This window comes from Pseudomonas sp. CFBP2511 (assembly GCF_030209255.1).
GTDB classification, from domain to species: domain Bacteria; phylum Pseudomonadota; class Gammaproteobacteria; order Pseudomonadales; family Pseudomonadaceae; genus Aquipseudomonas; species Aquipseudomonas avellanae.
The window spans coordinates 115,115-221,745 of record NZ_JARVSI010000022.1 but is presented as its reverse complement, the minus strand read 5'-3'; the positions used below and the strand labels follow the sequence as shown (position 1 = coordinate 221,745).

Below are 106,631 nucleotides of genomic sequence, written 5' to 3'. Positions count from 1 at the left end.
TTCCTCACGCTCCAGCCTAGGAATGCCTTGGGTGACGCTCTGCGTCACAAATCTGCGCCGTGCCGCGTATTCAGGACCGGACGCAGAGCGTCCAGAACGGCATGCGACGCGGAGCGTCGCACGATAGTGAGGTTGTCGTTCTGTGCGCTCCAGCCCAGACACCTATTGTTCCTCACGCTCCAGCCTAGGAATGCCTTGGGTGACGCTCTGCGTCACAAATCTGTGCCGCGCCGCGTATTCAGGACCGGACGCAGAGCGTCCAGAACGGCATGCCGACGCGGAGCGTCGCACGATAGTCACCAGTGGCGTCAATCCAGCCCCAGCTTCTTCAACCGGTAACGCAACGATCTGAATGACAAACTGAGCCGCTCGGCCGCTGCGGTGCGGTTCCAGCGGGTTTCTTCCAGCGCCTGGAGGATGAGTGTGCGTTCGATGCTTTCCAGGTAGTCTTCCAGGTTATCGATATCAGCCAGGTTCGCACCCTGTTGTGCCTGGGGGCTGGCGGACTCTGCCAGACGCAGGTCGCTGGCGTGGATCTCATCGTTTTCACAGAGGGTGTAAGCGCGTTCCAGCATGTTTTCCAGTTCGCGCACGTTCCCGGGGAATCGATAACTTTTTAGCGTTTCCAGTGCATGCGCATGCAGGCGCGCGACGGGCTGAGCGCCGTTGCCGGCAAGTCGTCGCAAAACACTGGCTGCCAACTGATCGATATCCTCACGCCGCTCGCGCAGTGAAGGTACGCGCAGTTCGATCACGTTCAGTCGGTAATACAGGTCCTGACGGAAACGACCTGCAGCGACTTCGATATTCAGGTCCTTGTGGGTGGCGCATAGAATGCGCACGTCAACGACCTGCTCCTGCTGACCGCCGACGCTGCGGATGGACTTTTCCTGGATCGCGCGCAGCAGTTTTACCTGCATGGCCAGCGGCAGATCAGCGACCTCATCAAGAAACAGCGTGCCGTTGTGCGCCGCCTGAAACAACCCTGGCTTGTCTTCGTGGGCACCGCTGAAGCTGCCTTTGCGATGGCCGAAGAATTCGCTCTCCATCAATTCGGAAGGGATAGCCCCGCAGTTGACCGGCACGAACGGTTTGTCGATGCGCGGCCCTTGCTCGTGAATCAGCCGGGCTACCAGCTCTTTGCCACTGCCCGATTCGCCGCTGATGTAGATGGGTGCCTGGCTGCGCGCCAGCTTGCCGATCTGGTTGCGCAGGGTGCGCATCGGCGGCGAATCACCCAGCAGACGGCTGTCGATGCTGTGCACCGGTTGAGTGGCGGAGGGCAGGCTCAGAGCACTATTGACCAGTTCGCGGAGCCGGTTGAGGTCCACCGGTTTGGTCACGAAATCGAAGGCCCCGGCTTTTAACGCATGAATCGCCGTGTCCAGGTTGCCGTGGGCGGTGATCATCGCCACTGGCACATGGGGGTAGCCGTGCTGGATGTGCTGCACCAGTTCCAGGCCGTTGCCATCGGGCAGGCGCATGTCGGTCAGGCACATATCGAACGGCTCGCGGGCCAGCCAGTCATGGGCCTCGGCAACGTTGCGGGCGCTGCGCGTGTCGAGCTTCATGCGCCCGAGGGTGATCTCCAGGAGTTCGCGAATATCCGGCTCATCATCGACTATCAGGATCTTTTGCCGTTGGCTCATGCTCAGCTCGTTTTGAACGGGTGGGCGAAGGTGATGCGCAAACAGCTGCCACCGTCGTGTGGTCGGGGGATATATTCCAGATGCGCCTGATTGCTTTCGCACAATTCACGGGAAAGGTATAGACCCAGGCCGGTGCCTTTGCTTTCCGTGGTGAAAAACGGTTCGAAAATCTTGCTCAGGTGTTGTTCGCTGACACCCGGCCCGTCGTCCAGCACTTCCAGGATGGGTAAATCGCTTTCCCGGTCATGGTGCAGGTTCAGCCAGACCTGCGCCGACGGGTGATTGCGGCGGCTGTAGCGTAGGCCGTTCTGCACCAGGTTGGTGATGATCTGGGTCAGTTGCCCGGCGTCCATGCGAGTGGTCAGCATGCCTGGGCTTATTTGCACATGAATCGACTGATCCGCAGCGGCCGAGCTACGAAAGTCGCTGACAAAATTTTCCAGCCAGACTTTCAGGTCGAGCAGTTCGGGTTGTGCTTCGCGTCGGCGAGACAATTGCAGGACGTTTTCAATCACCCGATCAATGCGCTGCGACTGATCATGAATGATCTGCCCCAGACGGCGATCCGGCGCGCTGAGGTCTTCCGACTCGTTGAGTAACTGCGCAGCATGGCTGACCGCACCCAACGGGTTGCGTATTTCGTGGGCGATGCCTGCGGTCAGGCGGCCCAGCGCAGCAAGTTTGAGCTGCTGCGCCTGATGGGCAATCTGCGACAGATCTTCAAGGAAGATCAGCGTTTGACGCTGGTCGCCCCGATTGAGCGCGGCAAAGCTGGGTTGCAGCACAGGCCCGATAGATGAGGTGGTGATGCTGCGCGGCACCATGATCGGGTTGATCAGCCACTGGCGCAGGCGCTCGACCAACTGCGGCGAGTAAGCGTCGATGACCTGACCGACCAATCGTTCATGGCCGAGCAGGGTCAAGGCCCCCTGATTGGCCAGCACCACCTGGCGGCGCGCATCCAGCACCACAATGCCGGTGCGCATGCGCTGCAGGATCAGCGCATTGAGCTCTTCAAGGCTGTCGACATCCGCTGCCCGTTGCTCGGCCAGCCCCTCGCTGACTTGCAGGCGCGCAGTCAGTGCCTGCACCAACAGCGCGGCGGCGAAGCACAGCGCACCCAGAGAACCGGCCTGCACGTAGTCGTTGGACACCGAAGGTGTGCCGAAGCTGATGTAGAACGTCAGGTAGATGATGCCAATGGCAGAAACAGCAGCGATCAACAGGCCGATGCGGCCTCGCAGCAGCACGTTGCTGATCGCCACGGATGCGATCAACAGGTTGCCGATGCCGCTCGACGGCCCGCCCGCCGCATAAAACAGCCCGGAAAGCATGATTGCGTCGGTCATCGCCAAGCCAAACAGCTGCGCCTGGCGGCTGGGGCGCTCCAGCAGCACCACCACCAGAATGTTGAACACCAGGTACAGCCAGCAGCCCGAACGGAACAGATTCGGATTGGCCAGTTGCAGCAACTCGGTTTCCAGGCTGCTGGAGATCAACAGAACCAGCACGACGCCAATGGTCAGTCGATAAAGGTGATACAGCCGCAGAATCCGTTGCGCCTGCGGGCTGGTAAGCGAAGGCGTCTCAGCGGTCACGTGCCGCAGGGCCTTCCAGTCGGTGTGCCTCGCTGCAATACCACTGTTTTTCCTGGCTCAACGCGCGATCCTGAGGCAGGTGAACGCCGCAGTGTGCGCAACGCACCATCGGGGTAGCAGCGATTTCGGGCGGCTCTGCGCGTGGCTTGGGCTTGGGGGGATTGATCAGGCGCTTGACGAACCAGATCACCGCCGCGATCAACGCGACCCACATGAGTAAGCGAACCATGACTACCAGCTTAGTGATTGACGATGGCGCAGTGTAGCCAAGCGGCAGGCGGGCGCACAGTGGCTGTGCCTTATAAATGTGATGCATAAAAAAAGAGGCCCGCAGGCCTCTTTTCTGAGCTAGCTACTATCAGTCAGTCGAACAGACCCAGGGTCATGTAGCTGAACCACGAACGGCTTTTGGTGCCTTTCGCTTCGGCGTCTTTTTCCGCCTGCTCGTCCAGCTCTGCCTGATTTTCCGGCAACAGCTCTTTCGGGATGGAGTCCTTGGCGTCCTGATACTGCTTCTTGATGTCCTGATCGGCACGGGTCTGGCCCGGTGGCAGCGGCGCGCTGCCGTCGATCAGGCCAAGGGTCGCTTTCGACAGCCATGAGCGGTTATCGGCTTCGGCCTGACGCGGGTTGAACTTGCCGTCCACCAGTTGAGGGTGATTCGGGTAGTTGGTCTTCAGCACTTCGAGGCTGGTGGCCGCGAGGTCGTCAAGGTGCAGACGCTGATAGGACTCGACCATGACAGCCAGGCCGTCGCCGACCGATGGCGTCTCCTGGAAGTTTTCCACCACGTAACGGCCACGGTTGGCGGCGGCGACATAGGCCTGACGGGTCAGGTAATAGTCGGCCACGTGGATTTCGTAGGAGGCCAGCAGGTTGCGCAGGTAAATCATGCGCTGCTTGGCATCAGGCGAATAACGGCTGTTGGGGTAGCGGCTGGTCAGCTGGGCGAACTCGTTGAACGAGTCGCGGGCAGCACCGGGGTCACGCTTGGTCTGGTCCAGCGGCAGGAAGCGGGCCAGCAGGCCAACGTCCTGGTCGAAGGAAGTCAGGCCCTTCATGTAGTAGGCGTAATCGACGTTCGGGTGCTGCGGGTGCAGGCGAATGAAACGCTCGGCAGCGGATTTGGCTGCTTCGGGTTCACCATTCTTGTAGTTCGAGTAGATCAACTCGAGCTGGGCCTGATCGGCGTAGCGACCGAACGGATAGCGTGATTCCAGCGCCTTGAGCTTCTCCGTGGCGCTGTTATAGCTGTTATTTCCCAGGTCGGCCTGCGCCTGCTGGTACAGCTCGACTTCGCTGAGGTTTTCGTCGATGACTTCCTTCGACGAACAGGCCGCAGTCAATGCGAGGATGGCGATCAGCAGCAGGTGTTTCACTTGCATGGCGGCTTGCGTCCCTATAACGGCCTGCTGTCTTGGGCGGGGCCGTCCTGTTATGATGAGCGCCCCGCGATACCGGCGGGACAAAAGACGCCGTATTTAACCACAAGCGCGCTGCCGAAACCAAAGGCTAGCCGCCACCTAGTCTGGTCATGTCCGAAAATATAGAACTCCGCGCAGAGGTGCCGTCCGAATTGGGCGGTCAACGCCTCGATCAAGTCGCCGCACAATTATTCGCTGAGCACTCGCGCTCGCGCCTTTCCGCCTGGATCAAGGACGGCCGCCTGACTGTGGACGGAGGCGTGCTGCGCCCTCGTGACATCGTGCATGGTGGCGCTGTTCTCGAGCTGATTGCCGAGCAGGAGGCCCAGGGTGAATGGGTCGCTCAGGACATCGAGCTCGACATCATCTATGAAGACGATCAGATCCTCGTCATCAACAAGCCGGCAGGTCTGGTGGTGCATCCGGCTGCCGGTCACGCCGACGGCACGCTGCTCAATGCCTTGCTGCACCACGTGCCGGACATCGTCAATGTCCCGCGTGCCGGTATCGTGCACCGTCTGGACAAGGACACCACCGGTCTGATGGTGGTCGCCAAGACCATTCAGGCGCAGACCCAACTGGTGACCCAGTTGCAGAGTCGCAGTGTCAGCCGTATCTACGAGTGCATCGTGATCGGCGTGGTGACCGCAGGCGGCAAGATCGACGCGCCGATCGGCCGTCACGGCCAGCAGCGCCAGCGTATGGCGGTGATGGAAGGCGGCAAGCAGGCGGTCAGCCATTACCGCGTGCTGGAGCGTTTCCGTTCGCACACCCACGTTCGGGTCAAGCTCGAAACCGGCCGCACGCACCAGATTCGTGTGCACATGGCGCACGTCAACTACCCGTTGGTCGGAGACCCGGCCTACGGCGGTCGTTTCCGCATTCCGCCAGCGGCCAGCCTGACCATGGTCGATTCGCTCAAGACCTTCCCGCGTCAGGCGCTGCATGCGCGTTTCCTGGAACTTGATCATCCGATCACCGGTAAGCGCATGAGCTGGGAATCGCCACTGCCCGACGATTTCGTCTGGTTGCTGTCGTTGCTCAAGCAGGATCGCGAGGCGTTCATCGGGTGAATGACTGGCTGATACCTGACTGGCCTGCGCCAGCACAGATCAAGTCGTGCGTTACTACTCGCTCGGGCGGGGCCAGTCTGGCTCCATTCGACAGCTTCAATCTGGGCGATCATGTCGATGACAGCCCATCGGCGGTGGCGAGCAATCGCCTGCGCCTGACCACTCATCTGAATGTTCAGCCCGCCTGGTTAAGCCAGGTGCATGGCGTGGACGTTGCTCATGCCGATCCGTCCCGGGTTGTCGAGGCTGATGCCAGCTGGACAAGCAGCCCCGGCGTGGCCTGCACCATCATGACAGCCGATTGTCTGCCTGCATTGTTCTGTCGTCGCGACGGCACGCGTGTCGCCGCAGCGCATGCAGGTTGGCGCGGGCTGGCGGCCGGTGTGCTGGAAGCGACCGCCGACAGCCTGCACAGCAAGCCAGAAGACATCATGGCCTGGCTCGGTCCTGCCATTGGTCAGCCCTCGTTTGAAGTCGGTCCTGAGGTGCGCGCAGCCTTTATTGGCAGCCATCCTCAAACGGCGCAGGCGTTTATCGCCAGTTCAAATCCCGATCGTTTCATGGCTGACATTTATAAGCTGGCCCGCTTGCGGCTGGCGGCCCACGGTATTACTGCTGTCTATGGCGGCGGGCTGGATACCTTTACGGATTCGCGCTTCTATTCCTACCGCCGTGCCCCTCGCACCGGGCGCTTCGCCTCACTGATCTGGATCGATCACGCCTGAACACGTGCTCTTTTGCGCCAGCCAGCCAGGCTTGCCGCAATGCTTGTCTGATCTGTATCAACCTGGGCCCGCTTGAAACACGCAGAATCGTCCGCATCTAACTGACTATTCAGCAGGTTTTCGTTATAGGTGTGTTCATTGCTCCGGCCTGCATTAAAAGGAAGGTGACTGATGCGTATCGACAGATTGACCAGTAAATTACAGTTAGCGTTATCGGATTCTCAATCGTTGGCCGTTGGCCTCGACCATCCCGCCATTGAGCCTGCGCATTTGATGCAGGCACTGCTCGAACAGCAAGGCGGTTCCATTAAGCCATTGCTGCTGCAAGTCGGCTTCGATATCAACAGCCTGCGCAAGGAACTGAGCGCTGAGCTGGACCGACTGCCCAAAATCCAGAACCCGACCGGCGACGTCAACATGTCGCAGGACCTGGCGCGCCTGCTCAATCAGGCCGACCGCCTGGCGCAGCAGAAGGGTGATCAGTTCATTTCCAGCGAGCTGGTGCTGCTCGCTGCAATGGATGAGAACAGCAAGCTCGGCAAGTTGTTGCTGGGGCAGGGCGTCAGCAAGAAGGCCCTGGAAAATGCCATCAATAACCTGCGCGGCGAAGGTGCCGTCAATGACCCGAACATCGAAGAGTCGCGTCAGGCGCTCGACAAGTACACCGTTGACCTGACCAAGCGCGCCGAAGAGGGCAAGCTAGACCCGGTGATTGGCCGTGATGACGAGATCCGTCGCACCATTCAGGTTCTGCAACGCCGAACCAAAAACAATCCTGTGCTGATCGGTGAGCCCGGTGTGGGTAAAACCGCCATCGCCGAAGGTCTGGCGCAGCGCATCATCAATGGCGAGGTGCCGGATGGCCTGCGCGGCAAGCGTCTGCTGTCGCTGGACATGGGCGCACTGATTGCCGGTGCCAAGTACCGTGGCGAGTTCGAAGAGCGCTTGAAGTCGCTGCTCAACGAGCTGTCCAAGCAGGAAGGCCAGATCATCCTGTTCATCGACGAATTACACACCATGGTCGGCGCGGGCAAGGGCGAGGGCTCGATGGACGCGGGCAACATGCTCAAGCCGGCACTGGCTCGGGGCGAGTTGCACTGCGTCGGCGCCACCACGCTCAACGAGTACCGCCAATATATCGAGAAGGACGCCGCGCTTGAGCGTCGTTTCCAGAAAGTGCTGGTGGACGAGCCGAGCGAAGAGGACACCATTGCCATTCTGCGTGGCCTGAAAGAGCGCTATGAAGTGCATCACAAGGTTGCGATCACCGATGGCGCGATCATCGCTGCGGCCAAGCTGAGCCATCGCTACATCACCGATCGTCAGTTGCCGGACAAGGCCATTGACCTGATTGACGAAGCGGCCAGCCGCATTCGCATGGAGATCGACTCCAAGCCCGAAGTGCTCGACCGTCTTGAGCGACGCCTGATTCAGCTGAAAGTCGAAGCTCAGGCGCTCAAGAAGGAAAAGGACGAGGCAGCCATCAAACGCCTGGAAAAACTCCAGGAAGAAATCGTGCGCCTTGAGAAGGAATACGCCGATCTCGAAGAAATCTGGACGTCGGAAAAAGCCGAAGTCACCGGTTCTGCGCAGATCCAGCAGAAAATAGAGCAGTCCCGTCAGGAACTGGAAGCGGCGCGTCGCCGTGGCGACCTGAACCGCATGGCCGAGTTGCAGTACGGCATCATCCCGGACCTGGAACGCAGCCTGCAGATGGTCGATCAGCACGGCAAGCCCGAGAACCAGTTGCTGCGCAGCAAAGTGACCGAAGAAGAAATTGCAGAAGTCGTCTCCAAATGGACCGGTATTCCTGTGTCGAAGATGCTGGAGGGCGAGCGCGAGAAGCTGTTGCGCATGGAAACCCTGCTGCATAACCGGGTGATCGGTCAGGAAGAGGCGGTAGTGGCGGTTTCGAACGCCGTGCGGCGCTCGCGTGCCGGGTTGTCCGACCCTAATCGCCCAAGCGGCTCGTTCATGTTCCTCGGCCCCACCGGCGTGGGTAAAACCGAACTGTGCAAGGCGCTGGCCGAATTTCTGTTCGACACCGAAGAGGCGATGGTGCGAATCGACATGTCCGAGTTCATGGAGAAACATTCCGTGGCTCGCCTGATCGGTGCACCACCCGGCTATGTCGGTTACGAAGAGGGCGGCTACCTGACCGAAGCCGTGCGTCGCAAGCCGTACTCGGTGATCCTGCTCGATGAGGTGGAGAAGGCGCACTCCGATGTCTTCAACATCCTGCTGCAGGTGCTTGAAGACGGACGCCTGACCGACAGCCACGGGCGGACAGTGGATTTCCGTAATACCGTGATCGTCATGACCTCCAACCTGGGCTCGGCGCAGATCCAGGAACTGGTGGGTGATCGCGAGGCGCAGCGTGCGGCGGTAATGGACGCAGTCAGCACGCACTTCCGTCCAGAGTTCGTCAACCGGATCGACGAGGTGGTGATCTTCGAGCCCTTGGCGCGTGATCAGATTGCCGGTATCACCGATATCCAGCTTGGCCGTCTGCGCAAGCGTCTGGCCGAGCGCGAGCTGACAATGGTGCTGAGCCCCGAGGCGCTCGACAAGCTGATTGCCGTCGGTTACGACCCGGTCTATGGCGCACGGCCACTCAAGCGCGCCATTCAGCGCTGGATCGAAAACCCGCTGGCGCAACTGATCCTCTCGGGTGGCTTCGAGCCGGGCAGCAGCATCACCGGCAAGGTGGTCGACGACGAGATCGTGTTTGGCTGATCGGTGCGTCGGCTTCTCGCCTCTCATAGAAGGGCTCTCGGGATGAGGGCCCTTCTCATGAGGGGGCTGCCAGCGGTAAAATCGGCCTCGAAAGGCCATCTGAAAAAAAATCGCAAATCATTGTCTTAAAAAGCAATTTATAGGGTTGACAGGTGTTTTTAAAATTGTAGAATAGCGCGCCTCAGAGACGTGAACGCAACGATACAAACGAAGCGCAAAGGTCGATGAGATTGAAATCAACGAGTTAACAGCGAGCTGGTTTCAAGGCTACAGGTTGTAAAGTTGAATCTGAAATCGATAGTTCCGCGATAGCTCAGTTGGTAGAGCAAGTGACTGTTAATCACTGGGTCCCTGGTTCGAGTCCAGGTCGTGGAGCCAGATTTCGCAAGGTTCAATGCAGTTTCAGTCGGGGTATAGCGCAGTCCGGTAGCGCGCCTGCTTTGGGAGCAGGATGTCAGGAGTTCGAATCCCCTTACCCCGACCATATTTGGGTCGTTAGCTCAGTTGGTAGAGCAGTTGGCTTTTAACCAATTGGTCGTAGGTTCGAATCCCACACGACCCACCATTTTTGGCTACAAGGTTCACCTTGTAGCCGAATCTTAAAGATCTGATGCCACTCGTATCAGGTCGCAGGCAGCTGGTTGAGGTGCCTTGATTTACCGGGGTATAGCGCAGTCCGGTAGCGCGCCTGCTTTGGGAGCAGGATGTCAGGAGTTCGAATCCCCTTACCCCGACCAAATTGTTGTGGCTGTATCTTTAGGACCTTTATGGGTGTTCGTGTCTCAGTTGAGGCAGGCTTTACCGTATGAGGGGTCTTATACTCAAACAAGCAGCCGTCTGTCGCGAAACATAGCGCCAGCAAGCTGTGATGTCAAATTGGAGCGCCCCGTACCGAGCGAAAGCTTGTGTACGGGGCGTTTTTTTGGCAAAAAATGCTGTGCTGCGCGTGTATCGGCCTATCTTGAGCAGTCATTAGGCCTGATAACTAAATATTCGGCAGCGAGACGAATCCGCTGATAATGGCAGATTGAGTATCTTTACACCTAGCTTTCGCAGGTAGATCATCCCGACCTACCGATCCATCCGGTCAGTTCAAGCATTTCAGGGCGCAGGTGCATGGCATCCTGGTTAGGGATAGGTCGATCTTGGGTGATTGGTTCAGTAACAGATCCTCCCCCGGGAAAGTTGTTTTGCACCCATCTGGTGAGTTCCCCCAAGCTTCTGAGCAAATCTTCGGGGCTGGAGCAGCCCAACGGAAGCTGGCTGGCTGCGGCGCTGACTCTATCCACGGGTGCGGGCGCGTCGTCGTGAATCCCCGTCCGGATATGTGCTCAATACCTTGTGACAGTAGATGAGCCCTGAGCTGATCTACTGCTGGCTTGCTGACAAGCCACAAACCATCCTGCGTCAGCCATCCGTCCGAGGGGCCGTCGCGCTGGTTCAACTTGAATTTCTCCGAGACAAGCATCCTCAAGCCTTCAGCCAGTTGCCGTTGAATGGACTGCTTGGGTGCTGACATTGCCCGCCCAGGATTGCCGCCGAGCTCTTGAGCCACCGAAGCCTGATCAGCTTGGGAGACAATCTCGCCAAGAATGTCGGCATGCTCATACTGCCCGGCGAACGCGAACACAAGCTGAGCCCAGAGCTCGGGAAACCCGCTGAGCCAGTCCAGTGCCTTCGCTGGAATCACGCTGGCGTAGATCAGCGACGAAGCGGCTCCATGCAACCGGTAGTCGCGACCTTTCACGTACTTGAATCGGTATGGCTGATCCAGTGGGCCGTGCCATGGATGCCAGGTCGTGCCGTCTGCAAGTTCGACGTTGACGTCTACAGCAATCTTGCCCAAGTCATGGACGAGCGCACCGTAGGCCGATGCTGCAGACCATGCTTCGGACTGGGCAGCTTGCGACTCCGGTGGGGCTCCAATGGGCAGCAGGTACATCTGCCGGATCTTAAGTGCGTATGTGGACACACACCGGGCTACGCAGTAATGAAATTATGCGGCTGTCCATAGGGTGTGCGCATGCCCAGCCCCATGAGGTGGTACACGAAGACGGAACCACAATTCCGCCAGGGACCTTGTGCTACCTCGATATTCCAGCCAGCAAGACGTTCAAGGCTTTTGTCAAACCTGTGGCGGTGGTGGTTAAAGAGCGAATCGACGCCTGGCTTCAAGAAAGACAGGTGAACCAGGCACCGCTTGTGGATGAACGAACCGGAGAGAAGGTCAGTTACCTTTTTCAGTTTCGGGGCAAGCGCATGGGCGCGGGAGTCATCAACCGTACGATTATCCCGATGCTATGTGCAAAGGCCGGTGTCCCGCTAGACGACAGTCGGGGTCGTATTACCAGCCATCGGGGGCGCGCCTCGGTCGTGACTGCATTGGCGAGTGTTCCACAGGGCATGTCGCTAATGGAGCTGATGCAGTGGTCTGGGCACAGTTCACCCAGTTCTACGCTCCATTACATCCGCATCCGCCCCACTAAGCTGGCGGGATCATTTGTCAAAGCTGATCAAATGTCGCACATGGTGTCAGTGCTTATCGACCACGACGTAATCGCACGACGTTCATCTGACCCTTATACCTTTTATGATCTGTGCGATTCGTACTGTTCAAATCCGTTCTGGAGCAGTTGCCCTCATCGAATGGCGTATGTTGGCTGCGATTTTAATATTCCCAAAGCCAGTGCCAGAGCTCAGGCTCTGGAAAGTAAAGCGTCCATCGGACATTATCTGGAGGCCGTGCCCCTGACTGCCGATGAGCGAGCTATTGTTGAAGGTGACCTGGCAAAATTGGATGGGCTTATACGCAAGCTCGATGATGTGCCGACGCTGGATGGCAGAACGCCCAGTCAAATCGAGGCGAAAAAAAAACGATAATCATGGGCGTCCTAATTCGGCGTTTGTCTTAATTCCTTCTGTGCGAAATGAGATATAATCGCCTGTACTCATCTCTAAAAAAATAACTTACAGTAGGTTGCCCTATTGATGTGGCCTGTACTTCATGCGCAGAGGCAGACCGTGTTCAGCTCGGATGGAGTTCTCTGACGGTTTTTTTGTAAGTGAATAGCGGTACTTATCTAATCCAACGGCCCTAAGCTCCTCTTTGCCAGATCCCGTACGTGGATTATATCGATCTCCGCCATCCGCTAAGGAGCTGCCACCTAACACATGTCGAGCATGAACGAGCTCATGAGCCAGGGTCGTGATTTTGTCGTCGTTATCCATTCCAAGGTGTAGCGGTGAGCCATTCTGATTTAAGCGTATGCTTGCTTTGTCTGGTGACCAGCCAATAATCGCATTGCTTCCCTCACCTTTGGTAAAGGCCCCCTTTCGTGATAGCCGTGATGCAATGTGCCGATTCTCGTTAAAGTTTTCTGGTTCGTACTTTTCAAGCTGCCTCCTGCTCAGAACAGCTTCGGTATAACACTGGTTATTTATTTCAATCTCTTTTAGCGTGACTTTTCTATCTTTTTGACTGGCAAGAGTGGATATTTTTCGCAATAGCTTATCGCCCGAGGGGCCGGCGCTGATATGGTCAAGTGCCTCCTCTGGTTGTTCTTTGAATGTGTGAGCTGCTGTCGGTTCGTTACTGAGGGGGGCGATATAGATGCCTGGATATCGAGACGGAGTGATCATGGTTATCCTGAAAAGCTAATTGAGTTGATCTGACGAGTATGTGATTGCTTGAGATTTAGCCTATTAGTGTTACTCCAGTTGCTGCTGAAATAGTTTGGCAGGGAGTCCAATGGGTCATCCAGGAATATCTGAAAATTACACTCCCGTATGCCTACATCTACGTCATAAATATGACGCGGTGCTTGAGTGGCCCTCGAGATGGATTCGGTTCCATAAAAAGGTTATGTAGTCTCCAATCAGCAGATGTCTTTCAGACCCCGAATGCGCGGCAAACGCAAAAAAACCGCCGTGAAAGCTTCCTGGTCGAGATAGATCAGGTCGTGCCTTGTATGGCTTGACCAAATTGATCAAGCCTCATTATCGCAAAGCGCGAGGGCGCCGTTGGACAAATGACATGCGCTAATCGGCGATCCGATCTCAGGCGATGCAATCCTAGACTGGTTGGTGCACAACGTTAATCATATCGAGCTGAAGGGCGAATCGATGCGCAGATGCGCAAAGAAACGACGGCAGGGACTTCAGACTAAAAATGTAATCTGCTGGGCTTCGACGGCCTGTACAAGTGAGCGGAGCGTAGAGCGAGTGTCCAAATAATCGCGCTGTGTCTCCAAGTATCGTGGAATCCATAGGGTAAAGCTTGGAGACTTTAAGTCAGTGTATTTTTGAAGCGAATACTTGAACGCCGATTAAAGGCAGTCCATCTACCGATGATATGTTTTCGATAGTATCAGCCAACGCTTTCGAGTGTGTATGAAACTCTCCGAGATTGGGATCAAATAAGGTCGCTCTTTTGCCATCTGATGATACAGAAAAGCTCAAAGCGTGGGCAATTTCTTGGCTGTATATCACCATTACCCCTCTCTTATTTTCTACAATTGCATCACATAAGGAGCTTAGCGCAGCTTCATCTATGCTCACCTGCCGCCCTGACTGCTTACACGCAATTAGGAAGGGTAGGCCTGAGTTCGACTTGTCCTCTAGAACAGGTTGAAGCTTTAACCCCTTCAACTCAGCAGCTTGCAATAAGCTTTCTGTGCCAGCCATCGCGCCACTTGATACTCCGGGGTTTGCGGAAGCTTGCTCCATCAGAAATTTGTGCTCAGTCCGATAGAAGTTATGAACAGTACGAGCATGCACCACCCCTTCAAAGGAACCCAGAAACCTCATTCTTTCTGCCGATGCATAGGGCGTAACATGATCTTTCCCGGCATGAATCATGTTAATCTAGCTCAATGAAAGGCCAAAGCACATTGCACGCTGACTGATGCCATGATTATTCGTGCAAATATCCTGATCGAATCTCGCCAATGAAATTGACGATAATTGGGTCGGAAGCTTTTTCCACCGTCCATCACTGAACTGTGCAGTATCAGGCATTTGATTCTCGACCGAAGCCGAAGACCCAGCTTGAAAAGTGGTTAGGCTTGGGTGTTTTCCGATGTGTCCAGACACGATTGTCATATTTCCAGCGCCCTATTCAAAAAGATGCGAAATGAGTGGTTTCATAAGCGGTTCAGTTCCCTGACTTTTCTGAAGTGGGGCAGCCTGTTTCTCTTGGGTTTGGTACGTAAAATCAGGAACGGTTTTACGCCAAGTATCATGCTATCAAAATCAGTAGGCCAAGACGGCAAAGCATGATCCTGCTTACCAAGCTCCACTGTCTCTCCGGACCTTTGGTTGATTTTCCATTCCACATAAATGGCGACATGAGTGAGCGCGTGATGTCGATCATCGAGTCCATGGTCCCAGCTTCTGAGGTGTACAGCATCGATGAGGCGTTTGCAGACCTTACGGGGATTCCTGGAGATCTCACAGCGTTCGGTCGTCGCATCCGGGCAACCATTCACAAATGCACTGGCATTCCAGTGGGCGTAGGTATCGGTCCTACGAAAACGCTCGCCAAGCTGAGCCCGACGCCTGCAGTGGAGGTGGTTTGGGTACACCCCTCACAAGTGCGCTGTTGCTGTTCGCCTAGGACCCGATTTGCGAACGCCGTGGCATCCTGTGGTGAGGACCAAGTGGAGCAAACCATACCGTTGTTGCAGTTCGCCGGACTGATGGATGAGCTGTCTGCAGCGCTGCGTCCGTTCAGCAGGTTGTATCCCGCGCGAGTAACATCGCCGACGACGTTGATGGGCTTCTGGCCAGATCCGCCAGCCTTATTTCCACCAACCCATGTGATACCGTCATTACCGCCTTGTTTTTCGACTTGAGAAACCGCTGCGACGGCATCCGTGTTTCCACTTTTAACGGCCTGACTCATCGCCTGCCCTTCAGCAATTTTGTTCCATCCCATCTGACCTCCAGCGACATCGAGCATCTTGTCAGCGATGACTCGGCAGGTTCCTTTGGAGCGATCAAAGTCCAAGCGACCCTGTAAAATGCCGTTGGTCAGCAGGTTGTAAAGAGCTGGGTTAGAGCGTTGAATTATCAGCCCTGGGAGTGATGCGACAGCGTTTGTCGCGTTGGCAATCATCGATCCCATGATCGTCTGAAATCCTGAGGTTGCTCCATTTAATTGATTTTGCAGAGTGTTGGTCATGCTCATGTTTCCGCAGACTAGGTTGCTGTTCCAGCCCCCACCGATGCTGATGCTGTCCATGTTGCCCGCACTACCCATGGTCACGGCGTTGCCTCCTCCAACGCTGTACAGCACGTCGTCACCAATGACGCTGCCAGAAGAGCTGGCGTTTATTCCAGTAGGCGCAGCAAGTGTGCTGCTGACCATCAGGAAGCTCATAACAAAAAAAGGAAGCACGGTGCCACGGCGCATAATTGAAGTCCTCTTGATCATCATTGAAAGTCCGTACTTCCAAGAAAAGTTTGTCCTGCCCGTTTGCAGCAGGAATAGGGTCGCCATAGCGCCCAGGCGTACGCACCGTCTGTGGCCTGCATGCGTGTTTGTGAATTTGGAAACACCGCGCAACTCTGGCTGAGCGCGGGGGTGAGCTCTTGCCACTTACCGGTGGTGGCGTCGGTCTCGATCAATTCTCCTGCAGGCCAGTAGCCTGGCTGGGGCTCTGCCAGAAGCGGTTGATAGACATGAACCTGACCGCTGCGAGTGACCACGTCACCAGCTCGCTGCGCGATCACGGATGCCGCCTTGTAATCGTTGACTTGATGGATAAAACCACTACGAGGGTAAACGCTACCCCACATGTCCCCCGAAGTTAGACCACCCACCTCTCGACGGCCGGGAATCAGTGCTTCTGGATACACTGATTCTGGAACGCCGTAACGCCAGGCGACGGTGTCCAAAGTGCTCAGCAGGTATGGCATGTAGGGCGTGGCAGCACCCTGACAGGCATAGCCCGAGGCGCTGGCAAACTTACTGAACGTTGCTCCTCCGGGGTGGCCTATGACGTCAGCGTTTTTGAATTTAGCCAGGCTATCTTCGTTGTTGTGATTGGTGGTTCCGTCACCGCCATCTTGGGCGAATGAAGTGGGTGAGCTCAGCGAAGAGACCTCCACCCACGGATTTTCACCGGTATTGGAGTAGCTTGATACAACCGCATCGGGAACGAAGTGGCGAACCTTCGTCGATGTCTTGACCTTGCATCCGAACGGCGTGCAGAGCAGCCAGTAACAGATGCCGACCACCTTGTATTCCAGGCAATCAGGCGACAGGGTTGAGGCGGCGAGGGTGGCAGACGTCACTGTGCCGGCTGCGGCTGGCCAGGTTGAAATTGAGAGGGCCAAGGCCGTCCATGCTGAAGGCTTGCGCATGTTCATCGTGGGGCGTCTCCCTGGCCAGATTCGTTTCGGTATCTGTAGGCGGCGCGCCATTGAGCAATGCGGTGCTCCGCCGCCGTAGCGTCGGTCTCGCCATAAACGACAAACTTGCGGTCGACGACCACTGCAGGCACCTTCGTCACCCCGATGCTCCAGGCATCAACAAGATTTTGTTGAGCCAAAGCCAGATCTCGCTGCAAGCGCTGCGCATCGCTACTCTTGAGACGTTGCTGCATGATCGCGGTGGCTTGTTGCGGGTTCGCCGGCAGTCCTTCCGACAGCTTGAGCTCGAGCTGTTCTGATTCGTCCAAGAGGATCAGTCGGACATGTGCCGACGCCTGGACTGGGTGGTTCCGGTCAGTAATGATCCATGTCTCCGCGTTCGCGAACGAGACCTGTGTTGCCGCAATCAAGATCAGGAAGGCCATGCGGTTCTTACAACTGAAGCGATAGGGGTTGGAAGGGGGCATGAGGAGGTACCTGCGGATGGTGTCAGGTACAGAAAACGTGATTCATGAACTGTCGTCAGTAGGAAACCGTTATCGGGACGATTGGGGGTTGGTGGCGTCTGCCTGGATCGTGCGCTCACCACCAAGCTGCAGGTGCCGTAGCATTTTCCGTGATAGTCCCTTTCACGTAATCAAAGTTGACGTTTCGCGACTTAGGAACATTCCTACAGATCTCCCGGATTATCACTACAGCCGCAAGCGGGCCTACACGGGCATGCTGATGCTTTGATTTTCAGGAGACCCTGCCCGTGACTGCAAGCACCATGAAAAAGCTTGAGAAAACCATTTTTGAGGAGGTAGCAGATGTCTTGAAAACCCTTCAAGGATTTGCTGGAAAGACGTTATCTGACGATGACCATTGCTTAGCGTTAGATATGGAAGCCGGCGCTAATGCACTGTAAGCGCCTCATGAACCCCACATTCCAGGCCGACAATTGAAGCTTGATGCTGTGCTCCCAATTCTTTTCAGGAGCCAGCACCTCATGATGCGATCCGACGCTAAAGTCGAAAAAGTGTACCTCTACTCCAAGCCTGTGGACTTTCGAAAGTCCATCGACGGCCTTGCTGCGTTGGTTGAGCTGGACATCAAAGTTGCCGTGTTCGACCCCGTGCTTTTTGTTTTTCTGAATCGCCCTCGTAACTGGGTGAAAATCCTTTACTGGGAGCGCAACGGCTTCTGCCTTTGGCTCAAGCGCCTGGAGTCCGAGCGTTTCAAAACCTCTCCCGATGAGACAGACGAAGCCATCGTGCTGACTGTTCAGGAACTGAACTGGTTGCTTGACGGTTTTGATCTCTGGCGCAACCGCCCGCACAAGGTTTTAACTCCAAGATTTGTCGCCTGACAGGTATAATCCGGGCATGATTTCCATGCCTGAAGATCTTCCAGATGACCCTGTATTGCTCAAGCAACTGCTCGCGCAGTTACTGATTGAGCGCACGGCTGATAAGGGGCATATCGTCGATCTCAAAGAACAGATCAAGTTACTGCGCGACCGTCTGTTCGGACGCAAGTCCGAACAGACGGTCGAACCCAACACGCCGCAACTCGCGCTATTCAACGAACCCGAAAGCGAGCCGATGCTTCCCGTCGGCGACGCCGACGAAGAGGTCGTTGTACCGGTCAAACGCCGTGGTAAACGCAAACCCCTGTCGGCTGATCTTCCCCGCATCGAAGTCATCCACGAACTGCCCGAGCACGAACTGACCTGTGCCTGCGGTTGCCGCAAGCATGTCATCAGCGAAGAAACCAGTGAACAGCTGGATATCGTGCCGATGCAGATTCGCGTGATCAAACACATCCGCAAAGTCTACGGTTGCCGCGGTTGTGAAACGGCACCGGTCACGGCGGACAAACCGGCTCAGTTGATCGAAAAGAGCATGGCCAGCCCAAGCGTACTGGCGATGCTGCTGACCACCAAATATGTCGACGGTTTGCCCCTGCATCGTTTCGAAACAGTGCTGAGCCGGCATGGCATCGAGATACCGCGTCAGACCTTGGCTCGCTGGATAATCCAGTGCAGCGAGCACTTCCAGCCGCTCTTGAATTTGATGCGTGATCGATTATTCGAAAGCCCGTTTATCCACTGCGATGAAACACGAGTTCAGGTACTAAAAGAACCGGATCGTGACCCGACCAGCCAATCCTGGATGTGGGTACAGGCCAGCGGCCCACCAGACCGAAAAGTCGTCCTGTTCGACTACACCACCAGCCGGGCGCAGGAGGTGCCGCTGAGCCTGTTGGAAAGTTATCGTGGCTACGTGATGACCGATGATTATGCGGGCTATAACGCGTTGGCGTTGCAACCGGGTGTGAAACGTCTGGCGTGCATGGCCCATGCGCGACGCAAGTTCGTAGAGGCAAAGAAAGTGCAGCCCCAGGGCAAAACGGGCCGCGCCGACGTTGCACTGGCATCTATAAACAAACTGTACGGCATCGAGCGTGAACTCAAGGATGTCTGCGATGAGCAGCGCTACATCGGCCGTCAGGAAAAAAGCCTGCCTGAGCTGGCGAAGCTGAAAGCATGGATGGAAAAAACGCAGCCGCAGGTAATGTCGCAAAGCGCCTTGGGCAAAGCGGTAAATTACCTGGCCCACAACTGGAGCCGGATAGAGCGTTATATCGAAGCCGGCTTTTCACCCATCGACAACAACGCTGCCGAAAGAGCGATCAGACAGTTCGCCATCGGACGAAAAGCCTGGCTGTTCAGCGACACACCCAAGGGCGCCACAGCCAGCGCCCAGATCTACAGCTTGGTCGAGACCGCCAAACTCAACGGCCAAGAGCCTTATACGTGGCTGCGCCACGTACTTGAGCGTTTGCCACAGGCTGCATCAGTAGAAGACTACGAAGCGTTGTTACCGTGGAACTGCTCGCCAGAGATGCCTCGCTAAACCAGATCCTCATTTTTTGTTAGGTGGGGTTTGTGGCGCGGATACAGACAATCTGCCCTTCGGCGTCGGTCATTTCCAGCGGCGTACCGATCTGGTCGGTGTGGTAGTAGTAAATCTTGTTTTCGTTTTCGCCTTCGCGTTGATTAACTCGGGCGAGCGGCGCATAGCTGCCGGGCTCGTAGAGGTACAGGCTGCTCTGCGCGGGGCTTTCCTCGCGCAGCATTCGCAGCCCAGAGGAAGCGTTTTTGGTCGCTCTGGCCTTTGATTTCGGACTGTTTCCCTACGCGTCGGCTCAGGCTGTCGTATTGGACGAACGCATAACTACCCGGCATGAGGCCGAAGAAGCTTGTCACCACCGGGGGAGACAAAAGAACGCAACTGAAACGAAGCATTGGCAAAATCGGCAGCATGACTTCGCTTCCTGATTTCGACCAATTAAATCCTGAACAACTGCGCGCTATCGCAGGGCAGCTGATGCAGCGTATCGAGACTCTCGATCAAAAAGTCGAGTCCATGGTAGCGGTAACACTGTGGCAACCGGGGCCTGTTACGGTAGTCTCATCCCTATCCGTATGATCTGTCAGAGCCTGAACCATGATCCGAACGACTTTATTGACACTGCTAGGCGGAGCATTACTTGCAGCACTGGCTGGCTGCTCGCCCTTGCGGGTGCTGAATAACTTGAACCCGAACGGCCCCGTCGACCATTTTTCCGGCCTGAGCTATGGTCCGGACCCGCGCAACATGCTGGACATTTACACGCCGAAATCGAAACCGGCCAATGCGCCGGTGGTGGTGTTTTTCTATGGCGGAAGCTGGAGAAGAGGGTCCAGGGCTGACTACGCGTTTGTCGGCCAGGCACTGGCGTCACGTGGCATCGTCGCCGTCATTGCCGACTACCGGTTGTACCCACAAGTGCGTTACCCGGACTTTCTTAACGACTCGGCCCAGGCGGTGGCCTGGACGTACAAATACATCAAAACCTACGGCGGCGATCCCAAACGCCTGTTTGTGATGGGTCACAGTGCGGGCGCCTACAACGCGGCGATGCTGGCCCTCTATCCTCGCTGGCTGGCGCGTGAAGGATTGTCGCCGTCGATTCTCAGCGGCTGGATCGGGCTTGCCGGGCCTTACGACTTCTTGCCGATAGAGGAAGAGGAAGTGAGACCGGTGTTCTTCTACCCGAACTCGCCTCCTGAGTCGCAGCCTGTCAAGTACGTGAGCGCCAGCGCACCACCGGCGCTGCTGATGGCCTCGCGCAACGACACAGTAGTCAACCCTGAGCGCAACACCGGCGGCCTGGCGCAGAAGCTGCGAGCAGCAGGCGTGCCGGCGCGTGACGTGTATTTCTCGCGCACCAATCACGGCACGCTGGTCGGCGCGTTCGCCAAAGTGTTGAGCGGCCTGGCACCGGTTGCGGACGAAGTTGAGATGTTCGTCAACAACACGCCGCACAAGCACCCGGCCGCGAAAACGCCGGCTCAGTGAGTGAACCAGCCATCGCTAGGGGTCAGGCGCCAGGCAATGGAGCCCAGGCTCAATCAACGGGCTGACTGTGCGGGGACCGATCCTCAACGCTCAGACGATCGCGCAGATGAGGTACGTGAAGCCCTGAGAGGGGGAAGGTGCGCCCACACCTAGGATCAGTGGTAAAATAACCTGCGATGATGCAGGTTGATAGAGATTTTCACTGCATAAGTAGCGCATCAGCGTCCTCCTACGTATCGCTATGAAGACATGACGCCTCCTTCCATAGCGTCAGCTTGATGCATAGGCATTTTGAAATTCCTATGCATCAAGTCCTGGCCTTCGGTACTGATACGCAGGTAGATCCGTGCGACATTGAGAATCGTCATGATGGTGGCCTATTTAGGTGAACTCAAATGAGACATAAGCAGCGCGCGCTTACTCGCAATTAATTTCGGCTCATAACAGTCGATTGCAGGTCGAACCATATGAATGCAGGTCGAGACCATTTCGATTGCAGACCGCTACACGTACTGTTTGTGGAACCTAATCAAAGGATACGCCAACTAAGGTCTGCGCTACTCAAGATATAGTTGACATTAATATAAAGAACTCTTTGGTGGTTTATGTTAAATTCACCTGGCCTCATAGGCATTAGTGACCCATCCTTGCATCATGCGTATAATAGATTGGAGCGTGTAAGCGCCAATAATTTATTTTTGAGGCAGTAAGCTAGAGTGTCACTTATATGATGTACTCATCCTTTTTAAAGTAAAAACAAAGTGTTTTTTAGTTGTTTTTAGGTGCGTTATTGCTTTAAGCTTGCGAGCGTAAAGCGTTTGACCTGAGCTTAAAGCTCAGGCTTTGGGTCCTTTTTGGACATGGTGCAATAAGCACTCACTTGAATGATGGTGAATCAATTGCAAAAAATATCTAGCTTAGTTTTGATTTCTGCCCTATTGACAGGTTGCGGAGTTTCAGGGGCGGAGATAAAAAATGTTGTTTCTGACACCCGGATAGAGACAGATAAGCCGATTTTAATAAACCTGGACGCTTACACGTCAGAAAAGCTGAACTCTATTTTGGAGGCCAAGGCCAAGAGCCTTTTTTTTGATAAAGGTCAGATGATTGACTTGATCTCAGCGAAATTCTTAGGAACACCGTACCGCGCCAATATGTTGCAAGGCTCAGAAAATATAACTGAGCAGCTAGTCATCGACTTTAGAGGTCTGGACTGTTTTACGTATCTGGACTACGTAGAAGCGTTACGAAAATCAACATCGCAGCAAGCGTTTGTGAGAAACTTGATTCAGACGCGCTATCATGATGGCGATGTCGACTTTTTGAAACGCAAGCATTTTTTCACTGACTGGGCTCACAGTAATACACACGCTTTAGCGGATGACATCACTGCGCGGATTAGTTCAAATACAGTGAGTGTTGAAAAAAGGCTTAACGAAAAGTCCGACGGCCAAACCTACCTGCCTGGTTTGCCAGTAGTCGAGCGTAGTATCACCTATATCCCAAGCGATCTTGTCGATGACAAGGTTGTGAGTCACTTGCGAACGGGGGATTATATTGGTATTTACACCAAGCTTCCGGGGCTGGACGTAACTCACGTCGGCATCTTTATAATGACGGAAAAAGGCCCTGTTCTACGAAACGCATCCTCACGAAAAGAAAACGAAAAAGTTGTGGACTCGCCGTTTTTTGAGTATGTGGCGAGAACGCCGGGAGTCGTTGTTTTCAGGGCAAAATAATAATACGCTAATGTGCTTTCCCAGTGTGGAGGCGTTGATGTATAGGAATTTCGGCTACCGCGCCCGAGGGCTTGGTGGCTGCTGATAACCAGGACGACAAGTCACCCTGTCCACCACGAGCTCCACGCACAACGGAAAATCACACATGAGCAAAACGAATCCACTGGCGTTGTTGATGTTCTTAATGGCCATTGCGCACGGCGCTGTGGCCGATGAAATCATGCAGCCACGATCAGCACTGCAAAACGCGCCAGAAGCATGTATTTGCACGATGTCGCAGGCAAAGTAATTGATGATGGCCAACTGTTCTTGCGGGCAAAAGCAGTGCGTAGTTTCCCTGAAGAGTTACACGACAGCACAGACGAGCATGCAGTGTTTCGATGCGCCTAAAACAGCTTCGCCGGCCGTGAAAACTGAGAAATCCAAGTAATTCGGAAAAGGACAGCTGCCATGCCAAAGAAACTATCAGCTCCATTCACGCTTGAAGAAGACATAGGTCGCTTGAAAGCCTTACTACCTACTGAAGCAATCATTGAGGAGTTTGGCGACATGCTCCAACAGCTTCATAGAAGCAATGCTACCGAGCGTGAGCGATTACTGGCGCTCGGATGTGTCACGGCTACTTGGGGTGCCCGCAGAATTCGGAAAAAATCGTACGGTAAGCACTGCCAACATGAGACAGGCACTCGTGCAGCCTGGACTGTGTCCGATTGAAGTACACCTCAACCCGGCGTCAGGCTGCTCACTGGCACCGCGTCAGACTAGGGCCGTTTTCTGCATTTTCTGACGCCGAGGCGTTTATCTCTATGGTCTCAACCTGACAGGTCGAATGCTAAACGTACGATTTTGTCCGTTTTCTCTATCGATCCCTTATTGCCTTCCCTGGTACTCGCAGAAGTGGTTTCACAAAACGGTGGTTTTGTCGTACCGGCCAGACTGCACGAGGGTTTATGGACAGGCACTGGGCTTAAATTGCCCCCCAAACCCATAGATCAGCGGCTACAGCCGAGCCAGATACTCGTCCAGTACCGGGTAGCCGTTCTACTGATGGATTCGCACTGGGCCGAATCGTATGGAACGTCCACCCATGTAATTGAACGATTCGACAAGCCTGATGCAACCGACGCGCTGGCGAGGACAAACGCATTCAGAGCCGAGATCGAGAACCCGCAAACTGCGCTCCATGCGAATGCACGCGAGTTGGAGGCAGCCTTTCTCGCCAATCCCGCACCTGGCACATCTTTTCCGCTATGCCGGTCATCGCTCCCGATCTGGCCGAAAGTACGCGTCGGAGGCTGCAAGAGTACTCACCGCGGACGCGTAATGTTCTAGCCGCCGATGCTGCGCGTGATGCCTACGGGCTGGATGACGCGCATGCCTCTCGCCTCGCTCGACGAAAGCGATCCTGAAAGAAGCAAAGCGACTGGATGCTACGGACCTGGAGCCAAAGCAAGCGCGCTTGCAAAGCTTGTTCAAAGGCTGGATTCATTTATCTATCCCTCGTGCTGGCCAGCCAGTCCATTGCGGAGAGCAGCACGTCACCGTCAGGTGCTCCCTGCAGCTTGATTGAGCGGCCAGATTTTTTGTCCTTGATGACTAGCGTAGGTGTGGCAGTGATGCCGTCCTGACTTGCCTTGTGAGCCTGGCTAATGACTGCTTGTTGCACGGACGGGTTGCTCGCAGCGCAGTTATCGATGAAGTGCTGTCGATCTTCAAGCCCCGGGATCTGGGGATTACCAGCAGCTCCAGCACCGTTTGACCGGGTACGCTGGTAAATGAGCTCGACTGCGAGCCAAAAGGCGTCATTGCCTCTCTCGATCCCCGCGCACTCGGCCCACCGAGCTTCATAGCTCGCTGCAGGCTCATGCATTGGAAGGGGCAAATGGTGCCACTGAAGATTCACGTCTGGATGCTGATCAACCCATGCTTTGAGGTGTGGGAAGTAATCCTTGCAGTAGGGGCATTCCAGATCTGCATATTCGACAATGGTGAAACGGGCCTCACGGCTCCCGTAGACCCATCCGCCACTTTGTCTCTTCTGAACGACTGCCGGCGCCACGGGGCCACCTGTGACGCCAAGATTACTCTGCAGCTCGGTAAGCAGAAAAGGCGAGATAACCAGGGCGGCAGCACCGATGCAGTAGAGGATTTGCCGGCGCGTCGGTCGCTTCATGCGGAAGCCTCTTTGTCGAGGAGCTGTTTTGCCAGCAGCTCCTGATCCAGCAGCGTCAGAAGAGCTTTCTGAGCGCTTTCAGGCTGAGGGTGATGTTCAAGCCACTGATCCAGCGCTTTGTGCAGTTGGGACTGAATCTCTCGGCGATCTACCGCTACATGTTTGACGACTTGTAAGTGCTCAATCAGTACCGGCGCGCAGATCCTCAATGCAATCAGGGATTCCTCCTGCGGGTTCGTAAGAATTTGAGTCAGGCTGTCGATCAGGTTCTGAGTCAGGGCGTCCATGGCTCTCATGCCAGGTTCTCCAATGCATTGGGTGTTGGGAATGTGATGTTCAGGGGTTCGATACCTCGTTTGCGATCGAGGTCTGCAGCCACTGCCAGTGCAGCTCCCAACTCGTCGACTCCCATGGACTGCATCAGGTCGTAGCGTTGCTTTTTCTCTTCGGGCTCGGTCATGGCCAACGCCAGGTAAAGGCTTGGTGGTACAGCGCGAAAAAGGACTTCCATTGACTTGGAAAGCACCACACCTTCGGTATATTTACCGCTCTCTTTGCGAGCCGATAGCATCAAACTTTTCTGTGCCTGCGTGAGCTCCCGGAAGCGGGAGATCTTTTCTACTTCGTCTGGCGGCATGTTGAGACAGATCCACCACTCGATCATGTTGAGCATCGGCGCAGCGGCAGGTGGCAAGTCATCGATGTTCTGCGTTGCCAGCCAGAACCAAGCACCCAGCTTTCGCCACATCTTGGTGATCTTGATGATGTACGGGGAGAGGAGAGGGTTCTTCGTGATGATGTGGCCTTCATCTGTCACGTTGACGAGAGGCCGGCCCTTGTACTGATCACGTTCAGCGATATTGTTTACGGTGTTGATCAGCGAGATGTACGCGATTGATAGCCGTTAGCGTTCATAACGTGGTAGCGACCCAGCTTGCGCCATTTCGCTGTTTGCTCGCTGTTAGGCTGAGTTGAACAGCAACAGCAGGACCGAAGTTACATGATTCGGACTCCTTTTTAAGTACGATCGTACCAAAGTGGCGGGGCACTAAAAAACCAGATGGCAAAAAACATACCTGGCGAACTGATTTTTTAAATAAAAAATTATTTCAGTATAATTCCGGCGCTTTTCTCAGCCAGAATAAAAGGATGTTAGAATGTACGAGTGTAACCTTGAACTATGGGATGCCGTAAAAAACAAAAATATTGAATCAGCCTTTGAAATACTAAAAAAAAATCCCGCCTCTTAGGATTTGAATTCATTAGTTACCACCTCAGATACGCCCTCCCCATCACAGCCCCAAGGATGTTTTCAAAAAACAACTACGACCCTCGATGGAATGAAAACTACCAAATACATAACTTTGTAAAGTCGGATCCTACATTACAGCACGGCTTTAAAAGCAATGAACCAATGCTATGGTCGGAGGATACATTCAAAGATCACACTCTTCTTTATGGTGAAATGAAAAAATTCAATCTTAATTATGGCTGGCTTCAGTCATCCTGGTACAACTCCGCTGCAAAAGGAGTTGTCACACTCAGCCGATCGACAGAAGCAATTACTTTGAAGGAGCTGGACGCCAAGGAGGCTAAAATGTCAAAACTCGTAAGACTTACCCACGCTTGTCTGTCCGAAATTATAACCCTCAGCCCACCGTACAATCCGCTTGAAAAACTCAGCACGAGAGAAGTGGAAGTACTCAAATGGGTCGCTGATGGTAAAACCGGTGAAGTAATCGGGAAAGTTCTCGGCGTCACTGAGCGAACCGTAACGCATCATACGGTGAATATCATGCAAAAATTGAATGCCACAAATAAAACAGCCGCGGCCGTAAAAGCCGCGCTATTGGGAATAATCTAACATCAACCGGGGAGTATTGATAACTCCCCTTCTGCTGCCATATCAAGCAATCAAGAAACTCGCATTCCACGTACTTTATCAATAGAGTTTTTTTCCGACCATAACCAGGTCAAAATCCTCTCCACGGACTCGTGCGACGCCTGGCATGAACCCCCAGCGAGTAAAACCCGAGTTCTCGAACAACCGCAAGCTTTTATGATTATGGGCAAATACCGTGGTGGCGATCACTTCGATATCCAGCAAGGCTGCCGACTCCATGATTGAGCGCAACAAAAATGATCCAACCCCTTGCGACTGATGAAGGGGATGAATATATAACCCTAAATCGGCGGTTCTAAAATAACCTGGACGCTCATTCATGAAATACGAGAGTGATAAATAACCGATAACGCCTGTTTTCGGATCCCTAGGGTCTTCAGCTACCCAGATCGGGCGTCGGCTACCGGAGTGTTTTATAAACCAGGGTTTCCAGGCTTCAACACTCACCGGTTCGACGTCACATGTACTATTTCCCGCTTCAATAGCACAGTTGTAGATTTCAACAATGGCGGGTAGATCCGCCAGAGTAGCGGCGCGGCAAATATAGCTCGATGAATCATACATTTTGCATGCCCTTCTCGAAGTCATAGGAAAATATGCCAGAAAAGACATGTGTTACCGAGCCGATCAGATTCAACGTGCTGTCCGGATCAATGAATACAGACATCATCCCTCCTGGCATCACAACGGTCACATCTGCATCCACCAACCCCAGCGTATGACAAACGGCCGCTGCCGCACAGGCACTGCTGCCCGAGGCCAGCGTATATCCAGAACCCCGTTCCCATGTCTCGACTTCAATTCGTGAAGAACTCACGATGTTGACGAATTGTACGTTGGTCTTGTCAGGGAAAATTGAGTGCTGGGAAATCAATGGCCCAAGCAATTCCGCAGTGGCTCTATCCGCTGCTTGCCCAAGAACAACACAATGCGGATTACCAATATCAACACATGATATGGAAATCTCCCGACCTGCGATGTGCAATGTCTCGTTCAAGACTGTTTTCTTCGCATCCATCATCACCGGCACTTTACTGCTCTCGAGGCAAAAAGAACCGAGGCTGACGAGAAACAGGTTATGTGTGGGTAATCGCTGCACAGCAATACTCTGCGCCAGACGACTCAACCAGATCTCAAAACTGTCCGATTGGACATAATCATTATCAACAAGATATCGGGAGAACACCCGTAGGCCGTTCCCACTTTTCCCACAGGCCGAGCCGTCCGAATTATAGACTTCCAGACCCAACTTTCCATTATTCAAATGAGGGCCATACAAAACGCCATCCGCACCAATGCCAGTGCGCCGATCGCAGATTTTACGAACCAATTCAACATCGAAATCCATCGCCATCTTATTGGGATCAAGAACGATATAATCATTGCCCTGAGCGGTGTATTTTACAAAATCCATTTTTATACTGCTCCTGCCGACTCAATCAACCCCAGGCGTTCCGGAAAACCCAGCATGATATTCATATTTTGTACAGCGGCGGTTGAAGCGCCCTTACCCAAATTATCAAGTCTGGCAATCAAAACTGCTCGCGAACCATCACTTTCCGAGGTGTCTTCACACACATATAAATCAACTTTATTGGAGCCTGAAATTACTTGAGCATCCAGCTTCGTTTCACTAACCGCAATGCAGTCTTCCCTGGAAGCGACATTGACAAACTGTTCATTTTCATAATATTGCTCAAGGCATTCACGTATCTGTTCAGGGGTTACTCCCGGAGCCAAGAACAGCGGAATGTGAACCAGCATGCCACGATAGAAATTACCGACTGCCGGGGTAAAAATCGGTTCAATCTCAAGACCACTGTACAGTGTCATTTCCGGCAAATGTTTATGATTAAAATTCAAGCCATACACATGGTGGGCAAAAGGCGGCGACTTACTTTCATACTCCTTAATCATTCCCGCGCCGCCACCTGAATAACCGGAGATCGCGTTAATTGACAACTTTGAGTGAGTCATTACTTTGCCATTTAGTATTAATGGCCTCAGTAACAATATGGCGCCTGTGGCAAAACAACCGGGATTTGTGACCTGGCGCGCATGTCTGATTTTTTCGCGTTGACCGAAGGATAACTCAGCGAGTCCATAAACCCATTGCTCGGCCGTCCGGTGAGCTGAACTCGCATCAATTAACCTGCAATCTATTGACTTCACGGCAGAGACCACTTCTTTCGCTGCCAGATCCGGCAGACACAATATAGTGACGTCCGCATCTGCGATCAGACGTTTCTTCTCATCAAGGTTCTTCTTGGCGTGCTCGTCTATGCTGATCAACGTGACTTCAGGATGTGCTTTCAAATGCTCCCGAATCTGTATTCCCGTCGTACCAAACTCACCATCAATAAATATTTTTTTCAAAACTCTATCCTCGGAGCAATCAATACATCGACACGGGATATTTAAACTCGGACCTTATCCTGCCAAGCCCTTCACGCAGTTCATCCACGGGTCTCGCAAAAGTAATACGCATCCCATACCGCTGGCCAAACACTTCGGCGGGCATCGTCAACACCCTTGTGTGGTGGAGAACTCTTCGACAGAAATCCAACGAACTCTCCGAGGGAGTCAGGTGAACCCAACAAAAAGGAGTTCCCTCTGGCGCGACAATCTCAAGCATAGGAAAACAATCTCGCGACCATTGCTGAAACACCTCATAACCGTTTTGGCACAATTGCAAGTAATCTTTCAGCAGAGCGTCATAATTCAGCAGAATACGCTCTGCTATTTTTTCGCAAATCACCGAATTTGAAATGGTCGTGAAGTGCTTGTAATCCATTGCTTTCGCAACAACATCCTTCGGCCCACACATCCACCCCACCCGAATTCCTGGTACGCCGAAGATTTTCGATACACCGGACACCGCGATCACGTTTTCGAAATCGAAATGGAGCACGGATGCCTTCATGTCCGTGAGGTATTCTTCATCCGAAATGATGAATATATTCCTCTCTCGCGCTACTTCGACGATCCTCCTTAACTGATCTCGATCGATCGCTTTACCAGTCGGATTGCAAGGGTTATTCAAAATGATGGCTTTGGTATTCGCCCTCAACGCCCCTACCACTGACTCGGCTGACACTTTGAAATTTGCGTCATACTCAAGAACGCTTATCGAACAACCAATGTTCTCTGGAACTTTCCACGATTGTTGCCACCCCGGCGAAAATGTAATGACATGATCACCCACGTTCAACAAGGTACGATATAGAAGATAAAGCGCTTCCTGCGCACCGTGAGCGATGCCAACGTTACAGTGTTCGATGCCATAGAGCTTCGCAACAAGCGTAGCCAAAGCACTGCTTCCCCGATCAGTTCCATAGTCCAATACCAAACCTTCCAGGTCTGCACTGAATATCCCTGCTTTGATACACGGAGCATTACTGTCTCCCAGATCAATGTCGTATTTGCCATGAGCTTCTCTAAAAACCCATTCCTGCATACTGTAAGGCTGGCTCACTCACATTCCCCTTTCCGTCCTGGAATCAGTTTTTCTTGTTTTCAGTAAATATCAACGCTCTGAGATCGAACTCATAGCTATGCGGAATCGATTTGACATTTGAGGTCTGCCCCAAGAGCAACATGTGAGCAATCATTGAGCCAAACGAAGTCGCCATCAAACATGTCGCACTTAACGACGATACCTTTTGCTTCTCAAAGTCAAGCTTCGGCGAGTCGATATACTGCTTGTATAACTTTGAAGGTGCCAGCTTTCCTCCAAACTTCTTGAGGCTTTCGAGTTCGGTATCCTGGTCTGAAATATCAAAGAACTCTTCGAAGGTCGGGCTATTCGGCAGAAAAACATGCACCGTCACCCCGTAGGCGACCGGGCAGCACAGCACGACTGGGATATTTCTGCGGCGGGCTTCCTTATAAAGCAGGAGCCGTGGCTTGATTACAAAAAAATCCAGCGTATCGCATACAACGTCAACATCGGTGAGGTAATCACTGACATTGAACTCATCCAGATAATCGATGGCCTTGACCGATACCTGCGGGTTAATGGACAGCAATCGCTCGGACAATACTTCCGACTTCTTCCTCCCGATAGTGTTCGTTGAGCAACCGAACTGCCTGTTCATGTTCTCAGGACCAAACGTATCCGCATCAGCAATGTTTACACCGCCAACCCCCATACGTACCAGACATTCGGCATAGGTGTACCCGGTCCCCCCACATCCAGGCACCGCGATTCGTTTTCCAGCGAGAATATCGAGTTCTTGCTGCGACACCAGCCCGATCATGCGACTAAACAAAACATCTCGGGAAAAATCATTTGGCTGTTGCATCGTTATCTCCAGTAAATTAGGCCTGTACGGATTCAATGACTTTCTTTTCAAACTCATCGCCGTGCCAGCGATCAGCCCAGGGCGAAAATGCGACGACGAAAATATCGCGATATCCCTCTTCATTGACCGGAATAATCTCAGTCACGTCATGGAACATATTTTGATCATCAAGAAGCACCGCCTGGCCTTCGAGAAGAATGTCGTTGTAGAAAGGTTCCGTATCGTCTGCATTGCGATACAGGCTCATCTCAGCACCGTAAATATTTTTTCGGGCCACCACGCCAATCATGACAAATGAATGTCCGTCTCGATGTCGCCCTTCTGGAACGGTAACGCCCTCCAACTGCGGATTAACAATCACCCGGTATTGATGGACATTGATCTGCCAGTCCTGTGCTTTATCCAGAGCAATTTCGATTGCGCCTCGCTCAATGAATGGCGTGAAATCCACCTCGATAGGCTCATAGAACCTTTTTATTCCCCCAGCCACAGGGTTATATTTAGAAAATGTCATGTACGGGCGGTGCGCTAGAAGTTCAAAGTCCCAGCCCGTTTCGTTGAAAGACATCTTGTACTGGGAGAACCTTCTGTAGCGATTACCACCACCCATGTATTGATCCAATGCCAACCGTGAAAAACTATCGACTACATCAGTTGGTATTGCACCGAGTTCAATGATACTGAAACCATCATTGTTGATAGGCATAGACTGCTTACTCCTTAAGCCAATGTCTTTGCGGTGTTTCCGAGACGGGTACTCAATTCGTCCAGATAACGTGCCGAAGAGTTAATCCGAATAAGTGCACCCGCCGCAATTTCACGTCCGATACGAGGATCTTGATCTACCAACGGAGCAACGACGTTGTTAAACCAGCCATTGGCGTGTTCCGTGTCGATATAGACATGAAGCTTGTGATATTGAATACCGTGGGAAGGCAAATTATTTCTCTCCCATGCCTTGATCACGTGTTTGAAGCGCCGTGGCGCCAAGTATTCAGTGACACCGAAATACCCTACCGCCTTAAAATAATGACGGCGAGACAGCGCGAGGCAAGAACTGACGTTCCCGGAAACGATCGATTGAAGCAGCATTGCGCTGGAGAAATCAGAGTCTTCGACGCCTGCGGCCTTCAACGTCTCCGCAAACATTCTGGAATGTACTTCAGCCTCGACTCCATTGCCCATTTCGTCAAAGTAATTCTTGGCCAGTTCAAGCTTTTGGCCAACCGGCAATCCAATCTGCATAAATGCCAGAATGTCGTCAAATTTCGGATCGAGATTGGTTTCTTGAATCAAGTAATACTTAATATCCGCTGCGGACGCATCCTCACTTAAAAATTGGGTATAAAAAGGATGCACGCTGGAGGGGCTTTTCGACACCAGTTTTTTCAACCATTTTACATACTCTTTACCGTTTACCGGAAAGTCACTGATATCTGCATCCGACAGGCCTTTCATTTCAAACTGAAGCATTGCGCTTTCAAGTACCGATTGAACGTCACTGACAATTGGCCGTCGATCAGTATTGACCTGTTCAATGCGCGCACACTCGAACTCATTCCGGTAAATGATAGCCAGGCACTCATGCAGCGCCGCCAGGGCTGTTTGATTGTTGTTGACATAGGCCTCATGCGCCAACAGTTGAGCAGATTGATTAATATTTTTCCGAATCGCGAAATTTTCATTCACGGAGTTCCATTCATCGGGGTTGCGCTCCATCGCAACAAACCATTCGAGCAGATCTAACCCTTCCATATCCATTGCGAACATCCTTATAAGTTTATTGATCGTAGTTACTGTGCAGTGACTGATTTAAAAATCACGGGCGAAGTTTTGGATAGTTCTGAATTCAGAACTATCACATCGTGGTTTTCACCAGGGTATTCTTCGGGATTGATAATTGCGTCGACAGGACACTCAGGCTCACATACACCGCATTCGATGCAGGTATCCGGACAAATAACCAGTTGGTAGTCGGCATCGCGAAATGCGTCAACGGGACAGACATCTACGCAGATGGTGGATTTACATGAAAGACACTCTTTCCCAACTACGTATGGCATCTGGACGTTCCTTCATCTTTAAGTTTCGAATCATGCTGTCTCCGACAATCACCTGTTTCCCTGATTGCCAGAGAGCGCAGCCATTTAAGTGTTATTTATTTTTTCTGTACACTGTAGAAAACTACAGGTGCGACAAAAAGTAGATTCGTGTACAGGCACGAACCACACAATGCTTTCGGGCTTCAGCCAAACCAGGCTCGGTCCTTTCAAGTACGACACCTCTGCTGGCAGCCTTGGCTTACGCCCTACACGCGCCACATGAAAAGTGCTAGACTCGATCGCAATAGCCATGTTCAATCGAAATAACTGCTGAACCACGAGGCCCGCATGTACCTTCTCTACTACTCACCCGGTGCTTGCTCACTTGCAGCACATATTCTTCTTGAGGAACTGGGGCAACCGTTCAAACTGGAATTTCGCTCAGCATTGAAAGGCATCGGCACCCAAACTCCGGAATACCTGAGCATTAACCCGAAAGGCCGGGTCCCAGCTCTACTTTGTCTTGAGAGCCCCATAGGTGACGTAGCCGGCGTTTTGACAGAGTTACCTGCCATCTTGCTTTATCTGGCTAACCAATCGACACCTGTACGCTTTATCCCCGACACTCCTGGCGAATTAGGGCGATGCCTCGAGTGGCTGAACTGGCTCTCAGGGACAGTGCACAGCCTTTCTTATGGGCAGGTCTGGCGGCCACAGCGGTTTGTCGACGATGAAAGTCTGTTTCCTGCCATTGTTAAAAAAGGCCGCAGCAACGTTATGGATAACTACACGTTTATCGAGCAGCACATCGCTGCGCAGAGTGATAGTCCCTTACTAAGTAATTACAGTATTGTCCATCCCGTCCTTCTTGTTTTTTGGATGTGGGGAAAGTGGATTGATATAGATATGGGCACCCACTTTCCCAATTGGACTCAACTCGTTCAGTCGATAATCGAACGACCTGCCGTGCAACGAGCCTTGGCGACTGAGCGCATTGATATAAATATTTTCAAGTAAAATTCCTAAAGCATTAGTATCCGCCTACGGACTTTGAATAGCGTTTGCAAATTGATCGAATGACACAGTAGAGCCCCTGACCATGCTGTTTGCTTTGCCAAACCTGTGAAGGGTTCGAAAAACTCTCTTGATATGGATGAGTTACGTCTGTAACACGGAGAGGTCGGTTCACAAACCCAACCAATCGTTGCACACAGGGGCGTTTCGCGACAGTTAGCGCTGATCGTGGTGGTTTTTTCACCTACATGAGGATGTGACTGCTGAAAATACGCTCCTTCGATCTGGCAGACGCGAAAATGGGTGCCGCTTTATGCCCAGACCCAGCGTTTGACGGCAGGGCTTGACGTACCTGAGCGGAATTTTCCTCCCATGCATTAGGAGTTCCTGTGCCTCGCTTGACCGTCAGCGGTTTTCTGGTACGTAATCTGGACCGCCGAACTTGTCACGCAGACGCAATGCCGAGCGCAGCAAGGGCCCCCACAAGCCGTTATCGCTGTTCCATTCCACACCTGCCCAGCGGGTGTCGGCCATAAGTGATTCCTTGTTGGCTTCAAGGCGTGATTTAAGTTCTGCTGACACAGACCCCATGTCTACATCAAACAACCCGGCGTAAATCCCTTCTGGGTCCTTGGCTTTTTGGGTCAGGCTATACCTGTAACAAAAAACCCACCACTGGGCCATGTAAATGGCTCGATTCTGATCTGGATAACTTCTCAGCAGCTTTAGTAAGGCTTGCGTGAATTGCGCAGGGAAAGAGGGGTCCCTAACCTCGCGCCAGTAAGGCAGAAAAAGCAGTCTGAGAGCGACAGGAACATTCTGTGGCTCATCGTTATCGTCTTTGGTTTCGAGGAAATAAAAAGGCTCGCCGACCAGAAATCTGTCCAGTTCGTCGTTTTGTAACGCCAAAAATAGAACGTTGTCCTTGTCGTAACTCATCGCACCTCCAATGGTTCATCCGTCAACTGTCTGCTGGCCATATGACTTCGGTGTCGCGTGCCTACCTGTTCTCGTGCGTTGGTTACAGCCTCGTTTATGACGATTTTATGACATTTTCGGAACCGATCCGGTTGCCTGGCCACTCAATTTGCTGTCGTTTATTACCACATCGGAGAAAGTGCCGACCGGCAGCGCTCATCGTGTTTCAGGTCATCAGCTTCTAATGGAGATGTAGACCGCGTCCTCTTCGGCATGATGCCGTTGGTGCTTCGTGGGTAATAAACGGGATGTAAATTTATATACAGGAGTTTAATAATAACGATGGTCAAGGTTACCTCTTCCGGATTTACTGCCAACCCACTCTCTCATCATGCGGACAGTGTTTCCCCCGCGAACAGTCCCCCTCAGTTACCGGAGCCTGTGCCTCTGGTTGATCTAAGCGAGTCGTCCCGCAAGGGCGGCATGCGAAATCGGCCGCATGCCAGTTTGAACAGTCAGGTGCTCGGACTGCAAGCGGTGCCGTCGCAACGTGGAATGCATGTTCGTGTCAGAAGTCATGCCGATGGCGAGAGTGTCATTAATGCCTGGCTGGCAAAGCGCCCCTCGGTTCAAAGCGAAACCAGTCTTGATAACGATGGCAAGCTGGTGCGTTACACCCCCGTGAATCATGAGCCGCTGGCCCCGCGCAATGAGGCGTTTTTCACCTCTGTGCCGGGGATGTTGATGGCCGTTTTGACGGTCCACCCCGAGATGGAACATGGCATCAGCGGGGACATAACTGCTGATGCTGTGGCTGCCCGGCTTGCCGAACCGCCAATAGGGTTGCTAACCGGAATCTGGCAGTCTTCCCATGATCGAGCCTATCTGGAGCGGGGCGGTGTGGTGCATACCGCCAATATGGAAGAGCGCTGGGCGCCGTTGACGCTGCCAGGCATCAATCCCCGAGAGCCCCTGCGAATGGCCGGTTTGCAGGCCGATGGTGGAGTCTATCTGCATAACGGCAGCCAACTGTGGCGCTTGACCGAAACTGCCGCCGAGTCCGTGACCACCGAAAACCTTCCTGAAGGTGCGGCGGTACGCATTGGCGCCGGTGGCGAGGTGCACGGGCTGCATGAAGGCGCGCTTCATTCGAATGGCATTTCCCGTCCAATCGAGCTTTGGCGGCCAAAAGCTGGCGCGCCGGGGCGCGAGCAGAGTCCGGCGCGCCCCGTTGATTTGCTGCCGTTACCGGGTGGCACCGCTGCACTGATCCTTGATGACAAGGGACGTATTTATCACGCTGATCTGAAAGGCACAGGCGCTGTTGAAGCCCACCGGCTGAAATTACCTGCTGACTTTGCGCAGGGTAAAGGTTGGGCCGTGACCGCCATGGGATTGTCCCGAGACGACACTGTTCACCTGATGCTGCAGGATCAGAACGGGCGTCGCATGAGCTTGCAGCGAGCACCGGGCGAGGCGCTGTTTCGTCCTGCGTACCTGCTGGATCGCCCGTTGCTGCTGCTCTATACCGAAGGGCTGCATGTTCCGTCGGAGGCCGCGGTGCAGTCGCACGTTCAGCTTGATGGTCATGCTCAACTGGGGCATATCGATGGTGTGCTGCATTATAAAGCGGCTCCCGATCAGTCATGGGAACGGCTAAAGCAGTCGGGCGGCGAACCGCTGACGGGTGTGAATGCTCTTTATTCCAGCCCGCTGGGATTTATCGACAGGAAACCGGTTTTCGCTTTAGTGGGGGATGCCCGGCAGGTGGTCGAGTTGAAACTGGAGGGGCGTACATCCTGGTTGCCGAGCGATGCCGAGCTTCCGCGTCACCCTGCGGGCGGGCCTTTGGCGGTGATACCGGATACGGTAGCGTTACGCACCAGCCCGATCGCGCAGTTTGACGAGCCTGTACAGGCGCTGGCGGTTCACGGTAATCGCCGGGTCGTCGCGCTGACGGATTCGGGGCGATTAATGGCTGCCGATGCGGACACCCCAGCCCGCCGACTTCCCACGTTGCAGCGCCCCATCGCCATCGCCGTAGGGCTCAACGATCAGTTGCTGGTGCTGCATCATCCCCATAGCCAGCGCCCCCAGTTGAAACGGTTGAGTGCGAAAGATGATTGGGAGCCGGTGCCGATAATTCTGCCGGGTATTGTTCACCCTTCAAGTCTTCGCGCTACTCGCACGGGGCAAATACAAGTGCAGCTGGGAGAAAACTGGCATACGTTGCTGCCATCAATGACGTCGCACGATAATCAGCGCTTACCTGCCCGCGTAAAACCTGAACCAGAGGGGGATGAGGCGCCGTCAGCGAATTTCCTGGCGGGTAGCAACGCCCTCGCCAATCAGCAGCAAGCCAGTCGTATCAGCACACCGCATCATGACGCATCGGTGGTTACGACGCTGGCGGGGACAACAGCCAACAACCCGTTGACGATGGCGTCGAGCCTACAGGCAGTGGTTGATACGACCCGCGCTCAGGTAGGCGCGTTGGCGAGAGATGTAGTGGGCGCAGCGGCGAACAGCACGATGCGGTCAATGGCGCATACCTTGGGTGTTGTACTGCCGCCAACGCCTCAGGAGAGGCGCCTGGCCAGTTTCCATAATGAGGCGAAACAGGCTTATACATCAGGAAAAATACTGTTTGAGCATCTGCCGACACTCGCGCAAGTGCGCGTCGCTTCAGCCGTAGGGCCGTCGGACGGAGAAAGATTCGGGCTGTCACATCAGCAAACGCAACGCTTGTTGACGCTGCGAGAGGGGAAGCTGGAAGCGCTGTTACGCGACTTGCGCAAGATCGGCTTTCATGAAGGCGTGATCATGGGCGATATGGGCGACAGCGACAGTGCGCACGGTCTTGTTTCGACGACATCGACACCAACGTTCCGGCTGGCCGAGCTATGGCGACGGCAGCATTCGCGAGTGGATAAGGCTCTGTCTTCCGCCGGATTATCCAGATCGGAAGATATTTTTCCGGACTTGAACCTAAGTATCAACGCGTTGGCTGGCGGCGCGGCGCTGCATGCGGATCGTATGAGCGAACGTGAAGCTGAGTTGTTGAGCGTTTTGTGCGAGGTCAGCGAAAAAATGATGCGCGCTGGCGTACGCTTGCCGGCAGATGATGGAAGCGTTGACAGCGCCCACAGCCAGGCGCCATACGGCTTGAGAACAGCAGGATTGATTGCAGGTCTGGTGGACTATGATGCGCTGTTGAGCAGTACCGACGCGCAGGCGCTGGAAATGGCGGAGCGACTTCAGCAAGATGCCAGGCTTGCTGCATTGTGCAAACTCGGTCTGTCTTCGTGGGGTCAATTAGCGGCCTTCGATGATGTGGTGACGACGTTTCGCGAACAGATATCGTTACCGGGCTCGGCACGCCGCACCCAGTTGCTCAAAAATCTTGGCTTGCCACCCGATGCCGCGCCGGACGAAATGGCGGCGCGCATGTCCGACTTACTCCTGGATCTGTTCAACCGGAGCACCTTCTTTTCGACGCAGTCGCGTGGTCTGGAACTGCGCGGTTCGTTGGGATCGGCTGACTGGAAACATCTCAATGCGTTCAGCGTCGGCGTGACTGGCGAGGCGCTTCAAGTGCTCGGCGTAGAGCGCATCGGCGATGGCAAGGACGGCGATGCCGGGTTGGTCGCGTTTTTTGTGCGCCACGCCAAAGCCTCTGTATCTGCGACGTCAGGGATCGGAATCGATTTCAAGCCAGGCCCCGGCACTGGCGGCCGTGTTATTGATTCGCGACCGGGTCGTTCGATGAACTCGACGTGGGGAGGCTCTGCCAACCTGGGTATTTCCGGCGCGTACCAGCATGGTCAGGGCGCCGCCGTGATCATCGCACCGTCGACGATCTCCGATTTCGTGCGGCTGTTATTCGATGTCAACCATCCCGATACCACCCAAATCCTGCGCACCGGTGTGAACGGTGGTTCGATTGGTCTTGATCTTTTTGAAACCAATGTGAATGCCTCTGTGGGGGCGAACGTCAGCGTATCGCCATTCAGCCTGAGCCAGAAATATGGGCCACAGAAGCCGACGGCAGATGCGGCCGTCTCTGGCCCAGACAATCGGCGCAGCACCGCGTCAGGGTCGTTGTCGGTAGGCGGGACGGCTCAGGCTGGCGCGCACTGGGGGCAAATGGAGTTGCACCTGGATCACGCCTGGGCCGATATTATCGGTCTGGAATTTCAGGGCCGCACGGATTTCAATCTTGAATTCAATAGCGGCCTGAATCTGGGAGGCGCGCTGTCTTCCGCGCTGGGCGATAACCCCCAAAAGTTGATAAATGCGTCCACTGGAAACGGCAATCTGCAACTCGCCGGCATCCGCGTCGCGTCAAGCGATGTGCAGTTGCCGACCGATGCTGTGGTTGACGACAAGCGCCGCGGCCCCTTTTTGTCGACGGCCAGCTATAAACGCACCTTCGATACTGAAGTTGCCAAGCCTGTTACGGCCGGGGAATGGAGCCAGATGCGCCAGCGCCTTGCCAAAGCTTTTCCTGACAATATCGCAGAGTTGGGCGCGCTCGATTACCCCACCAGGCCCGGTGAGCGTATCGCGACCATCAAACAGGTGATTGACCGCATACAAGGTGCGAAGGCGCGTAGCGTGGAAGCCGTCGGTGCAATGGACGGAAAGGCATTGCACCGTCAGCGTTTCGATGCCGCGAGAGAAATGTCGAACGCCGGCAACAGCGTATGGCGAGCGAGCTCCGAAATTGAGCGCGCCTCGATCGTGGAGATGCTGCATCAGTTGCGTCAGCAGGAACAAAGCGCCGTCCAGAATCACGCCCGAGCCATTCCCGGCGCGCGTGTGGAATTCAACCTGTTCGGTCGTGAATCGCTGGAAACGGTGGTCTTTCACGCCATCGGTCATCTGGGGCTTGGCAGCAAGCTGAACGATCTGGCGGAGCTGCGTCGCAAGGTGCCGGGTCTCGATCAGGTCATGCTGAGTTTCCAGTCGTTGCCCAAGGTCAATCAGGTGCGCTACGTTTTTGAGATGCGCCCTCAGGCGAGGTTCGCCATCAATGACGCGCTACTGGCGCGCGAGCAGCAGGCATCGGCACGTGCGCTCGGTTTGCAGGGACCCTCGGGAAGTGAATTGAATTGGCGCGGCGTTTTGGACAAGATCAAAACCACGCCTGACCTTTATCGGCTGGCGGCGATCGCCGTACATAACACCGATGAAAACCCCGTGACCTCAAGAATAGGGCTGCCGCTGCTGAATGTGTCGGCCACAGGCGCGACATCGCATCAGTTGTTCGAGGCGGAAATCCAGTTCCGATACGGTCTGTATGACGGTCTGCAAGGGGTTGAGTTGCTGGAGGCCGGAAACAGGGCATTGCAGTCGCCGTTACGGGCATTACAGCAATCCGGTATTCAGGCCCTGGGGCAGAGAACCCAGGCCGGGGAGGTTGCGTATGGCCCCCCTTCGCCGCGCAAAGAGTCGCCGTTGCGCAGCGCAGTGGATGCTGCTGCGCTGACAACGAGTGACATCGCGCGACAACTTGAGGTTAAAGTCCAGCGCATGAATACCGCGCATGAGCGTGAGGCGAATGCTATCAGTTCGTTCCAGCAGGCTTACGGGATCGCGTCCGCGCATCTAGACAGGCTGCTTTTGCGCATTCCCGAATTGCCATTGCCTGAAATTGATGACCGCGACGCCGGTGGAGGACGTGTGCGGGGTACATTTGCGTCGCTCCAGCGACATCATCAGGCGCTGGATGACGCTATAAGTGCCATGCATCAGGCCAGCGAAAAGGTGTACACGATACCTGGCAAGCAGGCCACTCAAGAGCAAGACCCGGCGCTGGCTCAGCTGCTCTCTGTTGAAAAACGTCGGCGTTCGCTCGGGCATGCCTTGGAAACACTGGCTGGCAGAGGGGTGGAAGCGGGCACGGCCACAGGGCTTGAACTTAACAGGGTCTCATCGCAAGTGAATGATCTGGTCGCTCGCCGGGACGCGCTGCTAAGGCAGCGTGAAAGCGGTGTTCAGGAGGGCGGTCTGGATAGCGAAGAGCTGGAAATGGAACTTCAATTGACCACCTCAGTGCTGCAGCGGTTGCGCGCCGATTTGCTCGGCGAGCGGCAGGCGATGGAGGCTACCGCCAAACGCCTGGATCAGGCGAGCCGCGCTGCCCTCGAAGGTGAGCGCAGCTTCAGCGACGCCGTGCGTGACAGGGCGTGGGGCGAACTCGATAACGTGTAGAGGTTATTGCGCTTCTCCCTGGCAAAACACAGAAAGCGACCTGATGGTCGCTTTCTTGTCATGCACCTCGTTCATAACGATTCCCTGACCACCAGCGGGCAATCCACTGGCTGAGTTCCCGATACGTCGAGGCCTTCTATCAAGTGCCGGGCGGCATTGCGCCCGATTTCGTAATACGGCAACTGCACTGTGGTCAGCGCAGGGATGAACAGTTCGGCGATGCCGATCATGTTGTCATAACCCAGTACGGCGACATCTGCGGGGATTTTCAGGCCTCGACCCAGCAACAACTGGTAGGCGCAGAAGGCAATGCGGTCATTGCCGCAGACCAGAATGTCGAACTGCGGACGGCCATCGATCATGTGCCGTTCGAGGATGGCGGCGGTTTCCCAATAGGCGTCATGTTCGGACAGGTTGTACTGCATGTGTTCGTCTGCAGCCAAGCCGAATGCCAGGCAGGCACGCTGCATACCCGCTTGCCGGATTTCCCAGGCCAGGCTCTGTTTTGGCAGGTTGATAAACAGCGGGCGCCGATAACCCTGGCTGAACGCGTGGTGCAAGGCGCGGTACTGACCTGTTTCGTCATCCGGCACATAACTGACAAGGCTGCTGTCATCGGCTACGCAATTGGCAAGCACCAGCGGTTTGCTCTTCAGGCGCTGGGGAATACTCACTTCACGCAACCCCATGGCGCTGAAGATCAACCCGTCGGGTCGGTGCGACAGCATCAGGTCGATATTCTGGTCGGTGGGCGGGTTGCTCAGCAGGTTGAGGATAAACACGTTCCAGCCTGCTTGCTGCGCGGTCTGCTCGATTGACAGCAGCAGCTCGACCGCAAACGGTGTCGTCGCGGTGTCCAGGGCAAACACTCCGATGGTTCGTGTCTGCAAGTTGTCACCGCGAATCCTGCGCGCCGACAGGCTGGGTACGAATTGCAGCTCGTCAATCGCGCTACGGACGCGCTGATACGTCTCGGGGCTCAGTTTTTCCGGATTATTGAGCGCTCGAGACACCGTCATCAGGGACACACCGGCCAATCGTGCAACGTCTTTAACTGAGGTCATGCGAGGCGGGGCCTGTCAGGTTGACTGATGATTGTCATGCTACAGAGGCCTGATTTTTTTCGCGACGTCAATGATGCGGCCTACCGGTAGCCCTAGGCGAGTGTCCATGCGTTGGCAATGCAGACCCGGCCTCCTGTCCCGTTGGCAATCAGTTTCACCCCCAGGCTGTCGGCCTGTGGATAAAGTCGGCTGCTAAGGGAGAAGCTGCCGTTTTTGTCGAATACTTCGATCGATGATCGATCAAGGAACACGCGCAGTTCCAGTTGGCCCTGCTTGGAGTCTATTGCCACGCTGCGTTGACCGCTGACGTGGGTGCCCGACGGGTCGCGGTCCAGGATCAAGCGTTTTAGCGAGGCATCGTAATAAAGCAGCGTCTGCTCCTTGCCATCTGCGCTGCAACGCAGTGCCACGCCCAAATGGCCTTCCAGGCAGTCGAGCAGGTCCAGATGCACATGTATTTCGAGCAGGTCGCCCCGCACCTCGGTCACCCACCGGGTACCCGGCTCGCTCCACCACGGGGTGCCTGGCAATGACGCATTGCGTAACCCCGTCAGTTCGCGTGCGGGGTGCACGCAAAGGCGCTCGTCGCGCACTTCAAGTTCGCGTGGCAGGCCGAGCATTCCGCGCCAGTGATGCGCGGTCGTGGGCGTCGGGCTTTCCCACATATCGAGCCACGCCCACACCAGACGTCTGCCATCGGCAGCCACGAGGGTTTGCGCCGCATAGAAGTCGTGGCCGTTATCCAGTTCGATAAAAGGCCCGCCGCTGAACTGCCACTGACTGTCGATTTGGCCCACTCGGTAGCCGGTGTGGAACTTGTTCAGCCGCTCGTAGCCCTGAGCCGGCATGCCTTGCGGGGAGTAAAGCAGCACATCGCGCCCATCCAGGCGAAAAAGGTCAGGGCATTCCCACATATAACCATCGCCTTCGCTACCACTGGATACATAGCTGACGAATTCCCACGCGTGCAGGTCCGCAGACCGATACAGCGGCAGCAGCGGTTTGTCACCCAGGCGCGCGCCGGCAATCAGGTACCAGTGCTCATCCTGCTGCCAGACCTTCGGGTCACGGAAATGAATGATCGTGTCTTGCGGCGGGCTGTCGATAACGGCGCCGTGTTTGACGAAGTTGATGCCGTCGAGACTGGTGGCCAGGCACTGCACCTGACGGATAAAACGCTCGTCGCCCACCTCTCCCAGCCAGGTGTGCCCGGTGTAGATCAGCGCCAGGGTATCGCCACACACCACGGCGCTGCCGGAAAAACAGCCGTCCCGATCGAAGTCATCGCCCGGTGCCAACGCAATAGGCAGGTGCTGCCAATGGACCAGATCAGCACTTTTGGCGTGGCCCCAGTACATCGGACCCCATTTCGCGTCAAAGGGGTGATGCTGATAGAACACGTGGTATTCGCCGCGAAAGTACACCACGCCGTTCGGGTCGTTCATCCAGCCCGCAGGCGGGGCCAGGTGATAACCGGGTCGATAATCGTGGATGACCTGCGACAGACCCTCCTCAAGCGCATGGTGCGCGCGCTCGAGGGCGTCAGACATCGGGTTGCTCATGGAAAAACTCATTGGGTGCCTGCCTGTACGAGGTGCGGCGTGGTGCCGGGTGTCAACTGCTGACCGGCGTCTGCGTGACGCTTCAGTGCCAGGCCATCGGCGTCGAACACGTGCAGGTTGCTGTCATCCAGTTGCAGCGCGACCTGGTCGCCTGCCTGCCAACCAGCCTTGGCATCGCAGCGACAAATCAAGGGTTCGCTCTCGCCGGTAGCCAGGTGCACGTAAACCTCGCTGCCCAGGTATTCGACACCGCTCACCATGACGCCAACACCGTTGTTCGCAGCCGTCAGGGCGATGTGTTCCGGGCGAACACCCAGGGTCAATTGCGCTCCGTTGGCGAGGTTCGAGCTGTCAAAGGGCAGGGACGTCATGCCCAGTGCCGGGACATCGATCAGGCTGTTGCGGCCTGGTGCCTGCAAGCGCACTGGCAGAAAATTCATTCTCGGTGAGCCCAGAAAACCGGCCACGAAGCGGCTGGCGGGGCGCTCATAGAGTTCGCGTGGTGAGCCAACCTGTTCGACCTGACCGCCGTTGAGCACGACAATCTTGTCCGCCAGGGTCATCGCCTCTACCTGATCGTGCGTGACATAGATCATGGTCGAGCCCAGCCGCTTATGCAGCCGCGCGATTTCGTTGCGCATCTGCACCCGCAACGACGCATCGAGGTTGGACAGCGGTTCGTCGAACAGCAAAATGTCCGGTTCCCGCGCCATGGCTCTGCCCATTGCTACCCGCTGACGCTGCCCACCGGACAGTTCCTTGGGTTTGCGCTGCAGGAGTTTGTCCAGTTGCAGAATCTGTGCGGTTTTCAGCACGCGCTCGCGCAGGCTGCTTTTTTCTGTCTTGGCCAGCTTGAGACCAAAACTGATGTTGTCGTAGACGCTCATGTGCGGGTACAGCGCGTAGGACTGAAAGACCATACCGACACCACGCTCGCGCGGTTCCAGGTCATTGACCCGTCGTCCGTCGATCAGCAGGTCGCCACTACAGATCGAGTCCAGTCCGGCGATCAAGCGCAGCAGCGTCGACTTTCCGCAGCCAGACGGGCCGACGAACACAACGAACTCACCTGCAGCGATCTCCAGGCTGACGTCGCGCAGAATGCGCATGCCGCCCAATTGCTTGTCGATGTTGGCTAGCTTCAATTTCATCATGATGCTGTTCCTTGTCATGGTTGTGCATCAACCCTTTAAAGCGCCGGCAGTGAGGCCGGAAACGATGCGGCGCTGGAAAATCAGCACCAGAATCACCAGCGGGACGGTCACCAGCACCGACGCCGCCATCAGCAGGCCCCAAGGCAATTCATGGGAGCTGCCACCCGAAATCAGGGCGATGGCGACCGGCACCGTGCGTTGGGCGTCTGTCAGGGTGAAGGTCAGGGCAAACAGGAATTCGTTCCACGCGGCAATAAAAGCCAGCAGACCGGTGGTGACCAGGGCGGGCCACAGCAGCGGCAACAGCACGCGGGTCAGAGTGACCCAGGGCGAGGCGCCGTCCATGATGGCTGCCTCTTCCAGTTCATGCGGCAATTGCCCCATGAAGGTGGTCAGCACCCAGACGGTGAAGGGCAGGGTGAAAATCGTGTAACTGAGGATCAGCGCCCACGAGGTGTTATAGAGCCCAAGCGCGCGGATCACTTCAAACAGACCCGACAGCACCGCAACCTGTGGAAACATGGACACGCCGAGCACCATCATCAGGACCGTGCCGCGCCCACGGAACCTGACCCTGCCCAAGGCATAGGACGCCGTCAGGCCGAGAAACAGCGCGAGCATCACCACGCACAGCGAAACCACCAGCGAGTTCGCAATGGCCTGCAGGAATGAAGCCTGGCTGAGGACCGCCGCGTAGTTGGAGAAGTCGGCTTTGGTGATCCAGTAGCTCGCCTCAAACAAGGCACTGGAGGGCTTGAGCGACGTCAGGATGGCGTAGTAGAACGGGAAGATTGCATAGCACAGCAAGATCCCGACAAGGCACCAGAAGCCCAGGCGCAGTAGTGCTTTTTTCAGTCGGCGCAGGTTCATGAGCGCACCTCCAGTTGACGACGTCCGAGGTACAGATAAAGCATGGCAATCACGGCCACGACCAGAAACAGCAAGGTAGAGGCTGCGCTGCCATAGCCCACGTCCTGAAACTCCACCAGGTGCTGGCGGGCATAGACCGACATGCTCATGGTGCTCGAAGAGTTGGAGGTCAGGACGTAGATGACGTCGAATACCCGCAGTGAATCGAGGATGCGAAAGATCGCCGCAACCAGTAAGGCAGGCATCAGCAGCGGCAAGGTGACACGCCAGAACACCCGCAACGGATGAATGCCATCGACCCTGGCGGCTTCGTAGCAATCGCTCGGCAGCATCTGCAGGGCGGCCAGCATCAGCAGGGTGACGAAGGGCACGGTCTTCCAAACGTCGACGATGATGACGGCCCACATCGACAGGTCCGCATCTGCCGTCCAGGCCAAAGGCGCGTCAATCAAGCCAAGGCTCAGCATCAGGTGGTTGATGATGCCGAACTGGTCATTGAGCATCCATGACCAGATCTTCGCCGAGACAATGGTCGGAATCGCCCAAGGGATCAGAATCAGCGCACGAACCAGCGCGCGGCCGGTGAACTTGACGTTCAGCAGCAACGCGACCAACAGCCCCAGGACCATTTCCAGACCTACCGACACCACCGTGAAATGCAAGGTGTTGCGCACCGCGTTCCACCACTGCGGATCGACCAGCACGCCTGACCAGATGGCACCGTCGTAGAACAGGTAATTGCTCAGGCCGACGAACGAGCTGCTTTCTGTGTCCGACAGGTCGGCGTTGGTCAGGCTGAACCAGAATGTGCGCAGTAGCGGCCAGGCCGCCACCAGCGTCAGGCACACCAGCATCGGCGTCAGAAACAGCCATGCGGCGCGTACCCTGCGACGTTGTACAGGCGTTTCCCGGGTAATGAGAACGTCGTCACGGGGGAAGTCGATAGAAGAGGCAGGCATGATGATTTCCTTGCGTGTGGCTTACCAGTTGCGGCGTTTGATGCGCGTCAGTTCGGTTTCCAGTTCAAGCAGTGCCTGATCGACCGGCAAATCGCCCGCCAGCACGCTATGCACCCGATCAAAGAACGCGTTGGATACGCGTGGGTAGCCGCTGCCTGTGATGGCGGCGGGGCGCATCACTCCATTGGCGAGGATGCCGTGCAACTGGTTGTAGTAAGGCATTGTTGCGAGCAATTCGGGATCGTTATAAAGCGACTCGATCACCGGGTTGTAAGCGCCTGCCAGTGCACGATGTTTTTGCTCTCGGGCACTGGTCAGGTAGGCCACCAGCTCTGCTGCAAGCCCGGGGTTGGCGCTGTACCGCGAAACTGCCAGGCCCCAGCCTCCGAGTGTGGAGGCGTGGGTGCCGTTGGCTCCGCCGCGGGGCAGGGGGGCGATGCCGACCTTGTCTTTTACCGCGCTGTCCGGGCTTTGCACCAACGCCCAGACATAGGGCCAGTTGCGCATGAACAGTGCATTTCCCGACTGGAATACGCCGCGCCCCTCTTCCTCGGTGTAGTTGAGTACGCCGCGCGGAGAAATGTCGCCGACCCAGCTTTTCGCCAGGGTCAGCGCGGCTTTCGAGGCGGTACTGTTCACCACAATGTCCCCTTTCGGGTTGATCACCCCGCCTTCCGGCTGACTGCTGATCCATTCCAGGGCGTTGCACGTCAGGCCCTCATAGGCGCGCCCCTGGAAGACATAACCCCACATATTGGCGTTTCCTGCCTCGCGTTCGGCCTGTTGCACGTGCCTGGCGGTGGCCGTCATGTCCTCCCAGGTCTGGGGAACCGGCTTTTGGTACTTGTCGAGCAAATCCTTACGGTAATACAGCAGCCCCGAGTCGGTGAACCAGGGCATCGTTACCAGTCGGCCGTCAACGGTGGCGTTGTCCACCTGAGCCTGGAAATAGCCTTGTGTCGCATCCGCTGGAAGTAGCTCGCGCAGATCCGTCAGGTGTTTGGCGAGCATGCCGGGCCACACCATGTCGATTTGAATGATGTCGATGTCGGTGGACTTGGCACTGAGAATTTGCTGGTAGAACGACAGGCGCTCGGTTGCCGAGTTAGGCGTGGAGACCACCTGGACGTCGTTGCCGGTCTGTTTCGACCAGCTATCAACAGCCTCTTTGCACAGTTGCAATTCTGCTCCGACGGCCCCGCACGAGATCGTCAGATTTGCTGCGTTGGACAGCGCAGAGAACCCCGCAGACAGGGTGAGCAGCGCCACAGGAAGAAGAGATTTCAGCTGTTTCATAGAGCCCTCTTTATTTTTGTTTTTATAAAAGTTAACGTTAACATCGTCAATGTAACAGCGTATTTTCGATGTGGCACCCTTTTTTCTTCGATTCGCACAATTCTGCGCTGAAGGAAAAAAGCTCGGCCAACGTCACCAAAACAATAAAAACAAAACAGGAAGTCCACATGCAGAACGCATCAAGATGGGTAATCGCAGGCGTGCTCGGCACCTCGACGGCGGTTTCTCAGGCAGCGACTCTGGAAGAACGGATGGCTGCATTTGAAGCCCGTGCCAGTGCTGCTGAAAGGCGTGCAGCCGCAGCCGAACAGCAAACCCAGGCGCTCGCCAGGGAGTTGCAGCAAATCAAACTGGCCAACCCTGCTTTGCAGCCTGCGGCGCCTGCTGTGGCACCCACTGTGGCGGCCAGCCCGGCGCCTGCCCTGGATGAGCGCGTGGCAAAACTCGAAGCCCGCCAATTGAGCATGGAGAAGCCAAGCGGTGCCGGGCATCTCACCGACGGCTTCAGCTTCAAGGGCTATGCCCGTTCCGGCTTGTTGATCAACGACGGGCTGGGCGGGGGGCGCGGCGGGCCTTATACGACCCCGGCGGGTTCAGTCGGCGGTGCGGTCGGGCGACTGGGTAACGAAGACGACACCTACATGCGCTTCGACCTGTCGAAAGAAATCTATGCGCAGAACGGCACGCGTTCCAAATTCACGGTTTCCATCGCCGATGGAGTGGAAAGCTACAACGACTGGACGGCCACTGAGAGCAACCTGAATGTGCGGCAGGTATTCACCGAGCTCGACCATATCGCCGCGTTCAAAGGCAACCCGGTATTCGAGAACGCTACCCTGTGGGCTGGCAAGCGATTCGACAGGGATAATTTCGATATTCACTGGCTGGACTCGGATGTGGTCTTTCTGGCCGGGACCGGCGGCGGTATCTACGATGTTCAGATGAACAAGGGCTGGCGCTCGAACTATTCCCTGATCGGGCGTAACTACGGAGACTTCAGTGAGGGCGGCGTCGATGCTGATGTAGAAAGCTACATCCTGACCTCCAACCAATTCTTCGACAGTGGCCAGTGGCAGTGGATGTTCAATGCCATTGGGGCGAAGAAAAACGACGTTGGCACTCGCACCAATCAGGCCGGTTCGACGCCCGCAGATTCCGGCTTGCACTCCATGTTGGCCAATCACCAGAAAGACTTTTTCGGCCGTGAAGGCTTCTTCAAGACTGCTTTGCTCTATGGGCAAGGTCTGGGGGCGCAGGTCAAGGACATCGGCTCGGACGGTGAACTGCTCGACGACGCTCGCGCGGTGCGTCTGGCGCTTTATGGCGAAACCCCTGTTGCGCCGGGATGGCGCATCGGCCCCAGCCTGCTGGCCGAGCAGAGCAAAGACCGATACGTCAAAGGCGACGATTATCGCTGGCTCACGCTGAACATGCGCCTGGCCAACGAGATCAACAGTAACTTCGAGATGGCCTACGAGCTGAGCTGGCAAACCATGGACCTGGACCCCAAAGGCTACCTGCAACGCAACGCAGTCGATGGCAACTTCTGGAAGTTTACGGTTGCGCCGACGTTCAAGCCAGACATGGGCGACTTGCTCACGCGTCCCGAATTGCGCGTGTTCGCAAGCCTCATGAACTGGTCTTCGGACCTGGACCGCTACAGCACGACCGGCAATTTCGGCAAAAGCGACTTCAGCGCCGGTGGCGTATGGCAATTCGGAATCCAGATGGAAACCTGGTTCTAGCGTTATAAGACATGCATGTGCGCCCGCAACGTTCGCAGTACCAGGGCACAGGGGCGAAATGCACTGAACGCCTGCGCACGGCCTGACTCCAAATCTTGCCCCGACGCCTAAAGCCAACGTATCGCGTCGGTGGGTGTTTGAACCCTCTGCCCACTCAAGGAATTCTCATGACCGACCCACGTAATGTCGCCCACGACAAAAAAGTTCAGCAAGAGAAAAAGAACCACGGCGAAGAAATCGCGCCCAATGCCGAGCACGCGCCTCAGCCAGGCCTGAAGCCGGCACTCAAGCATGACGATGATGACAAGGACGACGAGCAGGTTTGAGCACAGCAAAAAGGCGTCCGTCGGGACGCCTTTTTGGTCAGTGCTTGTTGAAGTGAGCGTTACAACCTCGAGTATTATCCAGCCCGACGTTGCAACTACGGTCAGAAGCGGACCGTGACCCCCGCGTTAACCGAATGGAAGCGCGTGTCGGTACCGAACTGCCCTTGGTAGGACAGGTCCAGGTCGGTGCGCTGATTCAAGCGCAGTTTCGCGCCCACTTCAGTGAGGGCCGTGTTGCGCGCTTGAGCGACCCCTTGTACTTCGAAGTTCGGGCCGCCGGCGAAGGACTGAATGTTGCGCGGGTCCAGGTCACCGTAGGCGCGTCTCCATCCCAGCGAGCCGTAAACCTGAGTGTTGATGTTGGCCACATCGATGTTCGACGACGCGCGCAGACCCAACGTCGAGAAGAAGGTGTCCTGTTTATCGCTGGACACGTCCAGAGCGGCTGGTCCGCCTTTTTCGTGCATGTCCTTGGCATCGTAGCGCACGTAGGACAGGCCGGCGAAAGGCTCCAGGGCCACGCGGCCAATCGGTATGCGATAGGCCGCTTCGCCACTGGCCTGTAGCGACTGGGCGTTGCGCTTGCCGGTCAAGTGGTCACTGAATCCGGCAAACGCCACATTCCGCTCACTCTCCAGCTTGTGCCAGGTGTAACCGACGTCAGCGCTGAGACGCAGAGCGTCGATCTGAGCGCCGGTGTAGAGGCCCAGATGATAGTTGTCGCTGTGGCCGTCGGCATCGCGGTTATCGGCATCGAACTTCGAGCGGCTGTAGCCGGCGTAAACGCCGCCACGCCAGTCAGGCGTAAAGCTGCCGTCCGCCCCGAACAGCAGGCTGCCGGTGCTTTGCTGCAGACCGCCGGCGCCGTTATTGCCGTCTACCTTGGTCCAGTTGCCGAATGGCTGCACCCAGGCGCCGTTTTGAGTGGTCGGTGCGCTTGGCATCAGATTGAGTGCCATGGCCGGCATGCGCAGCGTGCCCGTATCCAGAAGGTTGCGCATGCGAGTGCCCAGCACGCCGGAGACCACCTGGCTGTTGGCGATCAGGGCTGTCGAGGTGCTGCTGTGATAGTCGCCGGACAGTTGATCGGCAGCGTCACGAGCACTTTCAGCGTCCAGAACCAGCAGGTTGTTGTAGAGACGCAGCGGTTCGCCGCTTTGCGCCAGTACGCTTAGCGCGCCAGCGGTATTGAACTGGTTCTGGGTCAGCATGACTGTCTGAAAGATGCCCGGGGTAGGGGCTGGTTCGGGAGCAGGCGTTGGCGCAGGTTCTGGAGTGGGTGTAGGGGTTGGCGTCGGTACAGGCTCTGGTGTTGGTGTTGGTGTTGGTGTTGGAGTCGGGGTTGGCGTCGGTGTGGGCTCTGGAGTTGGAGTTGGAGTTGGAGTTGGAGTTGGCGTAGGTGTAGGAGTCGGCTCTACGCTTTTTTGCTCGATGGTGAGATTCAGATCATTGGCGGTGCGTTGCAGCCCGACATTCAGGAACGCCGAGTTGGTCAGCGCCTGGGCATAGGCAGTGCCTGCTGCGGCGCCGTCGACCAAGCCGCCCTGAGCGGAGAGCAGGGTGTAAGTTCTGCCGCTCTGATAGCTTTGCGCGGGATCCAGCGCGGTCACGTTGACCTGCGTACCGCGCAGGGTCGCTGTGCCGCTCACGTTGATCTTGTCTGCCCTGCCGTCGCCGGCGATGTCTGCGGCGTAGCGTGAGCCGGCGGCCATGTCCAGGTCGCCTTGTATGGCCAGTGCGCCGATGGCGTTTTCGCCGGGCGACAGCGTACCGCCGGCAGCAACCTGGGTGGTGCCCACTTGACCGACGCCGGCCAACACGCCGCCGTCCAGCACCTGGGCGCTGTTGGTGTAAGTCCCGAACTGTGTGCGGCCCGCAATGCCGTTGACCACCAGGGTGCCGTTACCTACGTTAAACTGCGAAACGCTTTGGGTGGTGGCCGTGTTGCCGCGCTGATTGACCTGGTCGACGTTCCCCGACAACACCAGTCGGCCACCGCGTACAACGACGCTACCGGCTAACCCCGAGGTGTCGCCGCTCAGCGTAGTGTTTCCGCTGAACGCATACACTCGACCCGTTCCGTTCAGCGTGTTGGCGAACTGCAGATCGGGGTCGGTATGGTTGAACGCCAGGGAACCGTTGCCGGTGCCAAAGCTGACGGCGGTTTGCGGGTTCAGTCGGCCTGCCGCCTGAGCTGCGCCGGCAGTCATGGAATCGACATCGGTACGGTCAGGGTCCACCGCGACCGAGCCGCCGATGGCAAGCGTACCGCGCGTCGCCGTGTTGCTGTCGTTCACGAGGCTGATGAGCATACCGTTGGTGGCGCTCAATTCGGCACCGTCGGCCAGCGTCAGGTAAGTACGGACAATGCTGGTGCCGAGCGTCAACGTTTGCGCGTCGAGGCGGGTGCCCTGTCCGGTAACATTGACCTGATTGCTACGGTTGATGACGGCCGAACCCAGTCTTAGAGAGTTGCTTGTCAGTACTGCGCCGTTCTCAAGGGTCAGGTCATTTCTATTCAGGAAGGAGCCGCTGTTGTCCCAGCGCGTTCCTGCACCGGAAAGCCTGACGACCGAGTCAATGTCGACCTGCTGGCTATTGATTTTGCCGCCGTCATTGGCCGTTATGCCTGAACGATAGACAAAAACCCCACCGGCCTCGATGTTAACCGCGTCGACCAGAGAGTTCTGGCCACTCACCAGCAGTTGCGCGTTCGAAAATGCATTAGAACGGGCGCCACTGACGTCACCCAGATCCAGATCCCGCACCGACACCTGGCCCCCGTTGCGAACCGTCAGGTCGCCCTGACCGACACCACCGACAACGATGGTGTTACCTAGCACGAACGAGGTGCGAGGCACCACCCAGCGCGAACCGGCCCCTTCAACCACAACGTTGGCCTGAGCCATGTTGACGCCAGTACGGCTGGCTTGACCCACGATACGGCCGCCTTCGCTGGTCACCGTTGCGCCGCTGTTGATCGTGAGGGTGGAGGTGTTGCCGTCAGTTGAATTGACGTCGATCGCGCCATCGATTACGCGGTCGCTGTTAAAGGTTTCCTGACCGTTAGTGAGCACATAGTCAACTGCATGGGCCTCCGGGAGCAGTGCAAGAGTAATCGCAAAGGCAAGGGGGGATATTCTAAATAAGGGGTTCATAGCGACTCCAGATACTCCATAAAGACCACAAGGGTGGCTGCCAGCCCTGAGGGCTTAAGCGTTTCCGTTCGGCAGGGTGCCAACAACGGGAGTATCGAGAGGCGAAGTTGTTATTAAAATAGCACGCATGTACTAGTGGCCAATCACTACAGTGCGAGTTGGCCGATACACCGGGCATGCAATATTTCAATAGCTCATGTGTACTATAGAAGTTTTCTTCTGCGCAACTTAATCTCGTGCGCGCACTAAACATCGCTCGTGAAAGATGACAGTGGCCCAAGCAAGTTGCCCGCGAAGCTGTTCCCGTCACGTATAAACACTGAATCCTGCAGATAAGAATTACTATGCTCAAGAGAACACTTGGCCTCACGGCTGCGCTGGCATCCTCCCAAATTCTTGCTGGCGGTTTTGCGCGCACCGAGCAGAGCATCAGCGGCATGGGCGTCGGTCAGGCCGGACGCGCTTCAATGGCGCAGGACGCCAGCACGGTCTATGGCAACCCGGCGGGTATGGCGCGTCTTGAGGGCACGCAAATCACGGTAGGTGTCACGTTCGTTGATGCATCGACCGACATCAGCCATGCAGCCGGTCGTTCACGAGGCAGCAATGACGGCGACATGGTGCCGTTCAGCTCGGTTCCATTCGGGTTTTACACCCAGAAACTCGATGAGCACTGGGCGTTTGGCCTGGGTATCTATGCACCTTTTGGTTTGTCGACTGACTATGAAAATGGCTTTCAGGGGCGCATGTTTGCCAGTAAGAGCGACCTCAAGGTGGTGACAGTGCAGCCCACGGTCAGCTACGCCTTCAACGACAGGTTGTCGATTGGCGCAGGTCCCACGTTCAATCGAATTGCCGGGACGCTGGAGTCGGATATCACGCTCAATCCCGCCATCGCCGACACGCGCGTAAAAGTCAGCGGTGATGACACGGCGGTAGGCTTCAACATCGGCGTGCTGTTCAATGCGACCGACACCACGCGTGTGGGCCTGACCTACCATTCCAAAGTCGATTACAAACTTGGCTGCCATACGCAGGTCTCGACCGGTGCCGGGACGCCACCGCAGTTGCTCGCCAGCAATCGCTATGACTGTACGTTGAAAGTGGCCACGCCAGAGTCATACGATCTTTCCGTTACCCAGAAACTGAGTGACGCCTGGACGCTTTATGCCAGTGCTACCCGAACCGGCTGGAGCAGCATGCAGGACCTGAGCCTTCGTAATCAGCCAGTTTCCGCTGCGCAGGGAGGCTCCCTGGCATCAGCACTGACGGGGTCTATTCAGGAAGGCCTGAACTGGCACGACACATGGGCTTATGCCATCGGCACGGCCTACCGGTTGGATCAACAGTGGGTACTGCGTGCAGGCGTGCTGTTCGATCAGTCGCCGACCAGCAACACTGATCGATCACCACGCACACCCACAGGGGATCGCGAGGTATTCAGCGTTGGGGCTGGCTATGAGGTCACCCCGCAACTGACTCTTGATGTGGCTTACTCTTTTCTTCAGGAAGAAAGTGTCGATGTCAGCCGCGCCAATGCGTTAGGCAGCTACAGTGCGACGTATCAGAGCCATGCGAATTTACTCGGCGTTGGCGCGACCTATCGTTTCTGACCGTCAGTTGTTATGTGTGATGTTTCATGTTTCCAGCCGCTGGAGCAGCGCGTTGTAGTGCACCTGTACTATTGATGTCGTTTTGCGCAGTGGCTACGATTTTGTGCGAAGTTTTTTGCCCTCCATTATTTCAACATAGGGGGTAAAGCACATAAGTAACCAGCCAGCGGAGTGTGTGAATGAAAAGTGTAGCCTTGTTTCCATTGATTCTGGCTTTGTCGGGGTGTGCAGGTCTTGATCAGGCCATGTCGGTGACCAATGGTGTAATTGACCAGACAGGTGATGTGCTAAGCGGAGATTTCAGAGGGCTGACCGATGCCAAGGAAACAACGTTGACAGAAATCTGGGGCGATTGGCAAACCAACGAGGTCACCGCGAAAGAAAAATGGGACGCCCGAACACTGATTATTCCGGGTGTTGTGCAGCGCATTACCAAAACAGGAACAATTGTCGGCCAAAATCAGATCGCTGTCATATTCAGCGACCCTCGCAATCCCAAATGCACGGGCCAGGGTTTGACTCGCGATGACCTGTTGGTCAACAAGAAGAAGATAAGCGCCTTCAAGAAAGGCGACAAGATTCTCATGAAAGGCGTATTAGGCACCAGCGAATCGAAGTGGACCGACAACGATTCCTGCTGGCTGTCTTTTGACAAGGCTGAGTTTACACTGCAGAAATAGATCGGCTTATCGCCGGTAATTTTGAGTAATGACCGGCTTTATTTAAGATTCAGCCGTCATGGCGTGATTCAACCGAGAGTGCTTGACGGCGTGCGGTGTGTTGTTGCGGTGAGCTGCCGTGTTATCAGTAGGTCCTGAAGCTGCTCACTACATCACCTTTGAAGTCGATATCGATTTCATTGATTACGGTCTTCTGTCCCGGTGCGTTGGACCCTGTGACAGTTCCTGTGTCGTCCAGTATTTCCTGGGCATCACCCACACGTGACTCACCCTGCAAAACACTTGACGCGGCCGTTCCGGACCCATAACGGTTGCTGTACTTGATCGCCATTTTCTTTATTGTGTTTAGCCCGGATTCGCGGCGATCGTAACTCCACGTCGATGAATTATTACCCAGGTTATCGCGTACGGAGTTAGGCGCGCCGAATTTTTCTCTGATACTTGCCTTGGTAGATTTATTGGCAATGATATTGGCCTTGATGAATTCGGGCGCATACTTTGAATCGCCCGTCAGCGAATCCAGCGCACCAAGAGGATTACCGCCCCCTGTCGAGCAGGCGGTCATCGTTGCCATGATCGTTATTGCAGTCGCTAAACCCTTTAGCCGTGCCAGTGAATAATAATTGCCCATGCCGATTGCCCCTGAAGGTAAGCCCGTTATTGAAAGCTTTTATAGACAGACAGACACGTGCGGCAAAGCCTCGATGAACAGGCCTTGCAACGTCTCATGTTTGCTGAAGTCGTTTAACGCTTAGCTTAGGCTACCGATATAACGATCAACTATAGTACAGGTGTACTAACGCGGTACGGCGCACAGCTTTAACCTGGATATGTGCGCAACCCAACGTTGCCGATCGCACTCATGGCCCGGCAAGGGACGCCCTGTCGGGAGTTGCCGTTTGCAGCAGATCCATCTTGAAACTCAGCAACAGTGAGCGCAGTTCGGCAGGTCGCACCGGTTTGGACAAAACCGGAATCCGTGGGTCGTTCAGCGATTGCTGTACATGTTGGATCGCATGACCGGTGATGACGATGGCCGGTATCCGTCGGCCATGCAGTTCGCTCAGGTAGCGGATGCAGTCGGCGCCGGTGGCACTTCGGTCAAGGTCGAAGTCGGTGACCACCAGATCGCAATCGACGCTTGCCTCGGGGGTGGCGGAGGCGGTCTGGACGTCGCAGCCCCATTTGCGCAGCAGCATGGCGGTCGCTTGCAGCACGTTGTAGTTGTCCTCGATCAACAGCACACGCAAGCCGCCCAGCAAGTGTTTGTTCCAGTCGATATCCGGCGTGGGCGCGGCCTGAAGTGCGTTCACGATCGGCAGTCCGCTGAGCACAACCGCAGTACCTTTCTCCAGGCGTGAATTGATCCCGACATGCAGGTTCAGCAAGGTGGCGACCCGATTGACGATGCTTAACCCCAGCCCTATGCCCTCGATGTCCTGATCGCGCTCTTCGCGCACGCGATAAAACTCGTTGCACAGATGCGGCAGGTGCGTTGCCGGGATGCCACGGCCCATGTCATAGACACCGATACTCAATTTTCCAGCGCGCTGTCGGCAGGCCATCAGCACCGGTTTGCCCGGGGCATATTTGAAGGCGTTGGACATCAGGTTCTGCAGCAGGGTGCGCAGCAGCGCCGGGTCACTGTGTATATGTTGCCGGCAAGGGCGCACACGGATCTCGACCCCAGCCCAGTTGGCGGCTTCGCTGTTCTGGCCGGCCAGCCCGCTCAATAACGCATCGACATCGACGGTTTCCAGGCGTGGATTCACCTCACCCTGGTTCAGCGTGTAGATATCCAGCAACGAGCGAAAAAGCTGTTCTACGGCGCTCAAGGCCCGGTCAATGTTATCCACCAGGCGGCGCTCGTCCGTACCCAGTGATGCGTCGCGCAAGCACGCAGTAAACAGGCTGATGGAGTGGATCGGCTGGCGCAGGTCATGGCTGGCCTGGGCAAGAAAACGTGATTTGGCATCGTTGGCCGCCTGGGTTTCATTCAGCGCAATGTGCAGTCGCGAGAGCAGGAAATAAACGAATAATGGCAGCACCAGCATTGTCAGGATCATCATGACCGCCACGGCAGGATGCTCCTGCAGGAAGGGCGTGAGCTGAATGATCAGGCATAACGATGCCAAGGCAAAACCGGTGGCCAGCAACAGGTAATTGCGTCCGTAGCGCATGCCGTAGCCGACCGTCATGCTCAGCATGACCGAATAGACCGGCAGCATAGGCTCGCCACCCACGGTAATGGTGACGATACCGGCCATGTTGTCGACAACCAGTGCGAACATCCTGCGCCGCGTGGACGCGCCGGGTCGCACTGCAATACGCCAGATCAGGCCCACATTGACGACGGCGAAGGCCAGGCAATAACCCAGAATCACCCACATCCGGTTTGCGGACATGTCGTCCAGGGCATACATGATCAGCGCATACAGTGACGACGTAGCAATAACAGCCATGCGCAACAGTGCCTGGATCATTTCCAGGTCTTTGCATCTGGAGAGAATAGACATCACGATCCTGGTCAGTCCTGTGAGGCTGAGAGGGCAAGTCAGGTTTGTCAGTGAGCCGGTGATAGTACAACGATTTATATACGCTGGGGAGTTTAAGCGTGCGGGCGCACTGCAGGATAGAAGTGTCCGGTGAACCAGCGTGGATTCAAGGAAAGTTAGCGTGCGCTTGATGCAGGTCGCTTATCCGATTATATGTCTTTTGGCCATTAGTACAGGTGTACTATTGGGGTTTCTAGCTTCCTGCGTTTTAATGCCTGATGCCAGTAATCAAAATTATTGTCAGCAGCGTTGTACGGTTTTTAACGAAGAGGGGTGTGCAACCTCTTATCAACCGAGCTCTGAACCTGACAGCACTGAGTCGTGCAGACTGATGCTGTTACCTGATAGCCAAGCTGGAAAATTGAGCCGCAGCGGCGGATCGGGTGGAAACGCCCAGCACCTTGAGAAGACTGGAAACGTGTATACGCACGGTGAAGGGCGAGATACCCAGTTCCTTGGCGATTTCCTTGTTGGTTTTTCCTGCCGCCACCAGACCCAGAACCTGCTTCTGGCGGGTCGTGAGCGGTCTCAGGGCGTTAACCGCCGATTCATTGAATATCGAGCCTTCAGACTTGTACTTGACGACAACTTCACCTTGGCGGATAGCGACAATGGACTCGGTTATCTCCTGCGGGTCGATGTTCTTGCCGATAAAACCATCAGCCCCGTTCGACATGACCTGAGCAATGGTCTCGGGGTCATCGACCATGGACACGACGATAATGGAGGTACGCCGGAACTCGTTGCGCAGTTCGGCGATGGTCTGCATCGAATTCAAACCTGGAAAGCGCAGGTCGAGAATCAGCGTGTCAACTTCATCGCCCGAGCGCGCAAGCATCAGCACCTCATTGAGGTTGCCGGCCTGCTCGATAACGGCCTCTGGTAACAGACGTTCGATGGTACGCAACATACCTTCACGAAATAAGGGGTGGTCGTCAGCCACTATGATTCTGCACGACATGCCTCTGCTTCCGGTATTTTAATCGGGCCATCATACTCGATAGAAACAATATGTATCGTCTGTGTTACACATTTAAAGTGACTATTTTTGCTCGGTATCGACGTTCGGGAAAGAGCTGATCGTATGATGCTAGTACGCTAATACCGGCGGCGATAGTGTGATTTAGTTGCCTTTTCGGGCGGCAGAGTAGAGGGCTGTGTTGTGCCCGTATCAACAGGGCAGTGAACCTGGAGCCTTTAAGCAGCTACGCATACAGAGCAACGAGGTGCGCCAATGAAAGACCGGAAAAACGCTGAACTGGATCAGGCCACGCTCAGGCTGATCGTGGCAACCTTTGCGATCACCTATGTATCGCTGGTCGGCTTCCTGCCAGGGCTCAATGTGGCGAAATATCAACCGATCATTCTCTACTATGCGGGCTTTCTGGTGGTTTCTCTGGTCCTGCGCCAGCACATTATCAGTTACCCCGGTGTATATGCGGTGCGTCGGGTACTCGGAATGGTCCATGACTACACCGGTATTTCCGTAGGGCTGATTGTGGGAGGAGAGGCGACACTGCCGATTTTCAGTGTGATGGTCTGGGTGACGCTGGGCAATGGCATGCGCTATGGCTCTCGTTATCTGGCAATTGCCGCGTCGCTGGCCCTGCTGGCGATACTGATCATCTATCAATTGACGCCTTACTGGCAGGCACAGCCGTTCATGGTGCTGATGCTGGTCGCCGTTACCATTCTGGTGCCCGGATACGCTCATATTCTGCTGGTGAGAACGCGTAAGGCGTCGGAACAGGCGACCGTGGCTACTCGTGAAAAGGAGCGTTTTCTGGCGCAGGCCAGTCACGATCTGCGTCAGCCCATTCACTCCATCGGTATGTTTACCGCCTGTTTGCGCTCAAGCCCGCTGGGCGATTATGAGCGTCAGTTGGTCGACAACATTGATCGTTCCCTGCACAACGTCTCGCAGCTGTTTCGCACGATTCTGGACATCTACACACTGGACAGCGGCAAGGTCTTCGCCAAGTCAGACGTGGTCCATCTGGGTGAAATGCTCAATGAGATCGCTCAGCAAAACACCGCGGCTGCGCGATGGGCGGGAGTGGACCTCAGGGTGCGGCCTTGCCGGCGCTGGGCAAGGGTCGATGCCACCCTGCTCGCGACGATGGTGCAGAACATTTTGTCCAATGCGCTCAAATATGCGCCGGAGCATCCGGTGCTGATCGGTGTGCGGCGAAACAAGGGTGGCCTGTCGATCAGCGTGCATGATCGTGGGCGCGGCATTGCTGCCGAGCATCTGCCCCGCGTATGTGAAGAGTTTTACCGGATCCGGCATGCCCGCGACAAAGACGTGGAGGGCGTGGGGCTGGGGTTGTCCATCGTCAAGCGGCTCAGTCAGATTCTCGGCGTAAAGATCAACATCGAGTCTGAGGTGGATCGCGGCACGTCTGTCACCATTCATGGCCTTGAAGAAGTGAGCGCGCCGGTGCAGCGCGTGCGCAAAAAACCATTGGGCGACAGCTTGCTCAAGGGGGTCAGGATCTGCCTGGTGGAAGACGACAACAACGTGTTGATGGCCACCGCGGCGTTGCTTGAACGATGGGGATGCGAAGTCCAGACCGCCCGCTCGGCGCAAGGGCTGATTACCGATTGCGACATCATTGTCGCCGATTACGATCTGGGCACAGCGGCCAACGGCCTTGACTGCATCGAGAACATACGAGCGGCGCGAGGCTGGGATGTGCCGGCACTGATCGTGACCGGTAGGGAAGTGGAAGTGGTTCTCGAATCATTGCAGGGCGCTGAAGTGTCGGTGCTGTCCAAACCGCTGCGCCCCTCCGAGTTGCGCCTGAACCTGCTGTCGGTTCGCGAAAGGCGGGTGAATACGCCCTGACACGTGCGCAGTGCTTTACTTCACATCGGAATTAAACAGCAGCGACCCATAACCCAACTGATCGAACCCGCCGCTGTTTGCGCCATATGCACCGCCTTCAGGGCCGAACTTGTCCATCATTTCCTTGGTGTACTTAGCTTCCAGACCGTTGACCCGGTTGTAGTGGTTGTAGATCAGGGTCCAGACAGGGCGGGTGCTGCCTCTGCTCGCCGATGAGATTTCAGTCTGAACGGTGCCGTCGCTGGTCGTGTAGTACGTCCAGGGAACGTCATAACCCAGATTGTATTTGGCGACATACTCGCTGGCTTTAAGCACGAGGTTATTCTCAAAGCCGAATAAATCATCACCCTGATTCCAGGCCATCTGGCATATGACGCCGATCAGGGCGATGTCCAGCGTCGAGTGCCCCTGATCGCGTCCGCTTTCCTGCACCCTGTTGTACCCAGGGCGCGTCGGGGGCGGCGCAAAAAGCGGGTAAATCAATCAGGGTGTTCAGTTGCGCGCCCGGTTCGCCCAGCTAGTGGGGTGCGTCACTGCACAGTTCCTTGGCGCCGTCACAGGCGGTTTCTTCTCCGCCAGTCAGTATCAAACCAACGCCAGGCCCGCGCCGAATGGCGTCACGGCTGCGCTGGCAGGCCAGGAGGTTGAAACGACGCTCCCTGAAACCGCCGCTCGCAGGAAAACCCATGTAGGGTCAGTTGTTCGGTGAGAAAAGCCATGCGCCGTCCTGCAGAGCGTACTCGCGCGCACAGCTTCTGAGGCGTTCAAACGACTGTGAGGAGGTAGCCTCTACTGTAAAGGCCGCTGCCAAAGATCGTTGGTATTTTGCAAGTTTGCGACATGCTCTGTTTGAACGAACTTGTACAGTTCAGGGTTATTGATGTCAGTGCTGAGCGTCTCATAAGTTATCGTATGACTAATCAGTTTGCTACACATTGACGGTCGGGTGACGCGCCATCTTTTTTTTCACAGAACTTAAACGCTTTTTTCCTAACGCTTTATCACTCACAGTGATAGTCCTTTATTGCTCATGCATCTCCTGTTTGTTTAATGGAACCCGATGACACAAGGCGACACTCAGCTAACTCAATTTTCTAATGGGTATAGACGGTGAGCATTTGCCATGGATTACCTCGAATCGATTATAAGCTCTGCTTATTGGCAGTATTTGGTCCGTAGTGGCAATTGGCTGGTTATTTTAAGTTGCTTATTATCACCCAGCGTTATTCAGGAGTCGGCCGAGCCGGAGAGTGGCAATGTGCCTCGTGAGTATCGACTGACTGCTGTCGGGCCTGATAACTATCATGATGCCTGTAATCCCAAGGACGAAAATTCATCGCGTGCCCCGAGACGAACGCGCAGGAGTGCTCAATAATGAACCCGATAACACACAGCTTTAGTCATCTTGGGTTTTCAAACGCTCAAAGTACGTCAGCACTGGCGCCAGGCGGTAATAAAGTGCCGAACTTTGTTTCGCGAGGGCGAGGCAAGGTGGAGGGATTTCCACTGGAGCATTTCAACACGGCTGATGAGTATCGTTTGGCACGCCAGCAGGGCGGCGTGCTGAAATCAATAGACGGCAGAGAGTTCATGCTACTGCTGCAGAAGTACACGGCCGCCGAAACAACCGACGAAGAATTTGCGGATTTGAGGGCCGCCATACCGCGCTATTCCATTGACCTGGCCGAGCCGGGTCAAACTAAAGTGCTTTATCGGGGGATATCGCTGCCGGAGAAGACTGCGGCGCGATTACTGAATATCTCTTGGGGTTACGAAAGTCGCGAAATAGCCCATGGTCTTATCCATGGCTTGCGGGTAGTTAAAGGTGTTTATACCGCGACGGGGGTGGCCAGTGCTTCGACAGTGTCGGCCATTTCACAAGGTTTTGCGGTGGGGAACGCGAACAAAAATAAAGAAACACCGGTTCTGTTTGTGCTGCACGCGAAGTCCGCCGTTCCCGCGCGCAATCTCAGTGGTGCAAGGGGTGTGACACTCAGTGAAAGCCGGTTGCCGTTATCGGTGGCCAGCAAGAGTGAACATGAAGTCATTCTGGATATCACCAACCGGTACGAAATTACCCATGCTCGCCGGGAAGGTGCGTACATTGTCGTAGACATGAACGTTTTAGGGCGGTCCAAAAGGGGGGGCGAACTCGAGGTCATCGAGACTGATAAATGGAGCCAGCTCTCTGGCGCCAAGGGTTCTAACCCAGGAGGATTGTTTCAAGCACCCGATGGCGTTAAATGGTATGTGAAAACGAACCCTTCTACCAATAGACTTCGAAACGAGGTTCTGGCCTCCAAGTTGTACCGCGCCGCAGGAATTGATGTGCCTGACATAAAAATGGCGTCTCGCCAGGGCAAGCCGGCATTGATTTCCAAACTGATAGGCGGGAATCATAAAGACATCAAAACGATAGAGGGAAGTGGCCAGTTACGGTCCGGCTTTGCTGTGGACGCCTGGTTGGCGAACTGGGATGTCATCGGTCAGACGGGAGACAATATCATCTTCAATGACCGTAACAAACCTGTGCGCATCGACCTGGGTGGCTCGCTGCTCTTTCGCGCCCAAGGGGGGCATAAGGGTAATCAGTTCGGTAACACGCCAATGGAACTGGTCACGATGCTGTCTCGCAAAGAAAACACGTCCAGTCACGCCTTTCGGAAAATTGAGCGTAATGACATCCGCATGGGCATTGCGGCAATAGAAAGAATACCGGACGACCGTATTAAGGCACTCTGCGCAGAACACGGTCCCGGCAATTACAGCGAACGCATTGAACTCGGTAAAAGACTGATCAGTCGTAAGCATTGGCTTGTCAATATGAAACAGACACTTCCTCATATTCATCGCCAAAAGAATGAGGCTGGCCATGTAGTCACTGTTGAACACCCCACTTCACCCAGCGCTACGCCTACCTGGCGTGATCGAGACGCAACAGCCGTTTTTGTCCCTCACTGCACTGTCAGTGGCGTCATAAACAACCTGGCGTTCAGTTCAATCAAGCCCCCCAGCACGCTGGATGGCTGGCGCCAGCTTAAAACCCGTGCTATCGACTTCAAAGAGCCCGAATTCAAGTTTTCCAATCATCTTGCTGCCGCCAGTGGCGCGATAATTTTTGAGCCCGACGGCAGGCTATGGATCACCGAGCCGACCAACCACCCGTTCGGCGCAACGCACGCGTTTCCCAAGGGAAAGCTGGAATCCGGTCTTAACTTGAGGACCAATGCACTCAAGGAAGTCTACGAAGAGACGGGGCTAATAGTTGAATTCCATGGCTTTATCGGTGACTACGACCGAACGACATCACGTACCCGCTATTACCTTGCCAAACGTACAGGGGGAACACCTTCTGATATGGGTTGGGAATCTCAGAGCGTCAAGTTGGCAAAAATTACCGAGGCAGAAAGATTGCTGTCCAACGCAGTGGACACTGCCATCTTGCGAGACGCGGTGCGGGTTCGCCTAAAGACCCCTTTTAAATGAATTTCATCTGCTTGAGCGCTGACAGACGATAAGGAAGATTCTGCAACCCTGCGAAAAACCGGTTCACCCAAACGCGTTACCTCCACAGGAAAGGAGTAATGAAATGAGTATGAATACCTCTGTAAGCAACAACGGCCCTGTGTGGTCCCCCGTCTCATCGGGCAATCACGCGCCGAGCCCGGACTTTTCCGGGAAATCATCGAGCAATGCCGTGCACTTTCTTTCTCCGGAAAGTGCCCATCGTTCGCCAAGCGCGGTGAGTTGGGGGAACAGCACGCCGACAGCCGCCACCACAGGGAATGGACGAGCGGGGGGCGCGGGACAGAGTGGCCTGGTCGAGGCCTTGAAGACGCTCATCTATGCGTTGCTAAAAAGCGTAATCGGAAATGCTTCCGCCCATAATCGTTCTGAAAGCCAGCCTTCTGCTTCGGCCGGAAACGGACACGGACAGGCTTCCACCTGCAGTGCTGCCAGTCCGACTTCAGGCTCAAACCCGTCTCAACAGCCCAGCGATACCCCGGCGTTCAATAACGCGGGGTTGGGTGCTCATGGCGGCGCGAACACGGTCCCTGACCGGATTGCGTCTCCCGACGCAGCGCGAAAAATGGTTGAGGATGTAAAAAATGCCGGCGGTGGAACACTGCGCATCCAGATGACTCACGACCAGATCAATGACCCGGCGCAAATGGCCAAGCTCAAGGCGATGGTCGATGCCGGTGACAAACAAGGGGTCAAGGTTCAGTTTACGTTCCGCGACAACGCCAATGGTGGCGGTGGCAATGTGCTGACGGGCGACAAGCTGAAACAGGCTGCCGACGATGTCAAAAACGTGGTTTCGGCACTTGGAAAACACCCAAGCTTTGTACTCGACACCTTCAATGAAGGTGGCAAAAGTGCGACTCAGGATTGGGCCAACATGCAGAGCACGTTGATCAAGTCTGCGCGTGACGCGGGTTACAAAGGCGACATCGTGGTTGAGGACAGCAATTGGGGCGGTGGTCTGACGGCTGGCGGGGAAAGCGGGCTGGTCAAATACGCGGCTCAATTAAAGGCCGCCAACGGCAGTAACAACCCCGGCCTGATCGGCAGTATCCATGAATACGCCAGTGGTGCCGACGCCTCTTCACGACTGGGATCGGAGATCAAGGCGCTGAGCGGCGCAGGCTTCAAACCTCAGATCGGCGAAGTCGGCAATGCCAACTGGACCGGGGGCAGTAACTTCGAACAGCGTGACGGGGCCAATCAGGCCGTAAAAGACAACATGGGCGCTCTGAAAGCCGCCGGTGCAGATGTCCTGCCGTGGATGGACCAGTTCCAGGGCGGCAAGATCAAACACGACGTCGGCTTCTCGAAAGGGGATCAATTCTCCTGAGGCTGTTTGACGAACGTTTATTTATCAACCAACCGCCGCATGGCTGCCTGTAAAGGTGGCCATCGCTCAATTCAAATTTTGTGAATATCAAGGAGGAGTCGGTGAGACTCAATGGCGCTGCCACCGCTGCATTTTAAATCTTAATCGAAAGCAGGAAATTAATGTTATGCCCGTAAGCAAACCCATGCTCAGTTTAAAGCTGAACACCCAGTTGACTTCACCAGCGGTCAAAAAAGACACGGGGGCTGAACTGAGTCGCCTGAATAAGGGAGAGGTACTTGCCAACACTCAGACTCGTTTCGCCTTGAATCACCATGCACCTACTTACGAGGTTGCACAGCGCGCGCTGGGTGAAAATCATGGTGGCTGGACGGCTGTCAATCAATTCAAAATGACGGGCACCGACATGTTTATTCATATGGACCGCAGAGAGCCCAGGAGCAAGGGCGACTTTGTCGGTGACAAGTTTCACCTGAGTGTTGCGCCCCGGCATGTTGCCAGCGCATTTGATGCGATAGGCAAGCTACTGCAAGCCGACGACAGCCCGGTCGACAAGTGGAAAGTGACCGACATGAGTTGCGTACATACGTACTCGCCGGCTCAGCATGCGCGTGTCACTCAGGGTGCTCAGTTCACCCTTTATGCCAAACCTGATCGCGCGGACAACACCTACAGCCCCGAATACATGGGGAAAATACGGGGCATGATCAGCAGTATCGAGCATGAGTTGCACGCAGCCGGCGTACCACAAAGCAACCATCGCCCTGCATCGGATGTAGCGCCCGGTCACTGGGCTTATGCGTCTTATCGCAATGAACACAGAAGCGAAAGAGCGGGGTCCTCCAGCCAGGCCAATGAACTGGAAAAAGAACCGTTTTTCAAGTTGGTTTCATTTCCCGATGTGGCCGCTTCGCCCGTGAAGTCAGGCGCGTCAAGCCGTTCGCTGATGCCACCGCCCTGGACTCGCTGAGCAAGTCTGGCTGTGACCATCACCCATAGCAAGTTGCGTTAAAGCCCATGACGGGTTTCTCCAAAGAGTGTGATTACCCCATGCACTGCCTGAGCGTGTTTACAAAGCACGTCTCAAAAAATAGAACGAACGCCGTCGCACAACGACGCGCTTTACAGGAAATATTCCATGCCACATCCAGTCTCTCAATACTCTGCCAATCAGGCTTACCTCTACAATAATCAGCCTTCCCATCACCAGGCATCCACGTCTCGCGCGCAGCAAAGCTCACAAGGCGTTCACCGTGTTGCCAGACCTGGAAATACGACGGCTGTTATCGGGGGGCATTCTGTTCCGCTAACCGCCGTTAACCGGACAGGGTTTGCGTCTGCCTTTGCAACCCCTCAGACAGTGCACACCACGCAATTGGGGCAAAGAGGCATAGCGCCTGCCTCTGCCCAACAGGTTTTAAGTCAGCGCCACCGACTGGCGCACGCGGCAGAGCTTGAAAAACAGCGTATTCTCAACAATCAGCTCAATAATTTCCCGACAGAAAAAAGCAGGATTGCATATAACAGTCTGCAGCACTTTAACCGCTGTTCACCTGCGCAGGGCAGGCAAGTCGTTGATGCATTGCATACCTATCAGCAGGATTATGGTGATAACTACCTGATGAATGTCAGCGCGATGGGTTATCGCTCACTGAGCCACTACTTGCAATCCCTCGACCCTAAATACCACAACGAAGCCGAGGTCAATAATTTTGTCCGTGATTTTGCTCGACATTACGAGGCGGGCGAACTGAACGCCGAGGAGTTTAATATCCACAAGACCCACATCGAAACACAGTTGGCGCCACAAACGGCTCTTCTACGACGGTTCATTCATGCCGCTCCGCGTATTTCAGGTGTCTCTCTGTTGAAAGGTGCGACAGGGCATGACGATCTGTTCACGACTCAGCTCAATGGCGAGTCTGCGCTGCAAGCTCTGCTCTCGGGCAAGGCGTTGCGGTTCAACGGTTTTCTCAGTACGACATCCAGCGCGGACGCGGCAGTAGAATTCTCCAGTGTGTCGGATGAGCGAGGGTTGAGCAGAGCCAGGTATACGGTGGACCTTACAAGCGGTGACCTTTCATCTGAAGTGTTGCGTCGTCAAACGCTGCGTGATCTGCAGAGCAATCGCGTTGATGCCTCGTCGATCTTTTTCCGCTTCAAGGCCGACCACGTTGCGGGTATCCACGTGGATGCCATTCAGGATGCTCACAATCCGGATATGAGCATCAGCGAGGCGGGTGAGCAGGAAATTCTGCTCAATCCAGGGCATTACTTTCAGCCGGAAAAAATCGTGATGCTTGAGCAAGGTTTTGCAGTCAGCGGGCGGCTTGCTTATGGCGAACGCTGAGGTGTCTTGATCTGATCGGGAAGCCTTCGAACGTTATCGGTGCAAAATCGCCTGATGAATCTCCTGCAAGGGCATGATTCTTTGCGCAGCATTGAGTTTGATGGCTTCCTTGGGCATGCCGAACACCACGCAGCTGGCTTCGTCCTGAGCGACGGTCGAGCTGCCTGCGTCGAGCATTTCCTTGAGGCCGCGTGCGCCGTCGTCGCCCATGCCGGTCATGATGATGCCGGTGGCGTTCTTGCCGGCGAACCTGGCCACCGAGCGGAACAGCACGTCCACCGATGGGCGGTGCCGATTGACCAGCGGGCCGTCGATGACCTGGACGTGATAATAGGCGCCGCTGCGCGTCACCATCATGTGCTTGCCGCCGGGTGCGATCAGGGCCAGGCCGGGCAGGATGCGGTCGTTGTTTCTGGCTTCACGCACTTCGATCTGCGACAAGCCATTGAGGCGCTCTGCGAACGAGGCGGTGAATTTTTCCGGCATGTGCTGAACGATGACGATGCCCGGGCAGACTCTGGGCAGCGCGGTCAACACCGCTTCCAGCGCCTGCGTGCCGCCTGTCGAGGTGCCAATGGCGACGATGCGTTCGGTGGTCTGGGCCATCGAGTGACCGCTGGCTGCAGGCAAAATGGCATCTGCGGTGAGTTTGCTGGCCGGTGTCAGTACCGGTGTGGCTGTGCGCTTGCCGAGGTTTTTCACATTGGAGTTCGCCGCCGCGCGAATGGCGGCGACCAGTTCGGCGGCTGACTCGATCAGAAAGTTTTTAAGGCCCGTCGTGGGTTTGGTGATGATCTCCACGGCTCCTGCAGACAGCGCCTGTAACGAGGTTTCCGCGCCTTTCTGGGTCAGCGACGAGCAGATGACCACGGGCGTCGGTCGCTCGCTCATGATTTTTTTCAGGAACGTGATGCCGTCCATGCGCGGCATTTCCACGTCCAGCACAATCACATCCGGCCATTCGTGGGCAAGTTTGCCCATGGCAAATATCGGATCGGACGCTGCCGCCATAACGTGGATGTCCGGCGTTTCATTGAGGATTGCCACAAGGACCTGACGAACCACCGCCGAGTCATCGACCAGCAGCACGCTGATTTTTTTACTTGGCATCTTTTTCAGTCACTTCTATGGGTTGATGCTTGACCCAGACGTTGCCGTCCCACAGGTCGAATATGATCGTGCGATGACCGGTGCGGCCCATGTCCTGAGCCTTCAGTTGCAGTCGGTGGCGCTCGGCCATTGCCAGCGCTGCGTGCACGTTGAGATCAGCCACGTTGAGTTGTTGCGAGTCATTCTGCTGCTCGGGAAACATCTGTCCACCGCCGAACAGCTTGACCTGATAGTCCCGCGGTTTTGTGTGGTTGGCCAGTGCGTGGCGGATGAGCATTTCCAGCGCTTCGTCGCCGTACCTGCCGTCCAGTGCCTTATGTTTGTGAGGGCGGTGAGGCAGCATGAAGTGACACATGCCGCCAATGTGCTGCTGGGGGTGCCAGAACGTGATCGCCACGCAGGAACCCAGCAATGTGCGTAAACGCGCAGGCCGGGTTTCAAAAACCACTTCGCCAGGTGCCAGGACTATTTCGATCGCGCCGACGGGTTTTCTCATGGCTTGCGATAAATGGAGGGGGCGACCAGTTTCAGCGTGTCGTTCACGCCGTTGAGGCTTTCCGAATGGCTGATGATGAAATAGCCCCCGGGCTTGAGGCGTGGCAGCAAGCGTGCGACGACCTTGCTCTTGGTTTCCTGATCGAAGTAGATCATCACATTGCGCAGAAAAATCACGTCGAATTCGCCAAGGTCCGGGAGGGTTTCGTTGAGGTTGACCTGAATGAAGCTGACCCGGTTTCGCAGTGATTTGTCGATCAGAAAGGTGCCTTCCTGACGACCTGTGCCTTTCAGGCAGTATTTCACCAACAGCGTATGCGGCAGGGTTTCGGTGCGTTCCATGGGGTAATGGCCGCTGCGCGCCTTGGTCAATACGCGGGTGCTGATGTCCGAGCCGATGACTTCCCAAGGGGTAGTGCCCAGTTGCTCCGCCAGTGTCATTGCCAGGCTGTAAGGCTCCTCACCAGAGGAACTGGCGGCGCTCCAGACCCGGAATACCTTGCCCGGCGCCACCTTGGTCAGCACCTGCTGACGCAAAAAATCGAAGTGCTTTGGCTCGCGAAAAAAATACGTCTCGTTGGTGGTCAGCAGGTCCAGCGCCACTTGCAGCTCGCCGTTGCGCTGGTCGGTCATGATCAGCTTGAAATACTCGCCGTAGCTGTCCAGATCGTAATGCTTGAGACGTTTGAACAGGCGGCCGGCCACCAGCGCTTTCTTGGCCGGCGTCAGCTTGATGCCCGCAGCGCGATACAGCCAGGACTGGAACTGGCCGAATTCGCGATCATTGAGCGACGCTGTGTCAGGCATGTGCAGGCCTCAATGCGCGTCGGCGTCGAGCGCTGGCGTCTGACCTGCCTCGGCAAGGCTGGACATCTCATCGATGGACAGCACGCGCTCGACTTCCAGCACGATCACGAAATGACCATCGACCTTGGCCATGCCACTGATGAAGTCGGCACGAATCCGCGCGCCGAAATTCGGCGGCGGCTCGATCTGCGAAGCGGGTATCTCCAGCACCGCCGAAACATTGTCCACCAGCAACCCGATGTCCTGCGGCTGGCCGTCTTCGGTGCTGGCCTCAATGATGATGACGCACGAACGCCGGGTGATTTCCGAGTTCTGCCGCCCGAAACGCGCCGACAGATCAACCACGGGCACCACCGCGCCGCGCAGGTTGATCACGCCGCGCACGAAGGCGGGCATCATCGGCACGACAGTCAGGCTGCCGTATTCGATGATTTCCTTGATGCCCAGAATGCCGATGGCAAACATCTCGCCGCCGAGCATGAAAGTCAGGTATTGCGCCTCTTCTTCGACCGCCGTTACGGCCTGCCGAGTCGTGACCAATGAGCCCATGTCGTTCTCCCTGTGAAGCGGTATCGAAGCCGGTAATCAGAAACGGGTGAATTCCGATTCGTCCGGGGCGCTCGCCATGCTGTGGGCAAATGCCTTGCGCGCCGGCGGTTGCACCGGGCGGGGTGGCTGGCGGCTCGGGCTGCTGCGGTGATCGATACTGCTGCCTGACGTTGTGGGCTTTGGCGACGAATCAAGGGTGAAAAAGCTCATGGACTGTTGCAGTTGCTCGGCCTGGCTGCTCATCTCTTCAGCCGTTGCGGCCAGCTCTTCACTGCTCGATGCGTTTTGCTGGGTGACCTGATTGAGCTGGGTCATGGCGGTGTTGATTTGCGCCACACCGGCCGCCTGCTCTTCGGAGGCGGCGCTGATTTCCTGCACCAGATCAGAGGTCTTGTTGATCGAGGGGACCATCTCGTCCAGCAACTTGCCGGCTTTCTCGGCCATTTCCACACTGCTGGAAGACAGCTCGCCGATCTCCTGCGCTGCAACCTGGCTGCGCTCGGCCAGCTTGCGAACTTCAGCGGCCACTACAGCGAAACCTTTGCCATGCTCACCGGCACGGGCCGCTTCGATGGCCGCGTTGAGCGCGAGCAGGTTGGTCTGGTATGCGATGTCATCGATGATGCTGATGCGTTGGGCGATCTTCTTCATCGCCACGACAGTCTGCTGCACCGATTCGCCGCCATCGGTGGCTTCCTTGGCGGCTTTGCTGGCCATGCCGTCGGTCACTTTGGCGTTCTCGGTATTCTGGTTGATGCTGGCGCTCATCTGTTCGACCGACGCGCTGGTTTCTTCGACGCTGGCGGCCTGTTCGCTAGTGGCCTGGCTCATCGACTGCGCGGTGGCGCTGACTTCTTCCGAAGCGCTGGCCAGGTTGTCGGCTGCGTTACGCACCTCGCCGATGATGTGCGCCAGTTTGCCGACCATGTTGCGCATGGCATTGAGCACCATGCCAGTTTCGTCTTTCGAGCCGTGCCCGATGTAGGCGTTCAGGTTGCCTTCTGCCAACTGCTCGGCGGCAGTCGCTGCTTCCTTGAGAGGACGAGAAATGATCCGGGCGATGAACAGCGCCAGCCCCAGACCGACCAACAAGGCTGCAATCAGTACCACGATGATCGAGATGCGGGCGGTTTCGTACAGTTGCGAGCCTTTGTCTCCGGCGGCAGTTGCGCCGGCGTCGTTGAGTTCGACCATTTTTTGCAACTGGCTGGTCACTTCATCGAAGTGCAGTTTGGACTCTCCTCGCAGCAATGCACGTGCCTCGGTCTCCTGGCCCTGACGGGAGAGTTCGAACAGATTAGTGCTGACTTTCAGGTAAGCGGACCATGACGCACTGACGGCGCTGAACATCTGACGATCCTGGTCGCTGATGATCAACTTGTCGTACGTTGCCAGCCGTGTTTCAAACTGGCTGCGCGCCTCAGCAGCTTCCTGCTCCATCTGGGCTTTTTCCGGAGCGGCATCAGCGGCAATATGACGGTTTTCCTTCAGCCGGTAATTGGCTGCGTAAAAGCGCATGCCCGAAGCAGCTCGCATGGACGGCATCCAGTTTTCTTTTATGTCCTGAGCGGCCTGATTCACCTGGCCAAGCTGGATGATCGCGAAAACTCCCATGGCTGCGGTCAACAACAGAACCACCAGAAACGAGGTAATCAACTTGGTGGAAATCTTCAGATCGTAGAACCATTTCATCGGGTTACTCCTTGGAATTGCAAATCCGTCAGCGAGAAGCGGGCGAGAGCGAATGGGGGGGCTGGGCCAGGCGGGCTTCCAGCTGGACGATCTGGTTGAGCAGTGCTGGTATGTCGAGAATCAAGGCCACCGCGCCGCTGCCCAGAATCGTCGAACCGCTGATGCCGCGCAGTGCGCCGAACAGCTTGCCCAGTGGCTTGATCACGGTCTGGAATTCACCGAGCAGGTCATCGACCACCAGACCGGCCTTGTGCTCGGCGTAGCGCACCACCACCACGTTCTGACGGCGGGCAGGCGGGCCTTCATGGTTGAAGTGATCGCGCAGGTACACCAGCGGTAACACTTCGCCGCGCAGGTCCAGGTATCCTTTGTCACGGCTGGACTGGCGGTCGTGTTCGTCCAGCTCGATGCATTCCTGAACCATGTCCAGCGGGATGACGTAGGTGGACTGATCGATGCCGACCAGAAACCCATTGATGATCGCCAGCGTCAGCGGCAGGCGGATACGCACGATGGTGCCCTGGCCCGGCTGGCTGTCCAGGTCCACCGTGCCGCGCAGCAGGGTGATGTTGCGCTTGACCACGTCCATGCCAACGCCACGCCCGGACAGGTTGGTGACCGCCTCGGCAGTGGAAAAACCGGGTTCGAAGATCAGGTTGTAGATTTCCTGATCGGTCAGGCTTGCGCCAGCGGCCACCAGCCCGCGCTGCTGTGCTTTGTCCAGAATTCGCTCACGGTTCAGCCCGGCCCCATCGTCGGCGATTTCAATGACGATGCTGCCCGAGTCGTGAAATGCATTGAGGTTCAAATGACCCTTGGCCGGTTTGCCGGCCGCGCGACGCGCCTCGGCGCTTTCGATGCCGTGGTCCATGGAATTGCGCAGCAGGTGCATGAGCGGGTCGCCGATCTTCTCGACAACGGTCTTGTCCAGTTCGGTTTCTGCGCCATTGATAATCAGGTCGATGTCTTTGCCCAGCTCCTGACTGACGTCGCGCACCACTCGGCGAAAACGGTTGAAGGTGTCACCGATGGGGATCATGCGCAGGTGCAGCGCGCCATCAAGAATCTGTTCCACCAGCCCCGATACCGTCGAGCTGGCTTCCTGCAACGGATCCTTGTTGCACGAGCGGGCCAGCAGTTTCGCACCGGCGCTGGCGATGACCAGCTCACCGACCAGGTTGATCAGTTCGTCGAGCTTGTCGGCGTTGACGCGCACATAGCTGCCGTCCTTACTCTTGTGCTCGCCGCCCGAGGCGGGGCGCTCCACTGCCGTCGTCTGGCCTGGCACTCGCGGCACAGCGCGCTGATCGCCGAGCAGTTCGCTGTTGGCAACCACAGGGCTTTGCGCGTTCTGCGAAACGAGGTCAGTGCCGGTCGGCTCGCTGCTCTCGGGCGTCTGCTCGACAGGGGTAATCAGTACGACGCAGTCTTCGCGGACAAAATCAAACACTTCGTTGATCGCGTCATGCCCGGCGGCCGAGCGAAAATCGATTTCGAAACCCAGGTGGCACGACTCCGGGTCCCATGATTCCAAAGGTGGAATACCGTCGGTCACGGTCGTGACCTGAATCATTTGCCCCAGAGTGTTGAGATATCGCAGGAACGACAGCGGGTCCATGCCGTTGCGAAACACGTCCACGCCAAAGCGCAACGAGATATGCCACACCACCTCGGCCTGTTCGCCGTCCACCGCGCCGGGCGCGCAGGCAGTGTCTTCGGCCGGGGCGCTGCCGGGTGCCTGATAGATGTGCAGCGCCTGGCGCAAGGCCGCTTCGCGCTCCAGTGCCACAGGCTGAAGTGCTTCGCCACGGCTGGCGACCACTTCGATCAATTCAAGCATGTGGTCGCCTGACTTGAGCAGCACCGCGATCAGCCCGGCATCCACCGCAACACTGCCCTCGCGCAGGCGGTCCAGCACGTCTTCGACAATGTGGGTAAAGCTGACAATAGGTGTCAGCCCGAACAGCCCGGCCGAACCCTTGATGGTGTGCGCAGCGCGGAAGATCGCGCCAATCGCGTCCTGGTCGCCCGGATCGTTTTCCAGTTGCAGGAGGGATTCCTCCATGGCCTGCAACAGCTCACGGGCTTCAACGATGAATGTCTGCTGTGCCTGATCGAGATTAATGCTCACGATGACTTCCTTTGTCGATCACCCGGCGGTACTTCAAATAGACGCGTTACAGCACGACACCCGGATTACACAGTTCGAAGGTCTCGGTGACTGCCTGGCTCTGTCCGGTCAAATGCAGCGCTGTGCCGGTTTTCCCGGCCTCGCGCTGGATGACCGCGAGCAATTGCAGGCCGGCTCCGTCCATCTCGGTAACGTGCGACAAGTCCACCTCCACGCGCGCCGCGCCAGCGATCTGCGGCAGCAAACGGGCGGCAAGTTCGGTCACGGTGTAGATCGTCAGCTCGCCGTCGATCTGCATGTGTGCAATGTCATCGCGGTGCTCGGCGGTTGTCGACATGCTGACCTCCAGGGGCCGCTTTATGATCAGGGCAGAATCAGTTTGGAAACCGCCGCCAGCATCTGCGCCGGCTGAAACGGTTTGACGACCCAGGCCTTGGCACCTGCGGCCTGACCTTCAGCCTTTTTCGATTCCTGAGACTCGGTGGTCAGCATGATGATGGGCGTGAACTTGTAGCTGGCCAGCTTCTTCACTTCCTTGACGAACGTGATGCCGTCCATGTTCGGCATGTTCACGTCGCTGATGATCAAGTGCACTTTCTGCCCGCTCAGCTTGCCCAGCGCATCTTTGCCGTCACAGGCTTCGATAACGTCGTATCCGGCGCTTTTCAGGGCAATGCCGACGACCTGCCGGACACTGCTCGAATCGTCGACCACCAATACACTCTTAGCCATGATCTGCTCCTAGAAGAACGTGATTTCCTGCGAATTCTGCTGTGCCGCCGACTCTCCGCGATGGGTGCGGCGTTGCTCGTCGGTCGCGTAGGTGGACTCCATGCGCGCCAGCCACTGCCGGGCGTCGATGGCGACGGCCTGGTCGGGGGACTGGCTGGCCTGTAACAGGTGCGCATGCAGAGCGTCGATGTTGTCGCGCACATGGCTCAGAATCTGGCTGACCCGGTCCTGGAATTGCAGGCTGACCAGCACTTCGGTCATCTCGTCGCGGATGCCGTAGCTTTCCTGCTTGAGCAGATCGGCGGACTCGGCCAGATGTCGGGTAATGGTCTGAAAGCGCTCCAATACGTTCTGGATGCTTTGCTCTGAGGTGGTCACCGATTGGCTGTCCTGGTCGGCACCGCTGGACGCCGCCTGGACCAATTGCGTGATGGCGTTGTTGATGATATCGACCTTGGCCGACATCTGCTGGCCGGTCTCGCTGGACTTGCTCGACAGGCTGCGCACCGCATCGGCGACCACCGCAAAGCCCCGACCCGCTTCACCCGCGCGGGCGGCTTCGATGGCGGCGTTGAGGGCCAGCAAGTTGGTTTGAGCGGCAATGGCGGCAACGTCCGCGGCCATGGTGCGCAATTCACCTGTGTAGGCCGTCAGGTTGCGAACCTGGGAGAGTGTCTGGTCGCGGCTGGCCTGGGTGGCCTTGAGTGAGTCAATCACCTGACTCAGTTCGCTGTCACTTTGCGACAAAACTTTTAACGCACCATCGGCATTCTGCCCGTCCAGTTCACCGGCAGCGTGCTGCGACGCCTGCACGGTTTCCTGCAAACGCTCGGAAATACCGGTGAAACGGTCGGTGAGCTCGACAATGGCGGTTTCGGTCTGCTGGCGCGAGCTTTCGACCTGCTTGGCCCAGATCGGCATGGCCCCGAGAAAGATCTCGTTGAGCTGCGCACTGGTGGCCGTCGCGGCGGTTTGCGCGCTGTGCGCCTGATGATGGTCCAGCGCTTGAGTCACGGCGCGACGCACTTCATTGCGTTGTGACTGAGCAGCCCAGAAAGCAGCGCCAACGCCGATGGCAACAAGGGCAGCGCACGCAACCAGTTCGGCAGGGCGCGTACCTGATTGCGTCAGTATCCAGGCAACGGCAGGTATGACAGGAATCAGGGGAAACCAGATAAAGCGCGGATGGCTTTGCGCAGCAGTACTGCTGAATTGATTCGACATATGGGTTCGATCCCTGAACAGTGCAGCGTGATACACGACTCCCTAGTTATCTGCGTGGCGTAGACGAACTTGATACCTGTGCGGGTGCCTTCCGTCTGATCACTGCGCGTAGAGCCCGATCCCTTTAAAAATAGCGGGTATTCAAAACGCTGCAAGTCAGCGTCGGAAATGGGGCTTTCAGGCGTCTGCCCGCAGGGCGTGGGCGAACCGGGCGACGCTTCGCTTGTTCGCGAAAGGGCCGGTATGATCGCCAACAATTCGTCGCTGCTTCACAAGAGGACGCAGAGCGTCCAGAACGGCATGGCGACGCGGAGCGTCGCACGATAGTTGCGCTAGTTGGAAGGCTATCGTTCCGTACGCTCCAGCGTCGGAACGCATTTCGCGACGCTCTGCGTCGAAAAAAGGGACGCAGAAGCGTCCCTTGCTGTTAGTGCAACTTCATCCGCGGCTCTGTCCCTTTGCCGATCTTGCTGCCCAGCATCAGCATCAGGGTGCGGAAAGTGCCGTACAGCGCCATCTGGTGCATGCGGTAAAGCGACACATAAAACATCCGCGCCAACCAGCCCTCAAGCATGACGCTGCCCATGAGGTTACCCATCAGATTGCCGACTGCCGAGAAGCTCGACAGCGAGATCAGCGAGCCGTAGTCCTTGTAGGTGTACTCCGGCAACGTCTTGCCTTCTATCCGCAGGCGCAGCGACTTGGCCAGCAACGATGCCTGCTGGTGAGCCGCCTGAGCGCGCGGCGGGACATTGCGATCAGTGCCTTTCTGCGGGCAGGCGGCGCAATCACCGAAGGCGAAGATATTTTCATCGCGGGTAGTTTGCAGCGTCGGCAGCACTTGCAACTGATTGATGCGGTTGCTCTCCAGCCCGTCCAGCTCATGCAGAAAGGCCGGAGCACGGATACCCGCTGCCCAGACCTTCAAACTCGCCGGAATAACCTGCCCGGTGGCCGTGATCAAACCATCGGCCGTCACCTCACTCACCGCCGCATTGGTCAGCACGGTGACGCCAAGCTTTTCCAGCGTCTTGTGCACCGGCGCACCGATACGCTCAGGCAACGCAGGCAGCACCCGAGGCCCGGCCTCGATGACCGTGATGCGCAGGTTTTCCGGCTTGATCTGCCCCAGCCCGTAAGCCGCCAGTTCATGCGCTGCATTGTGCAGCTCTGCCGCCAGCTCAACACCGGTTGCACCTGCGCCAACGATGGCAACGGTGATTTCCTGCGCACTGTCTGCCTGGCCCGCGTGAGCACGCAGGTAGTGGTTGAGCAGTTGCTGATGAAAGCGCTCGGCCTGCTTGCGACTGTCGAGAAACAGACAGTGCTCCGCAGCGCCCGTGGTGCCGAAATCATTGGTGGTGCTGCCCACTGCGATCACCAGCGAGTCATACCCCAGGCTGCGCGCCGGCACCAGCTCGGCCCCCGTTTCATCCAGCGTGGCCGCCAGATGGATCTGCCGACCGGCACGGTCCAGCCCGGTCATGCGCCCGAGCTGAAACTGAAAGTGGTTCCATTTGGCCTGAGCCACGTAGTTCAGCTCGTCCTCATAAGAGTTGAGCGAACCGGCAGCCACTTCGTGCAACAGCGGTTTCCAGATGTGAGTCAGGTTGGCGTCCACCAGCGTGACGCTGGCCGTACCTTTCTTGCCCAGGGTTTTACCCAGACTGGTCGCCAGCTCCAGACCGCCAGCGCCTCCGCCAACGATAACAATACGATGCGTCATAAGGATTACTCGGAAGGTTTAAGGAATCGGGGGGGAGCTCGATCTTCGCGAGCGCAAGGCAGCTCATAGCGTCAGATGGCTCGTAAACAGGTTCATCACAGCAACACCGTCATCAGGAGCGGCCTGCGCTCGACTGGATACGGGATTGCCTGAAGGTACTCTTCGACACACCTTTGCGCTTCCGGGTTCAGGCGTCTACTCACTTTATGCGTCGCCTCAAGCGTGCTGTCGGGCAGGGGGCCAGGGATCGGTGATTTCCAGCGGCTCGACCTGCAGCGTATCGTCCAGGCGGATGATGCCGCTTTGTAACACCCGCGCGGTAATTCCGCCATGCCCACGCATCGCCTGAAAAGTACCGTGGCCGAGGCGCTGCTCAAGCTTTGCGCAAGGCTGGCACCAGCCAGTGGTTTCAAAGACGGCCTGACCGATCCTGAAGCGCCGATTCTTGAGGCTGAACAGGTTGATGCCGCTGATCACCAGATTGCGCCGCAAATCCTGCGGCACGATCGGGTTTTCGGCAGAGCGGTTCAGCAACGAACCGACCACAGCCAGGTGCTCCCACTGAATCAGCGTGACCTGCCGCGCATTACGCGGGCCGGGGCGTGAGTGATCGCCGGTCAGGCCAGCCTCGCGGCGCGCCTCGACAGCGTCCAGCTCAATCATCTCGACCCGCGACTCCGGGCGCACGCCGATCCAGCGCACACGACCGTGTTGGGGCACATCGGCCAGCAGTTCCTGCAAGGGGCTCATAGACTGATTCCAACATCGAAAACAACACTGCGACCCAGATTGGTACGCAGAAAATCCGGAGCGCCCGGGTGCGCGAACAATACCCGCGCAAAGGTCGGCCCCACCAGCGACAACGAGCGCCAGCCCTGACGCAGATACTCGGTGGGCGGCGGAAAGTGACTGTTAAGGTCCAGGACCTCGCGCTTGAGGCTTGCGAAGGCAATGATATCCAGCCCGCTCAGATCAATGCCGCGTTCACGATAATTGGTGGATTTCTTGCGCAGGGTAGGGGCGAGTCGGTGCAGCAATTCAGAGGCCGGAATACGCTTGGGCTTGGCTTCCCGGCGCACCAGTTGGCTCAGCGAGAACGCGCTACGTCGTCGCGCCAGTTCCTCACGCCACTCGTCATTGAGACGACGGCCCTCATCCAGCACAAAAAACACCTCAAAGCGCCCGTCGCGAAACAACACATCGGGCGGCTCCTGACTGGCGGGCGTGAAGTCCTCATTACGGTGCGCAATGTTCAGCCCCTGCAACAACCGCTGACAAACCCAACGCTCACGCTCCCACTTCCGCGCATTGGACAGAAAGGCGTTGGCTTGTTCGGCCTGGATCGTCAACAGGCGTAGGTAGTCTGAGTCATCCATGGGGCTGTAGCTTACCGCTCAAACGTGAAGGTGAAAAACAAAGACTGAGGTGATTTCGGGAGTTTTTTGCGCGGAGTCCCAGAGATATCGAAAAAACCTTTCAGCAGGCTAAAGATTTACGCGTTTACGCCGAACTCATGACAAGCCAATTTAATGGCACTCAGGAATTTTTTCGCATGGAACGTCGATGAATGCCTCTTTCTCGCTCGGTTTAGTCGTCCTTGCATGCGCCTGTGCGTTCAGCGAAGCTGTTTACTCGCGCGAAGCACCTGAGCAGCACGCGGATCTTTTGGGTGTTTATCAGGCCGCATCACTTAATGATGCGCAGCTCTCTGCTGCACGTCATACCTACAACGCGCAACGCGAAGCTATCCCCCAGGCTCGGGCAGGCCTGCTGCCGAATCTCACCGCTGGCGCTACAACTGAAGCCACCAGACTACAGCGTGATGAGCCGTCTTTAAGTCGTGAACGAAGTGGCACGACCATTCGTGCCAACCTCAGTCAGCCGTTGTTCCGCATAGATCGCTGGTTTCAATTGAAGGCTGCGCAATCGAGCGTGGATCAGGCTGAGCTTGAACTTTCCGCCAAAGAACAGAATCTGCTGCTGACTTCCGCTCAAGCCTACTTTGAAACGCTACGCCAACTGGATGCGTTTGCAGCCGCCCAAGCGGAAGAGGCTGCGCTGTTACGCCAGCGCGATCAGGCTCAGGGCCGACTGGAAGACGGTGCTTCGAGCATCACGGACGTGTATGACGCCCAAGCGGCTTATGACAATGCTCGCGCCAACCGCCAATTGGTTCAGCGAAAAGTGGATGATGCCTATGAAGCGCTGGAGCGCCTGACCAGGCACACCTACACGTCCATCGCTGGCATGAAACATCAGATGCCTGTTGAGGCTCCTGTACCCAATGACGCCCGAGCCTGGGTCGACATCGCCGTGCGGCAGAATCTTGAGCTGCAAGCCAGCGAGCGTGCCGTCAGTGCTGCCGAGCAGACACTCAGTCAGCGTAAGGCCGGGCATGCACCTACCATTGACGCTGTCGCTTCCTATCGCAAGGGCGACAACGACAGCTTTGGCTACAGCAACCCGACTGACTTTGGCGCTAATGGCTATCGCGACAACGTTGCCCAAAGCAGCATCGGCATTGAATTCAATATCCCTCTTTACTCCGGCGGAATGACCAGCTCCCAGATCAAGGAGTCCACCGAGCGTCTTTATCAGAGCCAGGACGAACAGGAAGACCGCCGCCGCGAAGTGGTGCTGAACACGCGTAATGCGTTTCGCGGCATCAATGCCGGCATAGAGCAGATTGCAGCCCGCCGCCAAAGCATCGTTTCCGGTCAGAAGTCCGTGGAAGCCAATCAGGTTGGCGTAGATGTGGGGTCGCGCAACATCGCTGACGTACTCAATGCCCAGCGTCAGTTGTACGCGGCCGTTCGCGATTACAACGATGCTCGCTATGACTACATCCTCGACAACCTCAAGCTCAAACAGGCTGCCGGCACGCTGAGCCCTGACGATCTTAGAGCACTGGCGGCCTATCTAAAGCAGGACTACGACCCGGCCAGGGACTTTCTACCGCCGGGTGTTTAGATGATTTTTTAGAGTGCGTAGCTGAATAGTTCCAGTCCGGATAAATTAAGTTTTAAAAGTGTGAAGTGCGTCACGGATGGCTTGTTGCCATTATTTAGCAAAATGATCAGATTTGCCTACCAGTGGCATGTCGGCAGGGAAGCGCTATGAACGATTCAGAGATAGGCACTCAGGCGCCTGAAAATGCCCCGCGCATCGACACCGGTCTGGCCTCGTTGGTCATGCTTGCGCGCTTCCATCAGGTGGCGGCTTCACCAGAACAACTGGCCCATGAGTTTGGCAGCCCTGACCAGTCCCTTTCGCAAGACAGCCTGTTGTTGGCTGCGCGCAAGCTTGGCTTGAAAGCCAAGGCTGCGAAAACCACCACGGAGCGTCTGGACCGCACGCCACTTCCCGCAATTGCCGCGGATAACAACGGCGGGTTTTTTATTTCACCATGACTCCAGCACCGAACTTCGCTGGACTACGCCGCAGCCTGATACAGCAGGTTTATCAACAGCTTAGGCGAGTTCATCATATGCCGGTGCTTTCTGAAACTTGACCCGGCTTCCACCCGCTTGGCTCCCAACAGGCTCCTGGAAATCGGGTCTTCCGAGGAGTCATCATGGCGAAAATCAAACTCACCAAGTCCGCAGTCGATGCGGCACAAGCCCAGGCGCAGCCCATCGAACTGCGCGATACCCTGGTTCCTGGCTTCCTGTGCAAGATCACCCCGGCAGGCCGCAAGGTGTTCATGCTCCAGTACCGGACAAACGCCGGAGAGCGGCGCAAACCTGCCTTGGGACTGTATGGAGAGCTGACCGTCGAACAAGCCCGGTCGCTAGCCCAGGAGTGGCTGGCACAAGTGCGCCGAGGTGGCGACCCTGCTGCAGAGAAGGCTGCAGCGCGTCAGGCACCCACAGTCAAGGAACTGTGCATCAAGTTCATGGAGGACTACTCCAGCCAGCGCAACAAGCCGAGCACGCAAGAAGGCTACCAGAGCGTCATTGATCGCAACATCATCCCAATGCTTGGTCGCATGAAGGTGCAGGATCTGAAGCGACCCGATGTCGCTTCAATGATGAAGAAGATGGCGCACAAGCCCGCCGATGCGAACCGCACGTTCAGCGTGATGCGCAAGATGTTCAACTTGGCCGAAGTGTGGGGGTATCGCCCCGACGGCACCAACCCATGCCGCCATGTGCCCATGTACCCGCACGGCAAGGCCACTCATCTCATTAGCGACGAAGAAATGGGCAAGTTGTTCCGCTACCTTGTTCAGTTGGAGGCGGAAGGGCTGGAGCATGCAGTGATCCCGCTGGCCATCCGCCTGCAATTCGAGTTTGCCGCACGTCGCTCCGAAATCATTGAACTTCAATGGGATTGGATTGATCTGGAAAGCCGTCGGGTGGTGTGGCCCGACAGTAAGACGGGAGGCATGTCCAAGCCAATGAGCGAAGAAGCCTACCGGCTTCTCTCAGCGGCGGCCCGCAATGCTACGACGCCCCATGTACTGCCGTCTCCGCGTCATCCCGATCGGCATCTGACCGATGGCGAGTATTACAGCGGTTGGACTCGCACTCTGAAAGCCGCTGGCGTGACGCATGTGGGTACGCACGGCATTCGCCACAGGTCTGCAACCGATATTGCCAATTCCGGCATCCCGCCGAAGGTCGGTATGGCGCTGACTGCGCACAAGACCGTGGCGATGTTCATGCGCTACGTTCACACCGAGGACAAGCCTGTGCGCGAAGCGGCTGAATTGGTGGCGAAGCGCCGCAAGGCGATCACCGGAATGCAACTGGCCAAGGAAGTGGTGGCATGATCCGGCAGCAAGGCTGCCGCCGGCCCAATCCTTGTATACCGGCTTTATTACTCTACGTGGACTCAAACACCATATAGGTGGGCACATGCTGCCTGGTAGACGTCCCAGCCGGGCAGTTGCTCAAGTGCCGCTCGGATGTTTTTCCGGCGTGTGATCATATGCTTCTGAGGCGAGAGCATGGGTTGCATGTCAGGTTGCGTGCGCCGGGTAGCCCATTCGGACAGCAACGCCTTTGCTGCATCAACGATCGCTCTGTGGTCTGGGTTTGCCGCGTCAAACGCCGGGGTTCGATCGAATGCTAGCTTGTGGATATGGCGTTCGCCAAAGGCTCCGCGTGGCTGGTGAGCCTTGATCACCTCGATGACGGCTTGGCTGTTTATCAACGCAGTGATGTAGATTGCCTCGTCCTCGGTCGCGACGCGCCCCCAATAAAGCGTCTGGTCGATGACCGTCTTATCGCAAGGGATCTGGTCGCCGCGCACATACGCGGCGCACGGCAGCTTGCCACCTGCAGAGGCGAACACCAGCCAGTCCTGGCCGGCCCAGCCTTGGCCCGACAGCTTTTTGCGGTCAGTGTCCACCGTCTCAAAGAATTCATCAACGCTCTCGTTAATGGCAGTCAAGGCAGTTTTGATGGCGCCACCTGTCGCTCCGCCAAGCGCTGCGATACCCGGTCCTGTGCGAGGCTCCCACCCGCCCGTCCCGTATTGAAACGGCAATAGTCCTTTGGCGCCGGCGGCGAGCTCATAGGGTGCCAAATGCTTTGAGATCAGCACGTCAAACATCACCTGGTCGCTAACGCCATTTGCCGTCAGCGCGAAATCTTTAAGCCGATGGCCGTCTGATCTGAGGAAGTAGAAGGGCGAGCCAGCGTTGATTGGCCCCAAGCTCCAACCTGCGCCGTTCTTTACCGCTGAATGAAAGACTATGCCGCGCGGCATCACGTCGGCACCTTGCCGAAATAGCGGCCCGATGGATTTCTTGGTCGCGACTTTCACGGCCAGCGCAGCGGGTGGCGCGGTCGTCCATGCAGTGCGGCCATTGGAGTTGACGATGTGGTAGGTCGTCGCAGTCTCTGATGTTCTGCTCACGTCACGCCCCACGAAAGTCGTGAAGCCGCTAGGGGGTGACTTGGAGCCAAAGAGCACGATTGCTTCGTTCTTGAAGGTCTGGTTAGCAATCTTCCAGATTTCGCTAGGAGCGAATTGAACAGGCTTACTTGCGCTGAGGTAGCCGGCTGAGCGGAATGGCTCGTGGTGCGCTCCGTTGAGTACCGTATCCGGCAGGATGCATCCGATCACCGCGTCCGGAGTCAAATAGCGTTCGACGGCGTGCAAAAGGAAGATGGTGGCGATTTCCACATGCAAATGCGAAGCGCCAGGCGCTTTGATGCCGTGGAGCTCAGACTTGGCTTTCAGCGCATTCTGATAGGGGTTGCTCGCGATTTTGCTAAGAGCCAGCCAGGGCGGGTTCGTCACCACGCCGTTGAAGCGTCCCGCGACGAGAGCTGGCCGGAAGCTGTTTCGCAGAACGAATGCCCAGATGCCATTGCGGCCAGCGCGCTGGAGCTTCTCCAGCGCCTTGAGCAGCTTCTTGCAGAACTCGATTGACGCTGCCCTTTCGTCGTTGGCGAGCGCGACACCGGTGTCGGTCAATATTGCGCCCACCATCGTCTCGATGTCTCGGTCCGTGAGCGTCGTGCTCGCTGCCGCTGCGCTGCTCATCGCCATGTCATAGCCACGCGAGAGCAGGGCATCGAACAAAGTCTGGTTCGATGCCGTGATCAAAAACTGGGGGAGCTGTACCTCTTCCGTGTCGAGTTTGAGCTTTCTTTGCTCTTCCCCTGTCGCGCTGAACACCTTTGTCACAGGCGTGTTCGCAAACAGCGAGTCGGCGTGGTACACCGGAATCTGCGCCTCATGCCCAGCGGCGAGCCAATCCTTACTGGCCAGCACCCAGCCAACCTTAGCAAGCATCACAGCCAATGGATCGATGTCGAATGCGGTGATCGCGGTCGTGAGCTCGCTAAGCGCAGCAGGATCACCTGGAACTCGGCCGGCAGCAATCAGGCGTTGCTGGGCACGCTTCACCGTCTCCACGACCATCGCTCCCGATCCGCAGCACATATCGACGAAGCGCGGCTGCTGTCCTTTGGGGAGCGCCGACATGACATGCTCGACAAGCTTGCCGGCGAGCCAAGAAGGCGTCCACTCCTGTCCCAAGAGAAGTCGTTGCGAGCGTGCCGCCAACTGCGCCATGAGGGTGCCGAAAAGATCTTCGGCAGGAGATGATTTGAAGTCGTAGGCGCGAAGGTCGTTTTGAATGTCTCGCGCGACGGCCACCAAGTCGCTGACATAGGGACTGGCGTTGAGCCAGCCAAAGTAGTCGTATTCGACAAGGTTGGGCAGCCCACGAGCTTTGAAGAAAGATCCGTCCAAGATCGCTTGCAACTCTACGTCGTCGCTGATCAAGGCCCTCCCGTTCAGAACGTTGGCGCAAATGAGCTTAGCAAGGGTGAGGATGTAGAGTTCTCCGACATACGAAGCCTTGTCGAACTTGCCGGCAGCCGCGTCTCCACCCAAGTAGGAGACGAAGTCGGTCCAAAGCTTTGTTATCAAGCTGCCGTAGGTAGGATCATGGGCGAACGCATGGTCTACAAGGGCATCAATCGGCTGAACATGGGCTTGGCAAAAAGGACTGTTGAAGCCCAAGTCCTTCGCGAGGGTCGTTGCGGCCAACAATCGGCCACCTTCCCGGCCAAGATGGCGGACCAAAAACGCCCCGAGCTTCTTAGCATCGACATCGCCAGCCGCAGAAAGGTCGCATGACTCGATCTCGGCGAGCTCGATGTGCTCCGGGCCGAAGCTCGTCGCGCCCGGAACGGCAGAAAGATCTTTGATATCCGAGATGCCAAAGGCGTGCCATCGGACAGTGTCGGAGAGCACGCCAACTAGCAAGTCGCGAGGTGTCCCTACGTTAAGCTGACCAGCGCAGTATTGCTTTACCTGGTGGAGGCCGTGCGCGAAGGTGCCCAGCGCGTGCAAGTCCCTCTCGTACTCGATCACTGTGGCGCCCACGAGCACATCGACGAAGCCATACTTCTTAGCCCCTAGCTCGTGGAACTTTGCTAACGACTCTGTCCCGGTGACATGAGCCTTGGTCCACCAAGGCTGGTCGGGGAACATCAACGGCAGCTTGGCTGAGAGTGCGTGCCGGAGCACATCCTCTGCCTTGCCTTCACGGATGAGGTCGCTGGCTTCCTTCAGGAAAGCCTTTCCCTGCGCTTCAACATATCTCACCACAATCGCGTGCTCCGTTTTTTGTGTTGTGTTTTGAACGTCTTTCCTGTCCCACGCGCGCGATTTTGCACAATTCCTTAATTCCTTCGCGATCGCACCCGAGAGCTTCGCCCACCACGGCGTTGATATCGTTAAGCACCGCTTCCACTTCTGCGTGCTCCGCCGCGGCAGCGAGCTCGTCACCATATCGTGAGAGCTTGCAAAGCTGCTCTTCATGGAACGCTGGAACTGGGAAGCGCCGCAGGTGTGTGGCTTCCACTTTTAGAGCCCCGCCGCCCATGACTGCTCCCGACGTTTCGATGACCGCCTGCGCCCACGCGCTGTTCATAAAAGCGAGCAAAGCAGCTGCGCTCCATTTGCTGAGCGGCAAAGTCCACATCGTCGAAAAGTTTGCGTCGATAAGGCATTGCCGAGTCTTGTTCAAGTAGGCCCTCGGAGTGGACGAATTCACTCGCGCCAACAGAATGTCCGGCAAATGCCTCGCTACAAAGTCGGGCAACATATACCAATGACGCGGCGGCATGCCGCGAGCCGCAGGCCTGATATTCGGAGAAACGGCAGTGAGGTCCCAAACCTTCTGCGGCTTGGCGTCAGTGCCGAAGTTGGCCTGGCCTGCTGCTCTAACGACCGCCGCAATTGACTCGGGCATGCATTCATAGACCGATGGGAACATGTCAGCTTCACCCAAGTCCTCCGGGAGCGCGTGCTGTCTGAGGTCCAGTGCCCAACCCGTCACGAGCTCAGTAGAGACGACGAAGCCCGCCGGAAGCTCAGACTGCCGGCGAATGACGGGCCGAGCCACGCTATCTGGTGCCCGCGCGACCCATCCCGCCAGCGGGCCAGAAAAGGACAGCGCTATGTGCCCTGACGAGCGGACGCCGTCGGCGTAGAAGAAGCCATTGGCCCCGGTGCGTAAGCCTTGGCCAACAGCCACGCCTTGCGACTCGAACGTGGCGAAGGAGGGGGCAATGCCCTGGCGCGCAAGCCAATTATCGATTTCATGAGAGACGTAGACGCCTTGCGACACTTGGCTGCCTGTTTCGCCAATTGCTGCGAACCATTTTTGTCTCGAAGCGGCTGCAACCATGTTTCTGCATGCGAGTTTCAACGACGCGGGACGCGCACGGACTAGCCCGTTGGGATGGCTTGCGCCATCTTCTAGCCAAGACCGCGCTTGTTTTGCGAAATCTCGCTCTGGGCTCGATCCTCCGGCAAGCGCGATTCGCCCAATGGGACTTTCCGGAGTGGCCGCAGCGGATGAGATCAAGATGTGGCAGTAGGTAGAACTGTCAGATCGCACAAGAGCCGATGCGCGCCGCTCCACCCGCTTGGCCACGATGAGCGTCGTCTTGACCTGAGCGTCGTCGAACCAAGAGGCATGCTCGTCTTCCACGGTGAACTCAATCTCGAACCAGCGAAACAATAGGTAGTGCACGATCGTCGCGTAGTCACGCGTCAGCCACGACTCAGGCACCACCAACGCCAATCGGCCTCCAGGCTTTACGAGGCCGGCGCAAAGAATCCAGGAGGGAACTGCCAGGTCGGACAAACCGGAATAGCCACTAATGAGGTGCGCAAAGAGGCGTTTGTCCTCTGCGTCCAGAGCAGAGAGACTTGGCAAGGTCCTCAGCAGGCCAGTCCGAATTTGCGTCGCGGTAGGAAGAACGTGATCCACCGCCGCCTTTTCCGAGAAAGACTGATATCGGACATAGGGGGGATTGCCAATCACCAAGTCCCAGTCCGTCTTTCGCAGTCGCGAGATAGTGTCTGGGTCGAAGGCGCTGCCAAGAATGCAATCAGCTTGTGGCAATCGTTTAGCGCAAGCATCGCGGGCAGCGCGATCGATTTCGATGCCCGCAATCGACGCCGGAACAGCGCCAATTTCCAGGCACGAAGCCAGCAAGTCGCCGGTTCCAGCCATTGGATCAATTATGCTCTCGGCCTTCTCCGCTTGGGCGAGCGCGGCGAGGATTCGCCCGAGGCCAACGCCAGTAAAATATTGGCCCAGTCGTTTGCGGCGCTCCGCTCCTGGCGCGGAGCCAGCGAGCGGTGCCTGGTAGGCTTGCTTCATCGGTCTAAGGAGGAGCTTCGCCCCGAACTGGTCTCTGCCCGCGCAAGAGCATAGAAGGCCTTTGCATCCATCTCAACATCTCGACCAAGCTGTAAGCACCTGCCGACGAATTGTGAATAGAGCAATTGCAGATTAGAAACCGAGCTGTTGCCAGCATCTCGGATCACTTCCGCAGCAATCTTGGAACTCGACTTGCCAACTGCCCGGGCAAAAGTGCGCTTCGATAGCAACAATAATGGATCTCCTTTGACCGCAACGGTGGAGACGACCTGTTTGAAACTCCCTTGAATCTTGTCGAGGACGCTCGTGGCTTCGACGGTGAAGCCGGCAGTCGTGTACGCCTGAGCGAGTGCCCGCCATATCTCCGAGTGCGCGGAATGAAACACTACCGTCGCCAATCCCTCTGCTTTAAGTACACGCCCAACCTCAGTGAACACGTTCGCCATCATCGCGCCATACTCCAACACACCTTTGGACTGCGAGGCACTCACAATCACCTCGCGTGCACGGTCAGTGGTCTTTCCAAGCCAATGCTCGTTGATCTGATTGAGCTCCGCATAGGGGATGTAAGCGCCAAAAGGTGGGTCGGTAAAAACATAGTCCACCGAGTTAGGTTTCAGCGGAATGCTTTCACTGGTGCTGTTGTGGACGACAACCGTACTTCCGCTGCCATGAAGCATGTGGAACGAGTCGATGAATGCTTTGGACTTGCGCCGTACACCTTCGAGAATGTTCTTCTCAACCGGCAGCCCGCTGATGTAGAGCACGCCGCTTTGTGATCCAGTAAGAACAAAGTCACTCTGCCCCTTTTTGAGAACGACGCGAGTCATAAGCGTTGAGTGGCTTGAGTTGTAGCTCAGGACTAAGAGTTTCAAAGCATCGCGTACTTCCTCCGGGAAATCAGCAACAATCTCCAAAAGGCTCGCCATCGCAATGAAGTTTCGTTTTGTGTAGAAGTGGTGAAGCTTGTCGATGCCAACGTGATAGCCCGTGCGGTGTAGTTCGCCCCAGACAAGATCAGCATTGGGGGCGGATTTTGGTGGTCTCGTTTTGGCGACACGGGCGATAACTTCATAATCTTGGGGCGTAGGCGGACGTTGCCATTTTTTCGATCCGCTCCGACCATGCACTCGCGCGATCACGCGCTTTTTTGTAAGTTGCTTGCGTCCAAATGCGTCTACGGATGATTCAAGCGCTCGCTTGCAGGCTCCGACCGCGACCTGCTTTCGGCAGCTCTTGCAGCGAAAAGTGTCCGACATGCTCAGTGGCTTTGTCTTCACGCTCGCATCCCACAATGAGACTTCGTTGCCGCAGTGCGGGCAAACGAGCACTTCGGACCAGATCACATGACGCAACGTTCCAATAGAACCACTCTCATCATTCGCCTCGTAAAGCCAAGAGAGTTTTTCTTCCGCCCGCTTGCATAACTCATTGACTGCTGCTGCAAATGACTCCGGCTCTGGCGGGCGACAGAGAGTTTCTGAAACGAACGAGCCCAAGGTGCCGATCTCGAAAAGATGGGCAGTGCGCGGACCCCACTCCGGCTTGACTCCGAGTGAGTCAGCCATGCGGCGCATCTCGTCAGTGGGCCGATCACATAGCAGGGTCGCGAGCCCTGTGGTTCCACTTCCGGCGAATGCGTCTAGCACAGTCGCGCCCGGAGTTGTGTGTGCTGCTATAAAAACGGCGATCACCTCGGGCGAGATTTTTGTTGGATAGGAAAAGGCGTTGTAGAGTGGGCCCGTGCGCGTTGATGGCAAGGGAGTACTGTAAAGCTCGGCGATGTTCGCCATTACTGGTTGACTATTTAGGGTGTTGGCCTCTTGCGAGTCAAAATGGGCGCAGGTAGTTTCACGTTCGAGGCTCATTACAGTTCAGACCTCGGCTTTGACGTTCGGCTTTTTGACGGCTTTCGCTTGAGCTGCTCGCTCTGCAGGAACAACGATGCTCTTGGATTCGCAGAAAGCCGCGACCAGAACTTCCAACATGTTTACCATGCTTCGTTGCTCATGGTCGGCCGCAGCTTTCAACGCAAGTTTGAAGCTGGGCGACACCCTCAGGTTCAGCGTGTCACTTTTCACATCGTCAAATTTCATGCCGCCCCGCAGATGTCTGTGCATTTGCGTTATGGTACCAGAGTTGTAGTGCGGGGCGCATACAATTCTGCGTGCCAAATGCTCGGTAGCAAAGCTGGTCACGCTGGACTGTGTGCAGTAGTTCAACCACAGGCGATTGCGGGAGCAGATCGGGCTTGTTCTGCCAGCGGATGCCGAATCTATTCACTACCGGCGACGGGCGGGTCAGGCCAGAGCGGCCTGACTCAACCAAACGGCCTTCAGGAAGCCGGGGCGGTTCATATCGCGAATCGTCTTCGACAGGTCTAGGATCAACTTTATCCAGTTGCGACCTGAGCCATTTCATCAAAGTGCCTTTTATCAACCTCTTCCATCCACCGGAAGATGCTCGCGATGACGCTATGACTTTCACCAGCCAAATTCTCGGCTGACTCTTCGGTTATTTCAATTACATCACTATGCGAGTATTTGTTGATAAACCTATAAATTTTTTCTTTGAGCTCTGGCGTTGTGATGATGCAATCCTTAAGGCCAACCTCCATTAGTTGATTAATATCACTTCTCCGTTTTGGATACTTGAACGTGAAAAAAGATTCGATCAGCTTACGTGCGAGGTTCGCTGTCAAAAATGCCTCGTCCCGGTTAAGAGTCGTATGCGCCCTGTATTCGTAGAGCTTCTTGAAGATATAGTGGTACTCCGAACCGTAATTCTTCAGAGAGTCGTCGGCATCCACAAGCAGGGAATGACGGGGGGAGCCAGGCGGTGCGTCCAAGCGATAAAAGAAACAATTTTCGGCTTTACCCTTGTTAATTCGGTTCCTGTTTGTGCCAGTAAACCAGTCTCTCACAAGTTTGAAGTAGGTGAAGTTGTGAGTCAGTACAAAAAGCTGCTTGGCGTCAGTGCATTGAGTTCTCAGGAACGAATAGGCATGAAACAAGTGATTTGAATCAAAGCTTGAGACGGGATCATCAACAACGACAATCGTGTCCTTGATGTTGTTTCCATTTTCTTTGAGCTTAGTGATGAAGTAGACAAACGCAATCGCAGTTTTTTCACCTTCGCTCAAATTGCCATCATGCTCACCAACCCCGTTTCTGATGATCTCATAGCCTTTCTTCTTTTGATTGAAACTTAGGCAAAGTTCAGAGCGGCCAATGAAGCGATGCAAGATGTCATTGAACTCCTTCGCCCCGACCGTTTCATTCGAGAGCAGCGCCTCTATGGCTCCAACCTCTTGACTAATCTTTTCGATTTCCTTGTGGTCGTTCTTTGTTTCCGCCTCAAGGTCATTGCATTTCTTTTCACTTCCAGCATAGTCAAATTCTTGCACCTCAGCCGCAGCAAAATGAAGTTCCAGTGTCACCTTGCTTTTTGAGGTCTCAGTTTTGAAGTTTGAAGTCTTATTGTTGTGCTTTCCGACGAGCCCAACAATCGACTTCAGCATGTCATTGAAATTGGCGACATCGCCTTCAACCACATCCGAGATCTGAATGTCTGTCTTCGAAGGGTCTGTGATCTTGGCTTTCAGGGCTTCCCGCCATCCGTCCATTTGCTGGTCGATCTTCTCAGCAGCAGTTGCGTAGTCCTTTTGGAGCCTCTCTGCCTCAGCCGACAATTCTTTATAAAACTCTGTCGCTGCGGGCAAGTGATTGGCTGGAGCGCCTTGAGATTCAATCCAAGTTGCGGCGTTCTGAAGCCGATTTTGAAAATCCGTGAACTCCTTGCTGAAGTGGGCGGAGAGGGCCTCGGCACGAAGCTGGGTCAAAGGAGAGCCGCAGAACTCGCAGGATTCTGAGTCGTGAGTCTTATGGATTTCCAAGCCAGTTTGAACCCAGTCACGGATGTCCGGGTTTTCAGTAAGTCGCTGGATGGCTTGATTTACTGCGGTAGTCCCAATCAAATCCCTTATGCGAGTTGCCGCCTTCTTGAAATAGTCCGGCTCAATAACTGTTGAGGCGAACGTGATGCTTGGCAACTGATCTGGCTTTGCGGCGTTCGTAAGGTCAATAACCTTATCATCTGGAAGAACCGACTCGGCCTTGGTAACGGCTTCGGCGTTGCTCTGAATAAAACTAGAGAGCTTACGGCGATCGTAATTCAAGTAGTAGCTATCGCTCGTGTCAATTGCCTGAAGCCCCAGCTTCATCTTCTTCGCAGCGTTAGTTAAAAACTTATCCAGGGCATCACGCTGCTTCCTGATATCGCTTTGCTTTTCGTCGTAAGCCTTCTTTGCTTTCTGGAGATCGCCTTTTAGCTTCTCCAGTTTCTGCAAGTCATCAATCTTCTCTTTCGCAATAAGAAGGATGCTCTTTACAGATTTATCCCAATCAATGTTCTCGTGCACAAAACGCTGATTGAACACTTGGATATTCAATTGGGATGTAGGGAGAGTGGTTTCCGTGATTGTTGAACCGTCCTCCAAAACGACCGAGAACTGGCCCGCACTAAAACGCGGAACCATCGAACGGAGCTCAAAGCAAGAGAATAGATGCGATAGAGTTGACTTACCTGTTCCGTTCCAACCGTAGACGAGGTTATACCGGCCGAACTTCTGAATCTTCGTTCCATTGAAGTCGCTGAAGATACCGAACTGCTTAAGGCGGCTGATACTGACGATCATTATTAAGACCTCCGTGTTTTTTCTTCAGCAACATTTGCTTGCAAAGCAAATCATAAACGAAGATCTCGCTTGCGTCTCCGCTTCGCGGACCACGCTGCTCCAGGTTCGCTATCCGCTCATCCCTGACGGGACTGGCATTCGCCAGCCTTCCACATCCCTGACGCCTTCGGCCCGGCTTCCGGCTTCGGGCCTGCGCGCTTCGCTTGCGTACGGTCTGCACATCACGGCGGCCGTTGCCATGTCCAGCCGTCTTCCCTGACTCCATCACCTTGCTCGCGACTGTAGCCCGTGGCCGCGTGCCATCTAGGCGCGCCAGGCCGTGTCCTCGGCTACGCCTGCGGGCCGCACCTACCTGACGCTTGTCTCCTTGACGGCCCACGTCCGTGGGCTCCTGACCGTCGCGGGCGATGAACTCAGGAAAGACGGTGGCAACAGGGCCAACCGCGTTCCTCGTGCCAACCGCACCGAACAGCCGAAAGGCTGGGCTCCGAATCTAGGAATCCGGTGTGCGGTTTGAACAGCAAACCTTTTTTGTCAGGAGAAAGACCATGCAACTCGCATCCCGTTTCGCTTCCCGTTCCCCTTCGCTGCGCAGCGATTACCCGCTGACCGATGACCAAATTCATCGCGTGGCCCCGTCCATCTTCGCGGACGCGCCCCACGAAAGCCGTTCGCAGCGGTACGCCTACATCCCCACCGCCGCCGTGCTGGCCGAGCTTCGCAAAGAAGGTTTCCAGCCTTTCATGGTGACGCAAACCCGCGTGCGCGACGAAGGCAAGCGCGAGCACACCAAACACATGCTGCGCCTGCGGCACGCCAGCCAGATCAACGGCACGGAAGCCAATGAAATCGTGTTGCTGAATTCGCACGATGGCACGAGCAGCTATCAGATGCTGGCCGGAATGTTCCGCTTCGTTTGCAGCAATGGCCTCGTTTGCGGCGACACCGTGGCCGATGTGCGCGTCCCCCACAAAGGCGACGTTTCCGGGCACGTCATTGAAGGTGCTTACGAAGTCTTGCGCGGCTTCGACCGAGTGAAGGATTCCCGCGATGCCATGCGCGCTATCACGCTGGACGAAGGCGAAGCCGAAGTGTTCGCCCGTTCCGCGCTGGCCCTCAAGTATGACCCTACCGACAACAAGCCCGCGCCCATCACTGAATCTCAAATCCTGATGCCGCGCCGGTTCGACGACCGCCGCCCGGACTTGTGGAGCGTGTTCAACCGCACGCAAGAAAACTTGACCAAAGGCGGATTGCATGGCCGCAGCGCCAACGGACGCCGCCAGCAAACGCGCCCGGTGCAGGGCATTGATTCCGATGTGCGCCTGAATCGCGCCCTCTGGATGCTGGCCGATGGCCTGCGCCAGTTGAAAGCCTGACCGTTCCCCCCGCCGGAGGGGCGGTCCCCTCCATTCCCTTGTTTCACTCGATTGGAGATTCACCATGAACGCCGTTACCACTACCGAAGCCCGCGCCATCCAAGCCCCCGCGCTGGAAACCGCCGACCCGACCAAGAACCTGATTCTGGTTCCGCTGTCGCGGCTGGTGTTGCGTCCCACTGGCCGCAACGTGCGCAAGACCCCGCGCATGTCGATTTCCGGCTTTCTACAATTCCGCTTGTGCGCTTCCGTTCTTCTACGGATGCGATGGTTTGCGTGTCGGTGCTTGCGCACGGATGCACGGATGCACGGATGCACGGATATGGTTCGGCGGTTCTGCGCTTCGGCACAAAAGCGCATCCGCGCATCCTCGGCTTCGTGGGGATTCCGACCATGACCCTGCCGCTTGTCACCGCCGAGGAACGCGCCCGGCTGCTGGCCCACGGCGCGGCACGCGCTGCCGGCCAGTCCATCGACCCGATGCCCGTGGTGCGGATCTTCACGCCGGACGCGCATGTGACCTGGCTGCTGGTGTCGCTCGATCCCGCCGATGGCGACTCGGCCTACGGCCTGATCGACCTCGGCATCGGGATGCCTGCACTGGGAACGGTCAAGCTGTCCGACTTGGCCGGCATCGTCGGCCCGCGCAAGCTGCCGGTGCGGCGGGATCGATATTTCCAGGCGGTGCGCCCGCTGTCGGAGTATGTCCGTCTGGCACAGGAAAACGGCTCGATCTCGGACTGACCGAGCCCTGCGCAGCCCGTCCAGCCCGGGCGCATTGTGACTATTTCAGTCTTACTCAAGACCGTGCAGATCTCAATCCACACTCTTGCACCGAAGTGGTGCGACTCTGCTGGAAACAGTCACGATCTTTGGCGCGGGCTGCGGCACGGTGTCCAGTGCTGCGCACCATTTCCTGGCGGTGCAGCCGTCGCATTAAGACGATTTTCGCAATGCACCGGAGCCAATCGGTCTTGACACCAGAAGACGCAACTTAATCCGATAACGATGACGCTTTGATGTTGAACCGATAGCTCCCGCCATCGAAAACCGTGGCGACGTTCCTGCTGACTGACAGGAGGTTGCGTCATGGCTGGCCCGAGCGCTGAACACTGGTATCCGACCGCCGCGTATCTCTACACGCTGCATCTCGATGGCCCCGCGCTGGCCTGGGAGTACCTGCGCAGGAATCCCTTCTACCGCCGCGACTGGCTGAGCCGACGCCACCGGCCGGACGCGGCGCAGGCGTGGGGCCTGCGCCTGCTGGAAGACCCGGCCTTGGATGCGCGCGACGCGCATCCAGCCTGGTTCCCCGATCATGACGCCGTGGTGCAGCTTTACCCCGATGCCGATCCGCCGCCCGATGCCTATGCCTTCGAGTTCTGGCGCGTCCCGGGCCGCAAGCAACTGATCCACGACGGCAAGCGCCTGGTGCTGGTGTCGCACTGGCCGGGCTGCTGCCTGCGGCTCGCCCTCGGGCCGGGCCTGGAAGACGGCATGGCCTACCTCTACGCCACCCGCGCTTGCGCTACACCCTGCGCACGCTATCGCGCGCTCGCGGCCGGGCTGGATGCCTTGGCCGCGGCGACCGTAGCTGCGCGTACGGCAGTGGCGCGTTCCCGGCCCACGCCCGCCGCGCTGCTGGAACTGCACACGCTCCAGGCGCTCGACGCGACCCTGGCGGGCGCGTCCTTGCGCGAAGTGGCTGAAGGGCTGTTCGGTGCGGATGCCGTCGCGACCGACTGGCACCCCGACAGCGCCTTGCGTGCCCGCGTGCGGCGGCTGGTGCGTCGTGGCGAGGCGTTGATGCGCGGCGGCTATCGCAGCCTGGCGCAGCTTCCGCCAGTTGCACCGCATTAGGGGGGACGTTCTGCGCCCCTTGCAATTCGTCCCTTAGCAGGAAGCCTCGCTTTCTTGAAAGTGCCTCTATCCGGCCGCGCGGTGTGGCCGGGCTTGATGGAGGACCATCCCATGCGACCTGCTCCCTTGCGGCCAGCCGCCGCTGCTGTCGCTGCGCCCGCGCAGCCCCAACGCTACCTGACCAACGACGAAGCCGCCGACTACCTGCGGCTGTCGCCGCGCACGCTGGAGAAACAGCGCGTGATCGGCGGCGGGCCGAAGTTCCGCAAGTTCGGGCGGCGCGTCATGTATGCCGTGAGCGACCTCGACGCCTGGGCCGATGCGCGCAGCTTTGGTGCGACTTCCGACCCGGAGTACGCCGAGCGCCATGCGGGCGACTACCGTGATGGCCGCTGACCATCGGCGCGTGGATGGCCTTCGCCATGTCCAGCCCGTCAGGGCAAGCCTTGCAGCAGCGCGAACAGCTCGACCTGTTCCGCGCGCTGCCGGGCGACATGGCGCCGCGCGACAGCCAGGACTTGATGGCCTTTCCGTTCTTCTCGCTGGCGAAGTCGCGCCGCATCGCGCCGATCGACTTCCGCAGTGGAAGCATCACCATCCGCGTGGAAGGCACGCAGGAACACGGCATCGCCACGATCTGGGATGCCGACATCCTGATCTGGGCCGCCAGCCAGATCGTGGAAGCCCGCGATGCGGGCATACCGACCTCGCGGCTGATGCAGGTGCGTCCCTACGAGATCCTGCGCTTCATCGGGCGCGGTACGTCACTGCGCGACTACCAGCGCCTCAAGGCCGCGCTGGATCGCCTGCAATCGACCACGGTAGCCACGTCCATCCGCGAAACCACGGGAAGGCGATTGCATCGCTTCTCGTGGATCAACGAGTGGAAGGAACTGGCCGACGCCAGCGGCACACCGCTGGGCATCGAGCTGATCCTGCCGGACTGGTTCTATGCGGGCGTGGTGGACGCGGCCCTGGTGCTGACCATCGACCCGACGTACTTCCGGCTCACGGGCGGCATCGAGCGGTGGCTGTACCGCCTGGTGCGCAAGCACGGCGGCCGGCAGGAACATGGCTGGCAATTCGACTTCCAGCACCTGTACCGCAAGTCGGGCAGCGTGGCGCGCTTCTACGACTTCGCCGCCGATTTGCGCGCCCTGGTAGCGCGGCAATCATTGCCCGGCTACGTCCTGGGCATCGAGTGGATGCCCGGCGAGAAAACCGAGCTGCTGACCTTCCGGCCCGTGCCGCCCACGGCACGGGGATAACTGCGGGAAAACCTGTGGATTCACTCGTGCTATCAGGCAACAGGGGGCTCGTGCTATCAGGCAACAAATCCTCGTGCTATCAGGCAACAAAATCGGCCGCAAACCCTTGCCAGCATTGGGTTTCGTCGCCCTCTAACATTCCTAACTCAAATTCTCTAACTTTTAGTAGAAGCGCGCCGTTTCGGTGGACAACCACCCAACGGCACGAAAAGCAGGAGCGAAAGACCGGCTTTCCAGCACGGAGGGCCGCGCCATGATCGTCGCCTTGCTCAACCAGAAAGGCGGCGTCGGCAAGACCACGCTCGCCACGCACATCGCGGGAGAGCTGGCGCTGCGCGGCCAGCATGTCGTCCTGCTCGATGCCGACCCGCAAGGCTCATCGCTGGACTGGACGCAGCGCAGAAGTCAGCAAGGCTTGCCACGGCTGTTCAGCGCCGTGGGCCTCGCACGCGAAACGCTGCACCAAGAGGCGCCAGAACTCGCCAGGCGGGCCGATCACGTCATCATCGACGGCCCGCCGCGCATCGCCGCCTTGGCGCGCTCCGCGCTGCTGGCGGCCGAGCGCGTACTAATCCCGGTGCAGCCCAGCCCGTATGACCTGTGGGCCAGCAGCGAGATGGTGGCGCTGATCCGCGAAGCGCAGGTGTTCCGGCCTGCGCTGCGCGCGGCCTTCGTCATCAACCGGCGCGTCAGCACCACGGTGATCGGTCGGGAGGCGCGGCAGTCGCTGGCCGAACAGCCGCTGCCGGCGCTGCGTGCCGAAGTGCGCCAGCGCATCGTCTTCGCCGACAGCGTGGCCGCCGGTCGGCTCGCACGCGAGACGGCGCCCGACAGCGCCGCTGCACGCGAGATCACAGCACTGGTGGACGAGCTGCTGCGGTGGCCGACATGACCGCGAAGCCACCACGCAGCAAGCGCGTCGGCATCGGTGCGCGTCCGCCCGCGAATCCGCACGCCGAAGCGTGGATTCGCCAGGGCGCCGCCGATGCGCTCAACAAGGGCGACCTCTACACGGCACGCTTGACCCTCGACGTGACGCCCGCGCTACGCGCTCGCATCAAGATCGACGCCTTCGGCCAAGGCGTGACGGTGGCCGAACTGCTGCGCGCTTTGCTGGAACGGGAGTTTCCCGAGACCCGCATGGAGAACAAGCCATGAGCGCATCCGCTGCACCCGCCGCGAACACGGCCACGGCTGCCGCATCGCCTCCGGCTGCGCCGTCGCTCGCGATACTCGCCGGCCAGGCCGGCAACGTGCCGCTGACGCGCGTATCGCTGGCCTACATCGAACTGCGCTTCAAGCTCTACCTGCGCTTCGGCGAACCGGCGCGCACGCTCCAGCTCGACCGCTGGCGGCGCTGCGCGGTGTTCCTGCCGCGTGCAATGTTCTGCCGCGTGCGCTGGCAGGCCAACGACTACGGCACGATCCGCTGGCAGCTCATGGTGATGCAGGCTGGCACGCCGCTGGATGCCTTGCAGCGCATCCCCGGCGTGCGGCCTGGCGCGCGCCTGCTGCTGCACGCTGAAGGCGAGAACTCGGTGCGCGCCGTGCTGGAACGCATCGACGCCATCGAGGCGCTGGGCATCGCCCCGTCTGCCGTCTCGCCCGCGTACTGGCGCACGCTGGGCAACCGGCTCGCGGCGCGCCTGCCGCGGCCCGAATACACCGCCGAGCGGCACGCCGCCTGGCTCGCCGGGAAGGTGCTGCCATGACGACCGTTTCCACTTCGTCCGCTTCGCCGCGTCCTCGCTCGCGCCTGCGCGCTCGCATCGTGCTGGCGGGCCTGACCACCTGCGGCCTCGCTGCGCTGGCCTGGGCGGCTTTCGTGTCGCCGCTGCCGCGCCTGACGTACAACCCATCCGACAGCGTGGCGGTCGGCTGGTATCGCATCGAACCGTTCGAGCCGCGCACCGCCTCGCTGCCACGTCCGTTGTCCGTGGACAGCATCGTGCTGGTGCCGCTGCCGGCCGAGGCCGCCGCATTGGCTGCGCAGCGCGGCTACCTGCCGACGCGCATTCCGATGCTCAAACGTGTGGGCGCAGTCGCACCGCAACACGTTTGCATCGTCGCTGGTCAAGTACGCATCGACGGCGTGCCTTCGGCCACCGTGCTGCCTGCCGACCGGCTGGGCCGGCCGCTGCCATCCTGGCCGCAGTGCCGCCGCCTAGCGCCTGGCGAACTGTTCCTGTTGAGCGTGACGAATCCGGCATCGTTCGACAGCCGCTATTTCGGGCCAGTCAGCGCATCCGCCGTGATCGGCGTCGCGCATCTGGTCTGGCTGGAGGCACGCCCATGATGGCCGCTGATTCGCTGCACGTTGTCGCGCAACCCATCGTGCCATCGGGCGTGTCGTTCCGACTGCTGCTGCCGTGTCGTCGCGCGTGCAGTGCGAGCGCATCCGCGCTGCACTTCGCGCAACTCCCGGCGCAGCCATCCAACGTGCAGGCGTCTTGCCTTGAACACGCCCGGCCTATGGCCGTCGCCGCGTTCGCCGGCGGGCTGGCTGCGAGTGCAGCAGCGCCGCCGGGTCGCCGACGCCCGGAGCGACAGCGAAGGGCAAAGGCGGAAGGCAAGACAAAAGGACGCGGCACCGGGCCGTGTCGAAAGCCAGTCTGCACGTGGGGGTGGGGCGGCACGGAGTGGCTTTGCCGCCGTGCCGCTTGCGGCGCGAGGCCCGCGCCAATGCAGGTGTGTCCGCGTGCTTCGCACGACCGGACCCGCCGGAGCTTGCAGGGAGCGCAGCCATGAGCGACCGCCACGACGACGATTTCCGGGTGCGACCCAGCGCCCCGAAGAACCGGGGCAAAAGCCAGGAGAAGAGCTTCGTTTCCAAGGTGCTCAAGCAGGCGGGCAAGATCAGCAGCGGCAAGTCATCAATACGCCATTCCGCAGGCGGTGGCAGCGGCGCACGCGCAGGCCAACGTCCCGGCTCACGTCTTGGACGCGGCCACACGGCCGCGCGTTTCGCCGGGGCGAAGCTGACGCCCATGTCGCGGCGCGTGACCATCAAGACCCTGCTGGTCAATCAGCGCAACGCTAGCCCGCAGTCGCTCGCCAAGCACCTGCGCTACATCGAGCGCGACGGCACGGGTCGCGATGGCGAGCCAGGCCGGGCCTACGGGCCGCAGATCGACGAAGCCGACCTTGATGCCTTCAAGGAGCGGGCCGCCGACAACCGGCACCACTTCCGCTTCATCGTCTCGCCCGAGGACGGCGCCGAGCTGGACGACCTGCACACCTACACGCGGCATCTAGTGAACCGGATGGAAGCCGACCTGGGGACGCGGCTGGATTGGGTGGCGGTCGACCACTGGAACACCGACAACCCGCACACGCATTTGATCGTGCGCGGGCGCGACGACACCGGCAAAGACCTCATCATCGCGGGCGACTACATCGCCCACGGCTTCCGCCATCGCGCCGCCGAGCTGGCGACCGAATGGCTGGGGCCGCGTACCGAACTGGAGATCCAGCAGACCTTGCAACGCGAGGTGGAACAGGAGCGGTGGACGAGCCTCGACCGCACACTGCAACGCGAGGCCAGCGACGATGGCCGGGTGCAGATCGAACGCTTCAACGAACCGACGCTACAACGCCAGCGCCTGCTGCTGATTGGCCGTCTGCAACGCTTGCAGCGCATGGGCCTGGCCGACGAGACCCAGCCAGGCACCTGGACCGTTCATGGCGATGCCGAGAAAACCTTACGCGTCCTGGGCGAGCGCGGCGACATCATCCGCACCCTGCAGCGGGCCATGAGCGGCCAGCCGCGCGAGCTGGCGGTGTTCGAGCCGGGCGACGACGGCCGCAGCATCGTCGGCCGCGTGGCCGGCAAGGGGCTGGCCGACGAGTTGCACGACCGCGGTTATCTGGTAATCGATGGTGTGGACGGCAAGGCTCACTACGTCGCCTTGAACGCCCGTGATGAACTTGCGAACTATCCTAGTGGCGCGGTGGTGGAGGTGCGCGGTTCCGCTGCCGTGCGGGCGGCCGACAAGAATATCGTCGCGCTGGCGAGCGATGGTCTGTACCGCACCGATCATCACTTGGCGATCGAGCAAGGTCGGGCCAAGCCCGGACGCGATCCGCAGGAGGTTGTCGCCGCGCATGTTCGCCGGTTGGAAGCCCTGCGCCGCGCCGGCATCGTGGAGCGCGTGGCCGATGGTTTATGGAAAGTGCCGAACGATCTGGCCGAGCGTGGTCGGCAGTACGACGGGCAACGGCTGGGCGGTGTTGCCGTGGAGCTGAAATCGCATCTGCCGATTGAGCGGCAGGCGCGCGTGATCGGCGCGACTTGGCTGGACCAGCAACTGATCGGCAGTGGTCGGGGATTGGGCGACCTGGGCTTTGGCGCCGAGACCAAGCAAGCCATGCAGCAGCGAACCGACTTCTTGATCGGAAAGGGACTGGCCGAGAAGCGGGGCCAGCATGTGATCCTCGCCCGAAACCTGCTGGGAACGCTGCGCAATCTGGAACTGGTGCAGGCTGCAAAGGACATTGCCACCGATACCGGCCTTGCGCATCTGCCCGTAGCAGACGGGCAGCGCGTGGCCGGCATCTACCGGCGCAGCGTCATGCTCGCCAGTGGGCGCTACGCGATGCTCGATGACGGCATGGGGTTCAGTCTCGTGCCGTGGCAACCGGTGATCGAGCAACGGCTGGGGCAGCAGATTGCAGCCACTGTGCGCGGCGGTGGTGTGTCCTGGGAAATTGGGCGGCAGCGCGGGGCTGGGATTGCCTAACAAGGAACGCGCTGCCGCGCTTTTTGCGCAAATCGGGTTCGAGCCTATGGACGCAGGCCCCCTGCAGGTTGCGCGCCTCGCCGAGCCATTCGGAATGCTCGCAACAGTGCTCGCCTATGGGCACGAGGAAGGGCCGAAATGGATCTATCGCTTCGGCCGGTTGAAGCGACGCACAGAACGGCGCACGGCGGATAGCCCGACTGTATGCACAGACACTTTGCTGCGGTTGATCAGGGAAGGCGTCGAACTCGTCCAATGCCGTGCTCAGGTCTTGGGCACAGCCCGTTCTAATCCGACTCACGTACCTGGCGCTCGCTATAGTTCCACAATGTTGAATGATTATGGCATAACTCCATAAATAGTTTGTTATTGTGGTATTTGCGGGTAAGATAGGAGCCGGCAGTTCAGCGAACGGCGCTATGTCAGTGCTCCGCGACTGGCTCCTTACCACCCATCCATTTCGACAAGGGAACAGATATGACTCGCATCATTCTCATCACCGGCGCCAACCGCGGTATCGGCCGCGAACTCGCCAACCAACTCGCAGTAGATGGCGACACCGTGCTGCTCGGCGCCCGCGACATTGGCGCCGCCACCAAGGCCGCCACGGAGATCGGCGGCAATGCTCGCGCGGTTCAAATCGATGTCTCGAACCAGTTAAGCGTCGACGCGGCAGCGAAGGAAATTGAAGCCGAATTCGGTCGTCTCGACGTGCTGGTCAACAACGTGGGCGGAGTCTTCGACTATGCGCAGCAGGCTTCCACAGCCGACCTTGCGGTAGTCCAGCAGGCTCTGGATATCAACTTTTTTAGCGCCTGGCGTGTCACGCAGGCAATGCTGCCGCTGCTGCGCAAAGCGCAAGGCGCCCGCATCGTCAACGTATCGAGCGAAAAGGGTTCGCTGGAAAACATGACTGCTGGTGTCCCCGGCTACAGCACGTCGAAGGCGGCGCTGAACGCCTTGACCCGGAACCTCGCCGCAGAACTCACCGATCAAGGCATTACTGTCCACGCCGCCTCCCCCGGGTGGACTGCTACCGATCTGGGTGGCGAAGGCGGCCGCCCCGTGGCTGAAGGGGCGGCCAGCATCAAGTACGTGGTCAACCTGTCGACTGATGCCGGTACCAGCGGGTTTTATCAAGACGGCAAGAGCCTGCCCTGGTGAAGCCTGAGTCTCGCTGCGATTGGCGGCGCAGTTCAATCAGCCTGATCAGGCTGCGCATCAATTCTTGTCACCAGACAATCAAGGGAAAATCATGAAAGCCGTAGGCTACAAACAGACTGGTCCGATCGACCGCGAAGACGCCCTCATCGACATTACGCTCCCGAAACCCGTCCCCACGGACCACGATCTGCTCGTCGAAATCGCGGCTACGGCCGTCAACCCGATCGACTACGAGATCCGTCGCAACGCCGCACCGACTGACGGCGAGGTTCGTGTCCTGGGATGGGATGCCGTTGGCATCGTCGTAGACAAGGGCTCACTCGTCCAAGGTTTCGAGATCGGAGACAGGGTTTACTACTGCGGCGCCATACGGCGGCAAGGATCGAACGCCGAGTACAACCTTGTTGATGCACGCATCGCGGCGAAGGCTCCTGCCTCCTTGTCCAATGCCGAGGCGGCCGCCTTGCCGCTGACCTCGCTGACGGCCTGGGAAATGCTTTTCGAGCGCCTGGACGTGACACGTCCCGTTCCCGGAGCGGCTCAGGCCGTGGTCATCATCGGTGGCGCCGGTGGAGTGGGATCGATGGCGATCCAACTGCTCCGCGCCTGTACCGATCTCACGGTAATCGCCACCGCATCACGCCCGGAAACCAAGGAATGGTGCGCCAGCCTCGGCGCGCATCATGTTGTTGATCACAGCCAGCCGCTGGCCTCGCAGATCGAAGCCCTAGGCATTGGCGCGCCTGGCTTTGTCTTTGCAACAGCCGGTTCCCTTGAGTATCGCGACGACATCGTGAAGTTGATGTCGCCCCAAGGACGCTACGGCTATATCGACAATCCAAAAGTGTTCGATGCCAACCCTTTCAAATGGAAGTGCATTTCGATCCACCTTGAAGCGGTTTTTATGCGTTCCCTGATGCAGACGGAAGACATGGGCCTGCAAGGTGCCATCCTCCGACAAGTGGCCGAGCTGATCGAGGCCGGCAAGATTCGGACGACGCTGACCGAGACCTTTGCTCCGATCAATGCGACGAACCTCAAGCGGGCGCACCAACTGCTGGAGAGCGGCAAAGCACGCGGCAAGATCGTGCTTGAGGGCTTCTGATCGTGGTGTGCTCGGCCCTTCGACGAACTGGCGTCCGACGGGACGCAATTGAAGTACACGATTGCTGCTCTCGTTCTTCCAATCAGGCAATAAATCGAGCGAATTGATCTATCGCTTCGCTTGTCGGTGCTCGGATCATATCCGGAACGGAATAGATCCTTTATACGGCCGCGTTTACCTCATCGGCGGAGATACTGACATGAACATTCATATTGCCAAGGCGATTCAAGCGGGCAGCTTTACCAGTCGGCGCGCAATTCTGACGTTGGCTCTTGCAGCGTTTGCGGCTTTCGGCGCGGTTGCCATCTTCGCGCCCGCCGCCGCCGCGCAGGACGTGGCCGCTGCGAAGGCTGGCGTTTTCGCGGTCATTTACGAACGCGGCTCCGCCTATCAAGGTAGCAAGAGCATTGCTGAGCAATCCAACATCAAGGAACACATCGCGTACGGCCAAACCCTCGGGCACAAATTCCTGGCCGGTGGATTGCTCGGCACACTCACTGAAGACAAGGTGCTGGGCATGGTTGTGTTCGAAGCTGAGAATATCGAAGCGGCGAAACAATGGGTGAGCCAGGATCCAGGCGTGAAAAGTGACGTGCTAAGCGCGAGCGTACGCCACTGGCAGGTCACCAGTATCAAAGCCTACCAAGGAAAATAGCTGCTTGGCTTTGTCTGCCTATAGCTGTACGTGCCTAGGTCATACAGACGCAGGTTACTGTTCTCCAAGACGCGCGTTTCGGTGGAACATCATGCCGCCTGGTCTGCGGCATGACATCTATCAGAGCATCAGAAGCTACCTAGCGATCGCTCTGTAGCGCTGATCGAATGCGACCTGCGGCCAAAATTTGTGTCTCCCAATTGACCTTGCAATCAGGCAAGAAAATCAAACAAATTGATCTGTCACTTTGCTCGTAGATTTCGGAAACATATGCAGCCTGAGGTCCGCATGGCCGTGACATTAGAGCGCCGCGGCGAACGCGTCGCTGCGCCGAATTCAATGATCGAAGTGAGAGGCCGCCATGATGATTTCTCGTGAAGACCGCCGCGAAGCTGAAAATCAGATCGCGCGTCTGATCCATACCTATTGCTACCGGCTCGATGCAGGTGACTTGGAAGCAGTGGCCGCGTTCTTCGAGGATGCGGCCTGGCATATTTCCCCGACCGTGGCTTGCCACGGGGCGGCGGAAAAACTCGCGTGGCTACGCCAGAACGCTCCAGCGCACGAGGCCTATCTCGGTCCGCAGCACTTGATTGGCAACATCCTCATTGACGTGGCCGACAGCGGGCAAACGGCGGGCGGCATGTCGTATTTCGTCGTGTCGCATCTGGCGGAAGGCTCGGCGGTTCAGTTGGCTGCGCGAGGACGCTACGAGGATCGCTTTGCTGTCCGCAACGGGCAATGGCATTTCGTGGAGCGGCACGTCCACATAGACGGCCGGTGAAGCCAATAAATCTTGAGCTTGATAGGAAATAAGAACACACATGGCTGAAGCATCTATCTC

Annotated in this window: 88 protein-coding genes, 4 tRNA genes and 10 pseudogenes (1 of these 102 cut by a window edge); 49 read left to right on the top strand and 53 right to left on the bottom strand. The window is 56.9% G+C overall.

Annotated elements, in window-relative coordinates:
- Positions 1-308 precede the first annotated feature (308 nt).
- From QRN38_RS18900 to QRN38_RS18885, 4 genes are all read right to left on the bottom strand, one after another.
- A complete protein-coding gene (locus tag QRN38_RS18900) occupies positions 309-1,649 on the bottom strand; it encodes a sigma-54-dependent transcriptional regulator (RefSeq protein WP_007246759.1) in 1,341 nt (446 codons plus the stop codon).
- 2 nt (positions 1,650-1,651) lie between these two features.
- Positions 1,652-3,247 carry a sensor histidine kinase gene (locus QRN38_RS18895; protein WP_024667032.1) on the bottom strand — a complete coding sequence of 532 codons (1,596 nt, stop codon included), beginning with the start codon at positions 3,245-3,247 and terminating at the stop codon, positions 1,652-1,654.
- Positions 3,237-3,476 (bottom strand): PP0621 family protein, encoded by a 240-nt coding sequence (locus QRN38_RS18890; protein WP_057403016.1) that lies wholly within the window; start codon positions 3,474-3,476, stop codon positions 3,237-3,239. Before QRN38_RS18890 ends, QRN38_RS18895 begins: the two co-directional genes overlap by 11 nt.
- 133 nt (positions 3,477-3,609) lie before the next feature.
- Complete coding sequence (locus tag QRN38_RS18885; RefSeq protein ID WP_005769279.1) at positions 3,610-4,632, bottom strand: outer membrane protein assembly factor BamD; 1,023 nt, start codon at positions 4,630-4,632, stop codon at positions 3,610-3,612.
- A gap of 149 nt (positions 4,633-4,781) precedes the next feature.
- Between QRN38_RS18885 and rluD the strand changes: the two genes are divergently transcribed.
- The 7 genes from rluD to QRN38_RS18850 all read left to right on the top strand — a co-directional run bounded on the left by rluD (position 4,782) and on the right by QRN38_RS18850 (position 9,942).
- Positions 4,782-5,744 carry a 23S rRNA pseudouridine(1911/1915/1917) synthase RluD gene (rluD, locus tag QRN38_RS18880; protein WP_003381266.1) on the top strand — a complete coding sequence of 321 codons (963 nt, stop codon included), beginning with the start codon at positions 4,782-4,784 and terminating at the stop codon, positions 5,742-5,744.
- Positions 5,741-6,469, top strand: a complete 729-nt coding sequence (pgeF, locus tag QRN38_RS18875; protein WP_057419060.1) for a peptidoglycan editing factor PgeF — start codon at positions 5,741-5,743, stop codon at positions 6,467-6,469. The genes rluD and pgeF overlap by 4 nt, the downstream gene beginning before the upstream one ends.
- A gap of 171 nt (positions 6,470-6,640) precedes the next feature.
- On the top strand, positions 6,641-9,205 hold the full coding sequence (gene clpB / locus QRN38_RS18870; protein ID WP_005614629.1) for an ATP-dependent chaperone ClpB: 2,565 nt from the start codon (positions 6,641-6,643) through the stop codon (positions 9,203-9,205).
- 302 nt (positions 9,206-9,507) lie between these two features.
- Positions 9,508-9,583: transfer RNA gene (locus tag QRN38_RS18865), tRNA-Asn, on the top strand.
- A 29-nt stretch (positions 9,584-9,612) separates the two neighbouring features.
- A tRNA-Pro gene (locus QRN38_RS18860) sits at positions 9,613-9,689 on the top strand.
- Positions 9,690-9,694: 5 nt separating this feature from the next.
- Positions 9,695-9,770: transfer RNA gene (locus QRN38_RS18855), tRNA-Lys, on the top strand.
- Between the two features lie 95 nt (positions 9,771-9,865).
- Positions 9,866-9,942, top strand: a tRNA-Pro gene (locus QRN38_RS18850).
- A gap of 324 nt (positions 9,943-10,266) precedes the next feature.
- Here QRN38_RS18850 and QRN38_RS18845 read toward each other — a convergent pair.
- Both QRN38_RS18845 and QRN38_RS18840 read right to left on the bottom strand, forming a co-directional pair.
- Positions 10,267-10,527 (bottom strand): annotated as a pseudogene (locus tag QRN38_RS18845) (site-specific integrase); the annotation flags it as partial.
- Between the two features lie 2 nt (positions 10,528-10,529).
- Positions 10,530-11,177, bottom strand: a pseudogene (locus QRN38_RS18840) (TraI domain-containing protein); the annotation flags it as partial.
- Between QRN38_RS18840 and QRN38_RS18835 the strand changes: the two are divergent.
- Complete coding sequence (locus QRN38_RS18835) at positions 11,168-12,085, top strand: tyrosine-type recombinase/integrase (protein WP_010212103.1); 918 nt, start codon at positions 11,168-11,170, stop codon at positions 12,083-12,085. The pseudogene QRN38_RS18840 and the gene QRN38_RS18835 sit on opposite strands and share 10 nt — an antisense overlap.
- Positions 12,086-12,187: 102 nt before the next feature.
- Here QRN38_RS18835 and xopG read toward each other — a convergent pair whose 3' ends face one another.
- Both xopG and QRN38_RS18820 read right to left on the bottom strand, forming a co-directional pair.
- Positions 12,188-12,844 carry a XopG/HopH/AvrPtoH family type III secretion system effector gene (xopG, locus tag QRN38_RS18830; RefSeq protein ID WP_081025513.1) on the bottom strand — a complete coding sequence of 219 codons (657 nt, stop codon included), beginning with the start codon at positions 12,842-12,844 and terminating at the stop codon, positions 12,188-12,190.
- Between the two features lie 651 nt (positions 12,845-13,495).
- Complete coding sequence (locus QRN38_RS18820) at positions 13,496-14,062, bottom strand: YopT-type cysteine protease domain-containing protein (protein ID WP_010212106.1); 567 nt, start codon at positions 14,060-14,062, stop codon at positions 13,496-13,498.
- 470 nt (positions 14,063-14,532) lie between these two features.
- On the opposite strand from QRN38_RS18820, the pseudogene QRN38_RS18815 reads away from it, so the two are divergent.
- A pseudogene (locus QRN38_RS18815) lies at positions 14,533-14,754 on the top strand (Y-family DNA polymerase); the annotation flags it as partial.
- On the opposite strand, the pseudogene QRN38_RS18810 reads toward QRN38_RS18815, so the two are convergent.
- The 3 genes and pseudogenes from QRN38_RS18810 to QRN38_RS18800 all read right to left on the bottom strand — a co-directional run.
- Positions 14,748-15,638 (bottom strand): annotated as a pseudogene (locus tag QRN38_RS18810) (integrating conjugative element protein); the annotation flags it as partial. The pseudogenes QRN38_RS18815 and QRN38_RS18810 overlap by 7 nt on opposite strands.
- Positions 15,638-16,576 carry a TIGR03756 family integrating conjugative element protein gene (locus QRN38_RS18805; protein ID WP_010210071.1) on the bottom strand — a complete coding sequence of 313 codons (939 nt, stop codon included), beginning with the start codon at positions 16,574-16,576 and terminating at the stop codon, positions 15,638-15,640. The gene QRN38_RS18805 and the pseudogene QRN38_RS18810, both read right to left, overlap by 1 nt.
- Positions 16,573-17,046, bottom strand: coding sequence for a TIGR03757 family integrating conjugative element protein (locus QRN38_RS18800; RefSeq protein WP_007247616.1), 474 nt, complete (start codon positions 17,044-17,046; stop codon positions 16,573-16,575). The genes QRN38_RS18805 and QRN38_RS18800 overlap by 4 nt, the downstream gene beginning before the upstream one ends.
- A 287-nt stretch (positions 17,047-17,333) precedes the next feature.
- On the opposite strand from QRN38_RS18800, the gene QRN38_RS18795 reads away from it, so the two are divergent.
- From QRN38_RS18795 to tnpC, 3 genes are read left to right on the top strand one after another with little or no spacing between them, the layout of a single operon-like run.
- Positions 17,334-17,486, top strand: a complete 153-nt coding sequence (locus QRN38_RS18795) for a hypothetical protein (RefSeq protein WP_010210067.1) — start codon at positions 17,334-17,336, stop codon at positions 17,484-17,486.
- Positions 17,487-17,519: 33 nt separating this feature from the next.
- On the top strand, positions 17,520-17,927 hold the full coding sequence (gene tnpB / locus QRN38_RS18790) for an IS66 family insertion sequence element accessory protein TnpB (protein ID WP_235814761.1): 408 nt from the start codon (positions 17,520-17,522) through the stop codon (positions 17,925-17,927).
- Between the two features lie 16 nt (positions 17,928-17,943).
- Positions 17,944-19,476 (top strand): IS66 family transposase, encoded by a 1,533-nt coding sequence (tnpC, locus tag QRN38_RS18785; protein WP_039607491.1) that lies wholly within the window; start codon positions 17,944-17,946, stop codon positions 19,474-19,476.
- Between the two features lie 46 nt (positions 19,477-19,522).
- On the opposite strand, the pseudogene QRN38_RS18780 reads toward tnpC, so the two are convergent.
- Positions 19,523-19,784, bottom strand: a pseudogene (locus QRN38_RS18780) (RHS domain-containing protein); the annotation flags it as partial.
- A gap of 286 nt (positions 19,785-20,070) precedes the next feature.
- Here QRN38_RS18780 and QRN38_RS18775 point away from each other — a divergent pair.
- The 5 genes and pseudogenes from QRN38_RS18775 to QRN38_RS28045 form a co-directional block, all read left to right on the top strand.
- Positions 20,071-20,964 (top strand): alpha/beta hydrolase, encoded by an 894-nt coding sequence (locus QRN38_RS18775; protein ID WP_007247611.1) that lies wholly within the window; start codon positions 20,071-20,073, stop codon positions 20,962-20,964.
- An 899-nt stretch (positions 20,965-21,863) separates the two neighbouring features.
- Positions 21,864-22,703 (top strand): DUF1460 domain-containing protein, encoded by an 840-nt coding sequence (locus tag QRN38_RS18770; RefSeq protein ID WP_057419063.1) that lies wholly within the window; start codon positions 21,864-21,866, stop codon positions 22,701-22,703.
- Positions 22,704-22,848: 145 nt separating this feature from the next.
- On the top strand, positions 22,849-22,992 hold the full coding sequence (locus tag QRN38_RS18765) for a hypothetical protein (protein WP_010207601.1): 144 nt from the start codon (positions 22,849-22,851) through the stop codon (positions 22,990-22,992).
- Between the two features lie 421 nt (positions 22,993-23,413).
- Positions 23,414-23,524 (top strand): SPOR domain-containing protein, encoded by a 111-nt coding sequence (locus QRN38_RS28050; RefSeq protein ID WP_122234452.1) that lies wholly within the window; start codon positions 23,414-23,416, stop codon positions 23,522-23,524.
- 214 nt (positions 23,525-23,738) lie between these two features.
- A pseudogene (locus QRN38_RS28045) lies at positions 23,739-24,150 on the top strand (XopE/AvrPphe family type III secretion system effector); the annotation flags it as partial.
- 42 nt (positions 24,151-24,192) lie between these two features.
- On the opposite strand, the gene QRN38_RS18760 reads toward QRN38_RS28045, so the two are convergent.
- The 3 genes and pseudogenes from QRN38_RS18760 to QRN38_RS18750 form a co-directional block, all read right to left on the bottom strand.
- Entirely contained in the window at positions 24,193-24,876 is a 684-nt protein-coding gene (locus QRN38_RS18760) for a DsbA family protein (RefSeq protein WP_007247673.1), read from the bottom strand.
- Positions 24,873-25,172 (bottom strand): hypothetical protein, encoded by a 300-nt coding sequence (locus tag QRN38_RS18755; protein ID WP_007247672.1) that lies wholly within the window; start codon positions 25,170-25,172, stop codon positions 24,873-24,875. The genes QRN38_RS18760 and QRN38_RS18755 overlap by 4 nt, the downstream gene beginning before the upstream one ends.
- A pseudogene (locus QRN38_RS18750) lies at positions 25,169-25,780 on the bottom strand (conjugative transfer ATPase); the annotation flags it as partial. The pseudogene QRN38_RS18750 and the gene QRN38_RS18755, both read right to left, overlap by 4 nt.
- 339 nt (positions 25,781-26,119) lie before the next feature.
- Here QRN38_RS18750 and QRN38_RS18745 point away from each other — a divergent pair.
- Together QRN38_RS18745 and QRN38_RS18740 are read left to right on the top strand one after the other, a co-directional pair.
- Positions 26,120-26,491: pseudogene (locus QRN38_RS18745) on the top strand (autoinducer binding domain-containing protein); the annotation flags it as partial.
- Positions 26,474-26,740 (top strand): helix-turn-helix domain-containing protein, encoded by a 267-nt coding sequence (locus QRN38_RS18740; RefSeq protein ID WP_232906067.1) that lies wholly within the window; start codon positions 26,474-26,476, stop codon positions 26,738-26,740. The pseudogene QRN38_RS18745 and the gene QRN38_RS18740, both read left to right, overlap by 18 nt.
- Before the next feature lie 78 nt (positions 26,741-26,818).
- On the opposite strand, the gene QRN38_RS18735 is transcribed toward QRN38_RS18740, so the two are convergent.
- From QRN38_RS18735 to QRN38_RS28040, 8 genes are read right to left on the bottom strand one after another with little or no spacing between them, the layout of a single operon-like run.
- Positions 26,819-27,343: a GNAT family N-acetyltransferase gene (locus QRN38_RS18735; protein WP_007246170.1), complete on the bottom strand. Its 525-nt coding sequence runs from the start codon at positions 27,341-27,343 to the stop codon at positions 26,819-26,821.
- Positions 27,336-28,193, bottom strand: a complete 858-nt coding sequence (gene dapF / locus QRN38_RS18730; RefSeq protein WP_057419058.1) for a diaminopimelate epimerase — start codon at positions 28,191-28,193, stop codon at positions 27,336-27,338. Before dapF ends, QRN38_RS18735 begins: the two co-directional genes overlap by 8 nt.
- A gap of 2 nt (positions 28,194-28,195) precedes the next feature.
- Entirely contained in the window at positions 28,196-29,155 is a 960-nt protein-coding gene (argC, locus tag QRN38_RS18725) for an N-acetyl-gamma-glutamyl-phosphate reductase (protein ID WP_057419057.1), read from the bottom strand.
- Between the two features lie 19 nt (positions 29,156-29,174).
- Positions 29,175-30,254 (bottom strand): pyridoxal phosphate-dependent aminotransferase, encoded by a 1,080-nt coding sequence (locus QRN38_RS18720; protein WP_024666885.1) that lies wholly within the window; start codon positions 30,252-30,254, stop codon positions 29,175-29,177.
- Between the two features lie 25 nt (positions 30,255-30,279).
- A complete protein-coding gene (locus tag QRN38_RS18715; RefSeq protein ID WP_010202390.1) occupies positions 30,280-31,083 on the bottom strand; it encodes a ThiF family adenylyltransferase in 804 nt (267 codons plus the stop codon).
- Between the two features lie 16 nt (positions 31,084-31,099).
- Positions 31,100-31,789: a 2OG-Fe dioxygenase family protein gene (locus tag QRN38_RS18710; RefSeq protein ID WP_057419056.1), complete on the bottom strand. Its 690-nt coding sequence runs from the start codon at positions 31,787-31,789 to the stop codon at positions 31,100-31,102.
- Between the two features lie 14 nt (positions 31,790-31,803).
- A complete protein-coding gene (locus QRN38_RS18705; RefSeq protein ID WP_010202392.1) occupies positions 31,804-32,844 on the bottom strand; it encodes an iron-containing redox enzyme family protein in 1,041 nt (346 codons plus the stop codon).
- 32 nt (positions 32,845-32,876) lie between these two features.
- A complete protein-coding gene (locus QRN38_RS28040) occupies positions 32,877-33,146 on the bottom strand; it encodes a ferredoxin family protein (RefSeq protein ID WP_007246163.1) in 270 nt (89 codons plus the stop codon).
- A gap of 327 nt (positions 33,147-33,473) precedes the next feature.
- Between QRN38_RS28040 and QRN38_RS18700 the strand changes: the two genes are divergently transcribed.
- Complete coding sequence (locus QRN38_RS18700; protein WP_054090552.1) at positions 33,474-34,142, top strand: glutathione S-transferase family protein; 669 nt, start codon at positions 33,474-33,476, stop codon at positions 34,140-34,142.
- 402 nt (positions 34,143-34,544) lie between these two features.
- On the opposite strand, the gene QRN38_RS18695 is transcribed toward QRN38_RS18700, so the two are convergent.
- Complete coding sequence (locus tag QRN38_RS18695; protein WP_057419055.1) at positions 34,545-35,078, bottom strand: hypothetical protein; 534 nt, start codon at positions 35,076-35,078, stop codon at positions 34,545-34,547.
- A 462-nt stretch (positions 35,079-35,540) separates the two neighbouring features.
- Here QRN38_RS18695 and QRN38_RS18690 point away from each other — a divergent pair, with 462 nt between their 5' ends.
- A complete protein-coding gene (locus QRN38_RS18690; protein WP_057419054.1) occupies positions 35,541-41,273 on the top strand; it encodes a coiled-coil domain-containing protein in 5,733 nt (1,910 codons plus the stop codon).
- Between the two features lie 71 nt (positions 41,274-41,344).
- Here the strand turns inward: QRN38_RS18690 and QRN38_RS18685 are convergent, their stop codons facing one another.
- The 6 genes from QRN38_RS18685 to QRN38_RS18660 form a co-directional block, all read right to left on the bottom strand.
- Positions 41,345-42,337: a LacI family DNA-binding transcriptional regulator gene (locus QRN38_RS18685; protein WP_007246158.1), complete on the bottom strand. Its 993-nt coding sequence runs from the start codon at positions 42,335-42,337 to the stop codon at positions 41,345-41,347.
- A 92-nt stretch (positions 42,338-42,429) separates the two neighbouring features.
- On the bottom strand, positions 42,430-43,911 hold the full coding sequence (locus tag QRN38_RS18680; protein ID WP_057419053.1) for a glycoside hydrolase family 32 protein: 1,482 nt from the start codon (positions 43,909-43,911) through the stop codon (positions 42,430-42,432).
- Entirely contained in the window at positions 43,908-45,053 is a 1,146-nt protein-coding gene (locus tag QRN38_RS18675; protein WP_057419052.1) for an ABC transporter ATP-binding protein, read from the bottom strand. Before QRN38_RS18675 ends, QRN38_RS18680 begins: the two co-directional genes overlap by 4 nt.
- 27 nt (positions 45,054-45,080) lie before the next feature.
- Entirely contained in the window at positions 45,081-45,923 is an 843-nt protein-coding gene (locus QRN38_RS18670) for a carbohydrate ABC transporter permease (protein WP_007246155.1), read from the bottom strand.
- Positions 45,920-46,882 carry a carbohydrate ABC transporter permease gene (locus QRN38_RS18665; RefSeq protein WP_005769959.1) on the bottom strand — a complete coding sequence of 321 codons (963 nt, stop codon included), beginning with the start codon at positions 46,880-46,882 and terminating at the stop codon, positions 45,920-45,922. The genes QRN38_RS18670 and QRN38_RS18665 overlap by 4 nt, the downstream gene beginning before the upstream one ends.
- A 21-nt stretch (positions 46,883-46,903) precedes the next feature.
- Positions 46,904-48,178 carry an ABC transporter substrate-binding protein gene (locus QRN38_RS18660; protein WP_057416521.1) on the bottom strand — a complete coding sequence of 425 codons (1,275 nt, stop codon included), beginning with the start codon at positions 48,176-48,178 and terminating at the stop codon, positions 46,904-46,906.
- 167 nt (positions 48,179-48,345) lie between these two features.
- Between QRN38_RS18660 and QRN38_RS18655 the strand changes: the two genes are divergently transcribed.
- Both QRN38_RS18655 and QRN38_RS18650 read left to right on the top strand, forming a co-directional pair.
- Positions 48,346-49,923, top strand: coding sequence for a carbohydrate porin (locus tag QRN38_RS18655; RefSeq protein WP_057419062.1), 1,578 nt, complete (start codon positions 48,346-48,348; stop codon positions 49,921-49,923).
- Positions 49,924-50,090: 167 nt separating this feature from the next.
- Complete coding sequence (locus QRN38_RS18650; RefSeq protein WP_005769963.1) at positions 50,091-50,249, top strand: hypothetical protein; 159 nt, start codon at positions 50,091-50,093, stop codon at positions 50,247-50,249.
- Positions 50,250-50,350: 101 nt separating this feature from the next.
- Here the strand turns inward: QRN38_RS18650 and QRN38_RS18645 are convergent, their stop codons facing one another.
- A complete protein-coding gene (locus QRN38_RS18645; protein ID WP_057419051.1) occupies positions 50,351-53,326 on the bottom strand; it encodes an autotransporter domain-containing protein in 2,976 nt (991 codons plus the stop codon).
- A gap of 425 nt (positions 53,327-53,751) precedes the next feature.
- Between QRN38_RS18645 and QRN38_RS18640 the strand changes: the two genes are divergently transcribed.
- Positions 53,752-55,020: an OmpP1/FadL family transporter gene (locus QRN38_RS18640; protein WP_057419050.1), complete on the top strand. Its 1,269-nt coding sequence runs from the start codon at positions 53,752-53,754 to the stop codon at positions 55,018-55,020.
- Between the two features lie 179 nt (positions 55,021-55,199).
- Complete coding sequence (locus QRN38_RS18635; RefSeq protein WP_005769982.1) at positions 55,200-55,700, top strand: lipoprotein; 501 nt, start codon at positions 55,200-55,202, stop codon at positions 55,698-55,700.
- A 124-nt stretch (positions 55,701-55,824) separates the two neighbouring features.
- On the opposite strand, the gene QRN38_RS18630 is transcribed toward QRN38_RS18635, so the two are convergent.
- The 3 genes from QRN38_RS18630 to QRN38_RS18620 all read right to left on the bottom strand — a co-directional run bounded on the left by QRN38_RS18630 (position 55,825) and on the right by QRN38_RS18620 (position 59,216).
- Positions 55,825-56,331: a hypothetical protein gene (locus QRN38_RS18630; RefSeq protein WP_011103337.1), complete on the bottom strand. Its 507-nt coding sequence runs from the start codon at positions 56,329-56,331 to the stop codon at positions 55,825-55,827.
- Between the two features lie 229 nt (positions 56,332-56,560).
- Positions 56,561-58,183, bottom strand: coding sequence for an ATP-binding response regulator (locus QRN38_RS18625; protein WP_162491807.1), 1,623 nt, complete (start codon positions 58,181-58,183; stop codon positions 56,561-56,563).
- A gap of 409 nt (positions 58,184-58,592) precedes the next feature.
- On the bottom strand, positions 58,593-59,216 hold the full coding sequence (locus QRN38_RS18620) for a response regulator (RefSeq protein WP_057419048.1): 624 nt from the start codon (positions 59,214-59,216) through the stop codon (positions 58,593-58,595).
- 273 nt (positions 59,217-59,489) lie between these two features.
- Between QRN38_RS18620 and QRN38_RS18615 the strand changes: the two genes are divergently transcribed.
- Positions 59,490-61,103 (top strand): ATP-binding response regulator, encoded by a 1,614-nt coding sequence (locus QRN38_RS18615; protein WP_057419047.1) that lies wholly within the window; start codon positions 59,490-59,492, stop codon positions 61,101-61,103.
- A 15-nt stretch (positions 61,104-61,118) separates the two neighbouring features.
- Here QRN38_RS18615 and QRN38_RS18610 read toward each other — a convergent pair.
- Both QRN38_RS18610 and QRN38_RS18605 read right to left on the bottom strand, forming a co-directional pair.
- A pseudogene (locus QRN38_RS18610) lies at positions 61,119-61,541 on the bottom strand (alginate lyase family protein); the annotation flags it as partial.
- Between the two features lie 82 nt (positions 61,542-61,623).
- Positions 61,624-61,746 (bottom strand): annotated as a pseudogene (locus QRN38_RS18605) (M20 family metallopeptidase); the annotation flags it as partial.
- A gap of 917 nt (positions 61,747-62,663) precedes the next feature.
- Between QRN38_RS18605 and QRN38_RS18600 the strand changes: the two are divergent.
- The 4 genes from QRN38_RS18600 to QRN38_RS18585 all read left to right on the top strand — a co-directional run bounded on the left by QRN38_RS18600 (position 62,664) and on the right by QRN38_RS18585 (position 68,311).
- Complete coding sequence (locus tag QRN38_RS18600) at positions 62,664-64,589, top strand: NUDIX hydrolase (protein WP_057419061.1); 1,926 nt, start codon at positions 62,664-62,666, stop codon at positions 64,587-64,589.
- A 604-nt stretch (positions 64,590-65,193) separates the two neighbouring features.
- Positions 65,194-65,961: a cellulase family glycosylhydrolase gene (locus QRN38_RS18595; RefSeq protein WP_024666874.1), complete on the top strand. Its 768-nt coding sequence runs from the start codon at positions 65,194-65,196 to the stop codon at positions 65,959-65,961.
- Between the two features lie 166 nt (positions 65,962-66,127).
- Positions 66,128-66,931, top strand: coding sequence for a type III secretion system effector phosphothreonine lyase (locus QRN38_RS18590; protein ID WP_057417011.1), 804 nt, complete (start codon positions 66,128-66,130; stop codon positions 66,929-66,931).
- A 168-nt stretch (positions 66,932-67,099) separates the two neighbouring features.
- Positions 67,100-68,311, top strand: coding sequence for a hypothetical protein (locus QRN38_RS18585; protein WP_007246143.1), 1,212 nt, complete (start codon positions 67,100-67,102; stop codon positions 68,309-68,311).
- 33 nt (positions 68,312-68,344) lie between these two features.
- Here QRN38_RS18585 and QRN38_RS18580 read toward each other — a convergent pair whose 3' ends face one another.
- The 12 genes from QRN38_RS18580 to QRN38_RS18525 all read right to left on the bottom strand — a co-directional run bounded on the left by QRN38_RS18580 (position 68,345) and on the right by QRN38_RS18525 (position 80,153).
- Positions 68,345-69,421 carry a protein-glutamate methylesterase/protein-glutamine glutaminase gene (locus QRN38_RS18580; RefSeq protein ID WP_057419046.1) on the bottom strand — a complete coding sequence of 359 codons (1,077 nt, stop codon included), beginning with the start codon at positions 69,419-69,421 and terminating at the stop codon, positions 68,345-68,347.
- Positions 69,411-69,917, bottom strand: a complete 507-nt coding sequence (gene cheD, locus QRN38_RS18575; RefSeq protein WP_057419045.1) for a chemoreceptor glutamine deamidase CheD — start codon at positions 69,915-69,917, stop codon at positions 69,411-69,413. Before cheD ends, QRN38_RS18580 begins: the two co-directional genes overlap by 11 nt.
- Positions 69,914-70,723, bottom strand: coding sequence for a chemotaxis protein CheR (locus QRN38_RS18570; RefSeq protein ID WP_005770000.1), 810 nt, complete (start codon positions 70,721-70,723; stop codon positions 69,914-69,916). Before QRN38_RS18570 ends, cheD begins: the two co-directional genes overlap by 4 nt.
- 9 nt (positions 70,724-70,732) lie before the next feature.
- Positions 70,733-71,272 carry a chemotaxis protein CheW gene (locus tag QRN38_RS18565; RefSeq protein ID WP_003381223.1) on the bottom strand — a complete coding sequence of 180 codons (540 nt, stop codon included), beginning with the start codon at positions 71,270-71,272 and terminating at the stop codon, positions 70,733-70,735.
- Positions 71,273-71,308: 36 nt separating this feature from the next.
- The gene (locus QRN38_RS18560) at positions 71,309-72,964 is read right to left on the bottom strand and encodes a methyl-accepting chemotaxis protein (RefSeq protein ID WP_024680332.1); all 1,656 of its coding nucleotides are present in this window, start codon (positions 72,962-72,964) and stop codon (positions 71,309-71,311) included.
- A gap of 28 nt (positions 72,965-72,992) precedes the next feature.
- A complete protein-coding gene (locus QRN38_RS18555; protein WP_057418739.1) occupies positions 72,993-75,095 on the bottom strand; it encodes a chemotaxis protein CheA in 2,103 nt (700 codons plus the stop codon).
- Between the two features lie 46 nt (positions 75,096-75,141).
- On the bottom strand, positions 75,142-75,432 hold the full coding sequence (locus tag QRN38_RS18550; RefSeq protein ID WP_024667074.1) for an STAS domain-containing protein: 291 nt from the start codon (positions 75,430-75,432) through the stop codon (positions 75,142-75,144).
- 26 nt (positions 75,433-75,458) lie between these two features.
- The gene (locus QRN38_RS18545; protein WP_004880039.1) at positions 75,459-75,827 is read right to left on the bottom strand and encodes a response regulator; all 369 of its coding nucleotides are present in this window, start codon (positions 75,825-75,827) and stop codon (positions 75,459-75,461) included.
- A gap of 9 nt (positions 75,828-75,836) precedes the next feature.
- Positions 75,837-76,748, bottom strand: a complete 912-nt coding sequence (locus QRN38_RS18540; RefSeq protein ID WP_373413279.1) for a methyl-accepting chemotaxis protein — start codon at positions 76,746-76,748, stop codon at positions 75,837-75,839.
- 730 nt (positions 76,749-77,478) lie between these two features.
- A complete protein-coding gene (locus QRN38_RS18535) occupies positions 77,479-78,777 on the bottom strand; it encodes an NAD(P)/FAD-dependent oxidoreductase (RefSeq protein ID WP_057418741.1) in 1,299 nt (432 codons plus the stop codon).
- Positions 78,778-78,993: 216 nt separating this feature from the next.
- Positions 78,994-79,527 (bottom strand): MOSC domain-containing protein, encoded by a 534-nt coding sequence (locus tag QRN38_RS18530; RefSeq protein WP_005770014.1) that lies wholly within the window; start codon positions 79,525-79,527, stop codon positions 78,994-78,996.
- Entirely contained in the window at positions 79,524-80,153 is a 630-nt protein-coding gene (locus tag QRN38_RS18525; RefSeq protein WP_003381213.1) for a DUF1780 domain-containing protein, read from the bottom strand. The genes QRN38_RS18530 and QRN38_RS18525 overlap by 4 nt, the downstream gene beginning before the upstream one ends.
- Before the next feature lie 187 nt (positions 80,154-80,340).
- Here QRN38_RS18525 and QRN38_RS18520 point away from each other — a divergent pair, with 187 nt between their 5' ends.
- The 3 genes from QRN38_RS18520 to QRN38_RS18510 all read left to right on the top strand — a co-directional run bounded on the left by QRN38_RS18520 (position 80,341) and on the right by QRN38_RS18510 (position 83,551).
- The gene (locus QRN38_RS18520; protein ID WP_057418742.1) at positions 80,341-81,747 is read left to right on the top strand and encodes a TolC family outer membrane protein; all 1,407 of its coding nucleotides are present in this window, start codon (positions 80,341-80,343) and stop codon (positions 81,745-81,747) included.
- 146 nt (positions 81,748-81,893) lie between these two features.
- Complete coding sequence (locus QRN38_RS18515; RefSeq protein WP_057418743.1) at positions 81,894-82,187, top strand: cysteine peptidase family C39 domain-containing protein; 294 nt, start codon at positions 81,894-81,896, stop codon at positions 82,185-82,187.
- 164 nt (positions 82,188-82,351) lie between these two features.
- The gene (locus QRN38_RS18510; protein WP_057418744.1) at positions 82,352-83,551 is read left to right on the top strand and encodes a tyrosine-type recombinase/integrase; all 1,200 of its coding nucleotides are present in this window, start codon (positions 82,352-82,354) and stop codon (positions 83,549-83,551) included.
- 62 nt (positions 83,552-83,613) lie between these two features.
- On the opposite strand, the gene QRN38_RS18505 is transcribed toward QRN38_RS18510, so the two are convergent.
- The 5 genes from QRN38_RS18505 to QRN38_RS18485 form a co-directional block, all read right to left on the bottom strand.
- On the bottom strand, positions 83,614-86,850 hold the full coding sequence (locus tag QRN38_RS18505) for a hypothetical protein (protein ID WP_235814750.1): 3,237 nt from the start codon (positions 86,848-86,850) through the stop codon (positions 83,614-83,616).
- On the bottom strand, positions 86,837-88,921 hold the full coding sequence (locus QRN38_RS18500) for an Eco57I restriction-modification methylase domain-containing protein (protein WP_057418745.1): 2,085 nt from the start codon (positions 88,919-88,921) through the stop codon (positions 86,837-86,839). Before QRN38_RS18500 ends, QRN38_RS18505 begins: the two co-directional genes overlap by 14 nt.
- The gene (locus tag QRN38_RS18495) at positions 88,918-90,789 is read right to left on the bottom strand and encodes a DNA methyltransferase (protein ID WP_235814751.1); all 1,872 of its coding nucleotides are present in this window, start codon (positions 90,787-90,789) and stop codon (positions 88,918-88,920) included. Before QRN38_RS18495 ends, QRN38_RS18500 begins: the two co-directional genes overlap by 4 nt.
- A gap of 6 nt (positions 90,790-90,795) precedes the next feature.
- Positions 90,796-91,017: a hypothetical protein gene (locus QRN38_RS18490; RefSeq protein ID WP_057418747.1), complete on the bottom strand. Its 222-nt coding sequence runs from the start codon at positions 91,015-91,017 to the stop codon at positions 90,796-90,798.
- Between the two features lie 296 nt (positions 91,018-91,313).
- Positions 91,314-93,617 (bottom strand): ATP-binding protein, encoded by a 2,304-nt coding sequence (locus QRN38_RS18485; protein ID WP_057418748.1) that lies wholly within the window; start codon positions 93,615-93,617, stop codon positions 91,314-91,316.
- Between the two features lie 548 nt (positions 93,618-94,165).
- Here QRN38_RS18485 and QRN38_RS18480 point away from each other — a divergent pair.
- From QRN38_RS18480 to QRN38_RS18405, 16 genes are all read left to right on the top strand, one after another.
- A complete protein-coding gene (locus QRN38_RS18480) occupies positions 94,166-94,996 on the top strand; it encodes a DUF932 domain-containing protein (RefSeq protein ID WP_057418749.1) in 831 nt (276 codons plus the stop codon).
- A 64-nt stretch (positions 94,997-95,060) separates the two neighbouring features.
- Positions 95,061-95,393, top strand: a complete 333-nt coding sequence (locus tag QRN38_RS18475) for a hypothetical protein (RefSeq protein WP_081025461.1) — start codon at positions 95,061-95,063, stop codon at positions 95,391-95,393.
- Positions 95,390-95,740: a DUF2958 domain-containing protein gene (locus QRN38_RS18470; RefSeq protein WP_057418775.1), complete on the top strand. Its 351-nt coding sequence runs from the start codon at positions 95,390-95,392 to the stop codon at positions 95,738-95,740. Before QRN38_RS18475 ends, QRN38_RS18470 begins: the two co-directional genes overlap by 4 nt.
- A 345-nt stretch (positions 95,741-96,085) precedes the next feature.
- Positions 96,086-96,856 carry a DUF2285 domain-containing protein gene (locus QRN38_RS18465; protein WP_057418750.1) on the top strand — a complete coding sequence of 257 codons (771 nt, stop codon included), beginning with the start codon at positions 96,086-96,088 and terminating at the stop codon, positions 96,854-96,856.
- Between the two features lie 126 nt (positions 96,857-96,982).
- The gene (locus tag QRN38_RS18460) at positions 96,983-97,252 is read left to right on the top strand and encodes a helix-turn-helix transcriptional regulator (protein ID WP_122290361.1); all 270 of its coding nucleotides are present in this window, start codon (positions 96,983-96,985) and stop codon (positions 97,250-97,252) included.
- Positions 97,253-97,266: 14 nt separating this feature from the next.
- A complete protein-coding gene (locus tag QRN38_RS18455) occupies positions 97,267-98,124 on the top strand; it encodes a replication initiator protein A (RefSeq protein ID WP_057418752.1) in 858 nt (285 codons plus the stop codon).
- A gap of 253 nt (positions 98,125-98,377) precedes the next feature.
- Entirely contained in the window at positions 98,378-99,016 is a 639-nt protein-coding gene (parA, locus tag QRN38_RS18450) for a ParA family partition ATPase (protein WP_057418753.1), read from the top strand.
- Entirely contained in the window at positions 99,013-99,282 is a 270-nt protein-coding gene (locus tag QRN38_RS18445) for a hypothetical protein (protein WP_057418776.1), read from the top strand. The genes parA and QRN38_RS18445 overlap by 4 nt, the downstream gene beginning before the upstream one ends.
- Positions 99,279-99,836, top strand: a complete 558-nt coding sequence (locus QRN38_RS18440) for a DUF2840 domain-containing protein (RefSeq protein ID WP_057418754.1) — start codon at positions 99,279-99,281, stop codon at positions 99,834-99,836. The genes QRN38_RS18445 and QRN38_RS18440 overlap by 4 nt, the downstream gene beginning before the upstream one ends.
- On the top strand, positions 99,833-100,420 hold the full coding sequence (locus tag QRN38_RS18435) for a S26 family signal peptidase (protein ID WP_057418755.1): 588 nt from the start codon (positions 99,833-99,835) through the stop codon (positions 100,418-100,420). Before QRN38_RS18440 ends, QRN38_RS18435 begins: the two co-directional genes overlap by 4 nt.
- 448 nt (positions 100,421-100,868) lie before the next feature.
- Positions 100,869-102,863: a relaxase/mobilization nuclease and DUF3363 domain-containing protein gene (locus QRN38_RS18430; RefSeq protein ID WP_057418756.1), complete on the top strand. Its 1,995-nt coding sequence runs from the start codon at positions 100,869-100,871 to the stop codon at positions 102,861-102,863.
- A 477-nt stretch (positions 102,864-103,340) separates the two neighbouring features.
- Positions 103,341-104,027, top strand: a complete 687-nt coding sequence (locus QRN38_RS18425; protein ID WP_057418757.1) for an SDR family NAD(P)-dependent oxidoreductase — start codon at positions 103,341-103,343, stop codon at positions 104,025-104,027.
- Between the two features lie 91 nt (positions 104,028-104,118).
- Positions 104,119-105,132, top strand: a complete 1,014-nt coding sequence (locus QRN38_RS18420; RefSeq protein ID WP_057418777.1) for a zinc-binding alcohol dehydrogenase family protein — start codon at positions 104,119-104,121, stop codon at positions 105,130-105,132.
- Between the two features lie 199 nt (positions 105,133-105,331).
- A complete protein-coding gene (locus QRN38_RS18415) occupies positions 105,332-105,787 on the top strand; it encodes a YciI family protein (protein ID WP_057418758.1) in 456 nt (151 codons plus the stop codon).
- Between the two features lie 361 nt (positions 105,788-106,148).
- The gene (locus QRN38_RS18410; RefSeq protein WP_057418759.1) at positions 106,149-106,571 is read left to right on the top strand and encodes a nuclear transport factor 2 family protein; all 423 of its coding nucleotides are present in this window, start codon (positions 106,149-106,151) and stop codon (positions 106,569-106,571) included.
- Between the two features lie 40 nt (positions 106,572-106,611).
- On the top strand, positions 106,612-106,631 hold the 5' portion of the coding sequence (locus QRN38_RS18405) for an MFS transporter (protein ID WP_057418760.1). Its footprint extends 1,225 nt past the window's final position; the window shows 20 of its 1,245 coding nt (coding positions 1-20); its start codon is at positions 106,612-106,614; its stop codon lies beyond the right edge, outside the window.

Excerpts from the sequence above, each read along its gene's own strand:
- QRN38_RS18900 (WP_007246759.1), bottom strand. The coding sequence starts at position 1,649 with ATGAGCCAACGGCAAAAGATCCTGATAGTCGATGATGAGCCGGATATT.
- QRN38_RS18890 (WP_057403016.1), bottom strand. The coding sequence starts at position 3,476 with ATGGTTCGCTTACTCATGTGGGTCGCGTTGATCGCGGCGGTGATCTGG.
- QRN38_RS18885 (WP_005769279.1), bottom strand. The coding sequence starts at position 4,632 with ATGCAAGTGAAACACCTGCTGCTGATCGCCATCCTCGCATTGACTGCG.
- rluD (WP_003381266.1), top strand. The coding sequence starts at position 4,782 with ATGTCCGAAAATATAGAACTCCGCGCAGAGGTGCCGTCCGAATTGGGC.
- clpB (WP_005614629.1), top strand. The coding sequence starts at position 6,641 with ATGCGTATCGACAGATTGACCAGTAAATTACAGTTAGCGTTATCGGAT.
- QRN38_RS18835 (WP_010212103.1), top strand. The coding sequence starts at position 11,168 with ATGTGGACACACACCGGGCTACGCAGTAATGAAATTATGCGGCTGTCC.
- xopG (WP_081025513.1), bottom strand. The coding sequence starts at position 12,844 with ATGATCACTCCGTCTCGATATCCAGGCATCTATATCGCCCCCCTCAGT.
- QRN38_RS18820 (WP_010212106.1), bottom strand. The coding sequence starts at position 14,062 with ATGATTCATGCCGGGAAAGATCATGTTACGCCCTATGCATCGGCAGAA.
- QRN38_RS18805 (WP_010210071.1), bottom strand. The coding sequence starts at position 16,576 with ATGAACATGCGCAAGCCTTCAGCATGGACGGCCTTGGCCCTCTCAATT.
- QRN38_RS18800 (WP_007247616.1), bottom strand. The coding sequence starts at position 17,046 with ATGCCCCCTTCCAACCCCTATCGCTTCAGTTGTAAGAACCGCATGGCC.
- tnpC (WP_039607491.1), top strand. The coding sequence starts at position 17,944 with ATGATTTCCATGCCTGAAGATCTTCCAGATGACCCTGTATTGCTCAAG.
- QRN38_RS18775 (WP_007247611.1), top strand. The coding sequence starts at position 20,071 with ATGATCCGAACGACTTTATTGACACTGCTAGGCGGAGCATTACTTGCA.
- QRN38_RS18765 (WP_010207601.1), top strand. The coding sequence starts at position 22,849 with ATGAGCAAAACGAATCCACTGGCGTTGTTGATGTTCTTAATGGCCATT.
- QRN38_RS18760 (WP_007247673.1), bottom strand. The coding sequence starts at position 24,876 with ATGAAGCGACCGACGCGCCGGCAAATCCTCTACTGCATCGGTGCTGCC.
- QRN38_RS18755 (WP_007247672.1), bottom strand. The coding sequence starts at position 25,172 with ATGAGAGCCATGGACGCCCTGACTCAGAACCTGATCGACAGCCTGACT.
- QRN38_RS18740 (WP_232906067.1), top strand. The coding sequence starts at position 26,474 with ATGTCAAAACTCGTAAGACTTACCCACGCTTGTCTGTCCGAAATTATA.
- QRN38_RS18735 (WP_007246170.1), bottom strand. The coding sequence starts at position 27,343 with ATGTATGATTCATCGAGCTATATTTGCCGCGCCGCTACTCTGGCGGAT.
- dapF (WP_057419058.1), bottom strand. The coding sequence starts at position 28,193 with ATGGATTTTGTAAAATACACCGCTCAGGGCAATGATTATATCGTTCTT.
- QRN38_RS18715 (WP_010202390.1), bottom strand. The coding sequence starts at position 31,083 with ATGCAACAGCCAAATGATTTTTCCCGAGATGTTTTGTTTAGTCGCATG.
- QRN38_RS18710 (WP_057419056.1), bottom strand. The coding sequence starts at position 31,789 with ATGCCTATCAACAATGATGGTTTCAGTATCATTGAACTCGGTGCAATA.
- QRN38_RS18705 (WP_010202392.1), bottom strand. The coding sequence starts at position 32,844 with ATGGATATGGAAGGGTTAGATCTGCTCGAATGGTTTGTTGCGATGGAG.
- QRN38_RS28040 (WP_007246163.1), bottom strand. The coding sequence starts at position 33,146 with ATGCCATACGTAGTTGGGAAAGAGTGTCTTTCATGTAAATCCACCATC.
- QRN38_RS18700 (WP_054090552.1), top strand. The coding sequence starts at position 33,474 with ATGTACCTTCTCTACTACTCACCCGGTGCTTGCTCACTTGCAGCACAT.
- QRN38_RS18695 (WP_057419055.1), bottom strand. The coding sequence starts at position 35,078 with ATGAGTTACGACAAGGACAACGTTCTATTTTTGGCGTTACAAAACGAC.
- QRN38_RS18690 (WP_057419054.1), top strand. The coding sequence starts at position 35,541 with ATGCGAAATCGGCCGCATGCCAGTTTGAACAGTCAGGTGCTCGGACTG.
- QRN38_RS18685 (WP_007246158.1), bottom strand. The coding sequence starts at position 42,337 with ATGACCTCAGTTAAAGACGTTGCACGATTGGCCGGTGTGTCCCTGATG.
- QRN38_RS18680 (WP_057419053.1), bottom strand. The coding sequence starts at position 43,911 with ATGAGTTTTTCCATGAGCAACCCGATGTCTGACGCCCTCGAGCGCGCG.
- QRN38_RS18675 (WP_057419052.1), bottom strand. The coding sequence starts at position 45,053 with ATGATGAAATTGAAGCTAGCCAACATCGACAAGCAATTGGGCGGCATG.
- QRN38_RS18670 (WP_007246155.1), bottom strand. The coding sequence starts at position 45,923 with ATGAACCTGCGCCGACTGAAAAAAGCACTACTGCGCCTGGGCTTCTGG.
- QRN38_RS18665 (WP_005769959.1), bottom strand. The coding sequence starts at position 46,882 with ATGCCTGCCTCTTCTATCGACTTCCCCCGTGACGACGTTCTCATTACC.
- QRN38_RS18660 (WP_057416521.1), bottom strand. The coding sequence starts at position 48,178 with ATGAAACAGCTGAAATCTCTTCTTCCTGTGGCGCTGCTCACCCTGTCT.
- QRN38_RS18655 (WP_057419062.1), top strand. The coding sequence starts at position 48,346 with ATGCAGAACGCATCAAGATGGGTAATCGCAGGCGTGCTCGGCACCTCG.
- QRN38_RS18650 (WP_005769963.1), top strand. The coding sequence starts at position 50,091 with ATGACCGACCCACGTAATGTCGCCCACGACAAAAAAGTTCAGCAAGAG.
- QRN38_RS18640 (WP_057419050.1), top strand. The coding sequence starts at position 53,752 with ATGCTCAAGAGAACACTTGGCCTCACGGCTGCGCTGGCATCCTCCCAA.
- QRN38_RS18635 (WP_005769982.1), top strand. The coding sequence starts at position 55,200 with ATGAAAAGTGTAGCCTTGTTTCCATTGATTCTGGCTTTGTCGGGGTGT.
- QRN38_RS18630 (WP_011103337.1), bottom strand. The coding sequence starts at position 56,331 with ATGGGCAATTATTATTCACTGGCACGGCTAAAGGGTTTAGCGACTGCA.
- QRN38_RS18625 (WP_162491807.1), bottom strand. The coding sequence starts at position 58,183 with ATGATCCAGGCACTGTTGCGCATGGCTGTTATTGCTACGTCGTCACTG.
- QRN38_RS18620 (WP_057419048.1), bottom strand. The coding sequence starts at position 59,216 with ATGTCGTGCAGAATCATAGTGGCTGACGACCACCCCTTATTTCGTGAA.
- QRN38_RS18615 (WP_057419047.1), top strand. The coding sequence starts at position 59,490 with ATGAAAGACCGGAAAAACGCTGAACTGGATCAGGCCACGCTCAGGCTG.
- QRN38_RS18595 (WP_024666874.1), top strand. The coding sequence starts at position 65,194 with ATGGTTGAGGATGTAAAAAATGCCGGCGGTGGAACACTGCGCATCCAG.
- QRN38_RS18590 (WP_057417011.1), top strand. The coding sequence starts at position 66,128 with ATGCCCGTAAGCAAACCCATGCTCAGTTTAAAGCTGAACACCCAGTTG.
- QRN38_RS18585 (WP_007246143.1), top strand. The coding sequence starts at position 67,100 with ATGCCACATCCAGTCTCTCAATACTCTGCCAATCAGGCTTACCTCTAC.
- QRN38_RS18580 (WP_057419046.1), bottom strand. The coding sequence starts at position 69,421 with ATGCCAAGTAAAAAAATCAGCGTGCTGCTGGTCGATGACTCGGCGGTG.
- cheD (WP_057419045.1), bottom strand. The coding sequence starts at position 69,917 with ATGAGAAAACCCGTCGGCGCGATCGAAATAGTCCTGGCACCTGGCGAA.
- QRN38_RS18570 (WP_005770000.1), bottom strand. The coding sequence starts at position 70,723 with ATGCCTGACACAGCGTCGCTCAATGATCGCGAATTCGGCCAGTTCCAG.
- QRN38_RS18565 (WP_003381223.1), bottom strand. The coding sequence starts at position 71,272 with ATGGGCTCATTGGTCACGACTCGGCAGGCCGTAACGGCGGTCGAAGAA.
- QRN38_RS18560 (WP_024680332.1), bottom strand. The coding sequence starts at position 72,964 with ATGAAATGGTTCTACGATCTGAAGATTTCCACCAAGTTGATTACCTCG.
- QRN38_RS18550 (WP_024667074.1), bottom strand. The coding sequence starts at position 75,432 with ATGTCGACAACCGCCGAGCACCGCGATGACATTGCACACATGCAGATC.
- QRN38_RS18545 (WP_004880039.1), bottom strand. The coding sequence starts at position 75,827 with ATGGCTAAGAGTGTATTGGTGGTCGACGATTCGAGCAGTGTCCGGCAG.
- QRN38_RS18540 (WP_373413279.1), bottom strand. The coding sequence starts at position 76,748 with ATGCCGATCTGGGCCAAGCAGGTCGAAAGCTCGCGCCAGCAGACCGAA.
- QRN38_RS18535 (WP_057418741.1), bottom strand. The coding sequence starts at position 78,777 with ATGACGCATCGTATTGTTATCGTTGGCGGAGGCGCTGGCGGTCTGGAG.
- QRN38_RS18530 (WP_005770014.1), bottom strand. The coding sequence starts at position 79,527 with ATGAGCCCCTTGCAGGAACTGCTGGCCGATGTGCCCCAACACGGTCGT.
- QRN38_RS18525 (WP_003381213.1), bottom strand. The coding sequence starts at position 80,153 with ATGGATGACTCAGACTACCTACGCCTGTTGACGATCCAGGCCGAACAA.
- QRN38_RS18520 (WP_057418742.1), top strand. The coding sequence starts at position 80,341 with ATGAATGCCTCTTTCTCGCTCGGTTTAGTCGTCCTTGCATGCGCCTGT.
- QRN38_RS18515 (WP_057418743.1), top strand. The coding sequence starts at position 81,894 with ATGAACGATTCAGAGATAGGCACTCAGGCGCCTGAAAATGCCCCGCGC.
- QRN38_RS18510 (WP_057418744.1), top strand. The coding sequence starts at position 82,352 with ATGGCGAAAATCAAACTCACCAAGTCCGCAGTCGATGCGGCACAAGCC.
- QRN38_RS18500 (WP_057418745.1), bottom strand. The coding sequence starts at position 88,921 with ATGAAGCAAGCCTACCAGGCACCGCTCGCTGGCTCCGCGCCAGGAGCG.
- QRN38_RS18495 (WP_235814751.1), bottom strand. The coding sequence starts at position 90,789 with ATGAGCCTCGAACGTGAAACTACCTGCGCCCATTTTGACTCGCAAGAG.
- QRN38_RS18490 (WP_057418747.1), bottom strand. The coding sequence starts at position 91,017 with ATGAAATTTGACGATGTGAAAAGTGACACGCTGAACCTGAGGGTGTCG.
- QRN38_RS18485 (WP_057418748.1), bottom strand. The coding sequence starts at position 93,617 with ATGATCGTCAGTATCAGCCGCCTTAAGCAGTTCGGTATCTTCAGCGAC.
- QRN38_RS18480 (WP_057418749.1), top strand. The coding sequence starts at position 94,166 with ATGCAACTCGCATCCCGTTTCGCTTCCCGTTCCCCTTCGCTGCGCAGC.
- QRN38_RS18475 (WP_081025461.1), top strand. The coding sequence starts at position 95,061 with ATGAACGCCGTTACCACTACCGAAGCCCGCGCCATCCAAGCCCCCGCG.
- QRN38_RS18470 (WP_057418775.1), top strand. The coding sequence starts at position 95,390 with ATGACCCTGCCGCTTGTCACCGCCGAGGAACGCGCCCGGCTGCTGGCC.
- QRN38_RS18465 (WP_057418750.1), top strand. The coding sequence starts at position 96,086 with ATGGCTGGCCCGAGCGCTGAACACTGGTATCCGACCGCCGCGTATCTC.
- QRN38_RS18455 (WP_057418752.1), top strand. The coding sequence starts at position 97,267 with ATGGCCTTCGCCATGTCCAGCCCGTCAGGGCAAGCCTTGCAGCAGCGC.
- parA (WP_057418753.1), top strand. The coding sequence starts at position 98,378 with ATGATCGTCGCCTTGCTCAACCAGAAAGGCGGCGTCGGCAAGACCACG.
- QRN38_RS18445 (WP_057418776.1), top strand. The coding sequence starts at position 99,013 with ATGACCGCGAAGCCACCACGCAGCAAGCGCGTCGGCATCGGTGCGCGT.
- QRN38_RS18440 (WP_057418754.1), top strand. The coding sequence starts at position 99,279 with ATGAGCGCATCCGCTGCACCCGCCGCGAACACGGCCACGGCTGCCGCA.
- QRN38_RS18435 (WP_057418755.1), top strand. The coding sequence starts at position 99,833 with ATGACGACCGTTTCCACTTCGTCCGCTTCGCCGCGTCCTCGCTCGCGC.
- QRN38_RS18430 (WP_057418756.1), top strand. The coding sequence starts at position 100,869 with ATGAGCGACCGCCACGACGACGATTTCCGGGTGCGACCCAGCGCCCCG.
- QRN38_RS18425 (WP_057418757.1), top strand. The coding sequence starts at position 103,341 with ATGACTCGCATCATTCTCATCACCGGCGCCAACCGCGGTATCGGCCGC.
- QRN38_RS18420 (WP_057418777.1), top strand. The coding sequence starts at position 104,119 with ATGAAAGCCGTAGGCTACAAACAGACTGGTCCGATCGACCGCGAAGAC.
- QRN38_RS18415 (WP_057418758.1), top strand. The coding sequence starts at position 105,332 with ATGAACATTCATATTGCCAAGGCGATTCAAGCGGGCAGCTTTACCAGT.
- QRN38_RS18410 (WP_057418759.1), top strand. The coding sequence starts at position 106,149 with ATGATGATTTCTCGTGAAGACCGCCGCGAAGCTGAAAATCAGATCGCG.